Source organism: Jeotgalicoccus coquinae (genome assembly GCF_014207425.1).
GTDB lineage: Bacteria > Bacillota > Bacilli > Staphylococcales > Salinicoccaceae > Jeotgalicoccus > Jeotgalicoccus coquinae.
Genome location: NZ_JACHFF010000001.1, coordinates 749,728 through 864,119, shown reverse-complemented (window position 1 = coordinate 864,119; position 114,392 = coordinate 749,728). Strand labels below are relative to the sequence as shown.

At 42.0% G+C, this 114,392-nt stretch carries 129 protein-coding genes and 1 riboswitch (2 of these 130 only partly in view); of the genes, 20 read left to right on the top strand and 109 right to left on the bottom strand.

Translation table 11 applies throughout. From position 1 onward, the window contains the following. From HNR41_RS04265 to HNR41_RS04245, 5 genes are all read right to left on the bottom strand, one after another. Positions 1-1,055, bottom strand: the 5' portion of a protein-coding gene (locus HNR41_RS04265) for a cytochrome c biogenesis protein ResB (protein WP_184282059.1). It extends 583 nt beyond the left edge of the window; the window shows 1,055 of its 1,638 coding nt (coding positions 1-1,055); the start codon lies at positions 1,053-1,055; its stop codon lies off the left edge, out of view. An 11-nt stretch (positions 1,056-1,066) separates the two neighbouring features. Next, positions 1,067-1,597 carry a thiol-disulfide oxidoreductase ResA gene (resA, locus tag HNR41_RS04260; RefSeq protein ID WP_184282057.1) on the bottom strand — a complete coding sequence of 177 codons (531 nt, stop codon included), beginning with the start codon at positions 1,595-1,597 and terminating at the stop codon, positions 1,067-1,069. Between the two features lie 110 nt (positions 1,598-1,707). Next, complete coding sequence (locus tag HNR41_RS04255) at positions 1,708-2,430, bottom strand: pseudouridine synthase (protein WP_184282055.1); 723 nt, start codon at positions 2,428-2,430, stop codon at positions 1,708-1,710. Beyond that, positions 2,430-2,963 carry an SMC-Scp complex subunit ScpB gene (scpB, locus tag HNR41_RS04250; protein WP_184282053.1) on the bottom strand — a complete coding sequence of 178 codons (534 nt, stop codon included), beginning with the start codon at positions 2,961-2,963 and terminating at the stop codon, positions 2,430-2,432. The genes HNR41_RS04255 and scpB overlap by 1 nt, the downstream gene beginning before the upstream one ends. A 2-nt stretch (positions 2,964-2,965) precedes the next feature. Then, positions 2,966-3,676, bottom strand: coding sequence for a segregation and condensation protein A (locus tag HNR41_RS04245; protein WP_184282051.1), 711 nt, complete (start codon positions 3,674-3,676; stop codon positions 2,966-2,968). Positions 3,677-3,697: 21 nt separating this feature from the next. On the opposite strand from HNR41_RS04245, the gene HNR41_RS04240 reads away from it, so the two are divergent. Beyond that, the gene (locus HNR41_RS04240) at positions 3,698-4,243 is read left to right on the top strand and encodes a DUF309 domain-containing protein (RefSeq protein WP_184282049.1); all 546 of its coding nucleotides are present in this window, start codon (positions 3,698-3,700) and stop codon (positions 4,241-4,243) included. A gap of 489 nt (positions 4,244-4,732) precedes the next feature. Here HNR41_RS04240 and deoB read toward each other — a convergent pair whose 3' ends face one another. From deoB to HNR41_RS04220, 4 genes are all read right to left on the bottom strand, one after another. Further along, entirely contained in the window at positions 4,733-5,905 is a 1,173-nt protein-coding gene (gene deoB / locus HNR41_RS04235) for a phosphopentomutase (RefSeq protein WP_184282047.1), read from the bottom strand. A gap of 11 nt (positions 5,906-5,916) precedes the next feature. Next, a complete protein-coding gene (xerD, locus tag HNR41_RS04230; RefSeq protein ID WP_184282045.1) occupies positions 5,917-6,804 on the bottom strand; it encodes a site-specific tyrosine recombinase XerD in 888 nt (295 codons plus the stop codon). Beyond that, positions 6,797-7,255, bottom strand: a complete 459-nt coding sequence (gene fur / locus HNR41_RS04225; RefSeq protein WP_184282043.1) for a ferric iron uptake transcriptional regulator — start codon at positions 7,253-7,255, stop codon at positions 6,797-6,799. The genes xerD and fur overlap by 8 nt, the downstream gene beginning before the upstream one ends. Before the next feature lie 81 nt (positions 7,256-7,336). Continuing rightward, complete coding sequence (locus HNR41_RS04220; protein ID WP_184282041.1) at positions 7,337-7,888, bottom strand: NUDIX hydrolase; 552 nt, start codon at positions 7,886-7,888, stop codon at positions 7,337-7,339. A 113-nt stretch (positions 7,889-8,001) separates the two neighbouring features. Between HNR41_RS04220 and HNR41_RS04215 the strand changes: the two genes are divergently transcribed. Beyond that, a complete protein-coding gene (locus tag HNR41_RS04215; protein ID WP_184282039.1) occupies positions 8,002-8,946 on the top strand; it encodes an alpha/beta hydrolase in 945 nt (314 codons plus the stop codon). Here the strand turns inward: HNR41_RS04215 and rnz are convergent. Continuing rightward, on the bottom strand, positions 8,897-9,823 hold the full coding sequence (gene rnz, locus HNR41_RS04210; protein ID WP_184282037.1) for a ribonuclease Z: 927 nt from the start codon (positions 9,821-9,823) through the stop codon (positions 8,897-8,899). The two genes, HNR41_RS04215 and rnz, sit on opposite strands and share 50 nt — an antisense overlap. 105 nt (positions 9,824-9,928) lie before the next feature. Between rnz and HNR41_RS04205 the strand changes: the two genes are divergently transcribed. After that, entirely contained in the window at positions 9,929-10,774 is an 846-nt protein-coding gene (locus HNR41_RS04205) for a helix-turn-helix transcriptional regulator (protein ID WP_184282035.1), read from the top strand. Between the two features lie 392 nt (positions 10,775-11,166). Here HNR41_RS04205 and HNR41_RS04200 read toward each other — a convergent pair whose 3' ends face one another. After that, a complete protein-coding gene (locus tag HNR41_RS04200; protein ID WP_184282033.1) occupies positions 11,167-12,291 on the bottom strand; it encodes a M20/M25/M40 family metallo-hydrolase in 1,125 nt (374 codons plus the stop codon). Between the two features lie 85 nt (positions 12,292-12,376). Between HNR41_RS04200 and prli42 the strand changes: the two genes are divergently transcribed. Continuing rightward, a complete protein-coding gene (gene prli42, locus HNR41_RS04195; protein WP_184282031.1) occupies positions 12,377-12,478 on the top strand; it encodes a stressosome-associated protein Prli42 in 102 nt (33 codons plus the stop codon). 61 nt (positions 12,479-12,539) lie between these two features. Here prli42 and HNR41_RS04190 read toward each other — a convergent pair whose 3' ends face one another. The 8 genes from HNR41_RS04190 to HNR41_RS04155 form a co-directional block, all read right to left on the bottom strand. Beyond that, positions 12,540-12,977 carry a BrxA/BrxB family bacilliredoxin gene (locus HNR41_RS04190; RefSeq protein ID WP_184282029.1) on the bottom strand — a complete coding sequence of 146 codons (438 nt, stop codon included), beginning with the start codon at positions 12,975-12,977 and terminating at the stop codon, positions 12,540-12,542. A gap of 81 nt (positions 12,978-13,058) precedes the next feature. After that, positions 13,059-14,312 (bottom strand): dihydrolipoamide acetyltransferase family protein, encoded by a 1,254-nt coding sequence (locus HNR41_RS04185; RefSeq protein ID WP_184282027.1) that lies wholly within the window; start codon positions 14,310-14,312, stop codon positions 13,059-13,061. Positions 14,313-14,324: 12 nt separating this feature from the next. After that, positions 14,325-15,308, bottom strand: a complete 984-nt coding sequence (locus HNR41_RS04180) for an alpha-ketoacid dehydrogenase subunit beta (protein ID WP_184282026.1) — start codon at positions 15,306-15,308, stop codon at positions 14,325-14,327. After that, positions 15,301-16,296: a thiamine pyrophosphate-dependent dehydrogenase E1 component subunit alpha gene (locus tag HNR41_RS04175; RefSeq protein WP_308807838.1), complete on the bottom strand. Its 996-nt coding sequence runs from the start codon at positions 16,294-16,296 to the stop codon at positions 15,301-15,303. Before HNR41_RS04175 ends, HNR41_RS04180 begins: the two co-directional genes overlap by 8 nt. A gap of 13 nt (positions 16,297-16,309) precedes the next feature. Then, entirely contained in the window at positions 16,310-17,722 is a 1,413-nt protein-coding gene (lpdA, locus tag HNR41_RS04170; RefSeq protein WP_184282022.1) for a dihydrolipoyl dehydrogenase, read from the bottom strand. Then, positions 17,715-18,797 (bottom strand): butyrate kinase, encoded by a 1,083-nt coding sequence (gene buk / locus HNR41_RS04165; protein WP_184282020.1) that lies wholly within the window; start codon positions 18,795-18,797, stop codon positions 17,715-17,717. Before buk ends, lpdA begins: the two co-directional genes overlap by 8 nt. 2 nt (positions 18,798-18,799) lie before the next feature. Beyond that, the gene (locus tag HNR41_RS04160) at positions 18,800-19,897 is read right to left on the bottom strand and encodes a Glu/Leu/Phe/Val family dehydrogenase (protein ID WP_308807839.1); all 1,098 of its coding nucleotides are present in this window, start codon (positions 19,895-19,897) and stop codon (positions 18,800-18,802) included. A gap of 1 nt (position 19,898) precedes the next feature. Continuing rightward, positions 19,899-20,804: a phosphate acyltransferase gene (locus tag HNR41_RS04155; protein WP_184282016.1), complete on the bottom strand. Its 906-nt coding sequence runs from the start codon at positions 20,802-20,804 to the stop codon at positions 19,899-19,901. 237 nt (positions 20,805-21,041) lie between these two features. Here HNR41_RS04155 and HNR41_RS04150 point away from each other — a divergent pair, with 237 nt between their 5' ends. Beyond that, entirely contained in the window at positions 21,042-21,299 is a 258-nt protein-coding gene (locus HNR41_RS04150; RefSeq protein ID WP_184282014.1) for a DUF2627 domain-containing protein, read from the top strand. Here HNR41_RS04150 and recN read toward each other — a convergent pair. The 13 genes from recN to HNR41_RS04085 form a co-directional block, all read right to left on the bottom strand. After that, positions 21,296-22,960 (bottom strand): DNA repair protein RecN, encoded by a 1,665-nt coding sequence (gene recN, locus HNR41_RS04145; RefSeq protein WP_184282012.1) that lies wholly within the window; start codon positions 22,958-22,960, stop codon positions 21,296-21,298. The two genes, HNR41_RS04150 and recN, sit on opposite strands and share 4 nt — an antisense overlap. Before the next feature lie 14 nt (positions 22,961-22,974). Further along, positions 22,975-23,427: a transcriptional regulator AhrC/ArgR gene (ahrC, locus tag HNR41_RS04140; protein WP_184282010.1), complete on the bottom strand. Its 453-nt coding sequence runs from the start codon at positions 23,425-23,427 to the stop codon at positions 22,975-22,977. A gap of 88 nt (positions 23,428-23,515) precedes the next feature. Further along, positions 23,516-24,301, bottom strand: a complete 786-nt coding sequence (locus HNR41_RS04135; RefSeq protein WP_184282008.1) for a TlyA family RNA methyltransferase — start codon at positions 24,299-24,301, stop codon at positions 23,516-23,518. After that, entirely contained in the window at positions 24,279-26,171 is a 1,893-nt protein-coding gene (dxs, locus tag HNR41_RS04130) for a 1-deoxy-D-xylulose-5-phosphate synthase (RefSeq protein WP_184282007.1), read from the bottom strand. Before dxs ends, HNR41_RS04135 begins: the two co-directional genes overlap by 23 nt. A 94-nt stretch (positions 26,172-26,265) precedes the next feature. Then, positions 26,266-27,144, bottom strand: coding sequence for a polyprenyl synthetase family protein (locus HNR41_RS04125; protein WP_184282004.1), 879 nt, complete (start codon positions 27,142-27,144; stop codon positions 26,266-26,268). Further along, positions 27,131-27,340: an exodeoxyribonuclease VII small subunit gene (xseB, locus tag HNR41_RS04120; protein ID WP_184282003.1), complete on the bottom strand. Its 210-nt coding sequence runs from the start codon at positions 27,338-27,340 to the stop codon at positions 27,131-27,133. Before xseB ends, HNR41_RS04125 begins: the two co-directional genes overlap by 14 nt. Then, complete coding sequence (xseA, locus tag HNR41_RS04115) at positions 27,333-28,673, bottom strand: exodeoxyribonuclease VII large subunit (RefSeq protein ID WP_184282001.1); 1,341 nt, start codon at positions 28,671-28,673, stop codon at positions 27,333-27,335. The genes xseB and xseA overlap by 8 nt, the downstream gene beginning before the upstream one ends. A 6-nt stretch (positions 28,674-28,679) precedes the next feature. Further along, positions 28,680-29,063, bottom strand: a complete 384-nt coding sequence (gene nusB, locus HNR41_RS04110; protein ID WP_184281999.1) for a transcription antitermination factor NusB — start codon at positions 29,061-29,063, stop codon at positions 28,680-28,682. A gap of 26 nt (positions 29,064-29,089) precedes the next feature. Beyond that, positions 29,090-29,440 carry an Asp23/Gls24 family envelope stress response protein gene (locus HNR41_RS04105; RefSeq protein ID WP_184281997.1) on the bottom strand — a complete coding sequence of 117 codons (351 nt, stop codon included), beginning with the start codon at positions 29,438-29,440 and terminating at the stop codon, positions 29,090-29,092. A gap of 362 nt (positions 29,441-29,802) precedes the next feature. Further along, on the bottom strand, positions 29,803-31,149 hold the full coding sequence (gene accC / locus HNR41_RS04100; RefSeq protein ID WP_184282871.1) for an acetyl-CoA carboxylase biotin carboxylase subunit: 1,347 nt from the start codon (positions 31,147-31,149) through the stop codon (positions 29,803-29,805). Next, positions 31,149-31,586 carry an acetyl-CoA carboxylase biotin carboxyl carrier protein gene (gene accB / locus HNR41_RS04095; RefSeq protein ID WP_184281995.1) on the bottom strand — a complete coding sequence of 146 codons (438 nt, stop codon included), beginning with the start codon at positions 31,584-31,586 and terminating at the stop codon, positions 31,149-31,151. The genes accC and accB overlap by 1 nt, the downstream gene beginning before the upstream one ends. Before the next feature lie 107 nt (positions 31,587-31,693). Then, positions 31,694-32,251, bottom strand: a complete 558-nt coding sequence (gene efp, locus HNR41_RS04090; protein ID WP_184281993.1) for an elongation factor P — start codon at positions 32,249-32,251, stop codon at positions 31,694-31,696. 25 nt (positions 32,252-32,276) lie between these two features. Further along, positions 32,277-33,332: a M24 family metallopeptidase gene (locus tag HNR41_RS04085; protein WP_184281991.1), complete on the bottom strand. Its 1,056-nt coding sequence runs from the start codon at positions 33,330-33,332 to the stop codon at positions 32,277-32,279. Positions 33,333-33,447: 115 nt separating this feature from the next. On the opposite strand from HNR41_RS04085, the gene HNR41_RS04080 reads away from it, so the two are divergent. Genes HNR41_RS04080 through HNR41_RS04065 form a run of 4 tightly spaced genes read left to right on the top strand, consistent with a single transcriptional unit; the run spans position 33,448 to position 35,562 of the window. After that, positions 33,448-34,008, top strand: a complete 561-nt coding sequence (locus HNR41_RS04080) for a hypothetical protein (RefSeq protein WP_184281990.1) — start codon at positions 33,448-33,450, stop codon at positions 34,006-34,008. Between the two features lie 15 nt (positions 34,009-34,023). Continuing rightward, the gene (locus HNR41_RS04075; RefSeq protein ID WP_184281988.1) at positions 34,024-34,932 is read left to right on the top strand and encodes a DUF1385 domain-containing protein; all 909 of its coding nucleotides are present in this window, start codon (positions 34,024-34,026) and stop codon (positions 34,930-34,932) included. Beyond that, a complete protein-coding gene (locus tag HNR41_RS04070; protein ID WP_184282917.1) occupies positions 34,929-35,147 on the top strand; it encodes an SA1362 family protein in 219 nt (72 codons plus the stop codon). Before HNR41_RS04075 ends, HNR41_RS04070 begins: the two co-directional genes overlap by 4 nt. Positions 35,148-35,175: 28 nt before the next feature. Next, positions 35,176-35,562, top strand: coding sequence for a rhodanese-like domain-containing protein (locus HNR41_RS04065; protein ID WP_229714917.1), 387 nt, complete (start codon positions 35,176-35,178; stop codon positions 35,560-35,562). Between the two features lie 294 nt (positions 35,563-35,856). On the opposite strand, the gene gcvT is transcribed toward HNR41_RS04065, so the two are convergent. From gcvT to HNR41_RS04025, 8 genes are all read right to left on the bottom strand, one after another. Then, entirely contained in the window at positions 35,857-36,939 is a 1,083-nt protein-coding gene (gene gcvT / locus HNR41_RS04060; RefSeq protein ID WP_184281986.1) for a glycine cleavage system aminomethyltransferase GcvT, read from the bottom strand. Positions 36,940-37,013: 74 nt separating this feature from the next. Continuing rightward, a riboswitch (glycine riboswitch) is annotated at positions 37,014-37,105 on the bottom strand. Positions 37,106-37,177: 72 nt separating this feature from the next. Continuing rightward, positions 37,178-37,678 carry a shikimate kinase gene (locus HNR41_RS04055; protein WP_184281984.1) on the bottom strand — a complete coding sequence of 167 codons (501 nt, stop codon included), beginning with the start codon at positions 37,676-37,678 and terminating at the stop codon, positions 37,178-37,180. Between the two features lie 160 nt (positions 37,679-37,838). Next, positions 37,839-38,249, bottom strand: a complete 411-nt coding sequence (locus HNR41_RS04050; protein ID WP_184281982.1) for a hypothetical protein — start codon at positions 38,247-38,249, stop codon at positions 37,839-37,841. Then, entirely contained in the window at positions 38,221-38,478 is a 258-nt protein-coding gene (locus HNR41_RS04045; RefSeq protein WP_184281980.1) for a hypothetical protein, read from the bottom strand. The genes HNR41_RS04050 and HNR41_RS04045 overlap by 29 nt, the downstream gene beginning before the upstream one ends. After that, a complete protein-coding gene (comGD, locus tag HNR41_RS04040; RefSeq protein ID WP_184281978.1) occupies positions 38,468-38,899 on the bottom strand; it encodes a competence type IV pilus minor pilin ComGD in 432 nt (143 codons plus the stop codon). The genes HNR41_RS04045 and comGD overlap by 11 nt, the downstream gene beginning before the upstream one ends. Further along, on the bottom strand, positions 38,877-39,200 hold the full coding sequence (comGC, locus tag HNR41_RS04035; protein ID WP_184281976.1) for a competence type IV pilus major pilin ComGC: 324 nt from the start codon (positions 39,198-39,200) through the stop codon (positions 38,877-38,879). The genes comGD and comGC overlap by 23 nt, the downstream gene beginning before the upstream one ends. A gap of 11 nt (positions 39,201-39,211) precedes the next feature. Then, the gene (gene comGB / locus HNR41_RS04030; protein WP_184281974.1) at positions 39,212-40,267 is read right to left on the bottom strand and encodes a competence type IV pilus assembly protein ComGB; all 1,056 of its coding nucleotides are present in this window, start codon (positions 40,265-40,267) and stop codon (positions 39,212-39,214) included. After that, the gene (locus tag HNR41_RS04025; RefSeq protein ID WP_184281972.1) at positions 40,230-41,222 is read right to left on the bottom strand and encodes an ATPase, T2SS/T4P/T4SS family; all 993 of its coding nucleotides are present in this window, start codon (positions 41,220-41,222) and stop codon (positions 40,230-40,232) included. The genes comGB and HNR41_RS04025 overlap by 38 nt, the downstream gene beginning before the upstream one ends. A 224-nt stretch (positions 41,223-41,446) precedes the next feature. Here HNR41_RS04025 and HNR41_RS04020 point away from each other — a divergent pair, with 224 nt between their 5' ends. Then, a complete protein-coding gene (locus HNR41_RS04020) occupies positions 41,447-41,695 on the top strand; it encodes a DUF2626 family protein (RefSeq protein ID WP_184281970.1) in 249 nt (82 codons plus the stop codon). 134 nt (positions 41,696-41,829) lie between these two features. On the opposite strand, the gene HNR41_RS04015 is transcribed toward HNR41_RS04020, so the two are convergent. Next, positions 41,830-42,441 (bottom strand): MBL fold metallo-hydrolase, encoded by a 612-nt coding sequence (locus tag HNR41_RS04015; RefSeq protein WP_184281968.1) that lies wholly within the window; start codon positions 42,439-42,441, stop codon positions 41,830-41,832. 98 nt (positions 42,442-42,539) lie between these two features. On the opposite strand from HNR41_RS04015, the gene HNR41_RS04010 reads away from it, so the two are divergent. Next, positions 42,540-42,776 carry a DUF2759 domain-containing protein gene (locus tag HNR41_RS04010; RefSeq protein WP_184281966.1) on the top strand — a complete coding sequence of 79 codons (237 nt, stop codon included), beginning with the start codon at positions 42,540-42,542 and terminating at the stop codon, positions 42,774-42,776. Between the two features lie 59 nt (positions 42,777-42,835). On the opposite strand, the gene argH is transcribed toward HNR41_RS04010, so the two are convergent. The 11 genes from argH to HNR41_RS03955 form a co-directional block, all read right to left on the bottom strand. After that, positions 42,836-44,209 (bottom strand): argininosuccinate lyase, encoded by a 1,374-nt coding sequence (gene argH, locus HNR41_RS04005; protein WP_184281964.1) that lies wholly within the window; start codon positions 44,207-44,209, stop codon positions 42,836-42,838. After that, positions 44,202-45,410 carry an argininosuccinate synthase gene (locus HNR41_RS04000; protein ID WP_184281962.1) on the bottom strand — a complete coding sequence of 403 codons (1,209 nt, stop codon included), beginning with the start codon at positions 45,408-45,410 and terminating at the stop codon, positions 44,202-44,204. The genes argH and HNR41_RS04000 overlap by 8 nt, the downstream gene beginning before the upstream one ends. An 89-nt stretch (positions 45,411-45,499) precedes the next feature. Next, a complete protein-coding gene (locus HNR41_RS03995) occupies positions 45,500-46,909 on the bottom strand; it encodes a rhomboid family intramembrane serine protease (protein WP_184281960.1) in 1,410 nt (469 codons plus the stop codon). Next, positions 46,899-47,471 (bottom strand): 5-formyltetrahydrofolate cyclo-ligase, encoded by a 573-nt coding sequence (locus HNR41_RS03990; protein ID WP_184281958.1) that lies wholly within the window; start codon positions 47,469-47,471, stop codon positions 46,899-46,901. Before HNR41_RS03990 ends, HNR41_RS03995 begins: the two co-directional genes overlap by 11 nt. Before the next feature lie 88 nt (positions 47,472-47,559). Then, positions 47,560-48,213 carry a phosphate signaling complex protein PhoU gene (gene phoU / locus HNR41_RS03985; RefSeq protein WP_184281956.1) on the bottom strand — a complete coding sequence of 218 codons (654 nt, stop codon included), beginning with the start codon at positions 48,211-48,213 and terminating at the stop codon, positions 47,560-47,562. A 3-nt stretch (positions 48,214-48,216) separates the two neighbouring features. Beyond that, the gene (pstB, locus tag HNR41_RS03980; RefSeq protein ID WP_184281954.1) at positions 48,217-49,050 is read right to left on the bottom strand and encodes a phosphate ABC transporter ATP-binding protein PstB; all 834 of its coding nucleotides are present in this window, start codon (positions 49,048-49,050) and stop codon (positions 48,217-48,219) included. 21 nt (positions 49,051-49,071) lie between these two features. After that, the gene (gene pstA / locus HNR41_RS03975; RefSeq protein WP_184281952.1) at positions 49,072-49,950 is read right to left on the bottom strand and encodes a phosphate ABC transporter permease PstA; all 879 of its coding nucleotides are present in this window, start codon (positions 49,948-49,950) and stop codon (positions 49,072-49,074) included. A gap of 2 nt (positions 49,951-49,952) precedes the next feature. Next, complete coding sequence (gene pstC, locus HNR41_RS03970; protein WP_376698666.1) at positions 49,953-50,879, bottom strand: phosphate ABC transporter permease subunit PstC; 927 nt, start codon at positions 50,877-50,879, stop codon at positions 49,953-49,955. 69 nt (positions 50,880-50,948) lie between these two features. Continuing rightward, positions 50,949-51,944: a phosphate ABC transporter substrate-binding protein PstS family protein gene (locus HNR41_RS03965; protein ID WP_184281948.1), complete on the bottom strand. Its 996-nt coding sequence runs from the start codon at positions 51,942-51,944 to the stop codon at positions 50,949-50,951. 146 nt (positions 51,945-52,090) lie between these two features. Next, positions 52,091-54,202, bottom strand: coding sequence for a peptidoglycan D,D-transpeptidase FtsI family protein (locus HNR41_RS03960; RefSeq protein WP_229714918.1), 2,112 nt, complete (start codon positions 54,200-54,202; stop codon positions 52,091-52,093). Between the two features lie 180 nt (positions 54,203-54,382). Beyond that, positions 54,383-54,985 (bottom strand): superoxide dismutase, encoded by a 603-nt coding sequence (locus HNR41_RS03955; RefSeq protein ID WP_035808645.1) that lies wholly within the window; start codon positions 54,983-54,985, stop codon positions 54,383-54,385. A gap of 133 nt (positions 54,986-55,118) precedes the next feature. Here HNR41_RS03955 and HNR41_RS03950 point away from each other — a divergent pair, with 133 nt between their 5' ends. The 3 genes from HNR41_RS03950 (at position 55,119) to HNR41_RS03940 (ending at position 57,364) form a co-directional block, all read left to right on the top strand. After that, positions 55,119-55,862: a DUF1189 family protein gene (locus HNR41_RS03950; protein ID WP_184281944.1), complete on the top strand. Its 744-nt coding sequence runs from the start codon at positions 55,119-55,121 to the stop codon at positions 55,860-55,862. Between the two features lie 75 nt (positions 55,863-55,937). Next, positions 55,938-57,059, top strand: a complete 1,122-nt coding sequence (ispG, locus tag HNR41_RS03945; RefSeq protein ID WP_184281942.1) for a flavodoxin-dependent (E)-4-hydroxy-3-methylbut-2-enyl-diphosphate synthase — start codon at positions 55,938-55,940, stop codon at positions 57,057-57,059. A gap of 119 nt (positions 57,060-57,178) precedes the next feature. Further along, entirely contained in the window at positions 57,179-57,364 is a 186-nt protein-coding gene (locus HNR41_RS03940; protein WP_184281940.1) for a hypothetical protein, read from the top strand. A 241-nt stretch (positions 57,365-57,605) separates the two neighbouring features. On the opposite strand, the gene HNR41_RS03935 is transcribed toward HNR41_RS03940, so the two are convergent. The 5 genes from HNR41_RS03935 to HNR41_RS03915 form a co-directional block, all read right to left on the bottom strand. Further along, on the bottom strand, positions 57,606-58,019 hold the full coding sequence (locus tag HNR41_RS03935) for a Fur family transcriptional regulator (RefSeq protein ID WP_184281938.1): 414 nt from the start codon (positions 58,017-58,019) through the stop codon (positions 57,606-57,608). Then, complete coding sequence (locus HNR41_RS03930; protein WP_184281936.1) at positions 58,000-58,845, bottom strand: metal ABC transporter permease; 846 nt, start codon at positions 58,843-58,845, stop codon at positions 58,000-58,002. Before HNR41_RS03930 ends, HNR41_RS03935 begins: the two co-directional genes overlap by 20 nt. Next, positions 58,845-59,627 (bottom strand): metal ABC transporter ATP-binding protein, encoded by a 783-nt coding sequence (locus HNR41_RS03925; RefSeq protein WP_184281934.1) that lies wholly within the window; start codon positions 59,625-59,627, stop codon positions 58,845-58,847. The genes HNR41_RS03930 and HNR41_RS03925 overlap by 1 nt, the downstream gene beginning before the upstream one ends. Before the next feature lie 115 nt (positions 59,628-59,742). Next, positions 59,743-60,648 carry a deoxyribonuclease IV gene (locus HNR41_RS03920; protein WP_184281932.1) on the bottom strand — a complete coding sequence of 302 codons (906 nt, stop codon included), beginning with the start codon at positions 60,646-60,648 and terminating at the stop codon, positions 59,743-59,745. Between the two features lie 12 nt (positions 60,649-60,660). Beyond that, positions 60,661-61,998: a DEAD/DEAH box helicase gene (locus HNR41_RS03915; protein WP_184281930.1), complete on the bottom strand. Its 1,338-nt coding sequence runs from the start codon at positions 61,996-61,998 to the stop codon at positions 60,661-60,663. A gap of 141 nt (positions 61,999-62,139) precedes the next feature. On the opposite strand from HNR41_RS03915, the gene HNR41_RS03910 reads away from it, so the two are divergent. Next, positions 62,140-63,102 (top strand): 4-hydroxy-3-methylbut-2-enyl diphosphate reductase, encoded by a 963-nt coding sequence (locus HNR41_RS03910; RefSeq protein WP_184281928.1) that lies wholly within the window; start codon positions 62,140-62,142, stop codon positions 63,100-63,102. 44 nt (positions 63,103-63,146) lie between these two features. On the opposite strand, the gene HNR41_RS03905 is transcribed toward HNR41_RS03910, so the two are convergent. The 7 genes from HNR41_RS03905 to ccpN form a co-directional block, all read right to left on the bottom strand. Further along, on the bottom strand, positions 63,147-64,226 hold the full coding sequence (locus HNR41_RS03905; RefSeq protein ID WP_184281926.1) for a Nif3-like dinuclear metal center hexameric protein: 1,080 nt from the start codon (positions 64,224-64,226) through the stop codon (positions 63,147-63,149). Further along, on the bottom strand, positions 64,210-64,902 hold the full coding sequence (locus HNR41_RS03900; RefSeq protein ID WP_184281924.1) for a tRNA (adenine(22)-N(1))-methyltransferase: 693 nt from the start codon (positions 64,900-64,902) through the stop codon (positions 64,210-64,212). Before HNR41_RS03900 ends, HNR41_RS03905 begins: the two co-directional genes overlap by 17 nt. A gap of 58 nt (positions 64,903-64,960) precedes the next feature. Continuing rightward, positions 64,961-65,341 (bottom strand): c-type cytochrome, encoded by a 381-nt coding sequence (locus HNR41_RS03895; protein WP_184281922.1) that lies wholly within the window; start codon positions 65,339-65,341, stop codon positions 64,961-64,963. Positions 65,342-65,437: 96 nt separating this feature from the next. Further along, complete coding sequence (gene rpoD / locus HNR41_RS03890) at positions 65,438-66,544, bottom strand: RNA polymerase sigma factor RpoD (protein ID WP_184281920.1); 1,107 nt, start codon at positions 66,542-66,544, stop codon at positions 65,438-65,440. Between the two features lie 26 nt (positions 66,545-66,570). Further along, a complete protein-coding gene (gene dnaG / locus HNR41_RS03885; RefSeq protein ID WP_184281918.1) occupies positions 66,571-68,322 on the bottom strand; it encodes a DNA primase in 1,752 nt (583 codons plus the stop codon). Positions 68,323-68,326: 4 nt separating this feature from the next. Then, positions 68,327-69,151: a pyruvate, water dikinase regulatory protein gene (locus HNR41_RS03880; RefSeq protein ID WP_184281916.1), complete on the bottom strand. Its 825-nt coding sequence runs from the start codon at positions 69,149-69,151 to the stop codon at positions 68,327-68,329. 8 nt (positions 69,152-69,159) lie between these two features. Continuing rightward, entirely contained in the window at positions 69,160-69,777 is a 618-nt protein-coding gene (gene ccpN / locus HNR41_RS03875; RefSeq protein ID WP_308807840.1) for a transcriptional regulator CcpN, read from the bottom strand. A 295-nt stretch (positions 69,778-70,072) separates the two neighbouring features. On the opposite strand from ccpN, the gene HNR41_RS03870 reads away from it, so the two are divergent. Next, positions 70,073-71,449, top strand: a complete 1,377-nt coding sequence (locus tag HNR41_RS03870) for a glycine--tRNA ligase (protein WP_184281914.1) — start codon at positions 70,073-70,075, stop codon at positions 71,447-71,449. 74 nt (positions 71,450-71,523) lie between these two features. Continuing rightward, complete coding sequence (locus tag HNR41_RS03865; RefSeq protein WP_184281912.1) at positions 71,524-72,129, top strand: SCO family protein; 606 nt, start codon at positions 71,524-71,526, stop codon at positions 72,127-72,129. 78 nt (positions 72,130-72,207) lie between these two features. Here HNR41_RS03865 and recO read toward each other — a convergent pair whose 3' ends face one another. The 19 genes from recO to lepA form a co-directional block, all read right to left on the bottom strand. Then, on the bottom strand, positions 72,208-72,951 hold the full coding sequence (gene recO / locus HNR41_RS03860) for a DNA repair protein RecO (protein ID WP_184281910.1): 744 nt from the start codon (positions 72,949-72,951) through the stop codon (positions 72,208-72,210). Positions 72,952-72,965: 14 nt separating this feature from the next. After that, a complete protein-coding gene (gene era / locus HNR41_RS03855) occupies positions 72,966-73,874 on the bottom strand; it encodes a GTPase Era (RefSeq protein WP_184281908.1) in 909 nt (302 codons plus the stop codon). Then, positions 73,874-74,281, bottom strand: a complete 408-nt coding sequence (gene cdd / locus HNR41_RS03850; protein WP_184281906.1) for a cytidine deaminase — start codon at positions 74,279-74,281, stop codon at positions 73,874-73,876. The genes era and cdd overlap by 1 nt, the downstream gene beginning before the upstream one ends. 17 nt (positions 74,282-74,298) lie before the next feature. After that, on the bottom strand, positions 74,299-74,604 hold the full coding sequence (locus HNR41_RS03845; RefSeq protein WP_311770120.1) for a diacylglycerol kinase family protein: 306 nt from the start codon (positions 74,602-74,604) through the stop codon (positions 74,299-74,301). A gap of 31 nt (positions 74,605-74,635) precedes the next feature. Beyond that, the gene (gene ybeY, locus HNR41_RS03840; RefSeq protein WP_184281904.1) at positions 74,636-75,097 is read right to left on the bottom strand and encodes an rRNA maturation RNase YbeY; all 462 of its coding nucleotides are present in this window, start codon (positions 75,095-75,097) and stop codon (positions 74,636-74,638) included. After that, a complete protein-coding gene (locus HNR41_RS03835; protein WP_184281902.1) occupies positions 75,094-76,047 on the bottom strand; it encodes a PhoH family protein in 954 nt (317 codons plus the stop codon). The genes ybeY and HNR41_RS03835 overlap by 4 nt, the downstream gene beginning before the upstream one ends. Before the next feature lie 451 nt (positions 76,048-76,498). Next, positions 76,499-77,215, bottom strand: coding sequence for a hypothetical protein (locus HNR41_RS03830; RefSeq protein ID WP_184281900.1), 717 nt, complete (start codon positions 77,213-77,215; stop codon positions 76,499-76,501). A 13-nt stretch (positions 77,216-77,228) separates the two neighbouring features. Continuing rightward, entirely contained in the window at positions 77,229-78,236 is a 1,008-nt protein-coding gene (gene floA / locus HNR41_RS03825) for a flotillin-like protein FloA (protein ID WP_184281898.1), read from the bottom strand. 18 nt (positions 78,237-78,254) lie between these two features. Beyond that, a complete protein-coding gene (locus HNR41_RS03820; protein ID WP_184281896.1) occupies positions 78,255-78,938 on the bottom strand; it encodes an NfeD family protein in 684 nt (227 codons plus the stop codon). Positions 78,939-79,062: 124 nt separating this feature from the next. After that, entirely contained in the window at positions 79,063-79,239 is a 177-nt protein-coding gene (rpsU, locus tag HNR41_RS03815) for a 30S ribosomal protein S21 (protein ID WP_026858185.1), read from the bottom strand. 101 nt (positions 79,240-79,340) lie between these two features. Further along, positions 79,341-80,012: a deoxyribose-phosphate aldolase gene (deoC, locus tag HNR41_RS03810; protein WP_184282863.1), complete on the bottom strand. Its 672-nt coding sequence runs from the start codon at positions 80,010-80,012 to the stop codon at positions 79,341-79,343. Positions 80,013-80,058: 46 nt separating this feature from the next. Further along, a complete protein-coding gene (locus tag HNR41_RS03805; RefSeq protein WP_184281894.1) occupies positions 80,059-80,775 on the bottom strand; it encodes an RsmE family RNA methyltransferase in 717 nt (238 codons plus the stop codon). Continuing rightward, positions 80,775-81,710, bottom strand: a complete 936-nt coding sequence (prmA, locus tag HNR41_RS03800; protein WP_184281892.1) for a 50S ribosomal protein L11 methyltransferase — start codon at positions 81,708-81,710, stop codon at positions 80,775-80,777. The genes HNR41_RS03805 and prmA overlap by 1 nt, the downstream gene beginning before the upstream one ends. Before the next feature lie 3 nt (positions 81,711-81,713). Beyond that, positions 81,714-82,835 carry a molecular chaperone DnaJ gene (gene dnaJ / locus HNR41_RS03795; RefSeq protein ID WP_184281891.1) on the bottom strand — a complete coding sequence of 374 codons (1,122 nt, stop codon included), beginning with the start codon at positions 82,833-82,835 and terminating at the stop codon, positions 81,714-81,716. A gap of 83 nt (positions 82,836-82,918) precedes the next feature. Continuing rightward, positions 82,919-84,760, bottom strand: a complete 1,842-nt coding sequence (dnaK, locus tag HNR41_RS03790; RefSeq protein ID WP_184281889.1) for a molecular chaperone DnaK — start codon at positions 84,758-84,760, stop codon at positions 82,919-82,921. Between the two features lie 28 nt (positions 84,761-84,788). After that, positions 84,789-85,397 (bottom strand): nucleotide exchange factor GrpE, encoded by a 609-nt coding sequence (gene grpE / locus HNR41_RS03785; RefSeq protein ID WP_184281887.1) that lies wholly within the window; start codon positions 85,395-85,397, stop codon positions 84,789-84,791. A 3-nt stretch (positions 85,398-85,400) separates the two neighbouring features. Then, positions 85,401-86,369, bottom strand: a complete 969-nt coding sequence (gene hrcA, locus HNR41_RS03780; RefSeq protein WP_184281885.1) for a heat-inducible transcriptional repressor HrcA — start codon at positions 86,367-86,369, stop codon at positions 85,401-85,403. 95 nt (positions 86,370-86,464) lie between these two features. After that, complete coding sequence (gene hemW / locus HNR41_RS03775) at positions 86,465-87,577, bottom strand: radical SAM family heme chaperone HemW (RefSeq protein ID WP_184281883.1); 1,113 nt, start codon at positions 87,575-87,577, stop codon at positions 86,465-86,467. A 54-nt stretch (positions 87,578-87,631) separates the two neighbouring features. Further along, positions 87,632-89,455 (bottom strand): translation elongation factor 4, encoded by a 1,824-nt coding sequence (gene lepA / locus HNR41_RS03770; RefSeq protein WP_184281881.1) that lies wholly within the window; start codon positions 89,453-89,455, stop codon positions 87,632-87,634. Between the two features lie 161 nt (positions 89,456-89,616). Between lepA and rpsT the strand changes: the two genes are divergently transcribed. Further along, positions 89,617-89,862, top strand: coding sequence for a 30S ribosomal protein S20 (rpsT, locus tag HNR41_RS03765; RefSeq protein ID WP_184281879.1), 246 nt, complete (start codon positions 89,617-89,619; stop codon positions 89,860-89,862). A 48-nt stretch (positions 89,863-89,910) separates the two neighbouring features. Here the strand turns inward: rpsT and holA are convergent, their stop codons facing one another. Further along, the gene (gene holA / locus HNR41_RS03760) at positions 89,911-90,873 is read right to left on the bottom strand and encodes a DNA polymerase III subunit delta (RefSeq protein ID WP_184281877.1); all 963 of its coding nucleotides are present in this window, start codon (positions 90,871-90,873) and stop codon (positions 89,911-89,913) included. A gap of 89 nt (positions 90,874-90,962) precedes the next feature. Here holA and HNR41_RS03755 point away from each other — a divergent pair, with 89 nt between their 5' ends. Continuing rightward, positions 90,963-91,097 carry a YqzM family protein gene (locus HNR41_RS03755; RefSeq protein WP_184281875.1) on the top strand — a complete coding sequence of 45 codons (135 nt, stop codon included), beginning with the start codon at positions 90,963-90,965 and terminating at the stop codon, positions 91,095-91,097. 10 nt (positions 91,098-91,107) lie between these two features. Here the strand turns inward: HNR41_RS03755 and HNR41_RS03750 are convergent, their stop codons facing one another. The 24 genes from HNR41_RS03750 to HNR41_RS03635 all read right to left on the bottom strand — a co-directional run bounded on the left by HNR41_RS03750 (position 91,108) and on the right by HNR41_RS03635 (position 112,596). Then, complete coding sequence (locus HNR41_RS03750) at positions 91,108-93,366, bottom strand: DNA internalization-related competence protein ComEC/Rec2 (protein ID WP_184281873.1); 2,259 nt, start codon at positions 93,364-93,366, stop codon at positions 91,108-91,110. After that, entirely contained in the window at positions 93,363-93,827 is a 465-nt protein-coding gene (locus HNR41_RS03745; protein ID WP_184282861.1) for a ComE operon protein 2, read from the bottom strand. The genes HNR41_RS03750 and HNR41_RS03745 overlap by 4 nt, the downstream gene beginning before the upstream one ends. Before the next feature lie 6 nt (positions 93,828-93,833). Then, the gene (locus HNR41_RS03740) at positions 93,834-94,457 is read right to left on the bottom strand and encodes a ComEA family DNA-binding protein (RefSeq protein WP_184281871.1); all 624 of its coding nucleotides are present in this window, start codon (positions 94,455-94,457) and stop codon (positions 93,834-93,836) included. A 106-nt stretch (positions 94,458-94,563) separates the two neighbouring features. Next, a complete protein-coding gene (locus HNR41_RS03735) occupies positions 94,564-95,286 on the bottom strand; it encodes a class I SAM-dependent DNA methyltransferase (RefSeq protein WP_184281869.1) in 723 nt (240 codons plus the stop codon). Further along, the gene (rsfS, locus tag HNR41_RS03730) at positions 95,276-95,614 is read right to left on the bottom strand and encodes a ribosome silencing factor (protein WP_184281867.1); all 339 of its coding nucleotides are present in this window, start codon (positions 95,612-95,614) and stop codon (positions 95,276-95,278) included. The genes HNR41_RS03735 and rsfS overlap by 11 nt, the downstream gene beginning before the upstream one ends. Before the next feature lie 4 nt (positions 95,615-95,618). Beyond that, positions 95,619-96,188 (bottom strand): bis(5'-nucleosyl)-tetraphosphatase (symmetrical) YqeK, encoded by a 570-nt coding sequence (gene yqeK / locus HNR41_RS03725; RefSeq protein WP_184281865.1) that lies wholly within the window; start codon positions 96,186-96,188, stop codon positions 95,619-95,621. Next, complete coding sequence (gene nadD, locus HNR41_RS03720; RefSeq protein ID WP_184281863.1) at positions 96,178-96,741, bottom strand: nicotinate (nicotinamide) nucleotide adenylyltransferase; 564 nt, start codon at positions 96,739-96,741, stop codon at positions 96,178-96,180. The genes yqeK and nadD overlap by 11 nt, the downstream gene beginning before the upstream one ends. Then, positions 96,738-97,031 carry a ribosome assembly RNA-binding protein YhbY gene (gene yhbY / locus HNR41_RS03715; protein WP_184281861.1) on the bottom strand — a complete coding sequence of 98 codons (294 nt, stop codon included), beginning with the start codon at positions 97,029-97,031 and terminating at the stop codon, positions 96,738-96,740. The genes nadD and yhbY overlap by 4 nt, the downstream gene beginning before the upstream one ends. After that, positions 97,028-97,825: a shikimate dehydrogenase gene (gene aroE, locus HNR41_RS03710; protein ID WP_184281859.1), complete on the bottom strand. Its 798-nt coding sequence runs from the start codon at positions 97,823-97,825 to the stop codon at positions 97,028-97,030. Before aroE ends, yhbY begins: the two co-directional genes overlap by 4 nt. A gap of 2 nt (positions 97,826-97,827) precedes the next feature. Next, positions 97,828-98,934 carry a ribosome biogenesis GTPase YqeH gene (gene yqeH, locus HNR41_RS03705; RefSeq protein WP_184281857.1) on the bottom strand — a complete coding sequence of 369 codons (1,107 nt, stop codon included), beginning with the start codon at positions 98,932-98,934 and terminating at the stop codon, positions 97,828-97,830. A 1-nt stretch (position 98,935) separates the two neighbouring features. Then, a complete protein-coding gene (locus HNR41_RS03700) occupies positions 98,936-99,460 on the bottom strand; it encodes a YqeG family HAD IIIA-type phosphatase (protein WP_184281855.1) in 525 nt (174 codons plus the stop codon). 181 nt (positions 99,461-99,641) lie between these two features. Then, complete coding sequence (locus HNR41_RS03695; RefSeq protein ID WP_184281853.1) at positions 99,642-100,343, bottom strand: 5'-methylthioadenosine/adenosylhomocysteine nucleosidase; 702 nt, start codon at positions 100,341-100,343, stop codon at positions 99,642-99,644. Next, positions 100,336-100,812 carry a transcription elongation factor GreA gene (greA, locus tag HNR41_RS03690; RefSeq protein ID WP_184281851.1) on the bottom strand — a complete coding sequence of 159 codons (477 nt, stop codon included), beginning with the start codon at positions 100,810-100,812 and terminating at the stop codon, positions 100,336-100,338. Before greA ends, HNR41_RS03695 begins: the two co-directional genes overlap by 8 nt. 36 nt (positions 100,813-100,848) lie before the next feature. Then, positions 100,849-101,469, bottom strand: coding sequence for a uridine kinase (udk, locus tag HNR41_RS03685; RefSeq protein ID WP_184281849.1), 621 nt, complete (start codon positions 101,467-101,469; stop codon positions 100,849-100,851). A gap of 14 nt (positions 101,470-101,483) precedes the next feature. Continuing rightward, on the bottom strand, positions 101,484-102,092 hold the full coding sequence (locus HNR41_RS03680) for an O-methyltransferase (protein ID WP_184281847.1): 609 nt from the start codon (positions 102,090-102,092) through the stop codon (positions 101,484-101,486). Between the two features lie 102 nt (positions 102,093-102,194). After that, positions 102,195-103,322, bottom strand: coding sequence for an endolytic transglycosylase MltG (mltG, locus tag HNR41_RS03675; protein ID WP_184281845.1), 1,128 nt, complete (start codon positions 103,320-103,322; stop codon positions 102,195-102,197). Positions 103,323-103,379: 57 nt separating this feature from the next. Further along, positions 103,380-103,685 carry a DUF1292 domain-containing protein gene (locus HNR41_RS03670; protein ID WP_184281843.1) on the bottom strand — a complete coding sequence of 102 codons (306 nt, stop codon included), beginning with the start codon at positions 103,683-103,685 and terminating at the stop codon, positions 103,380-103,382. Between the two features lie 2 nt (positions 103,686-103,687). Beyond that, positions 103,688-104,119: a Holliday junction resolvase RuvX gene (gene ruvX / locus HNR41_RS03665; protein ID WP_184281841.1), complete on the bottom strand. Its 432-nt coding sequence runs from the start codon at positions 104,117-104,119 to the stop codon at positions 103,688-103,690. Beyond that, positions 104,112-104,375, bottom strand: a complete 264-nt coding sequence (locus HNR41_RS03660; RefSeq protein ID WP_035808527.1) for an IreB family regulatory phosphoprotein — start codon at positions 104,373-104,375, stop codon at positions 104,112-104,114. Before HNR41_RS03660 ends, ruvX begins: the two co-directional genes overlap by 8 nt. A gap of 58 nt (positions 104,376-104,433) precedes the next feature. After that, positions 104,434-107,064, bottom strand: coding sequence for an alanine--tRNA ligase (gene alaS, locus HNR41_RS03655; RefSeq protein WP_184281839.1), 2,631 nt, complete (start codon positions 107,062-107,064; stop codon positions 104,434-104,436). 250 nt (positions 107,065-107,314) lie between these two features. Continuing rightward, positions 107,315-109,678 (bottom strand): SF1B family DNA helicase RecD2, encoded by a 2,364-nt coding sequence (gene recD2 / locus HNR41_RS03650; protein ID WP_184281837.1) that lies wholly within the window; start codon positions 109,676-109,678, stop codon positions 107,315-107,317. A gap of 6 nt (positions 109,679-109,684) precedes the next feature. Then, complete coding sequence (locus HNR41_RS03645) at positions 109,685-110,329, bottom strand: tetratricopeptide repeat protein (protein ID WP_221432840.1); 645 nt, start codon at positions 110,327-110,329, stop codon at positions 109,685-109,687. Beyond that, entirely contained in the window at positions 110,329-111,432 is a 1,104-nt protein-coding gene (gene mnmA / locus HNR41_RS03640; RefSeq protein ID WP_184281835.1) for a tRNA 2-thiouridine(34) synthase MnmA, read from the bottom strand. The genes HNR41_RS03645 and mnmA overlap by 1 nt, the downstream gene beginning before the upstream one ends. A 30-nt stretch (positions 111,433-111,462) precedes the next feature. Continuing rightward, a complete protein-coding gene (locus HNR41_RS03635) occupies positions 111,463-112,596 on the bottom strand; it encodes a cysteine desulfurase family protein (RefSeq protein WP_184281833.1) in 1,134 nt (377 codons plus the stop codon). A gap of 127 nt (positions 112,597-112,723) precedes the next feature. On the opposite strand from HNR41_RS03635, the gene HNR41_RS03630 reads away from it, so the two are divergent. Next, positions 112,724-113,731 (top strand): LLM class flavin-dependent oxidoreductase, encoded by a 1,008-nt coding sequence (locus tag HNR41_RS03630; protein WP_184281831.1) that lies wholly within the window; start codon positions 112,724-112,726, stop codon positions 113,729-113,731. A gap of 610 nt (positions 113,732-114,341) precedes the next feature. On the opposite strand, the gene HNR41_RS03625 is transcribed toward HNR41_RS03630, so the two are convergent. Further along, positions 114,342-114,392: the 3' end of a DUF2188 domain-containing protein gene (locus tag HNR41_RS03625; RefSeq protein WP_184281829.1), read on the bottom strand. The gene runs 387 nt beyond the window's last position; only the last 51 of its 438 coding nucleotides appear in the window; its start codon lies beyond the right edge, outside the window; it ends in the stop codon at positions 114,342-114,344.

The window sequence follows — 114,392 nt, the reverse complement described above, 5'->3', positions numbered from 1 at the left end:
GTCATCGATTTCATCTGCGAGTTATCGTAACTTGACTGATACAGTTCGTAATCGTCAAAGCGGTACGGATGGTTTACGCGGATGCTGTAGTCTTCGATTTCTTCAAGTTCCGGTGAAGAACCGACGATATCCGCTGTTTTGTTTTCAAACATCGTAATGTCCGTCTGGAAGTTACTGATTGTCATTGCCTGGTTGTTTTGCAGCGACTGGTCAAATACTGTACCGGATTCTTCATCGTATGTATCCAGTGTGAAACCGTCGTTCCGCATGTAGTATTTGCCTTCAGTTGTCGGAATGCTTACTGTCTCGCCTTCCTGTGCGTATATAATTTCATCGATATACACACCCGGGAAGAATCTCAGCATGCTGCCGATAAGAAGAATGATTAACCCTGTGTGGTTAATATAAGGGCCCCATCTCGACAGGCGTCCCTTTTCAAACAGATAGTGATTGCCGTCTGTTCTCAGTTTGTACTTCTTCGCTTCAAATGACTTCGCAAGTTCAGGTGCGATGTCTGCTGAATCATATTCTGTAAACAGGCGCTGGCGTTTAAAGAATGAAGCGTGTTTTTTAACGCGCTGGTTCTTTAACGATTTATACAGCGGCACCCCGCGGTCAATACTTGCAGCAACAAGTGACAGTGCGAGCATTCCCATTAACAGTACGAACCACCATGAAGAATAAAGCTGTGTAAAGCCCAGTTCATAATACAGTCTTCCGAATGTACCGTATTGTTCTGTGTAGTGCTGCAGCGGGTCTGCACCGATAGGAATGAAATATTCCTGCGGGAGAATTGTCCCGACGGCTGCGGATATCGCAATCAGTGCGATAATACTTACCCCGACTTTAATGGAAGTGAAGAAGTTCCAGATCTTATCAAAGATACTCTGTGAGCGGACTTTCGAACGCACGGCACTTCCATCGTAGCGCATGAGGTCTTTAATTTTTTTCTTGTCGTAGTCTTCATTGATCATTTTACCGCACGACTGGCACAGCTGGGTGCCGGGCGGGTTATCGTGACCGCAATGACTGCATTTTATTTCTTTAAGTTCCATATTAGGTCATCCTATTCCAGAGATTCATCTATAAATGCGTAGATATCCTCTTTAGTCAGTTGATATTCCTGTTTTTTAACAACTTCGCCGTCTTTGTTAATGGCGATTGTCGTCGGCAGCGGACCGATATTGTAAGCTTTAGTTACACTTCGGTTCGTATCCAGTGCAATCGGGTAATCGAGATCTTCTGACAGACCTGAAATAAACTGTTCGATCTGCTGATTGTTCTCAGAGACGTTTACTGCGATAATCTCATAGTCTTCATGACCTTCGTTATAAACCTGGTTCATTTCCGGCATTTCTTCGCGGCAAGGTTTGCACCATGTTCCCCAGAAGTTAATAATGACACCTTTGTCTTTTGTTATTTCAGACAGCTGAATTTGTTCGCCGTCCAGTGTTTCCAGTTTAAAATCAACTGCTTCGTCCCCGACATTAACCGTTTGAGAGCCGTCCCTCAAATTTAAATATAACGTTAAGCCGAGCAGAGCGGCAATTGTAATAATAGTACCTGTACGAATAATTTTTCTAGTTCCTTTTTTCAACGTCAGGCCCCTTTCCAAATTGATATAAACCGCAATAAAATGCGTACGTAGCAATAATTATAACACTACACATTTTGTTGCGGTTTGACAGTATTATGACATTTAATTACTTACTTCTTACTGTTGGCAATAAGTTTCTTCACTTCGTGCGGTTTAAGGAAACGGTACTCGCCTTCTTTTAATCCGTCGAGTGTCAGGAAATCAAAGCGGATACGTGTAAGTTTCGTCACGTTTAAACCGAAGTGTTCAAACATTCTTCTGACCTGGCGGTTGCGTCCTTCGTGAATTGTTATTTCAAGAATCATGTCCTTGCCGCCTTTGTCGCGGATCACTTTCAGCTCACATGGTGCAGTTTTCCCGTCATCAAGTCTGATGCCGCGGCGCATTTCATCCTGCTGGTGACGAAGCAGGATACCGTCCGTTTTAACGCGGTATGTTTTCTTCATTTCGAATTTCGGGTGTGTCATCAGCTGCGTGAATTCACCGTCATTCGTTACAAGAAGAAGACCAGACGTATCGTAGTCAAGGCGTCCCACCGGGTAAAGACGGGCATCGATGTCGTGGAATATGTCGATTACTGTGTCGCGTTTTTTATCATCTTCTGCTGCTGAGATTTCACCTGAAGGTTTGTAGTATAAAATGTGTACGGGCTCTTCTTTAGTTAACTGAATGCCGTCAACCGTCACGCGGTCTTTGTCTGATACCTGCAGACCAAGTTCGGTAACGAGCTTGTCGTTAACGTAGACACGGCCCTCTTCAATCAGTTTGTCTGCTTTACGTCGTGAAGTAATTCCTGCGTCGGCAATTTTTTTATTTAATCGTGTAGTATTCATTAATTTTGCTCCTTTAAGCTATTGAAGAACAAGTCGATTTCTTCCTGTTCCGCTATCATATCATCTGCCGGTAAGTCATCTAAAGATTTCAGACCGAATAATTCCAAAAAGCTCTGCGTCGTTTCAAAATGCGCCGCCCGTTCGTCAGTTATGTTTTTCTTTTTCACCAACCCTTTATTGATCAGTGTTGAAATTGGACCGTCTGACACGATGCCGCGCACGCTTTCTATGCCGTTTCTTGAGATCGGCTGATTGTAGGCAATTATCGCCAGCACTTCGAGCGCCGCCTGTGATAATTTTTTCGCCGGCCGGTCAGCCAGCACCCTCTTGATGTATTTCTCCATGTTCTCTGTCGTCTTCAGGAAATACATATCTCCGTGACGCGAGATTGTTAAATGTTCTTTGTCGTATTTTTCGACTTCTATTTCCAGCTGCATTTTAGTAATCGGCACGTGCATCATGAGTGCCTCTTCACTTAAACCGAGGTCGCCGGCAATATATAATAAACCTTCGATAATGTTTATTTTTTCCATCCTTAAGCCAACCTTTCGAGCTCAAAATCATCTTCATCGATGCGCGTAATCTGATAGAGATTCTGACTGATATAATCTAATATAGTAATAAACACCTGCACCACTTTGCTGCGGGGTTCATCGAATGTGAGCAGTTCAGTCATTTTTAAAGACTTTGCATCTTTAAACTTCGACGCGATAAACTCCACTGCCTCTTCTTTCGTATAAACCTCGCGCGGAACGACGACATATGACTCTTCAGTCAGAGATACGCGGGACTTCACTTTGTTATATGCTTCAAGCAGGTCGTGAAGACTCAGCTCAAGTGTCTCGGTATCATCCTCGTCATTTTCGAATAAGTGCGGTGCTTTGACGAATTGAAGTCTGGATTCTTCTTTCAGTTTATTCAATTCTTCAGCATATAATTTATAATTTTGATATTCTATCAGTTGGGACATCAATTGCTCGCGGGGATCTTCGTAATCCTCATCGGCCATCGGCGGTTCCGGCAGCAGCATGTGACTTTTAATTTTCACAAGCTCGCTTGCCATTACGAGATAGTCGCTCGCAACGTTGAGTTCAAGATCTTTCATCTGATTGATATATTCCATATACTGCTCAGTGAGCATTTTCATCGGAATATCATAAATATCAATTTCAAGTTCTTTTATCAAATGAAGGAGCAGATCGAGCGGTCCTTCAAAAACATCTAATTTAACTTTATAAGCAGTCATTACAAAACCTCAATTTCAGGAGTGATACGTATCGATAAAGAAATACTTTTACAATTCTTTAACGAATTAATTATAAAGCAAGATTACTTCGAATGCCATGAAATCATGGAAGAAGCATGGAAAGACAAGGAAAACTTTACGAAAGAAGACCCCGAGGTGTTTTTTGTACTTATCGTAACCGGTGAATATCATTACAGGCGCGACAATATTACCGGTGCAGCGACATCGTATAAACGCGCACTGAAACTATACGAAAAACACGAATACGACGTGACTGCGTTCGGATTTGGTGAAGACTTTATGGACATGATCCGCGCACGGTTCAGTGCACTCGCCGAAGTGCCGTTCACGCCGATGCAATATCCGGTGGACAGCCGGGTGTACGAGTCACTTTATGAAATGTATAAAGACGATTACGAATCATACAGTGCGTTTACACTCGAAATACTCAACCGTTTTGAAAAAGATGAGCACATTATCCACCGTCACCGCCTGCGCGACCGCGAAGATGTGATTGAAGCACGGCTGGAGGCACTGAACCGGAAGCTGGAAAAACGGAAGAGATAGTTTTAATGCGGATTATGTCCGTCATTGGGACGAATACGCGTATTTGTCTCAATGCTGGTTGTTCGTTGAGATATTTAAGTATATTTGTCTCAATGCTGCATGTTCATTGAGACATTAATAAATAATCATCCCATTGTATCCTGCTCATTGAGACGTAAACCGGTAATCGTCCCAATGAGCATTTTTCATGCGGTCGAATACGAATAATTAACCTGATGAACAACCTTCATACGGTTGAACACAATTTATCGACCGCATGAACGAGTTTCATCAGGCCGATAACAGACTTTCAACCGCATGAGCCGTTATCCGGCTCTTTTTTTAATCCCCAAAAACAAAAAAAACGGTTTAAACACCTTAAAATAAAGGTGTTTAAACCGTCTATCCTGCCCGCTTATTCAATTACACTAAAAATATCCAATACATGAATCCCCAGAATATACTTACCACGAGTAATCCTATGAATACAAAATATTTTCCTTTTTTCATTTATTTAATTTCCTTTAGGAAGCTCGTTCCGTGTGTTTCGTAATCCACACCGAAGTTTTCAGCGATCGTTGCAGCGATGTTGCTGAATGTCTGACACTGCTCAATTTCACCAAATTTAAGTTCCCTGCCTGTTGTAATTAACAATGGCACATATTCTCTTGTGTGATCCGTCCCTGTATATGTTGGGTCGTTTCCGTGGTCTGCAGTAATGATTAATAAATCATCTTCAGTCAGTTTCCCGATTAATTCAGGGAGTCTGTCATCGAATGTTTTTAATGCATTACTGTAGCCGACCGGGTCACGGCGGTGGCCGTATTCCGCATCGAAGTCCACAAGGTTAAGGAATGACAGTCCGTTAAAGTTACGGTCCATTACCTGAAGCAGCTTGTCGACACCGTCGTCGTTGTTTTTCGTGCGGACAGCGTCTGTAATTCCGCTTCCCGTAAAGATATCGTTAATCTTGCCGATTGCGATAACATCTTTGTCATCGTCTTTCAGCGCGTTCAGTACAGTTCTGCCGAATGGCTCAAGGGCATAGTCATGACGATTTTCCGTACGTTTGAATTCACCTTTTTTAGAACCGACGAATGGACGTGCGATAACACGGCCGACTAAGAACTCAGGTGCTTTCGTCATTTCACGTACTTTTTCACAGATGTCGTAGATTTCTTCAAGCGGGATAACTTCTTCGTTTGCTGCGATCTGAAGTACAGGGTCGTTTGATGTATAGATGATTAAGTCCCCTGTTTCCATCTGGTGTTCTCCGAATTCTTCGATGATATCAGTTCCGCTCGCCGGTTTGTTGCCGACGATACCGCGGCCTGTTGCTTCAGTGATTTTGTTCAGCAGTTCGTCAGAAAATCCGTCAGGATATACTTTGAAGGCAGTATCGATGTTCAGACCGGCAATTTCCCAGTGTCCTGTCATCGTGTCTTTACCTTTAGATACTTCCTGCATCTTCGTATAAAAACCTGTTGTGTTGTCTTCTTCGTCAACACCCGGCAGTTTATCGATGTTGCCTAAACCTAATTTTGAAAGGTTCGGCAATGTGTTCGGATGCGTTTCTAATGTATGTTTTAAAGTATGCGTGCCCACGTCTCCGAATTCTGCAGCATCCGGTGCTTCACCGATACCGACTGAATCAAGAACGATTAAATGAATTTTTTTGTACATAATAAATTTACCTACTTTCTTGGATGGAACTGCTTATACATTTCTCTGATTTTTGTTGCAGAGATTTGTGTGTACACCTGTGTCGTTGAAATATCGGAATGACCGAGCATTTCCTGAACTGCGCGGAGGTCCGCACCGTTTTCGATTAAATGCGTCGCAAATGAATGTCTGAATGTATGCGGCGTAATGTTTTTATTGATGCCGCTGATCAGCACATACTTCTTAATCGTCTTCCATAATCCCTGACGGGTGAATCCTTTACCTCTGTTCGTAAGAAACAGTATATCAGTATTTTCGTGTTTTAATAACGTTAAACGCTGATTTTTTATATAATTATTTAATTTATCCGCCACATATTCGGTCGTCGGGACGATTCTTTCCTTGTCACCCTTACCGTATACATGAATAAAACCCATTTCCAGATTCAGGTCGCTGAGCTTTAAATTAATCAGTTCACTGACTCTTAGACCGCTCGCATACAAAAGTTCCATAATCGCGTTGTCGCGTATACCCTGTGCCGTGTTATCCGGAGAATGCAGCAGTGTTTCCATTTCTTCAACGGTCAGCACTACCGGCAGTTCGCGTTCTTCTTTAGGCGTATTCAGTCTGAGCGCAGGGTTCGTATCGATGACCTGCTCCAGCTGCAAAAACTGATGAAAGTTTCTGAGCGTCGACTGTACGCGCCTGATTGTTTTATTGCTCTTGCCGTTTTCTGATAAAAACTGTAAAAATGTTACGAGGATTTCTGTCGTAATTTGCCCGACACCCGTAACATTTTCATCAGTTAAATATTGATCGTATTGTTTTAGATCCTGTTTGTATGATGATATTGATGCATCACTTAAACCACGCTCGATTTTTAAATACGTTAAGTATTCATCGATATAACGGTTAAGCATCTGTGTTTCCTTCTTTCTCTTTGCATAATTTGCAAACACCGTGGAAAGTTAAACGGTGATCGATAATGTCGAAATCAAAATCGCGTGTCACGATTTTTTCAACATCCGTCAGCAGGTCTTCTTCAATTTCTTCCACCGAACCGCAATGTATACAAATTAAATGGTGATGAAAGTGCTGCGCACCTTCTTTTCTGAGGTCATATCTTGAAACACCGTCGCCAAAATTCACCTTGTCGAGTACATTCAGTTCATTTAAAAGCTCAAGTGTACGGTATACTGTTGCCAGTCCGATTTCCGGATACTTATCTTTAACTTTCATAAAAACATCTTCAGCACTCAAATGAGAGCTCTCATTTTCAAGCAATACTCTCACAGTGACTTCCCGCTGTGGAGTTAATTTATACCGAGCATCGTGTAATGCCTCTTTAATTCGCTCAATTCTTTTTTCCACAACTGCACCTTCCAACTTTCTTAATCTTATTGATAACAATTATACAGAAGATAGTTCATTTTTCAAAACTATTTGTAATGATTATAAATAGCCGTTCGACAGCAGAACATGGTGCACTGCAACCAGTGTTTTACCGTCCCTGAACTCGCCCTTGTGCATTCTGTCTTTTAATTCCGTCAGCGGAACTTTTACGATATCGAGAAATTCATCATCTTCCAATTGAGAATCACTGAATGAAACATCTGCCGCTTCATAAAGATGAATCAATTCGTTTGAGAATCCGGGTGATACATAAAATTCGTAAAGCTTTTCAATTTTGTCCGATTCTCCGCCGATTTCTTCTTTCAATTCTTTCTTTACTGTTTCATCGGGATGTTCATCAATTTCAATTTTTCCTGCAGGAACTTCGAGCAGTACTTCTTCAGTTGAAATTCTGAACTGTTTGACGAAATACATCGATTCACCGTCCACCGCAATTACAGCGACGGCACCTTTATGATATACGACTTCCCTGTATGCTTCTTTGCCGTTCGGAAGCTCAACAGTCAGCTTTTTAACATCGATTATTTTACCGTCGTAAATATCTTCTCTGGATCGTGTATTCTCTATTAAATGTTCGTTGGAAATAGTCATCACCGCTTTTCAATATGTATCTTAAATATATCACATTATGTTATAAAAATAACGATTTGAAAAATAAATACAGGTGATATAATAATGTGTGACAGAAAGAATGGAGGATTCCAATGAAAAAATATTCTAAATGGTTTGCTGCGCTCTTCACTTCAGCAGCTGTGCTCTTTATATCGCTCGGCTACTTTGCTTCGAGCCAGATCATGTTTTTCAAGCTGCGCGACGTGGAAATTGTTAAACGCCGCGAAACCCGTGCCAAACGCATGAATATGGACGAATACGATAAACTTCCTAAAGACGTCGTTAACATACCTTCCCGGTTCGGCTACGACATCAGTGCATCGTTTATCTATCCGAATGATACGAATAAATGGGTAGTCATATGTCACGGCGTGTCAGAGAATAAACTCAGCTCGACGAAATACGTGAACCTGTTTAAAGACATGGGCTTTAACTGTGTCGTATACGATGCGCGGCGTCACGGCAGTTCCGGGGGTGTCGATTCTACATACGGCTTCTATGAAAAGTTCGACCTAGAAACAGTGATTGAGTACCTTCTTCAAAACTACGGCGATGATATCGAATTCGGTGTCCACGGTGAATCGATGGGTGCTGCGACGACCCTGCTTTACGCAGGAGAACTGTCGAATAAAGCGAAGTTCTATATTTCGGACGCCTCATTTGCGAAGTTCAGAGACCAGCTTGCACACATTTACTCATCATACTCACGGGTGGCATCACCGGTCGTGCTGCTGTTTACTTACCTGTTCTTAAAACTGCGCAGTAAATTCAGCATGTATCACGTATCACCGGTTAAAGTAGTCGACAGAATCGAACAGCCTGTTTTATTTATTCATTCAAAACGCGATTCATTTATTCCTTATGAAGCGTCAGTCGAATTGTACAAAAAGAAAAAGGGACCGAAAGAACAGTGGTATCCGGAACGCGGCAATCACGTGGAAAGCTACAACCGCAATCCAAAAATGTACCGTCAGACAGTCGCTGATTTTATTTCACATTACGCGGGATGGGAAGTTCGAAATAGTCATAAGCAATAACTGCGCGCCCTTCAAGCGAAGCGCTGACTTCTTTAATATCCTCATCCGTATAGCGGCTGCTTATATGAACAATCAGAAGCTGCTTATAATTTACATCTTCAAATACATCGAGCACGTGGTTAATTTCCGAATGGAAGTAATCATGTGCTTTTTCTCTTTCGTTATTCAGGAATGTCGCTTCGTGCACCAGCAGATCCGAATTCCTGATTGAATCGAGGTATTCTTTTTCTGTGTTTAGGCGCGTATCACCGTGGACTGTAATTTTACGGCCTTCAATCGTCTCACCGATAAAGTCCGGCGTTTCGTATATTTGTCCGTCATGGGTAAACGTTTCACTTGCTTTAATTTCACCGTAAACCGGTCCCGGTCTTATGCCGAGTTCACGGAGTTTATCAGTCTGAAGTTCACCGATCTGATTATCTTCTTTAAAAATATAAGCGTAGGATTCAATACCATGAGATAATGGAATGGCATGAACATCAAAATTATTCAGACGGATATCCATGTAGGGTTCAACCTCAACTACATCGAGCGGATAATTGAGTGCACTTTCCGAAATGCGGAATGTTGTTTCAATCCACTCTCTGAGCCCTTTTGGTCCGTATATTTTAAGCGGTATACCTTCCCCGCCCTGGAACGCTCTGGACGATAAAAATCCGGGCAGACCGAAAATATGATCGCCGTGAAGATGCGTAATAAATATGTTTTTTATTTTAGATGGTTTAATATGAGTATGAAGGATGCGGTGCTGCAGAGCTTCACCGGCATCGATTAAAATATATTCATTATATTCAAGCACGCAGTCAATGACAAAACTCTGCGTATTTCTATCTTTAGACGGGAGCCCTGCACCCGACCCCAAAACAGTAAATTTCATTTCGACACCTCGTTAATTAATTGCTTTATTATATCATATAATCAGTTGTGTTTTTCAGCCGCGGGTGGAATAATAAATAAGAGTACAATAAGTATAGGTGATTACATGGAAACGATCAGATTTGTAGAAAGATTCATCGTATATATTGAAGACCACCTCAGAGAAGAAATAGACTTCAGTGAGGTTTTGGAAAGTATGGGTGTGGAACAGAAATCATTTATGACGATATTTACATCTCTCGTCGGAATGACGCCGGCCCAGTACCAGGAAAAACGCTGCATGACGGAAATTGCTTATGAAGTTTACCAGGGACACAGACGTCTTGTGGATATTACCAAGTATTACGGATACCGCGACGTGGATAAATTTAAGAAAATATACACGCGTACATTCGGTATTCCTGTGCATGAGACAGAACGCAACATTAAGAAAATCGACCTGCTCGACTACATTTCATTTGAAGTCGTGCCGACGAAGAAACCGAAATACCCGTCGTACCGTACATTTGTTGAAAGCTTCCGTTTAATCGGGATTGCACAGTATTTCGATATCAACTCATACCAGTCAGGCTACAAGTATAAGTTCTTGAAAATACTCGAGCGCGACGGACTGATCGATGAAATACTCCGATACAACGACGGCTTCGTTAAAGGCATATTTGTGCAGGAACGGGTGATCGACGGTGAGATGGAAATATTCGTCGGGACAGCAAGTTACCAGCACACGCCATTTGACGAAACATTTACGGAATCGATGAACTACGAAATATTCGATACATCAGGTGCACCCGATGTCGAAATCGATAAAGTATACGAATATATATTCCGCAGATGGCACTTCAGAGAAGATGTCAACATGACATGCGACTTCTCGCTCGAACTCATTAAACACACTTATTCATTTGAAGACCTGGGAACCAAAATACAGGTGTGGCAGGCACTGGATGAATAATTTTTCAGAAACCGCTGAAAATCCTTTGGATTTTGGCGGTTTTTTTGTTGTTTGGCTGAGATATTGGGAACGCATTGGGATGATTAAGGGGTTTTGTCTTGATGAGGGGTGCCCGATGGGACGATAAAGAGTGTTTGTCTTAATGAAGGGTGCTCGATGAGACGAAAGCTGTTATTCGTCCCGATGAGCGAACCTCATACCATTAATAAATTGTTTTCAACCGCATGAGGGATTTTTATCTGGTTTTGGATTCCTATGAGCGCAGTTCATAGAACTTCCAACGACTCCGGCTCTCTATGAGCCATCCTCATAGAACTTCCGCCATCAAAATCCACAAAAAAGAACCGGGACTTCCGCCCCGGCTCCATCAATCATCAATCTATCCAATAATATTATTTACTTTCATTCGCGTAATGGACTTTAACGATTTCGACAATCAGTTCAGTCATCTTGTACAGTTCTTCAAGCGGCATACGTTCGCTTGTCGTGTGGATGTATTCATAGCCAACACCGAGAATTGCTGTCGGTACGCCCTGTCCGTGGAAGATGTTGCCGTCGCTGCCGCCGCCAAGACTGATAATATCAGATTCTCTGCCGATATTTTTAATCGCTTCAACCGCTGTTGTGATTACAGGGTCTTCTTTGGGTGCATGCAGTGCCGGATACATAACGTCTACCTGCACATCAGCGCTGCCGCCGAGTTCTTTAGCTGTTTCTTCGAATGCTGTTTTAATTTTATCTGATTCGGCATGCAGTTTTTCATCTGATAAACTGCGCACTTCCGCTAAAATTTCTACATTGTCTGCAACGATGTTCGTCGCCTGACCGCCTTTGATTGTACCGATGTTTGATGTTGTTTCGTCATCGATACGGCCAAGGTTCATTTTGCTTATTGCTTTTGCAGCAAGATTGATTGCACTGATACCTTTTTCAGGTTCAATTCCGGCGTGTGCTTTTTTACCGTAAATTGTCGCTTTAATTTTAGTCTGTGTCGGTGCGCGGTTAACAATCGTTCCAACCTGGCCGGTACCGTCTACTGCATAACCGAATTTACTCTTAATATTGTTAATATCGAGTGCTTTCGCTCCGATTAAACCAGTTTCCTCGCCGACTGTAATAATTACTTCCACGTCACCGTGGGGTATGTTATCTTCTTTAAGTACGCGTACTGCTTCGATAACTGCAGAAATTCCCGCTTTATCATCAGCGCCTAAAATTGTCGTGCCGTCACTGTACACGTAACCGTCTTCGATATGCGGCTTAACACCGATTCCCGGAGTTACTGTATCCATATGAACCATAAATGCTACCGGTGAAATATTTTCTTCGCCTTTAAGCGTGAAGATTAAGTTACCTGCACCGTAGCCTGTTACTTTCTGTGTGTCATCTTCAAAACCGGCAAGTTCAAGCTCATTTAAAAGATCAAGCAGGTAGTCCGCAACTTTGCGTTCCTGTCCTGATACCGAGTCGATTTGTACGATTTCCAAAAATTGTTCTGTCAGACGTTCTTTATTCATAAAAATATGCCTCCAGCAGTTGAAATGTTGATTTGTATTCATGTATAGTTAATTATAACAATAAATTCTTAAAGGTGATGGGCGAATGGGCAATAAAAAAGTTCAGAGATTTATCATATGGTTTATGGTAATTCTCATCGTAGTATCAGGCCTCTTAATGGGCGTCAGCTACTTAACTTCATTTTAATTAAATATCAGTATTAAAAACACCCTCTTTTGGCGTTTGCCGTTTGAGGGTGTTTTCTTTTTTATGCTTCTTTGCCGTGTTCTTCAAACCAGGCCTGAAGTCCTGTAATTACACTCATAATTTCATGGCCTTCAATTTGGTGGCGTTCAATCATATCGACGATCTTGCCGTCTTTGAAAAATGCGAACGATGGAGATGATGGTAAAAAGTCAGGTGCTTTATCGCGCATCTGTTCAGTTGCTTCTTTGTCCTGACCGGCAAATACAGTAAGTACCTGGTCCGGAAGCTTGTCGTAGTTTAAAGAGTGAATTGCTGCAGGGCGTGCAATACCGCCGGCACAGCCGCACACAGAGTTAACCATAACAAGTGCAGTACCCTCTTTGTTTAAGTGTGCATCAACTTCGTCAGGTGTAAGCATTTCTGTATAACCTGCTTCAGTTAATTCGTTACGTGCATTCTGAACTAAATCCTGCATGTATAAATTAAAATCTAATTCCATATTGAAAATCTCCTTTATACGACTAATTAAAAAGTCATGTCAGTACTGTTTATTTTAGCGAGCGCATGACTGTTTGTAAAGTTAATAAACCGAATCAGCGTCCGGATCGAGATTTTCAATTTTTTCTTTGACTGCTTTCAGGAACTGTCCTGCAACCAAACCGTCGAGTACGCGGTGGTCGATAGACAGACACAGATTCACCATATGGCGTGATGCGAGCATATCTCCGATAAACACCGGTTTCCTGACGATCGATTCAACTTGCAGAATTGCCACCTGAGGCTGGTTTATGATGCCCATGGACTGGACTGACCCGAAAGCACCTGTGTTGTTTACAGTGAACGTGCCGCCGGCCATATCGTCGCCTGTTAATTTATTTGAGCGCGCCTTGTTTGCAAGCGTGCTGATTGATTTTGCGATGCCCGTTAATGAACGTTCATCGGCATTTTTAATTACCGGCACAAAAAGCTTATCTTCATTCGCAACTGCGATTGATAAGTTGATATCGTCGTGAACGGTAATTGTGTCGTCGTCCCATGAACTGTTTAAAATCGGATAGTCTTTAAGCACTTCGGATACAGCTTTAACGAAGAAACTGAAAAATGTTAAGTTGTACCCTTCCTGCTCTTTAAAGCGTGCTTTATGTTTGTTGCGCAGGTTAACCATATTCGTCGCATCGACTTCCATCATCAGCCATGCATGCGGAATTTCAGTTGATGACTGCACCATGCGTCGCGCAATTTCCTTGCGTACACCGGATACTTTAATCGATTCCCCGCTCTTCACAGAGGCTGTCGCTGCCGGAGCTGCTTTTTCAGGTGCAGGCGTGCTTGCTGCTGCCTTTTGAGCCGGCTGCTCTGACGGTCCGTCAGCAAGGTATTTCTCAACGTCTTTTTTAGTAATGCGGCCGTTAAATCCTGTACCATGAAGTTCATCGATATTAATATTATGCTCACCGATTAAACGCATGACTACCGGTGACAGTCTGCGGTCACCCGACTGTTTTTTAACTGCAGGTTTATTCTGTTTTACAGGCTCGTCATCTTTAACAGCAGCAGTTTCTACTTCTTCCTCTTTCACTTCCGGTTCCGCAGCACCGCCGTCCACTTCAATTTTATAAATTGGAACGCCGACCTCCACTGTTTTCCCTTCTTCAACGAGGATTTCCGTAATTACACCGTCGTGCACTGAGGGCACTTCGGCAGTAACTTTCGCTGTGTTGACTTCACAAATCGGATCGTATTCGCTGACGTGATCGCCAACTTTGACCAGCCAGTTTTCTATCGTACCTTCGGTAACACTTTCACCGAGTTTCGGCATTGTAATTTCCGTCATGTTCGCCACCCCTTAATACTCGCTGAGTTCGAGCATTTTATTGTAAATTTTTTCAGGATTCATCATAAAGTAATCTTCCATCGGCGGTGCATAAGGCATCGAGGGCACGTCCGGGCCTGCGAGGCGCATAATCGGCGCATCCAGGTCGTACAGACAGTTCTCACCGATAATCGCAGATACTTCGCTGATCAGACTGCCTTCAAGGTTGTCTTCAGTAATAAGAAGTACTTTGCCTGTTTTCGAAGCTGCTTTAATAATCGCTTCCTTATCCAGAGGATAAAGAGTGCGCAGATCAAGAATCTCCGCCTGGTAACCGTCGTTTGCAAGCTGTTCTGCAGCCTGTATGGCGTAGTTGACGCACAGTCCGTAAGTAATCACAGTAATGTCATCGCCTTCGCGTTTAACGTCGGCTTTCCCTAATGGAATTGTGTAGTCGCCTTCAGGCACTTCGCCTTTTAACAGACGGTATGCTTTTTTATGTTCAAAGAACAATACCGGATCGTTATCTTTTATCGCAGCCATTAATAAACCTTTGGCATCAGCCGGTGTTGACGGTACGACAACTTTAAGCCCCGGAGTCGACACGAATATAGATTCGATTGACTGTGAGTGGTACAGCGCACCGTGGATTCCCCCGCCGAACGGCGCACGGATAACCATCGGCGCATTCCAGTCGTTATCCGAGCGGTAACGGACTTTCGCCGCTTCGTTTAAAATCTGGTTCACTGCAGGCAGAATGTATTCAGCGAACTGAATTTCCGCAACAGGTCTTTTACCCATCATTGCAGCACCGACACTCGTACCGACAATATTGCTTTCTGCGAGCGGTGTATCGAGTACACGCATTTCTCCGAACTTCTCCTGAAGTCCTTCTGTTACTTTAAAGACGCCGCCTTTTTTACCAACGTCTTCACCTAATACAAATACATCATCATCCTGCTCCATAGCGACAAACAATGCGTCGCGGATTGCATCGAGATAAGACAACTTAGCCATTGTTGACCTCCTCATAAACGTGTTTTAAAGCATGTTCCGGAGCGGCATAAGGTGCAGCTTCAGCAGCTTTAGTTGCTTTGTTTACAGTATCTTTAACGTCTGCTTCAACTGCTTCGAGCCAAGCTTCATCGATAACTTTTTCATCGAGGAGATACAGTTTAAATAATTCTAAACAGTCGTCTTCTTTATTTTTAGCAAGTTCTTCAGCTTCACGGTACTTATCATCATCATCTGACGAGTGAGGTGTTAAACGGATTGACATTGCTTCGATTAATGAAGCGCCTTCGCCGTTAACTGCACGCTCTCTTGCTTCCTGCATTACTTTGTAAACAGCGATCGGATCATTACCGTCAACCTGTTCACCGTGCATGCCGTAACCGATTGCGCGGTCAGATAATTTGTCTGCAGCATACTGCAGGTGTGCAGGCACACTGATTGCGTACTTGTTGTTTTCAATCAGGCAGATAAACGGCAGCTTGTGCACGCCGGCAAAGTTTAAGCCTTCGTGGAAGTCACCTTGTGATGTTGAACCCTCACCAAGTGTAGCCAGTGATACCCGTTTTTCTTTGTCCATTTTAAATACATAGCTTGCACCGACAGCGTGTGGAATCTGTGTCGTAACAGCAGAACCCTGCGTCATAATGTTGTTCGCTTTTTTACTGAAGTGACCGGGCATCTGGCGTCCGCCGCTCTGCACATCCGAACCGCGGGCGAATGCTGACAGCATCGTCTCTTCCGGTGTCATGCCGAAATGCGTAACAAGTGCAAGATCCCTGTAATAAGGGTTAATAATATCGACTTCTTTATCGAGTGCAAATGCAGCACCGACCTGTGTCGCTTCCTGACCCTGACATGAAATTACAAACGGCAGTTTACCTGCGCGGTTTAATAACCACATACGCTCGTCAAGACGGCGTGAGATAAGCATTGTTTTGTACATTTCCTGTAAGTCTGTTTCTGTTAAATCTGTTTCTTTATAAGATAACAAAAATTTCACCTTCCTAAACGTGAATTGCGATACCTTCGGCATCGAGTCCGATTTCTTTAATAATTTCCCCGACAGATGGATGAGCGAAAACTGCACTGGATAATTCAAGTGCCGATGCATCCATAAATTTCGCAAGCGACAGCTGGTTAATCAGTTCAGTCGCATTGGCGCCGACAAGCGACGCGCTGAGAATATCTCCTGACGGTGAGACATTTAATTTAATAAAGCCTTCCCCGCCATCTTCAATTACTGCTTTTGCGATTGCAGAAAGCGGTAATTTATGTGTTTTAAATTTTGTATTTTGTGCTTTCAGCTGCTCAGTGGTAGGACCAATGGAGGCAACTTCCGGTGATGTATACACACATCTGGGTACATTGCTGTAGTTCAGAGTAAGAGGATTGTTATCAGTAATATGTTCTGCTGCAATTAAGCCCTCTTCTATCGCTGCGTGTGCAAGCTGCGGTGATGACGTCACATCGCCGATTGCGTAAATATGTGATTCTTTCGTCTGCTGGAATTCATTCACTTCCACTACACCGTTATCCACTTTAACTTTCGTGTTCTGCAGGCCGAGTTCATCCGTGTTCGCTTTACGCCCGATTGCAACGACTGCTTTATCGAATACAGCTTCTTCAGCACCTATTGTCAATGACACGCTGTCATCTTTAATACTGACACCTTCACTTGAAAGTTTAACACCCGTGTGGATTGTTACGCCACTTTCAGCAAGTGACTTTTTAACAGCCTGTGCAACGTCTTTGTCTTCCGTCGGCAGAATCTGTGCTGCTGCTTCAATAATTGTAACGTCTGCACCAAATGCATTAAGCACAGTTGCGAATTCCACTCCGATGACACCGCCGCCGACAATTGCAATTTTTTCAGGGATTTCTTCCAAATACATTAAGTCGTCACTCGATAAAATCACTTTGCCGTCAAATGGCATGAAAGGCAGTTCTGCAGGTTTTGATCCGGCAGCAATAACGACGAAATCATTAACGAGTATTTCACTCTCTTTTTCCTCATCTTCATAGCTGACGCTGACAGCACCTGCAAGCGGTGAGAATAATGACGGACCGAGCACAGTTGCCGTTCCTTCATAAACATCCACTTTATTTTTGTCGAGAAGGTATTTAATACCATTCTGCATTTTATTGACAATCTCGTCTTTACGCCCGATAATCTTCGCCATTTCGAACGACGGTTCCTGAGGTGTAATACCGTACAGATCCGCATTCTTCATAGTGTTGATGACATCAGCACTCTTTAAAAAGCTTTTTGTCGGAATACATCCTTTATTTAAGCATGTACCGCCAAGACTGCTTTTTTCCACAACCGCGACCTCATGGCCGAGCTGGCTGAGTTTAATCGCAGTGACGTAACCGCCGGTGCCTCCGCCGATAACTACTGTATCGTAATTTTTAGTCATGTGAAACCTCCGCTCTGTATGTCTTAAGCAATGTTCTGTCCTGTTCTATCGTATATGCACCGTAAGCCAGTGCTTCCATTTCAAGCTCGCCCGGATAAACCGTAATCGGTGCAAGGAATGAAATATAAGGTTTAATTAAGTCCATTACGTATTCGCTGCGGCTGACCCCGCCGGTAAATATAATCTGGTCTACCTGGCCGTGAAGTACCGCGGCTTTCGCTCCGATTTCCTTGCCTATCTGGAACGCCATTGCTTCCAGCACTTCTGCACTGTGAGTATCGCCTTTTTCTACAGCTGCAACAATATCACGGACATCTTCAGTATTTAAATGAGACAGCAGGCCGCCCTGTTTTGAAATCAGTTTATTAATTTCCTGATGCGATAAATTATGTCTGTCCAGATACTTCAGCAAACCGTTGACGGGAAGACTGCCTGCGCGTGTCGGACTCATCGGACCGTCACCGTTCAGACCGTTATTTACGTCAATAACACGTCCGAGATGGTGTGCACCGACTGTAATACCCCCGCCCATATGAATAACGATTAAATTTAAATCTTCATAATTCTTATTGATGCCGGCTGCATATTTTCTCGCTACTGCTTTTTGGTTCAGTGCGTGAAAAATCGAAGTGCGCCTGATGCCTTTAATACCTGTATACTGCGCCTGAATACACAGTTCATCTACAACAACCGGATCTGTAATAACAGCTTCGATATCGTAGTCTCCTGCGAATTCCGCTGCGAGAATGCCGCTCAAGTTTGAAGCGTGGTCACCGTATTTACCTGAAGTTAAATCATCAAGCATGTCTTCGTTAACTAAATACGTGCCGCCCTCAACCGGCTGCAGCAGACCGCCGCGTGCTGCGACGATACTTATTTCTTCAGGTGCAACTTTGGAATCTTTCAGAAATTGAATGATTGTTTCATAGCGCACTGACTTCTGCTCGTTAATCCCCCGGCTGATTAGCCCCTTATCATGGGAGTAGGTCTTAACTATATGGCAATTTAAATCCCGGAAGAGCGCAACTTTAGTTGTCGTGCTCCCGAGATTCAATACAAGTATAAACTTTTCCATTACTATTTTCTTCCGGAAAGGATGTTTTTATCAGTTTGAGTGTATACGCTCTTCACATTCTGAATTGCTTTAATGCGTGATTCCGCCATATGGTCTGCAGCATGCTGCGGTGAAATGTTTTCTTCTTTCGCAATCGTGAAGATTTTGTCGATCTGGTTGTATACTTCTTTAACTTTCGCAGTTGCGCGTTCTTTGTTGTAGCCTTCAAGTTCATCTGCAACGTTAATTACGCCGCCTGAGTTAACTACATAGTCCGGTGCGTAAACGATGCCCGCATCCTGCAGCATCTTACCGTGTTTTTCAATGTCCAGAAGCTGGTTGTTCGCACTTCCGCAAATTGCTTTAACTTTAAGCTGAGGAATTGTCTCGTCGTTTAAAATACCGCCAAGTGCACAAGGTGCAAAGATATCAGCGTCAACGCTGTAAATCTCGTCAAGACCGACTGCTTCTGCTCCGAAGTCGTCCACTGCGCGCTGTACTGCAGCTTCGTTAATATCAGTAACGATTAATTCCGCACCTGCTTCGTGCAGATGTTTACATAAGCTGTAAGCTACGTTTCCTACACCCTGCACAGCTATTCTCTTACCTGTTAAGTCATCGCTGCCGAATGCTTCTTTAGCTGTACGCTGAGTCGCTACGAACAGTCCAAGTGCTGTGAACGGGCTCGGGTTGCCGCTTGAGCCGTAAGCTTCGCTGACACCGCACACGTAATCAGTTTCCTGATAAATATAGTCCATGTCTTCAACAGTTGTGCCGACATCTTCCGCTGCGATGTAGCGTCCGCCAAGGTTATTGATATAACGTCCCAGTGAACGGAAGAATGCTTCAGATTTGTCTTTTGAAGCGTCGCCGATAACGACTGCTTTACCGCCGCCGAGGTTAAGACCTGCAGCCGCATTTTTATATGTCATGCCTTTAGCAAGACGAAGTACGTCTGTGATTGCGTCTTCTTCACGTTCGTAGTTCCAGAATCTGATTCCGCCGAGTGCCGGTCCAAGTGTCGTATCGTGAATACAAATAATCGCTTTAAGTCCGCTTGCTTTATCCTGGCAGAAAACTAACTGTTCGTAATCGCCCTGTTCCATTTCAGTAAAAATCATATTAAACATCCTCCTGGTTGTGTTCCATCATTTTAATTGCCAATTTAATTGAATTATACTTCTCTTCTTTTGAATCTGCACGTGAAGTGAGTACGAACGGAACTTTAAGTCCTGTAATCATACCTGCCACATGAGCGCCGGCCGTAGTTACCAGTGCTTTATACAATATGTTGCCTGCATCGATGTGCGGCATAATCAGAATATCCGCATCGCCTGCTACGGCAGAATCGTAACCTTTAATTTCTGCAGCTGATTTTGACATTGCAAGATCGTACTGCATCGGCCCGTCAATTATTGCATTTTTAAAATTATGGGCCGTTACTATTGTATCATTTGTGACGGTAGAAGCTATTTTCTCATTCACTTTTTCGACTGCAGACAGCAGTGCGATTTTTGGTTCTTTAATACCGAGACGGTGTGCTGCGGTAATTGAGTTCTCTATTATTTTAATTTTAGTTTCTGTATCCGGATTAATATTCATCGCTGCGTCGCTGATAATTACCGGTTTATGGTAATTCGCCAGACTGAACAGTGCAACGTGTGACAGCAGTTCCTGATCCAGCAGTTTCAATTCTTTATTTAATACTGCTTTTAAAATTACACCTGTGGATATCAGACCTTTCATCAGGACATCTGCACCGCCGTCTGAAATAAACCGGCCGGCTTTCTGTGCTGCGTCTGAATCATCCGCACTATGGTGAATGGTTACATTATGTATTTTGTAATCATAGTTCAGTTTTTTGAACATCTCTGTTAATGTCTGTTCGTCATCAAAAAGATGCCATGCTGTACCGGGTTCCTGTGCCGTCTCGATGACCAGTTCAAGCAGGTCTTTTGAGGCCGCTTTGACGAGTGCTATTGATGCCCGGGTGCTGGAATTTACTTTTAATGTTTCATCAAAATTCATGAATTCGCCTCCTCAGGATTATTATACAATATTTCGGATAATTACATTTGCCGGACACTCTTTGAAAGCCCTTACAAAAAGCATACAATTATTTTTACTAAAAGAAAAGCGTATTAAAAATGTTTAAGTATTAAGAATATTTCAACGTGTTATTTCATAGATGTTTCATAAATTATAAATTTTACTTTCTTCACTTTGATGTATAATATATTTAGAAATGATTATAGGAGAATTACTATGCTGAAAATAATCGCTTTAATAATACTCGTCATTCCCGGAATTATAGCGGGAGTTGGAATAAAGCTGATGCGTGACAGTATATTCGGTATCGTTATCGATCCGTTTACATACACTGCGCTGCAGTTTTTTGCCGGTCTGATTATGACGGCACTTGGAATTTGGTTTATCGGGGGCTATCTCCTCTACCGCGAACGTAAAAATAAACGTGCCCAGGAACGTTTTATGAAACAGACAAAAAAATCCGGTGAAGATTAATCTTCACTGGATTTTAGCAATTCTGCAGCATTTAATCTTGCGGCTTCAGTAATTTTCGAGCCGCTGATCATGCGTGCAATCTCTTCAATTTTATCTTCGTATTCCAAATAGAACGCGGTTGACTGTGTCCGTTCGCCTTCGGTGTTCTTCTCAACATGCAGAAGATGATCGGCAGTAGCCGCCGCCTGCGGCAGATGTGAAATCGCCAGTACCTGGCGCTGTTTGGATAACAGTTTCATCTTCTCTACCATGCGTGCAGCAACCTGCCCGCTCACACCTGTATCAATTTCATCAAATATTATCAGCGAGTCACTGTCAAATTCTGAGAAAATTGTCCGGAGTGCCAGGCTTACGCGCGACACTTCCCCGCCGGAAGCAATTTTATTCAGCGGTTTTAACGGTTCGCCTTTGTTTGTTGCAATTAAAAACTCAACATCGGTAAAACCGAGCGCATTAAAGTGCGATTCTTTTAAGCTGATTTCAAACTGCACATTCGGCATTTCGAGCTCGCTCAGTTCACGGCGCAGTTTACTCTCAAGGAAATGCTTGCGCTCTCCGCGGTACTTATGCAGTTTCATCGCGGACTGCTCCATTTTCTCATAGAGTTCTTTCTGCTCTTCTTCCAGTCTTGTAAATGACTGTGAAATGTTTTCAAGGTCATCGATATCTTCCTGCAGTTCCTGCTGAAATTCAATCAGCCCTGAATAGGTTTTAGTGAATTTGCGTTTCAGCTGGTTAAACTGATTTAAACGCGATTGAATCGCATTCAGACGTTCCGCATCGTAATCGATTGATGACAGATCATTCGACACGTGCGAATTCAGTTCAGTTAAAAGATAATATGCATCCATCAGCGTATCTTTGTAAGATGTATATGACTCGTCAAACTTAGTCACGGTATCGAGCGACTGATTAATATTATAAAGCATACCCTGCGGCGGATATTCGCTGACGAGCAGCGCTTTAATCTGGCTGAGTGCACCGTGAATATTTTCGTAGTTTGATAAAAACTCAAGCTCATTTTCAAGCTCTTCCTCTTCATCCTCTTTCAGCTCGAGTGCCGACAGTTCGGCATGCTGCATTTTTAACAGCTCGAGCTGTGTCAGACGGTTGCGGTCTTTATACTCAAGTTCTCCAATACGCTGTTTAACAGACTGGTATGCTTCGTAATGTTTCTGATAGTCGGTAAATATAGTTTCCCCCGCAAGACCGATATAGCGGTCCAGATATTCAATCTGTTCACTCATTTTTAATACTTCAGCCTGCGAGGACTGAGAGTGAATAGATAAAACAAGTGACATAATCTGTTTTAAATTATTCAGCGTGACCATCTGATTATTAATTTTAATCAGACTTTTGCTGCTGGCCATGACTTCACGTCTGACAATATACAACTCATCTTCTTCAATACCGAGTGAGCTAAGCATACTGCTGAGTTTTTCACTGACGGGAAAATCAAAGACGCCTTCAATGACAGCACCGCTGCTTCCGTAACGGATATCATCTGCTGATGCACGGCGTCCTTCCAGGTAACTGACGGCTTCAATAATTTTAGATTTTCCGGCACCTGATTCACCGGTAAACACGGTCATTCCTCTGGAGAAATCCTGTTCAACATTTTCAAGTACGGCAAAATTCTGCACACTTAATCTGAGCAGCACATTAAACACCCCGGTTAAATAAGATTAAAAATTCGATCCTTAATTAATTGCTGTGATTCTTCATCGCGGCATATTAACAGACATGTGTCATCTCCGCAAATTGTGCCGACAACTTCTTCCCATTCAAGCTGATCGATAATCGCACCGATTGACTGCGCATTACCCGGCAGTGTTTTTAAGACGAGCAGATTTTCTGTAAAATCCAGTTTTACAAAACTGTCCATCAGATAGCGGCCCAGTTTTTCGAGCGGATGGTACTGTCGGTCTTTCGGCATGCTGTAAACATATTCTCCGCCCGGTGACGGGACTTTAATCAGCTGCAGCTCTTTTATATCTCTTGATACTGTAGCCTGAGTGACATTGAACTTGTGGTCTATAAGTTTATCTACAAGCTCTTCCTGTGTCTCGATGCGGTTATTCGTAATGATTTCCCTGATTTTAATTTGTCTGATTGATTTATTAGACATTAAAATCCCCCCTTTATAAATGTAACGTTGAATATTTATTCATTATACTATCATACGGCGTTCAAATTGCATAGCAAAAACAAAGACATCAGCCGTACACGACGGTTTTGATGTCCTTGTCTGTTAATGCATATTCAGTTTCACTGCCGGTCAGATAAAATAAATATTCTATATTTCCTTTAGTTCCGGTAATGGGAGAGCGGTCAACTGCAGCAGGATTAAGACCCAGTAATCCGCATTCCTTCAGCACGCGCTGAATCACCTGGTAATGCGTATCGGGGTTCGTAATAATACCGCTGTCTTCACGTTCTTCAAGATAGCTTTCAAACTGCGGCTTAATTAAAGCGGCAATTTCTATTTCGTCTTTAAACAGAGATTTTATGTGACGGAGAATCGGCACGATCGATGTAAAGGATACATCGATTGAGATGACTTCCGGCAGCGGATCGAAGTTTTCGATAACTGTGTCTTTAAAGTTCGTCTGTTCCATTACACAGACACGCTCATCGATACGGAGCTGGTAGGCAAGCTGATTCGTACCGACATCGACAGCATAGACGTATTTCGCCCCATGCTGCAGTGCGCAGTCGGTAAAGCCGCCTGTTGAAGAACCGATATCGAGCATTACTCTGTCTTTTACATCCAGTCCGAATGAATCGATGGCATGTTTTAGTTTTAATCCGCCTCTTGAGACAAACTGTTTCACGTTTTTAAATCTGACGTGGGCTTTGTCCGGCGCAATTTTATCCGAGGCTTTATAGACAGGTTCATTATTATTCAATACTTTCCCTGCCATGATTAATTTCTTTATATCGTCAATTGAACCGACATTGAAATGTTCAAAAATATATTCATCGATTCGTATTTTTTTCATGCGTTTCCCCTGTCAGCTGTTTCGTCCGGAGTACAATGTTTTCTGCTGTAATACCGATATCACGGAGCAGCAGATCCACATCACCGTGCTCGATATATTCGTTATCGATGCCGAGACGCTGAATTTTATTCGTGTACAGCTGATCATTCATATAAGTTGAAATCATGCTGCCGAGTCCGCCTGCAAGCATTGCTTCTTCAATAACAAACACTGGAATGTCACTGTCGCCGAGCGCGTTAAGCATACCGTTATCAAGCGGCTTGATAAAGCGTGCATTGATAACTTTAACTTCAATGCCTTCTCTGCTTAAGTTTTCTGCAGCTTCCATAACAGTCTGAAGCGTTGGACCGTAAGAAATTAATGCAGCATCTGCACCTTCACGGAGCACTTCCCAGCTGCCGATTTCAAGCGGACCGCGGTCTTCTGTCATATCGATGCCGTACACGTTGCCCCGCGGATAACGGATCGCCATCGGACCCGGTGTTGCAAATGATAAATCAATCATCATTTCAGCTTCTTTTTCGTCTCTCGGCATCATCAGAGTGATGTTTGGCAGCGGAGCGATAAAGCTGATGTCGAATACACCCTGGTGTGTTTCACCGTCTGCACCGACAAGACCGCTGCGGTCAATACCTAATAATACATCGAGATTCTGTCTGTCCACGTCATGAAGCAGCTGGTCGTAACCGCGCTGTAAAAACGTCGAATAGATTGCAAGATATGGTTTCATACCTGCAGCCGCCATACCTGCTGCCATTGTAACGGCGTGCTGTTCCGCAATGCCGGTATCAAAGAAACGTTCAGGCAGTTCGTTTTGGAATTTAGTCAGTTTGCTGCCGACAGGCATAGCCGGTGTCATTGCGACGATAGATTCATCTTTATGAGCGCGGTCGAGTACAGTGTTCGACATGAATGCACTCCACGATTCGGTTTTCTTCGTGCCGAGTACTTCGCCAGTATCGATTTTGTACGGTCCAAGACCATGCCAGATACCAAGTTTATCGTGTTCTGCAGGATGATAGCCTTTACCTTTTTTAGTAATCACGTGAATAATGACCGGACCGTTATATTCTTTGGATGTTTTAATTGCAGCACCGAGATCTTCGAAGTTATGACCATCGACCGGACCGATATATTTAATGCCGAGCTCTTCAAAGAAAATGCCGTCGACAAACATATATTTCGTACTGTCTTTAAAACGGTCAGCAAGGTCGCGAAGCGTTGTGCCGACCTGCGGCAGACGCTCGATAAACCCTTCAGCACCGTGTTTAAATTTGTTGTACTGTGTGTTCGTTCTCATACGTCCGAGCATGTTATGAAGGGCCCCGACGTTCGGAGCGATACTCATTTCGTTATCGTTTAAAATAATCGTCATGTTCGTCTTATCGCTGCCGATATGATTTAATGCCTCAAGGGCCATACCGCCGGTTAATGCGCCGTCACCGATAATCGGGACAACGTGATTTTTTTCACCTTTTATATCACGCGCTTTTGCAAAGCCCATCGCTGCTGACAGCGACGTCGATGAATGGCCCGCTTCCCATACATCGTGTTCACTTTCGCGCATTTTTGGAAATCCGCATAAACCTTTATATTGTCTGAGCGTTGCGAAATCCGCACTTCTTCCCGTTAAAATTTTGTGAATATATGCCTGATGCCCTACATCGAAAATCAGTTTGTCCGACGGTGAATCAAAGTACTTATGAAGTGCGATTGTCAATTCAACAACACCTAAGTTTGCTCCGATGTGGCCGCCTGTTACTGCACATGACTCGATGAGAAATTCTCTTATGTCACTTGCTAGTTGTACGAGCTCTTCTTCATTTAAATTTTTCAAGAATGCAGGCTCGTCAATACTATATATATTCATATAGCAACCACCTTTAATTTTACTAATAATAATTATAACACTTTAATCATCGGACCAAAAAGAAAAATGATAATTCATACTGACATATGAATTATCATTGATCTCTTTCAGCAAACATCTGAACGATTTTACGTAATCCCGCTGTCGATATTAACTCATCCAGACTGTTAAGGATGCTGTTTGCCTCACTGACTTTTTTGGCTAATGCTTCTTTCGCTCCGTTCAGTCCAAGTTCACTGATATAAGTTACTTTACCTTTTTTGGCGTCACTGCCTGTATTTTTACCTGTCAGTTCAGGATTACCTTCAAGGTCTAAAATATCATCTTTAATCTGGAACAGGACACCGATGACTTCGCTGAATTTTTCCAGACGTTCTGAAATCTCAGGTGCTGCCTGGGCAATAATACATGCTGACAGTACCGGTGCTTTAATCAGTGCGCCGGTTTTATACGCGTGGATTGATTCCAGTTCTTCGAGCGAAGTTTTACGGTTTTCCGCTTCAATATCAAGCATTTGTCCACTGATCATGCCCGACTGTCCGCTTCTGTTTGAAATAGTTTCAACGAGTTTAATTCTGACTTCTGCAGATAAGTTTTTATCTTTAGCAATCACATTAAAGCTCTCGTTAAGCAGATTATCTCCTGCAAGAATTGCAGCCGCTTCGCCGAAAACGATATGATTCGTCGGCTTGCCGCGTCTTAAATCATCATTGTCCATAGCAGGCAAGTCATCGTGAATAAGAGAATACGTATGAATCATCTCTATCGCAGACGCTGCACTGATACCCTTTTCAATATCTGTATCAAGTGCTTCAAGCGCAGTAAATAACAGCAAAGGACGCAGTCCTTTACCGCCGGCTTCAATAGAATATTTACTCGCATTGTAAATCGTCTCGGAATGCTGATATGTTTTAAGATGATCCAGAATGTTTTCCCTGACTTTATCGATGTAAGATATATTATTCTTCATCATTGTCAGTATCCTTATTCAGTTCTTCAACTTTTAACTCTGCGTTTTTCAGTATGTTGTCGCACTCCTGGGAAAGTTTAATACCTTCCTGATAAAGTTCCAGCGACTTCTGAAGGGATACTTCCTCTTCATCAAGTGACTTAACGATTGTTTCCAATCTCGTCATTTTCATTTCAAAAGTCTGATCATTTTTAGTCATCTGTATTCACCTCTGTCACTTTCGCGCTGACTGTGCCCTGATTAAATGATGTTTCAATCACATCGCCAACTTTTAAGTTTTTTGCTTCTGTGACTATTTTATTATTAAACGTAGTATAAGAATAGCCTCTTTTTAATATCTGCACCGGGCTGACTGATTCCAGCACATTAATATTGCCTGCAAGACGTTCTGTTTTCCGGTCGAGTACTGTTTTCATCCGGCGTTTAAGTTCATCTTCCATTCTCTTTTGCTCCTGTTTTGAATCTCTGATACGCGGTGCCGGATTGTTATATGACAGTGCCGCCGTATTTCTGTCGAGCAGATGACGGTGCTGCAGCAGCGATGACGACATATAATTGTCGAGTGTCATCGTTAAATCTCTGAGCTTTTCAGTCTGTTCCGTATATAATAAATTCGGATTTTTAAATTTATAGTAGTCCGCTAAACTTTCCAGGTGCTTTTTGGAACGGTCAATTTTAGACATTATCAGACTGTCGAACTGTCTGTGCAGTTCACCGAGACGGAGATTTAAATCTCTGATATTCGGCACTGCCTGTTCTGCAGCAGCAGTCGGCGTCGGAGCACGTAAATCACTCACGTAATCGACCAGTGTACTATCTGTCTCATGACCGACACCTGTAATAACCGGTGTATTCATATTAAATACCTGAAGGGCAACTTCCAGCTCGTTAAACGTCCAGAGATCCTCTATAGAACCCCCGCCGCGTGCAAGGATGACAGTATCCACACCAAGCCTGTCCGCGCGGCTCAGATTTGTCAGCACACTTTCCTGACTGCGTCCGCCCTGTACGTATGTATTTAATAAAGTCACCTTAACGAGCGGATATCTCCGCGTTAAAGTGGTTATCATATCTTTAATTGCCGCACTCGTACTGGACGAGACGATGGCAATATGTTCCGGGAAAGCCGGGATCGGCTTTTTATGCTCCGGATTCAAATAACCTTTTTTCTTCAGCAGTTCTTTATTCTGCTCCAGTTTTAAAAACAGCTGGCCAATACCGTCAATCTGCATTTCTTTTACGTAAATCTGGTATTGTCCGCGGGCTTCGTACAGAGTAATGTTGCCGGCCAAAAGCACATTCTGCCCTTCTTCGGGTTTGAAATTCAGCTTTTCAGCATCGTATCTGAACATGACCGCACTGATGACAGACTTGTCATCTTTTATAGAAAAATATATGTGGCCGTTCGAATGATGTTTCACATTCGACAGCTCACCTTTAAGAAAGACCCGTTGCAGGTACGGGTCTTTTTCAAATTTATATTTAATATATTTTGTTAAGGACTGAACTGATAAATACTTTGTACTATCCATTTTTACCTAACCTTCATTCTGCACGGCAAAGTTCTTCAGTACCCCGTTTACAAAACGGTGGCTGTCTTTGTCACCGTAATTTTTTGCGAGTTTGATTGCTTCATCGATAACGACCTTTACAGGTGCGCCGTGACTTTGCAATTCACTTACCGCGAGGCGTAATATATTTCTTTCCACTTTTGATATACGTTCAATCGTATATCCTGTTAAGTAACGGCTGATTTCATCATTTACTGTTTCCTGGTTGTGAATGTAGTAATCGACTACCGACTTAACAAATGTTTCAGTCTGATACACTTCGTAAAAACGTGCATCTTTCAGCTCAACGACGTTTTTGTCTGTCTGAAATAACAGCTGAAATGCTTTCTTGCGTTGTTCATGTCTTTTCATGCTTACACCTAAACCTATCTATTAACTTATTTAATAATATTGACGATGTGCACGTTAGTTTCGTTAACTGTGACTTCGAGCATATCATTTACAGCTTGTTTAACATTTTCCTGAATACGCTCAGCTACGCTGTGAACGTTCCGGTCGGTTGATAATACGACGTAAATCGCAATGTGAATCTGATCATCTTTCGTCTCGACTTTAACACCGCGACCACGGAATTTCTTCCCAATCTTTTCGATATTACCACTGGCAAAATTATTTTGCAATGAGTGAACGCCTTTAGTTTCTTCAACCGCAATACTCGCGATTACTTCAATGACTTCACTGGAAATTTCGATGCTGCCCAAATTTGTATTATGATTTTGTAAAATCATATAATCACCTCACTGTTTTATTATATCATGTGATGCGGGTAATATTAAATGGTTTACTGAATGGATTTATAAACATTTCAGCACGTTCAAAAATAGTAAAACTGCTGTTTTTGTTATTTTAAATATATGTCTATTTGCGGGTTTAGTCAATTAGATTGGGAATCCCCGGGTGAGTTTAAAAATTCCCCGCTTTGTTTATTGCCGGTCTTTTGAACATTTTTCACTTCATCGTTATACACTTCAAGGAAATTATTCATTGGTCTTAGTCCCCTTCATTCGGGTTTAATAATCTCTACCCTAATTTACAGAGGATAAAAACCGTCTCTCTATTCCGCATAGGAATAAAAAGACGGTTGAATTTTCTACTTCATAATATCCTGCTCAGCAAGAAAGTTAGTATTGTAGTTATTATTCAGGAACGCTTCGTTTAACAGTATGTTCTTGTGGAACGGAATTGTCGTATCGATTCCGCTGATCTGGAACTCATCCAGTGCGCGTTTTGCTGTTTGGATTGCTTCTTCACGGTTTTTACCGTGGACAATCAGCTTGGCAATCATTGAATCGTAATACGGCGGAATGACATAGCCTGCATATGATGCAGTGTCCATTCTTACTCCGAATCCGCCGGGCTGAAGGAATTCTGTAATCTTTCCTGCAGACGGCATAAAGTTTTTATACGGGTTCTCAGCGTTTATTCTAAATTCAAATGCATGGCCTTCAAATTTAATGTCTTCCTGTTTATAAGGAATTTCTTCATGCATCGCCACTTGTATTTGTGATTTCACAAGGTCAACACCTGTAATCATTTCTGTTACCGGATGCTCAACCTGAATACGCGTGTTCATTTCCATGAAGTAGTATTTATGGTCGTTAAGGTCATAAATGAATTCAATCGTACCGGCACCGATGTAATCGATGCTCTTCGCAGCTCGTACAGCAGTTTCTCCCATTTCACGTCTCGTCTGGTCACTGATTACCGGACTCGGCGCTTCTTCCACGAGTTTCTGCATACGGCGCTGGACTGTACAGTCACGTTCTCCAAGATGAACAACGTTGCCATGGTAATCTCCAAGTATTTGAATTTCCACATGGCGGAAGTTTTCAATATATTTCTCGATATAAAGACTCTTATTGCCGAATGCACTTTCAGCTTCCTGCTCGGTTAATTTATAGTTCTGAGTCAGCTCAGCTTTATCGCGTGCGACTCTGATACCTTTACCGCCGCCGCCGTGGCTTGCTTTAATAATAATCGGATAGCCGATTTCCTCAGCAATTTCATAAGCATCGTCGAGTGATTTAACGACTCCGTCGCTGCCCGGTACTGTCGGAACGTCCGCTTCGATCATCGTTTTCTTCGCCACGTCTTTAACACCCATCAGAGAGATTGTTTCAGACATCGGTCCGATAAAGATCAGGCTCGATGATTCACACATTTCTGCGAAATCACTGTTTTCAGCAAGAAACCCGTATCCGGGGTGAATTGCATCACAGCCCGTGGATTGTGCAATCGTAATAATACCGATCATATCCAGGTAGCTGTCTTTTGAAAGTTTTGGTCCGATGCAGTAAGATTCTGTCGCTAGTTTCCGGTGTAAACTATCCTTGTCTGCTTCAGAGTATATACTGACAGTTTCGATTCCAAGTTCGTGACATGCACGGATGATGCGAACCGCAATTTCTCCGCGGTTTGCGATTAAGACTTTTTTAATCATCGTAATCTGAATAATGGCTGATTGTATTCAACCATATCTCCGTCGTCTACTAGAATCTCTGTCACTTCACCGGATACATCTGCCTGAATTTCGTTGAATAATTTCATTGCTTCCAAAATACAAACAACAGATGTGCTTGATACTTTGTCCCCTACTTTAACGTAAGCATCCGCTTCTGGTGACGGCGCTTTGTAGAACGTGCCGACCATTGGCGCTCTGACAACGAGACCTTCGTCTTCAGGCTGAACTTCTTTAGCCGGAGTGTGAGGCACCTGCGGTGCGTTTTGTGTATGTACTGTCTGCGGCACCTGTGTAACAGCCGGTGATAAATCTCTTTTCAGTTTAATATCCACATCTTTGTCTTTATAAGAAATCTCAGTAAGCGATGCACGCTCCATTTTTTCAATTAAAGAATCGACTTGTTCTAAATTCATTAGTTTTACTCTCCCATAAAATAATATGTACTACATTTTACATAGGTGGTCATACCAATTCAAGTATTAATTAAGAGCAGTATTTTATTACTGCTCTTTAACTGTAATTACGCTCTCGAAACGTAAGAACCTTCATCAGTGTTAACAACCAGAATATCTCCCTGGTTAACGAATAAAGGCACCTGAAGTGTAATCCCTGTTTCAAGTGTTGCTGATTTAGATGCACCACTTGCAGTGTCACCTTTAATTCCCGGTTCAGTTTCTGTTACTTCAAGCTCAACAGTTTTCGGAAGTTCTACTCCGAGTGTTTCGCTTCCGTACATCATAATTGATACAGGCATGTTTTCTTTAAGGAATTTTAATTCGTGCTCAAGCTGATCTGCAGGAATTTCGATCTGCTCGTAAGTGTTGTTGTCCATAAATACATAGCTGTCGCCGTCTGCATATAAGTACTGCATCTTCATGTTGTCAATTTGAGCTCTGCCGACTTTCTCGCCCGCTCTGAAAGTTTTTTCCTGGATAGCGCCGTTACGAAGGTTTTTTAATTTACTGCGTACAAATGCCGCACCTTTACCCGGTTTAACGTGCTGGAAGTCCATTACTCTCCAAATGTTGCCTTCTACTTCTACTGTAAGTCCCGTTTTAAAATCGTTTACTGAAATCATGTTTTTTTCCTCCTGGTAATCTGTCTTATACGATAAACAGTTTTTTACTGCTGTGTGTTAATTTTTTCAGACCCGTTTCAGTGACTATTGTATCATCCTCGATACGTACACCGCCGAGACCGTCTACATAAATGCCCGGTTCAATCGTGACGCACATGCCGGGTTCTAAAGTCATTGTACTTTTTTGTGCCAGACCTGGCAATTCATGTACTTCAAGACCGAATCCGTGTCCGAGTGAATGACCGAAGTTTTCACCGTAACCGTGACTGCTGATTACATCGCGTGCAACAGAGTCAGCCTCACTGCCTGTCATGCCGGCTGTTATTTCATCGAGCGCTTTCAGCTGGGACTCGAGAACGACGTTGTAGATTTCTTCCATCTCGGGAGACACCGAACCGACGCCGAACGTGCGTGTAATATCAGATGCGTATCCCTGGTAGTATGCACCGAAGTCCAATGTTACCATATCGCCTTCTTCAATTACTTTGTCAGAAGCGACGCCGTGCGGCAGTGCACCTCTGTGTCCGCTTGCAACAATCGTATCAAAACTGGGCCCGCTCGCACCGAGTTTCGTCATGTGCGCTTCAAGCTCATTTTTAACTTCCAGCTCAGTCATACCTGCTTTAACATAAGTTAAAATGTACTCATAAGACTGGTCTGCGATTTCGCAGGCTTTCATAATTAAATCAAGTTCATCATCAGTTTTGATTAAACGGATTTTTTCCACTTCGCCTGTTAACGGCACTGTTTCAAAGTCTTCTTTAATCTTGCTGTATGTATTGTAGTTTACGTGTTCCCCTTCGAAACCAATACGTTTAATGTTTTTTGATTTCATAAATGATGCGATGAAATCAAGCAGGCTTCCCTGCTGCAGTACAAACTCGAAATCCTGAGCCTGTTCAGCACCCTGGGCTTTATATCTGAAGTCGGATATTAAGTATCTCGCTTTTGGTGTAATAACGAGTGCTCCGCTGGAGCCGGTAAAATCACTTAAATATCTTCTGTTATAACTGCTCATTACGAGTAATGCATCAAGGTTTTCTCTCTCAATCAACTGTTGTACTTTATCAAATTTAATCATTTCTCCGCCACCTCTCCATAACCATTTTACATGAAACCGATATCTATTTCATTTTCTTTTTATATTTTAACGCTAACATGTTAAAATAGTCTAATGATATATAGGAGAATGTGCGATGAAACTTAAACTATCTGCAATCATATTAGTATTACTTGCTGCAGGGTGCTCACAGAGCTCGCCTGAAGATGCGCTGATCGAGCAGGAAGAGTATAAAAGCGAGCTTGAAGGACTTCTTCAGACCGAACAGGTCCGTAATCAGCAGCTGACTCTGCATCTGGACAACCTCGAAACGCAAATCGTCAACTTCGAACGCGACCGCGATAATCCCAACGTGGAATTATATGTGGATACCGTTACTGTTTATGCTAGCGGCATTACAGAAAATCTGAATAAAATGAACGAACATATCGCTGCTTACCGTAATGGTGATCAGGTCAACAGCGGTGAAGTGGTTAAAACGAGAGATGCAGTGAACGACACTGTTGAAACATATGAAACTGCAGTCGGCGAACTGGAACTGACTGAAGTTCTGGAACGTGAACATTCCAATGTTGTTCTTGCCAATGAAGAAATTACTGAAGCTGTAAACCAGATTGCGGATGCACTGGCTGCAGACGACGACGAGCTCCTTAACGAAGCAATTGACAGGCTGCAGTCGGCGACAGAATACTTGTAGAGAGAATGAAGCATAATGACTAAACCGATTTACGGCGGCCAGGCAGTACCAGAAGGTGTCATGTTCCAGTCGAAGACGCATATGTCGACAGCCATACGGCGGACGAACGGGGATATCGACTACTTCGACATGCCCCGGCCTGAAAAACCGTTCCTGACCAGACTTAAGAAAATTCCGCTGATCCGAGGCAATGTCGCGATACTGGAAGCGAGCGTCTACGGGATGAAACATATGGATTTCGCCGCAGACCGTTACGACCGTGATCCGGCGGAAGATTATAAAATAGAGCAGGAGAAAAACAATCAAAATACAGCAAAAGTCGTGCTTTCCACCGTTATTATCGGTATACTTACCTTCTTCATCGGTAAATTTATACTGACATTAATTCCGGTGTTTGTGGCAGAAGTGTTTTCCGGTATTATTACAGGGAAACTGGGCCAGGTGGCACTTGAAACACTGATTAAATTAATTATTCTGCTGGGCTACATATACATATTGTCACTGACACCAATGGTGAAGCGGCTGTTTCAATACCACGGTGCTGAACATAAAGTAATTAACTGTTTCGAACAGGATAAACCTTTAACGATCGAAAATGTGCAGGCTGAATCAAGATTGCACTACCGCTGCGGAAGTTCGTTTATACTGTTTACTGTGCTCGTCGGTTTCGCCGTGTACATGTTCGTACCGGTCGACCCGCTTTATGTCAGGGTACTTAACAGAATTCTGCTGATACCTGTTGTGCTGGGACTGTCATTTGAAGTACTTCAGATTACTAATAAGCTCCGGGAAGTTCCCGTATTGAAATACTTTGGGCTGCCGGGTTTATGGCTGCAGTACTTAACGACAAAGCAGCCGGATAATGATCAGGTTGAAGTGGCGATACATTCATTCAACCACCTTTTAGGGAGTGATAAAAAGTGAAAAAAGCATTGATAATTATCGTACTGATTGTCTCGGCAATCGGGCTTTTGATGAACCTGGATGTCGTGCTCGGCATGGTTGTTAATTCACTGATATTCATGCTTGTGCTTGCCGCGATTTTCTACGGCATTTATTATTTCTTTATCTTAACTGAAGATCAGAGAAAGTATAAAAAAGCACTGCGCAAGGCAAAACGTAAACACCGTAAAAAATAATACACATATAACAAGGAGAGGTTTTTAAGTGGAAAGCTGGATTATTGCATTAATAATTTTGGCAGTTGTCATCGTTGTATTGGTGATAAATGCATTTTTAAGTATGAGAGGCGTTAACATGTTATCTGAAACGGAATTCAATCAGGATCTGCGTAAAGTGCAGCTGATTGATTTACGCGAGAAAGCACAATTCGAACACGGCCATATTCTTGGAGCAAGAAACATGCCGATTTCAACATTCCAAATGAAAAAAGGCGGTATCCGTAAAGATAAAGCCGTTTACTTATACGATCAAAATGGACGTACGGCACTTCGTGCAGCACGTATGCTGAAAAAAGACGGCCATAAAGATATCAACGTTCTTAAACAGGGTATTGCTAAATGGACTGGCAAGATTAAATCAAAAAATCGTTAATATAAGCGACAGCACCTGACCGTTACCGGTCAGGTGCTTTTGTTTTGAGTGATTGCCGGCGTCGATGGGACAATTAAAGCTGTTCGTCTCAGTGTACGCTTCACATTGGGATGGATAATTGCCAATATCTCAATGAGTGTGTCACGATGAGATGATTCAGTGTATTTGCCCCAATGTGGAGTTTACGATGGGACAATTACCGTTCTGCATCCCAATGAACGCATCTCACTACCCGCCGGTCAATCAGCATAAAAAACCCTGCAGCATCATATGCCGCAGGGTTTAATAAAATAATTAGTTTTTGTGGAATGGTGTTTTAACGAATTTAGCAGGTACTTCTTTGTTACGCACTTTGATTACAAACTCTTTATCAAGTTCGTAGAAATCAGTATCAACTAATGCGAAACCGATTGAACGTTTAGTCGTTGGCGACTGCGTTCCGCTTGTAACATATCCTACTTTGTTTCCTTCGTTATCGAATACTTCGTAGTCCGTACGCGCGATTCCTTTGCCTGTAATTTCAAATGCAGACAGACGGCGTGGAATACCGCTTTCTTTTTGTTCTTTTAATACCGGCTGACCGATGAAGTCGCCTTTGTCTACTTTAACTGCAAATCCGATGCGTGATTCCAGTGGTGAGATTTCAGGTGACAAGTCCTGGCCGTGAAGTGGAAGTCCCGCTTCAAGACGCAGAGTATCACGTGCACCCAGCCCACATTCAGCAGCACCGTTATCTACGAACAGTTTCCACAGGTGAAGTGTATCTTCCGGTTTGCAGTACAGCTCAAACCCGTCTTCTCCAGTGTAACCGCTTTGTGAAATAATAACGTCTTTGCCGTCAACCTGAGCATCTGTGACAAAGTTGAACATTTTCAGTTCGGAAAGATCAGTTTCTGTGAATTTTTGTACTAAAGCTCTTGCATTTGGTCCCTGCACTGCAAGCTGACCGTAATCTGCAGATACGTTTTCTACAACTGCGTCGTACCCTTCGATAGCCTTAAGCCATTCGTAGTCTTCATCAGTATTGCCTGCGTTCGGAATAAGAAGGTAGTCATTTTCAGCAAGCTTGTAAATTACAAGATCATCGATAACTCCGCCTTTTTCATTAGCGAGCGCAGTGTATTGAGCTTTTACATCTGTTAACTTAGTAACGTCGTTAGTCAGTGCATAGTTTAAGAATTCTTCAGCCTGAGCGCCTGTAACACGGATTTCACCCATGTGACTGACATCGAAAATACCGACATCTTCTCTTACTGCTGTGTGTTCTTCTTTGATGCTTGAGAATTGAACAGGCATTTCCCAGCCGCCAAAGTCGACCAGTTTAGCACCGTTCTCATGATAGTACTCGTTTAAAGGTGTTCTTTTTAACTCACTCATTACAATTTCCTCCTCAAATAAATAAAACAGGACAGTGACTGCTCGCTGTCCTGTTGATATAATCTTCAGGATTACGTCGCAATACTGTCCTTTTGCCTGAGAGATTCACCGTATAACGGTTTGCTCCTTCGGCGACGCATAACGCGTTCTCTCCAGTATTATTCATCCGTAACTGTCTTTTGAATCCGTATACATTATAGTCATAATTTATTGAAAATAGCAAGCTGAATACTCACGGCTAAAGATTCGATTCATCCATATAAACTATGATTTCAGCGGCTGTTTTTTCTACAGTCTGAAGTGTGCTGACTTCCCTGCTGGCAAGTGAAGTATATTTATCCAGTCTCGAATTATACAGCTCGCGGACTTTTTCGCTGTCCTGATTTCCGAGCGGGCGGTTTTCATCCTGTTGGATCCGTTTGTATAAATCTTCAAACGGTGCATTTAAAAAGAATACCGGTCTGCCGGACAGCCCCTTTAATTCATCGTAAGATTTATCGTAAGTCACTACCCCGCCGCCGGTCGCGATAATCACATCTTTCTGAAGTGTTTCTTTAAGCGCGCGGTATTCATATTCCCTGAATGCCGCTTCTCCTTCATCCGCAAAGATCTCAGGTATTGTCCGTCCTGCGATTGCCGGAATCACTGCATCGAGGTCGATGACTTCTTTGTTCAGTTTTCTGCCGAGTTCATTTGCGATTGTCGTTTTGCCGCATCCCATAAAACCGATTAATATCATATGTCTGTTCACCTAATTTATTATTTGATAGATTCTGGAAATATAGATTTCAATTAAATTCATGCGGATATCGAGTACCAGCTGAAACCTATTAAAGTAATGATAGTATACCCCGATTAAATATATAAGTAAAAAGTATACAGACACGCTGAAAAATCCATCATTGCCTGAAGGTAAATGTTTCATTCGCTGCTCCTTTCAGCTCGAGCGTAATCGATGTGTTCTCTTTTGTAATGATAAACTCCTCGATATTGAACATCATAGTGACGAAGCCGTCACCGTCAATACTTTTAATAATCCGTCCGTCAGCAAAGCGGTATGAGACCTCCCCGTGATCAGTGGTGAAGTTTATCGTGCGTCCGGCTGTTTTTATTTTTTCAGATACTTTATAAGTTTCAATAATATCGAGTGTGAATATATCTGTGTCGTAATAATCCCCGTCCAGCGTCAGTGACTGGAACATCATCATTATATTTGGCATAACAGCCATAATTAACGCAGCGGTCATTAAAGACAGGAGGACCTCCATATAGCTGAAACCGTCAGCCGCATATTTTTTTGAGCCGTTCATCACATGGGAACCCCGTTCCTTTAAATAAATTTTGAGCTGCTTTTATATAATCTTCAGTTGAGTTATACCGGGTGCTCATACTGTACAGTTCACGGTAAAACTTAAGCTGTTCCATGCTCAGCTCATCCGTGGCTGTAATAGAAAATATCCCCGGCAGCATTAAAACAATTGCAGTAAATATAACGACAGCAAGCAGACTGTCATACAGCAGAAACCCGTCATTGTTCAATCCGGAACCTCCCTTTTACGATTTGAAATACAAATTTTACCGTCTTGCCTTTACATAAAAACTGCACCGTTCCGAAACCGCTCGTATCTCCGTTCGGTCTGTAGACAAACTGACTCATGCCATATTCCTGAAGTACGCATACTTTAAGTTCGTAGTTTGATATCGGGTTTCGGTCTTTATCCCGGACGATGATTGACTGGTTCGCGTGATCCATCATCACTGTATAGGATTTCTTTTTCGCCATTGCATGCATCTGGGCGCCCTGGAATACATAGCTGATTGTTTCAATTTCCCCGGCAGTGTCGTTTTGCCGGTACACAGGTAAGTGCGGCACGGACAATGACAGAATAATGCTGACCAGAAATAAAGTCAGCATCATCTCCATCATGGTAAAACCGCTACTGCCTCGTTGCTTCGCCATTAGTTATCGTAATTGAATCACCGTTTTGGCAGCTGACCTGTTCAGCTGTTAAGTATTCCGGCACCAGCTCCTGGATTGTTGACGGTGGTGTGCCTTCATTCAGCGTGTATGCCTCAATCTGGCTCTGAACCATACGCACCTGTGCTTCACATCCCGTATCCTGGACGTTGCGGCTCTGTGCCGCGATATTCGGGATAATCAGAATGATTAAAACTGATATAACGAGGAGCACCAGCAGCATTTCAATCAGTGTAAAACCTTCTTCTTTGTTTTTAAATTTACGGTTAATTGTTCTTCTCATAATTATTCCTCCTATTGGATATTGCTCATCATATTGAAAATCGGTAACACGATTACTAAATACAGACACACAATCAACAGTCCGAGAATCAGAAATATGACGGGCTGTATCTTTTTCGTAAAGCTTTCAATTTTTATAATGATATTTTCAAGAGAGTATTCGCTGTAAATAATGAGTTCGCGTCCGACGTTGCTGTTGTATTCGCCGTGGTTGACGAATACCGCAAGTCTTCTGTCGAGCATATCGAGCTGCTCAATGGCATCACCAAGCGAAGTGCCGTACAGCAGTTCAGTTTCAATAGTTTGTGCAGCGAGACTTAAATAATGGTTGATCGTCTGTGTTTTAAACAGCAGAATAATCTCTTTTACTTCGAGACCGTTATTTAAAAAGTAGCCGAACTCCCTTGAGAAGCGGTATGTGACGTAGTATTTAAAGTAAGTTTTTACGACCGGTATTTTCAGCAGCAATTTTGCTGCCAGAGCCGTATTTTTAATATTGAGGATAATAAGGATTGTGAAACCGCTGAGGAACACTGCAGTCATGAGGGCTAAAGCCGCATAAGGAAGATAATTCAGTATCAGTGTCAGCATGTGTACGAGCATCGTCTTATCCGCCTGCATGGCACTGTACAGCTCGTTAAACTGAGGAATTACCGTGTAATTCAATAACACGAGCATAATGATAAAAATCGTGACCAGCACGAGCGGATACTGCAGTGTTTTAACCAGCTTCTGAATTGTTTGCCGGCGTGTGGTTAAATATTCTCCGGATTGTTCCAGATTTGAAATGATTTCACCGTGAATTTCTGCGAACGACACCTGCATAATAATCGACTTTGAAAAGCCGAGATGCTTCAGTACGGCACTGAGAGAGGCACCGCTGTTAATCAGTCCGAGCAGCGCATTTCTGTCGGCCTGTTTGATTACTTCGTACTGCTCGGTCAGAAATATTAATGCCTGCTGCATCGTAAAACCGTTTCTCAGCAGTCCGGCAAGCTTCAGCAGAAAGTGTGCATCATATTTACCAAGCTTATTGGAAGGACCGATTGTAATGTTTAAATTCTTCATCCGTCAGTGCCCCTTCCCCGTGAAGTTCAAAGAGCTTATCCTGAATCGTTGTGTAATTCACTTCACCGCCGTTTAAATACGCCTGAATCATCTGCTGATCCAAATATTCATACACGATAAACGAACCTTTACCCGTATGAATCAGCCGCTGATTAATGATAAGCGAAATGCTCTCGGCCATCTCTTCTTTATATAAACCGTAATCTTTAAGCCTTGTCAGCGTGCTCAATGCATTTTTACTGTGGAAGGTGCTCAGTACCAGATGTCCGGACAGACTTGTTTTCAGCAGTTCTTCGGCAATGACTCTGTCTCTGATTTCACCGAACATAATAATATCCGGATCACAGCGGAGTACACCTCTGATCAGCGGGCCGTAGCTCAGATTTGCCTTATCGTTAATTTCAACCTGCACAAGACCGTCAATATCAAATTCAACCGGATCTTCGATACTGATAATCTGATGCGAGCCTTCTGCGACTGCATCCGCTGCAAGTCTGTACATCACCGTACTCTTCCCGGACCCTGTGGGGCCTGTAAATAAAATCAGTCCCTGAGACAGTTTCATATACATTGTCAGGAAATTATAATCTTCGTCTTTATAAAAAAGACCTGCAGAAGATTTTCCTGCACTGGTGTTCAGCAGCCTGATGACTGTAATCTCCTTCATAATCGTGAGCGGAAGTGTGCTGACGCGTATATTGCACAGCAGCTCATCGATATAAAAGTCAGTTCTGCCGCTCTGCGGCACTTTGTGTTCGTTAATGTCCAGTTCAGCAATGAACTTTAAATAGTTGATCAGCCGTTTCAGCATATCCGGTTCCAGCGTGCACACGGGCACCATTTTTCCGCGGACCCGTTTTTTAACCGCTCCCCCGGATTTTTCAAACGTAATGTGAATATCACTTGCGCCGCTGTCATATGCATCTTTGATTAATGATTCTGCCAGCTCTTTCAAAAAAACACCTCCTACTCTATATATAGGCGAAAAGTGCGTTTTTCATTTAAATAATTCATGTTTTCGCAAAAATAGTAAAACTGTTATACTTTTTACACAAAGCTCTTTAATTTTGGAATTTAATTACAGCACAATATGTTGAATTGCTATTTACATTGCTGTCGTTATTATCTATAATTGAAATTAATGATATGTGAAATTATTCAGGTGGGAGGATGTATCACATGGATAAAGTATTTAAAATGCTTGGATTCTGGACTGCAATTTTTGCAATTCTGTTCTATGTTGGAGATATGGTAACTATGTCACTATTCTTCGTAGCACAGACTGGTTTCTTTGTTTTACTTGGCTATATGAAATTAACTGAAAGAATGTACATGTATGTATTTGCTGCATATTTAATCTTGTTCTTTGTCGGATTTACATATTACACAACATTCTTACTTGAACCATCATTTGGTAATGAAATCTAATTAAAGTAAAAAAGCAGATGCACTCCGGTGCCCTGCTTTTTTCTTTGCCTGCTTTAAATATACGACTGAAAAACTTCACAAAAATAACCCGCGCTCCTGATTATATTCAGATGCGCGGGCTGATATATTTTAACTTATCTTACATACGGATTGTTTTCTTTTTCATCGCCGATTGTCGTCGGTACGTTATGTCCTGCATAAACAGTCGTCTCCGGTGCGAGCTTATACAGCTTCTCCCTGATCGAATACATCAGTTCAGGAGTACTCCCGCCGTACAGATCGGTACGGCCGACGCCTTTATTGAATAATACGTCGCCTGAAATAACGAAATCTTCAAATTTGTAGCTCAATGAACCTGGTGAATGTCCGGGTGTATGAATAACGTCGAATTTAAAGGCTCCTACGGACGCTTGTCCTTCTTTTATGATACTTGGTGTCACTGATGAAGTAATCTCCTCAGTGAAGCGTATTGAGCCGTTTTTAGCAATGTCTGTCAGCCAGTCAATTTCAATATCCGACATATATACTTCGGCATCTGTAAATGCCTGGACTTCATCCAGTGCCCCGAAATGGTCGTAATGCGTGTGCGTTAACAGTATTCCGTCAACCGGCAGTCCAATGTCTTTCAGCTTGCCGATAATTGCAGCAGGTTCTGCTGACGGATCGAATACCAGCACCCGTTCACCGTTACTGACGATATAGCAGTTTGTCTGCAGTGCCCCTAAAGGCATTCTTGTTATTTTCATTAGTAATCACTCTCCAAAATGTTCTCGACAAAACTATATATTAATTATACAATATTATTAAGTGATTGTTTAAAGAGAAAGATTAGGGGGTCAGTATAATGCCTTTCTTCGATACAGGAGAATTATTTACTATCGGTGGTTTATCCATCAGAATCGGTATTAATGCACTTGCGATTCTAATGGGCTTGGTAGCAGTATTTGGAGTGTTTGGACTTGTTAACTCTATGAAAGCTAAAAACCTTCTTGGTGCCGGCTTCAGTGCAGTAACAGTTCTGGTTTTCGGACTCTGGACACTTGCAACAATATTCACATTCGGCTATCCGGATCTTGGTTAATTAAATTAATGAATAAGAAAAACTCTCTTCCGGATATCCGGAAGAGAGTTTTTTAAATGTTATAAATGATTTTTAGCCACTTCAAGCTGCTGTTTTACAGCTTCAGTTCCTGTTGAACCGTAGCTGATTCTTCTGTTCACTGTAACTTCAGGTGACAAAATTTCGTATATATCCTCTTCGATTACGTCACTTGCAGCTTTAAACTCAGCAAGAGCCATATCTTTCAAATAGATACCATTATTGATGCATGTCAGTACCAGTTTGCCGACCACTTCATGAGAATCCCTGAACGGAATTCCTTTAGCGACTAAATAATCCGCAAGCTCTGTCGCATTCGAAAAATCTTCAGTCACTGCTTCTTCAAGCACTTCCTCGTTAATCGTCAGCGTATCGAGCATGCCGTTCATAATTTTAAGCGAGCCTTTGATTGTTGTTAACGAATCAAACAGTCCTTCTTTGTCTTCCTGCATATCTTTGTTGTAAGTCAGAGGCAGACCTTTTAAAAGCATCAGCATTGACATCAGATGTCCTGCTGTACGCCCGCTCTTGCCGCGGATTAATTCTGCCATGTCCGGATTTTTCTTCTGAGGCATCATCGATGACCCCGTCGTAAACGCATCGCTCAGCGTCACAAAATTCGCCTCGTCAGTTGTCCAGAAAATCAGTTCTTCAGACAGTCTTGATAAGTGCACCATCGTCAGTGAAATATTGGATAATGTTTCCACGATGTAGTCCCTGTCGCTCACTGCGTCCATACTGTTATGATAAATCCCTTCGAAGCCCAGCTCATCTTTTGTCTGGAAACGGTCGATATTAAACGTCGTACCGCTGATTGCCCCTGCTCCAAGCGGAGAAACATCAATACGTTTTAAAGAATCGTTAAAACGTGATTTGTCGCGTTCCAGCATCCAGAAGTAAGTCAGTATATGATGAGAGAACAGAATCGGCTGTGCACGCTGTAAATGCGTGTATCCGGGCATGATGATATCAATGTGCCTGTCAGCAAGTTTGATAATCGTCTCCTGCAGCAGTTCCACACTTTCGATTACTGCATTTACTTCTTTTTTAACGTATAAATGCATGTCCGTTGCGACCTGATCATTTCTGCTTCTTGCCGTATGAAGTTTGCCGCCTGCTGAACCGATTTTTTCAATCAGCTTCGCCTCGACATTCATATGAATGTCTTCCTGCGATACGCTGAATGTTAATTTACCGTTGTTGTAATCATTAAGAATGCTGAGCAGTCCTTCTTTAATCCGGCTGTTCTCTTCTTCTGTAATGATATCCTGTGCTGCAAGCATATTTGCATGTGCAATACTCCCGTTGATATCTTCCTCAATCAGAACTTTATCAAAATGGATGGAAGCATTAAATTCTTCCACCCATGATATTGATTCTTCCTGGAACCTTCCGCCCCAAGCTTTTTTACTCATCCACAGCAACTCCCTGTTCAAGCATCGCTTTAACTTTAGTCGGTAGACCGAAGATTTCGATGAAGCCTACTGATGCTTCCTGGTTGAATGCATCTTCTTTCGTGTATGTTGCGAGTTTTTCGTTGTACAGGCTGTTTTCCGACTTACGTCCTGTAACAGTTACGTTACCTTTGTATAATTCAACACGCACATCGCCATTTACAGGCTGCTGCATGTCTTTCAGTGTCGCTCTCAGTGTTTCCGATAATGGAGTGAACCATAAACCGTTATACACCTGTTCTGTATATTTCTGCTCAACGACCGGTTTGAAGTGAGCAATGTCTTTAGTTAATGTGATAGTTTCTAAATCGTGTTTTGCAGTTAAGATCACTTTAGCTGCCGGAGTTTCGTAAATCTCTCTTGATTTAATTCCGACAAGTCTGTTTTCCACGTGGTCAATTCTGCCGATTCCGTGCTTACCTGCTACATTATTTAAATGTAAAATCAATTCGTGCAGTTCAAATTTTTCGCCGTTGACTGCAACCGGTAATCCTTTTTCGTAAGTGATTAATAACTCTTCAGCTTCGTCCGGTGCATCCTTAATGTTTACAGTAAGGTCATATGCATCTTCCGGCGGTGCTGCCCACGGGTCTTCAAGGATACCGCACTCGTTGCTTCTGCCCCATAAGTTCTGGTCTACAGAATATGGTGAATCAAGATCAACCGGAATCGGAATGTTATGCTCTTTCGCATATTCGATTTCTTCTTCTCTTGACCATGTCCACTCACGAACCGGTGCCAGTACTTTAATTGTCGGATCAAGTGATTTGATTGCCACTTCGAAACGAACCTGGTCGTTACCTTTACCGGTACATCCGTGTGCGACGTAATCTGCATTTGTTTCGTGAGCGATCTCAACTAATTTTTTAGAAATTAACGGACGGCTCAGTGCTGATACTAATGGATATTTTTCTTCATACATTGAATTTCCGTAAATTGTATAAGCAACGAATTCTTCTGCAAATTCTTTTTGCGTGTTTATGATGTGACATTCGCTGGCACCCATTTTAAGTGCTTTGTCATGAATCAGTTCCAGGTCTTTACCTTCACCGACATCCAAACATACCGCTACTACATCGAATCCCTTATCGATAAACCATTGAATCGTTACGCTTGTGTCCAACCCGCCTGAATATGCTAATACTACTTTTTTCTGTGCCATATATTGTCACCTCATAAGTTTTTTTGTTGATGATAATTTATATACTAACATCATAAACTTACATAATCAAGCATAATTATACATAAAGATTAATTTACTTCATCGACAAGGATCTGCAGCTCTTTGTCCTCGACCGGTTTATCCAGTCTGCTTACAGCTTCAGTCATACTTTCATAATCCTGAGCTTTGCGGAATTCCAATATTTTTTCTTTTGCGGCAAGTTCGTTGGCAGGATTCATGTCGTAGCTTTTATCTACATACTCCTGTCCTTTTTTAGCATCGCCCGATTCAATATACAGTTTACCGAGCAGATAATAAGTCATATCTGTCGCGACTTCTTTGTTAATTGAACTGTTTACGACTTCGAGTGTTTTATCGTAGTCGCCATTTTCATAATAGTACATTGCCTCATCATCCATCGGATGAATAGAAGTCTGCTGATTCATGCTGTAGTGGCTGAACATCGTGAACAAGATTAATACAACAGCTGCAATCAATGAATATTTAAACTTCACACGGCGGAAGTTGAACAGAACTGCAAGCAGTCCACCGACAACCAGTCCGCCGATATGCGCATAATGATTAATATTCGCAAGGAACATGGATAAGACCGAAACCACTGCAAACACTGCGATTATTTGGATAATCAGTTTTACTTTGATCTGTCTCGTGATTAATAAATGCATAATCATTAGTCCAAGCAGTCCGTATACAGCACCGCTCGCTCCGAGTGAAATACCTTCAGTAATGAACGCAAGTGAGAACAGGCTCGCGATGGTGCCTGCTGCAAGATACGTTATCAGCAGATGCCATGGTGTGTATATTCCTTCGACGAACTTCCCGAGAATATACAGTGCAAATATATTAAACAGGAAATGACTGATGCCGGCATGCAGAAACGTGCTGGTCACAAGTCTGTAGTATTCTCCTGACGATACTTCGTAATGGCTGACTGCCAGCAGGTTTGTCAGTTCATGCGTATTAAACAGATGAACAAAAATTAAATTAATTAACAGAACTATCGTATTTAATGTAACAAGCAGCAGCGTCATCGGCGTAAATTTAATCATATACTTCTCAAACGGATGACGGGACATCAGACGTCGCTTGTAAAAAGCATCGTCTTTCGGCTTCTTGTATTTCATATCTATCTTATAGAAAGGGTTGGAAATAATCTTTTCAAGGTTGTTTACTGTCCGGTGGTTCACTCTCAGTGATTTTGATTTAAACTTGCGCGTGAATTTTTTACTGGTTAAATGGTAAAGATTTATCACTTTAACCGGGAAGCCCGCGATGCCCGACAGATTATCCTGGGAACTGAATATGTTATCTGTAATCTCTTCAAGTTCACTGTCTGAAAGATCCATATCAATCAGACACATGAGTGTTTTCTTTTTACGGTCTTTCAGCCATATTATTTTTGTATCATTGTCATAATGAAGAAAATCGTAATTTGTATATTTCGCAACTTCAAATGCTGCCTGCCATTTATTCTTCATTCTTTCTCACTTCTTTAACATTGAATATTTCTTTATCGGTAATTAAAACGTCTACCGGCAGGTCATGATCCATAACAATCGTCTCGCCGATCTGTTCGCTGAAAATCAGTGATGCTGTTGAGCCGTTAAAGTTCGTCAGGAAACGGTCGTAGAAGCCGCCGCCGTAACCAATACGGTATCCTTCAGGGCTGAAGATCAGACCTGGCACGATTAATAATTCAACGTCGTTGTTTACCGGTGCATCCGGATTTGGAATTGGGATATTTTTTTCATCCAGCGTTACTTCGTCTCTTGAAGTCAGACGGTGGAATGTCATTGATTTATCTTCGTAGTGGCATTGCGGCGCATATACTTCGATATCCGCAGCCAGCAACTCATCGATAAGTTTCCACGTATCGTATTCTATTTTCATCGGCAGCACGATTCCTGTACTTTTAAAACCGCGTGCCTGAATGTAATCTTTTGCGTGCGCTGTAATATTATCTGCTGCAGCATTTTTAGCATCTGTGTCCATCGACTTTAAAATGCTGATCATATTTTGGCGTAATTCTTTTTTCGACATTTAAAAAACCCCTTCTCTATTTAATTCTATCTTATATATATTCTATATGAATAAAGAAAAAACCTCCAGAATTACTGGAGGTTTCAAGTTATTCGCTTTTGGACTTCTCGTACGGATCACCTGTATGAATATAGTAAATCTGTTCGGCTATACTCTTAATGTGATCACCGATACGTTCAAGGTATTTTGCTGTCAGCTGAATCTGCCCTGTTAAAAATGCATCGGATTCTTCGAATATATCTGAAGTCGTAATCTGTACGAATACTGCATCGATATCCTGATCTCTCAAAATAATCTCATGCAGCAGATCCATATCATCTTCTTTAAAGGCGGTATAAACATCTTCAAGCATTAATGAAGCGAGACGCTCCATCGTTTTAAAACGGAGCAGCGTGCGCTCGTTAGTAATTTTAATACGTTTTCTGACCTCTGCAACATTGCTTATATTATCGCCGATACGTTCAAGGTTATCCGCGATTTTTATGCAGGATATAATCATTCTTAAATCTGTCGCAACAGGTGCCTGTGTCGTAATTAAATTAATCGCATGTGCGTTAATATCTGCTTCCATCTTATTTATTTCAGAGTCATCACGAACGACCCGGCGTGCTTCATCGATGTTTTCTGCAACAAGGATTTCCACAGTATTTGCCAGTCTTTTGTGACACTCTTCCCCAAGGATAATACATTCGTTAATCAGTGCATGAAGTTGCTCATGGAACTTTTCACGGTACAAAGTCATATATTAACCGAATCTTCCTGATACATAATCTTCTGTACGCTTGTCGGAAGGATTTTCAAATATAACATTCGTATCGTCTGATTCAACAACGTATCCCTGGTAGAAGAATGATGTTCTGTCTGACACCCGTGCAGCCTGCTGCATGTTATGTGTCACAATGATGATGCTGTAATCTTTTTTAAGTTCCTGCATTAAATCTTCGATCTTAGTCGTTGAAATCGGATCAAGAGCACTTGTCGGCTCATCCATCAGAATAACTTCCGGCTCAACTGCCAATGCACGCGCGATACAGATTCGCTGCTGCTGTCCGCCTGAAAGTCCGTAAGCATTGTCGTTAAGACGGTCTTTAACTTCATCCCAGATTGATGCACTGCGCAGTGATTTTTCTACAACTTCATCAAGAATTGATTTCTTTTTAATGCCGTGTACACGGGGACCGTATGCGACATTGTCATAAATTGATTTCGGGAACGGATTCGGTTTCTGGAATACCATGCCGACACGTGTTCTTAATTCTTCAACTGACATGCCGCTGTTGAAAATATCGTTGCCGCGGAAATCGATTTCCCCTTCTGTACGGACAATCGGTACTAATTCGGTCATGCGGTTTAATGATTTAACGAAAGTTGACTTCCCGCACCCTGACGGTCCGATGATCGCATTGATGTCGTTTTCGTGAAAAGTTAAGTTAATGTCCTGGAGTGCGTGGTTATCTCCGTACCAGAGGTTAAAGTTTTTAGACTGGAAAACAATCTCCTTTTCCTGCTGGATAATCGGCGACTGCTGTTTGTTTTGTGCCTGTGTATTTTGTTTAACTGTAGTTTTTAGTTCTACCATTTTTAAAACTCCTCTTATTAATTAATATCTTTTCGAAAACTTATTGCGGATAAAGATTGCAACTGAGTTCATCAGAAGCAGGATGACAAGCAGGACGATAATTCCTGCTGCTGCGATATACTGGAATTCTTCGTTCGGCATCTTAACCCAGCTGTAAATCTGCATAGGCATTGCCTGGAATGAATCGAATACGCTTGTCGGTGTAACCAGCAGTGTTGTCGGTACACCGATAACTACAAGCGGTGCGGTCTCACCGATCGCACGTGAGATAGCAAGGATAATCCCTGTAATGATTCCGGGAATTGCTGCCGGTAAAATGATTCTTGATACTGTCTGCCACTTCGTGGCACCCATACCGATCGATGCTTCACGAACTGATGCGGGTACTGCGCGGATAGCTTCCTGTGATGCAACGACGATAACCGGAAGAATCATAAGTGCAAGTGTCAGTCCTGCAGCAAGTACCGAGTTGCCAAGTGCAAGTGCTCTTACGAACATTGCAAGGCCCAGCAGACCGAATACAACTGAAGGCACTCCTGCAAGGTTTGAAATATTTATTTTAATGAAATCTGTAAATTTATTTTTTGGTGCATATTCTTCTAAATACAAAGCTGTTCCAACTGACAGGATAATGGCAACTGGTGTTGTGACCAGCATGAGCCATAATGAACCGATGATTGCTCCGAAGAATCCTGCGTTTTCAGCCCTGCTTGAGTTGAAGTTCGTCAGAAAATCCATGTTCAGGCGGCTCCAGCCGTCCATCAGTGTATCTGTAATGAGCATAATCAGCACTGCGAGTCCGAACATCGTGCACAGGAAGAATAACCATTTAAATATTTGGTTTCTAGATTGTCTGCCGGTACGTTTCTTGGCAATGATGTCTTTATCTATCAACGTCATAATTAGTAATCCTCCTTAAATCTCTTCGTAAACCACGATGAAATGACGTTCATTAACATTGTCATAATGAACAGCGTCATACCGACCGCGAACAGACTGTAGTATAAATCTGTACCGAATGCAGCGTCACCTGAAGTGATCTGTACGATAAACCCTGTCATCGTCTGCAGCGGCTCTGTTAAATCGAAACTTGCGTTCGGCATTGAACCCGCCGCAATGGACACGATCATAGTTTCACCGATTGCACGTGAAATTGCTAAAACAAATGAAGCGATGATTCCGGAAAATGCTGCCGGAATAACTACTCTGATTGCTGTTTCAAATCTCGTAGCACCCATACCGAGTGAACCTTCCCTCATTGCTGAAGGTACCGAACTCATTGCGTCTTCACTTAAGCTCGCAATCATCGGGATAATCATAATACCTACTACAATACCGGCCGAAACCGCATTGTATAAACCAAAACCGCTATATATACCCTGGAGGATAGGGTTAACAAAATTTATTGCAAAGAAACCGTAAACGACTGTCGGAATACCTGCCAGCACTTCCAGTATAGGTTTGATAATACGTCTGACTTTTTCAGTCGCGTATTCACTCAGATAAATTGCAGCGCCGAGCCCGATTGGAACGGCGATGATTACTGCGATTGCTACAATTTTAAGAGTACCCATAATAAGTGCCCATATTCCCCACTCGCCGTCGCCCACGTACGGCTGCCATGTAGCTGAAGTCAGGAACTCCGTAATTGGCACACGTGAGAAGAATTCAAACGACTCTGAAAGTAATGTATAAAGAATACCGATAGTTGCGAGAATAGAAACTGAAGTAATTAAAAGTAAAATGACTGGAATTAATCTCTCGAAAATATTGGATTTATTTCTTGTATTTTTAATAATCTGATCTCTGATTTTGTTATTGCTCATTATAAAGCCTCTCTTTACTTTAAAAATGGACGGGATAAAAGCATCCGCGTCCATCTGTTATAAGATTTTTTCTTATTGTTCCAAGTTTGGAAGTTTAGAAAGTTCTTCTTCAAGAGCTTCGTCTTCAAGAGGTACATATCCAACTTCTTCTGCAGCAGACTGCGCGTTTTTAAGTGTGAATTCCATAAATGTATGGAAAGTTTCATTCTCTTCTAATGCTGCGTTATCCACGTACAGGTATAACGGACGTGATAACGGGTAAGAGAAATCCATTACGTTTTCGAAAGTTGGTTCTACAGCTTCATCGCTGTCAGGACTTGTAATTGATACAGGTTTTAATGAATCCTGGTTTTCCTGGTAGAAACTGTAACCGAAGAATCCAATTGCATTCTGGTCACCTACTACAGATGAAACCACCTGGTTAGTATCCTGGATAAGCTGTCCTTCAACACCTTCTTCGTCCATTACTTCTTCATTAAAGAAGTCGTGTGTACCATGTGACTGGTCCGGACCGTAAGCTGTAATCGGTTCTTCAGGGAAATCTTCACGAACATCCGACCAGTTCTCAGCTTCGCCTGAGTAGATCATGTTAAGTTCGTCAAATGTTAAATCTTCTACGAAATCGTTAGCCGGGTTAACTGCAACTGTCAGACCGTCTGTAGCTACAAGGAATTCTGTCCATTCAATTCCTGCATCTTCAAGAGCATCAATTTCTTCCTGCTTGATACCGCGTGATGCGTTAGCAAATTGTGCAGTACCTTCGATTAGTGCACTGAAACCTGAACCGGTACCGTTACCGCCAAGTTCAACAGCAACACCGTGGTCAGCGTTAAAGTCTTCAACTAAAAGGTTAAGTATAGGGAATACTGTAGATGAACCTTCACCGGCAATCTGCTCATCGTCTTCGTTTATGTTTCCTGTAACATCAGCAGATGATCCGCCTTCTGAACTTTCTTCAGTTGAACCCTCTTCACTGCCTGTATCTTCTTCTGATCCTGAGTCAGAACAAGCTGCTAGAATGAACATTAAGCTCATGAGCAGTGCAGTAAGAAATAAATTCTTCTTCATAGCTAAAATTCCTCCAATTAATTTGTCTGGTAATTTATCTTACATACATATTCTAGCCTGCTATTGTAAATCTAAAATAAATGTATTGTTAAGATTGTGTAAAGATGAAAAAAAGACCTTAATCCCGCGGGATTAAGATCTTTATATCAGTAGCTGCCGTATTCGAGATCAGTGTAGAAATCACCGGCATCATAATTGTAAAGCGGCTTGCTTTCCTGGCCGTAGTATATTTCATAATACTTCTCAATAACGTCCTGTCCCATAAACTGTGCAGGGAAGAACGGTACAGTACTCGGCATCGTCGGGAAGATGATTGAGAATGCCATATCCGGATTATCGTACGGTGCGTAACCCAGGTACGTCTGGTTCAACACCGGATCACCGTCTCTGAAACTCTCGGCAGTACCGGTCTTGCCGGCTGCTTTCGGTTCCAGCTCATGGTAGGCATCCCATCCGGTACCGTACATGTCTCTTGCTTCATCGTGTGTATTAAACACATCGTAAAAGCCTGCTTTAATCTGAGACATCTGATCTCCGGTCACCGGTATCGTATTTAATACGTTTGTACCGTATGATTTTAATACCGGACCTTTATCGTTTGCATTGCTGCCGCGAACTTCTTTTGCAAGGTGCTGCTGCACGCGTTTGCCGTCAGCTGCAAATGTTGAGATGTACTGTGACAGCTGCAGTGCCGTGTACGTATCGTACTGACCGATACTTAAGTACAGATAGTTCATCGGGTTTGTCAGCTGCGGTGCAAGACCGATTGCTTCGTTCGGCAGGTCAATTCCTGTCGACACACCTAAGCCGAACTGGTTAAGTCCGTTGCGGAGTGCATAACCTGCACTTGTAACATCTGTCGGCAGCGGCATATTTCTCGAGTATTCCTCACCCATAATCGCCAGTGCGATTTTAAACATGTAAGTGTTGGAAGATACCATTAATGCTCTCTGGTCATCTACAGGCACCTGGTCATTACGGTTAAAGAATGAACTGACCGTGTCCGTACCTGAGAATGTCATCGGTTCATCAACCAGAGTTTCCCCTGCCTGCAGTACTTCTTCCTGATAACCTGTCGCAACGGTTGCACCCTTGACGGATGAACCTGGTACGTATGTTGCTGTCAGCGTACCGTAATCATAATCGACGATATCGCCGTCTTCATTAATATGTTTTCCGACCATTGCGAGAATGTCTCCATTATTCGGATCCTGGACGACGAGCTGCACTGTATCGATATATTCGGGAATAATCGTGTAATCGATGTCCCCTTTTCCTTCATCCATCTCGACAATTTCTTCAGCTAATTCGCGGATACCTGTTAAATGGTGTTCCGCAATCTTTTCAAGTTCAAGCTGGAGTTCTATATCTATCGTAAGATATAGGTCATCTCCTGCTTTACCTTCTTTGATTGTCTGCTCACCTGTTACTCTCCCCGATTTGTCGGTCGTGTATTTCACCTGGGGTTTTTCACCGCGGAGAACATCTTCGTACTGGAACTCAAGGTAGGACTTACCTACTCTGTCGTTACGTGAATAGCCCAGTGCCTGATAGTATTCAACGAGTTCACGCGGCAGTCCTTCATCGTTCGTCGATACTTCTCCGAGTACAGTACGCAGTGCTGCGTCATACGGATAAGTACGCTGCCAGTCGAGACCTGTTGAAATTCCTGCAAGTTCATCAAGGTCTTCGTTCACTTTGGCAAACTCTTCCTCTGTCACACCTTCACTTTTAACGATGACGGGATTAAGTTCGCTTGCCGAAACCATTTCAACATATACAGCAATAATATTTAAATCTTCTTCATTCAATACAGAGTCTGCAAACTCGTCATCGATAATTCCGTAAGCATCTTCATTAAAGTCACTTTGGGATATTCCGCCGTTTTCAAGCAGTGTAACCTGCTCGGGCATAATCGCCGACAGCTCTCCCGGATAGTTGTTAATAATGTAGTCCTGCTTATCGCGAAGCGACAGACGGTCAGTTTCCATGGATATGTAAGTACTGAGCGTTTCAGCCACGTTCATTATCTCGAAGTTCGACATGTTTCTGTGTCTCGTAAAGTAAATTGCTTTTTCAGCGGTGTTGCCGACAAGCAGATTGCCGTTACGGTCGAAAATCTCACCGCGCGGGACACTCTGATTGATTTCAACGTACTGCGCATTTTCCACCTGTTCCTGATATGTATCACCGAGAACAATCTGCAAATATCCGAGACGAATAATAAGAATTAAAAAAAGAATAAAAATTATCAGCATAATAATATTAATACGCGATCTCAGAACCTGTTTATTTATAGCGTCCAAGCTTTTAATTTTTGCCCGTTTCAACCTGCATCAAACCCTTTTATAAAGTCCACATCATTTTAACATATTTTAATGCCGGTTTACTAAAATAAAAAAAACGGAGGAAAATCCCCCGTCTTTTTCGTTGCTGTATTATTTAGCAGCCTGATATAATTCGTTAACTTTGTCCCAGTCTACTACGTTCCAAATAGCGCTTAAATATTCAGGACGCTTGTTTTGGTATTTAAGGTAGTAAGCATGTTCCCAAACGTCAACACCGAATACCGGAGTTTTACCTTCAGATACAGGGTTGTCCTGGTTTGGAGTGCTTGTAATTTCTAAAGCACCGTTGTTAACTACCAGCCAAGCCCAGCCGGAGCCAAAGCGGCCAGCGCCTGCTGCTTCAAATTCTTCTTTAAATTTGTCAACTGAACCAAATGCAGATTCAATTGCTTCTTTTAGTTCACCTGATAATTCTTTTTTCTCCGGAGAAAGTAATTCCCAGAAGAATGTGTGGTTAAGGTGTCCTCCACCGTTGTTACGTACCGCAGTCTTGATGTTTTCTGGTACAGCGTCTAGGTTTTTAACAATTTCTTCGATCGATTTAGACTCGAGATCAGTACCTTTAACTGCGTCGTTTAATTTTGTTACATAAGTGTTATGGTGCTTAGAATGGTGAATCTCCATCGTTTCTTTGTCGATGTGTGGTTCTAAAGCATCATAAGCATATGGTAATTTTGGTAATTCAAAAGCCATAATTAAAAATCTCCCTTCAAAATTGTTTACATCCTAAATATAGCAATTTGATGTTAAAATAACAATTAGATTGCTTTATGTTTCTTTAAATAGGACTAAGGTCTTATTATTATACGTATTTAAGGATGAGAGAATGAAGTATTTTGAATTTATTAAACGTCTTGCAACATTTAAAAAATATCCACTGTTTCGTACCGTACCATTCCGGTATCTGTTATTAAACATACTGCTGCTGTCGATTTTCATTGCGCTGCCGTTTATTACAACACTGACCGGTACAGTAAACACCTTTTCAAATCTGTCGGAAGTCAGCGATGAAATACCGGAGTTCGTCATTGAAAACGATGAATACCGGGGTGCAGAAAAATTACTCAGCTTAAATGAACATGAGATACTGTTTACATCTGAAATCACCCGTGATGAAGCAGATAAACTCGGAGATGCTGTGCTGTTTGCATTTCTCCGTGACGGGATTTACATAAATGAAATTCAAAACGGTACTTTCAGCTACAGCTTTATCGGGGATATTAAAGACAACGAATCACTCGGACAGTTCGTGTCCAGTCAGATGTCCAGTTTATACTTCTATATATTTATATATATTACTATATATGTAGTTGTCATTTACTTCTTTATTTTTACGCTGATGCTGTTTCTGTCTCTTCTATTAAGTTTCATTGCCGGTTTAATGAAGAAAAAAACAGATTATATGAACTGGTTTAAAATCGGTTCCTATATAATGATGCTGTTGTCACTGCCGATTGGAATAATTGCGGTATACACGGAAACCTTCTATTGGGTTATACTGGCAGTTGCATTAATTCCTTATATTTATTACTTTAAAAAGCTGCCCGGTCAAAAGAAAACGCATTCGTAATGCAAGATGGTTACATTTGTCTCAGTTTTTTATTATAATAAGATTATAAATTAGAAAGAATTTTAGATTAGGGGCTTGTATATGTCTGGAATTACACATCGTACACAAACTAGAAAAGTTAAAGTTGGCGATCTTACTATCGGCGGAGCCGATGAAATTATCATTCAAAGTATGACAACTACGAAAACACACGACGTTGAAGCGACTGTTGCTCAGATTAATGAGCTTGAAGAAGCAGGATGTCAGATTGTTCGCGTTGCATGTCCAAAAGAAGAAGATGCGCTTGCGATTGCAGAAATCAAAAAACGTATCAATATACCGCTTGTTGTCGATATCCACTTCGACTATAAACTGGCATTAATCGCAGTAGAAGGCGGCGCGGATAAAATCCGTATCAACCCGGGTAATATCGGCCGCCGTGAAAAAGTCGAAGAAGTCGTAAAAGCATGTAAAGCCAAAGGCATTCCAATCCGTATCGGAGTTAACGCAGGGAGTCTTGAGCGCCATATTATTAAAAAATACGGCTACCCTACTGCAGACGGTATGGTTGAAAGTGCACTTCACCATATTAAGATTTTAGAAGACCTTGATTTCCAAGATATTATCGTTTCGATGAAAGCATCGGACGTTAACCTTGCAATTGAAGCTTACGAAAAAGCATCAGCTGCATTTGATTACCCGCTGCACATCGGTATTACTGAAAGCGGTACGCTGTTTGCAGGTACTGTTAAGAGTGCGGCAGGACTTGGTACAATTATTTCCAAAGGTATCGGAAATACAATGCGTATTTCATTATCAGCTGATCCGGTTGAAGAAATTAAAGTATGTAAAGAGCTGCTGAAAACTTTCGGTCTGGCAAGTAACGCAGCAACACTGATTGCATGTCCTACATGCGGACGTATTGAAATCGACCTGATTTCAATCGCCAACGAAATGGAAGAGTATATTTCCAACATTAAAGCACCGCTTAAAGTTGCAGTGCTCGGATGTGCGGTAAACGGACCTGGTGAGGCCCGTGAAGCCGATATCGGCATCGCAGGTGCACGCGGTGAAGGATTGCTCTTCATGCACGGTAAAACGGTGCGTAAAGTACCTGAAGAAACAATGGTTGACGAACTTAAAAAAGAAATCGACATTATGGCTGAAGCTTATCATGAGAAACAGCGTCTTGAAAAAGAAGCAGAAGAAGCTAAGTAATATATTTAATCCCGCTGCAGTGTGCAGCGGGTTTTTTTAACTTCGTTGCTATTTCTCATATAAAAATATATAGTAAATAACGGAAAATAATTTATTAGAATAAAAGTCAGGTGCAGTTTATGAAAAAAGTTTTTAATATAATATTTCTCGTCATTATCGGTCTGATACTGCTGACAGTTCTCGCTTTCTGGTTTACGGATACAATTATCCGCCCTTCAACTGCGGTCCTGCTGGTAGTAGTTCTTGCAGTAGCAGTTATTGTTAAAAACAGAGTCGCGAAGAATACGGAAGAAAAAGAGGAATAATCAGTGTCGGCGGGTCGTTGTGAGATTCACAACGACCCGGTAACGATTCTGACGGGTCACTGTCATGTTCACAACGACCCGGTAACGATTCTGACGGGTCACTGTCACTTTCACAATGACCCGGTAACGATTCTGACGGGTCACTGTCACTTTCACAATGACCCGGTAAATCTTATATAAGCATAAAAAACAGCCCGCAATTCTTATTAATTTAAGGACGCGGGCTGTTTAACTGTTTATATTACCGGCATACTTCACATAAGCCGTATAATTCCACTTTGTGGCTGTTAATTTTTACGCCGTTCAGTTCTTTCTCCCATGTTTCCACCGGGCAGTACTGTACGATTTTTGTTTCTCCGCATCGTTCGCAGATGAAATGATGGTGGTGATGGTCTGTGCATGATATTTTGTACTGCATCTCCCCGTCGAATGTTGTTTGTTCCAGTACATTGATGTCTTTCAGTGTATGAAGATTCCGGTAAATCGTATCATAGCTTATTCCCGGATAGTCCTGATTCATCATTTCCTGTACTTCTTTAGCAGATAAATACCGTTCGTCTTCCATGAATATTTCTATCATGCGAATACGTTTTTTTGTTATTTTAAATTTTGCTTCTTTAAGCATTTCTTTGTAATCAACCAGTTCTTTGTGCATTCCTAACAACTCCTACACGATTTAATACCAGCGTACATAATAATATTGCGACTGAGACAAGTACGATTGTCCCTCCTGGTGAAATATTCAGATGGAATCCGAGAAACAGCCCCGCGATTACAGAAATTTCTCCAAAAATTATGCTGACTGCCATAAGCTGTTTGAAACTTGATGTGATTCTCATTGCACTTGCGACCGGCAATGTCATCATCGCACTCACGAGAAGTATTCCGACAATGCGCATTGATGCGCTGATTACGAGTGCCACGAGTATAATAAATATTATATGGATGTATTTGCTTAACTTCATTACGCCTGCGTATTCTTCATCGAATGAGATGAAGAACATTTCTTTATATAAGAAGAATACAAACAGCAGTACGATAATACCGATTATTCCGATGAGTATCATATCGCTGAAACTTACTGCACTGATGCTTCCGAACAGGTATCCAAACAGATCCTGGTTAAAGCCGTTTGCCAGTGACAGGAATAATACGCTGAGCGCAATTCCGAGGCTCATTATAATCGGAATTGCGATCTCCGAATAATGTTTGTAAACACCGCGCAGTTTCTCGATACCCAGTGCACCGATTACCGAGAATACTATTCCCGATATAACCGGATTAATGACAATATTAAAAATCGATGTTAAGTATACACCGAATGCGATACCGCCGAGCGCAACGTGGCTCAGTGCATCCGCTATAAGCGACAGTCTTCTCACAACGATAAACGTCCCGAGCAATGGTGCAATCAGCCCGACGATAATTCCGCTGATAAATGAGTATTTCATAAAGTCATAGTTTAAAATTGCTTCTATCATTATTTACAGCACTCCCTCTGATGGTTGTGCGACACGAGCTGCAGCGGGAAACCGTATATTTTAGACAGCTCTGCCTCACCAAGATTCTGGAATTCTGTATTCGTGCCGTGGAAATGAAGGTGTTCGTTCAGACATGCCACTTTATCTGCAAAGTCAACAACAACTCCGATATCATGTGTAACAAGCAGAATCGTTACATTCTCTTCTTTAAGTTTTAAAAGCACGTTGTAAAAGTCTTTAACGTGCTTACTGTCGATTCCCTCTGTCGGTTCGTCCAATACTAAAATCGACGGTTTGTTAATCAGTGCCCGTGCGATAAATACGCGCTGAGCCTGCCCGCCGGAAAGGTTTGATACGTTCTGATGTTTAATATGGCCGATATCAAGCAGTTTTAATGTTCTGTCCAGCTGTTCATTATCTTTCTTCGTAAATCTTTTAAACAGCCCTTTTTCTTTAGTGAGTCCGCTCAGTACAACTTCCTTTACAGTAGCCGGGAATCCTTTGGCATGGGCTGCGGCTTTTTGCGATACATAGCCTATTTCCTGCCAGGCGTTAAATGACTTGCGGCTCTTGCCGTTAATCAGTATATTACCCTGCTGCAGTTTATATACACCGAGTATTAATTTAAGCAAAGTTGATTTACCCGACCCGTTTGGTCCGACAATCGCTAAAAACTCCCCTTTGTTAATAGAAAAGGAAATATTCTGAAGTGCTGGTGTTGCCTCCAGTTTATCTTTATATTCATATGTTACGTCTTTTATTTCAAATACAGGCACAGCCATTAACAAGACTCCTTTTATTTATGTCCAGATATATTTTACAGGAATCATTACGTTTTGTAAATAGGAATGATTACGAAAAAGGGCACCTCTTTAAGAGGTGCCCTTTTGAATTTAACTATTCCAATACTGATACATCAGGATTAATCTTAACTAATAAGCCCGGGTCAAATTCTCCGGATTTAATCATTTCAATTTCGTGTTTGTATGGTGCAACACGATTTTTCTTATCCGGACCGACGAATGGAGTTTCTAATATTTTTGGAACGTCAGTGAATTCCGGATGGTTAATGATGTAGTTCAGAGCATCGAACCCGATATGGCCGAAGCCGAAGTTTTCATGTCTGTCTTTATGAGCGCCGGCAGGATTTTTGGAATCGTTCATGTGAAGAATCTTAATACGGTCAATACCGACTATTTTATCAAACTCGTTTAACACGCCGTCAAAGTCGTTTTTAATATCGTAGCCTGCATCGTGAACGTGACATGTATCAAATGTTACACTCAGACGTTCGTTGTTCGTTACGCCATCCATAATGTGTGCAATCTCATCGAATGTACGGCCGATTTCAGATCCTTTGCCCGCCATCGTTTCAAGTGCAATCTGTACATCATTATCGTTTGAAAGCACTTCGTTAAGCCCTTTAACAATCTGTTTGATTCCGGCTTCGCTGCCCGCTCCGACGTGTGCGCCCGGGTGAAGTACAATCTGCTTTGCACCCAGTGCTTCAGTACGGACAATTTCTTCCTGCAGGAAGTCTACGCCCAGATTAAATACATGATCTTTTTGAGTATTTGCGATATTAATAATATAAGGTGCATGGACAACGAAATTCGTAATACCGAGTTCCGCCATTGCCTGCTGTCCCTTTTCGATATTCAGATCTTCATTTTTTTTGCGGCGCGTATTTTGAGGCGCACCGGTATAAATCATAAATGTAGATGCACCATAACCTGCTGCTGTCGTTACCGACTCTTCCAGCATTTTCTTACCGCTCATCGAAACATGTGATCCCAATAACATTTATATCAACCTCTACTTATTGTCTTTTTTATTTCTTTTCTTTTCGTTGCGTGATTTAGCTTTCGCATAGCGTCTGCGTTCCTGGCGTTCAAGTTCTTCTTTCTGGAACTTGATTTTCTTCTTGTAGCCGGGCTTCACTTTTTTAGGACTGCGTACTTTATAGTTCTGCGTTTTATTTGTCTTCGAGCGTTTGTTTCTGCCTGCACGCATAGTACGGTCTTTAATTTCTTTCAGCTCTCCGCCGCGGATATCCTCATGATTGAATACATATCCTTTGCCTTCAAGCGCATCGATTTCGTTCTCTTCACTCGGTTCGTAAAGTGTAATCGCAACGCCGCTGTATGAACCGCGTCCGACACGCCCTACTCTGTGCGTAAAGAATTCAATCTGTTTTGGAATGTCGTAGTTGATGACGTGTGATGCGCCGTCAAAATCAAGTCCGCGTGCTGCAAGGTCACTTGCAACCACCCAGTGATAGTCCAGATTTTCAATCTTTTTAATTTCCTGAGTCCGTTCACGGGGTTTCAGTCCGCCGTGGAATAACCCGACGTTAATTCCTGCTTCTTTTAAGTAGGCAAATAATTCGTCAGCACGTTCACGTGAATTGGCAAATATTAAACCGATATACGGTGTAATGTTTTTAGTCAGCTCAAGAGTCTTCTCTAATCTGCTTGATCCCTTAACAGGAACAAGGCTGTAATGAATAGACGCTTTGTTAAGCGGCGTATCGATTATGATAATTTCAGTCTCGCCAATATATTTTTCCATAAAGTGTTTTAACGGTTCAGGGATAGTGGCAGAAAACACCAGAAACTGGCTTGCTGTCGAAATGCGGTTCGATATATAGTCAACGTCCGCCATAAAGCCGAGGTCAACCATCAGGTCTGCTTCATCGATCACGATAGTTTTTGCTGCGTGAATATCCAGTGCCTGATTATCGATTAAATCCTTAATTCGCGTCGGAGTTCCGATTACAAGCTGAGGATTCTGACGCGCACGTTCTTCGTCGCGTTTCATTTCTGTTCCGCCGATGAATGCACGGCAGTTAATATCTTCGTATGACTCAAGAACTTTTTTAGCCATTCCTTCAAGCTGTTTGGCAAGTTCTCTTGTCGGCGCCATTACGATAACCTGAGGCGTTTTTTGTGCGCCGTCGATATTATAAATAAGCGGCAGTAAAAAGGCATGGCTCTTCCCGCTGCCTGTTGCCGACTGCGCAACGACGTTGCTGCCTTTTAAGATACGCGGTATTACGCGCTCCTGTACCATTGTCGGATGTGTAAACCCGACGCGCTCAATTGCATCGAGCATTGTATTGTTAAATTCAAATCTTTTAAATGCATTTGACATATATGTCACCTGTCCCTTTCAAACTCCTTATCAATTATAACTAAAAATGCATATTTACGCTATAATAATCGTTCAGCCATTTGGATGATTTGAATATCCCGTAAAATTAAGTATAATCAAATGTAAGGAGGAGTTCTACTTATGGATATTATTAAAATCTCACCGCGCGGTTACTGCTACGGTGTTGTCGATGCAATGGTCATTGCGCGCAATGCTTCATTAGACCAGTCACTGCCGCGTCCTATATATATTTTAGGTATGATTGTACACAATAAACACGTGACAGATGCGTTTGAAGAAGAGGGCATCATCACATTGGACGGTCCTAACCGTCTTGAAATCCTCGAACAGATTGAAAGCGGTACGGTAATCTTTACTGCCCACGGTGTTTCACCGCAGGTTAAAGCACGTGCTAAGGAAAAAGGACTTGTCTGCATCGATGCAACTTGTCCTGACGTGGAATTTACACACGATCTGATCAGAGAAAAAACTGCGGATGACTACGATGTTATTTACATCGGTAAAAAAGAGCATCCTGAACCGGAAGGCGCTATCGGAGTTGCACCGGATCACGTTCACTTAATTGAAACACTTGAAGATGTTGCAGAACTTCCGGGCTATCTTGCTGATAAAAAACTTATCGTTACAAACCAGACAACGATGAGCCAGTGGGATGTCAGCCATATTATGGAAGAACTTAAAGTTCAGTTCCCGCACATCGAAGTGCACAAGGAAATCTGTCTTGCGACTCAGGTCAGACAGGAGGCAGTTGCTGAACAGGCAGGCGAAGCTGATCTGTTAATCGTTGTCGGAGACCCTAAGAGTAATAACTCAAACCGTCTGACACAGGTTTCCAAAGAAATTGCCCATACGAATGCTTACCGTATCAGTTCATTAAACGAACTGAAGAACGAATGGCTTGAAGGCGTTGAAAAAGTTGCAGTTACTGCAGGTGCTTCTACTCCGACACCGATCGTTAAGGAAGTTATTACGTATATTAAGAACTACAACATTGAACAGCAGGAAGCACCAAAATCTTCTGTACCGATGGCTAAAATCTTACCGAAAATTAAAAACCCTGCACCAGTTAAGGTTATGGAATAAAAAAATACTGCGGAATCTAATTTCAGATTCCGCAGTATTTTTATTTATTCAAATGGGTTTGTTGAAACTTTAGAAGCGCTGACCGGAACGTCAATCTGATCTTCTATCAGCTCAGCAAGACCTTCTGTCATTAATACTTCCAGGTAATGTCCGGCATCGATAATGTTCTGTCCGGCCTGTTTGGCATCATATGCTTCATGATATTTTACATCGCCTGTAATCAGCACATCGGCACCGCTTTTAAACACATCACCGGCATAGCTCATTCCTGAACCGCCGATAATCGCCGCTTTCTGAATCAGACGATCATCTGCCCTGACAACATTAACCGTTTTAAGCCCTGTTCTATTCTCAATCAGCTTAACCAGCGAATCCAGTGTATCTCCGTATTCAAAAGTTACACCGAGTCCAGTGTCGGCTTTTCGGTCCAGGCTGTAAATATCATATGCAGGTTCTTCATAAGGATGATACGTTTTAACTGCATCGATAACAGCACTTTGATCTCTGCCGTCAAAAATACATTCAATTACATATTCATCCACATGTTCAAGCTTCCCTGATTCACCGATAGTCGGATTTGCCGCAGCTTCAGGTTTAAATTGACCGTGCACCTCATACTCATAACTGACTTCTGTATAATCTCCCATGTCACCTACCGGTGCATTTTTCAGCAGCTGTTCTTTAAACTTCTCTTTATCCCCAGTGTTAATATTAACTCTGAGTTTTTTGAAGTTCCCTTTTTGCGGCAGCAGAATTTCAGTTTCAGGGTAGCCGAGCGCTTTTGCTATCATATGGCTGACACCGTCTTTTTGATGATCCAGGTTCGTATGCATTGCAATAAGATTAATATCATTCTTAATCAGTTTGCGAATCACTGCACCCGGACCTGAATTCACTACTCTTGAAATATCCGGGAAGATTAACGGATGATGACTGATAATAACGTTGGCATTTTTCATTACAGCCTCATCTACAGTAGCTTCACTGCAGTCGAGAGCGGTAATGATACCTGTCACATCATCTTCTTCGTTACCGACCAGCAGGCCCGTATTATCCCATTTTTCACTGTCGGGGAACGGGGCAATTCCGTTCAGCTGTTTTAAGAGATTACTTATCTTTAACATTCTCCAGCACCTCATCGACATATTTAAGATTAGATTCAAGTCTGTTAACTTTATCTATATTCTTCTCTCTATCGTTGATACCATTTAATATTTTTTCTATATGACTCTTTTCACGTTCGAGCTGTCCGATAAACACCGGTTCTCTCTTTTCAATATTAACAGGTCCGAAACGCAATTCGGCTTCACTGTATTCAACAGGTTCATCCGAAGGATCAAAAACTAAAATATCATAGAAATAAGGACCGTCTCTTAACTGCAGTTCTTCTGTAATTTTATAACCGTGTTCAGCCATTATTTTACGGATTGGATAAGGGTAAGTATTCGCCTGAGTAATAAAACGCGGCTTGCCGTGTACAAACTGCATGCCTTCCTCGATTATTTCAGCGATCAGCGGCCCGCCCATTCCGCAAATTGTAATTGTATCGACTTCATCCATACTGCGAAGCACGGATAAGCCGTCACCTAGTCTGATTTTAATGACCTCGGATAATTTATTCTGCTGTACGTTTTTAACTGAAGAGTCGTAAGGTCCTCTCGCTATTTCACCGCATATTGCTTTTTTAATAATCTTGTTATCAACAGCATAAATCGGTAAATATGCGTGGTCGGAACCGATATCCACAAGTGCGTCTCCAATAATAAATTCTGAAACTTTCTTAAGCCTTTGATTTAACATTTCCTCACTCCTGTATTAAAAAAAAGACTCCCAGCATTGAGAGTCTTTTTTATAAAAATTATTGTTCAGAGAAAAACTGGTATAAAGCTGTAAGTTCTTCATCAGCAATCTGATCTGCTGAGAATGCCGGCATTGAACCTTGCCCGTCACGTACGATTGTCGTGAAACCTTCTTCATCAAGACTAGTTCCAGCTAATGCAGGACCCATTCCGCCGCTGAAGTCTTGTCCGTGACATGAAGCACAGTTATCGCGAGCGATTCCTTCAGCATCAACGTCGCCGCTTGAAGCTTCTTCGCCGCCGCCTGATTCCTCAGTACCTTCTTCAGTTGCCACATCTTCTTCACCGTCGTCAGTTGCGCCTAAACCAGAAAGTAAGAACACAAGTCCGATTCCTAAGAAAATAATCAGTAAGAATGGAATTATAGGATTTTTATTCATTATGTTACCCCCTCTTCTGTTATTCATGTTATCTCATATATAATTGTATCTTAAATTGTGTCAAAGTCAAAACAATTTTGAGAAAATATTACACTCTTAATCCATAAAGTCTTTTAATTTCTTGCTTCTTGAAGGGTGTCTGAGCTTGCGAAGTGCTTTCGCTTCAATCTGTCTGATACGTTCGCGTGTCACACCGAACACTTTACCTACTTCTTCAAGTGTACGCGTACGGCCGTCATCAAGACCGAAACGGAGACGGAGTACATTTTCTTCACGATCAGTTAATGTGTCGAGCACATCTTCAAGCTGTTCTTTTAACAGCTCATATGCTGCGTGATCTGACGGACTCTGTGCATCCTGGTCTTCGATAAAGTCACCAAGATGGCTGTCGTCTTCTTCACCGATTGGTGTTTCAAGAGATACCGGTTCCTGTGCGATTTTAAGAATTTCACGTACTTTTTCAGCAGGCAGGTCCATTTCTTCACCGATTTCTTCCGGTGTCGGTTCACGGCCTAAATCCTGAAGCAGCTGACGCTGAATACGGATTAATTTGTTAATCGTTTCGACCATGTGCACAGGAATACGGATTGTTCTTGCCTGGTCCGCAATAGCACGTGTAATTGCCTGACGGATCCACCACGTTGCGTAAGTCGAGAATTTAAATCCTTTTGTGAAGTCAAATTTTTCTACTGCTTTAATCAGACCCATGTTACCTTCCTGAATTAAATCGAGGAAGAGCATACCGCGTCCGACATAGCGTTTTGCAATACTTACTACAAGACGGAGGTTCGCTTCAGCAAGACGGCTTCTGGCGATATCGTCACCCTGCTCGATACGTTTTGCCAGTTCCACTTCTTCAGCAGCAGTCAGTAAATCCACGCGCCCGATTTCTTTAAGATACATACGCACAGGGTCGTTAATTTTAACGCCCGGAGGAGCACTCATATCAGAAAGATCGAGTTTTTCATCTGTATCAGCTGCGTTTTTCTCATTAATCATCTGAATTTCATTTTCGTTTAACTCTTCGAAAAATTCATCCATAGCATCTGAATCCAGCTCGAAGTTTGCAAGTTTGTCTGCAACTTCTTCATGGGACAGCTGTCCGTCTTTTTTCCCTTTTTCCAGCAGGAATGCTTTTGCCTGTTCGACAGTTGTGAAATCAATTTCTTTCGTTTCAGCTGTAATTGCTTTTTTCTTCGCCATACTGTGCCTCCTAAGTTATCAAAAAACTACATTTTGTGTATCCGGTTAAGCTCAATCAGTTGCTGGGTCAGCTTAATCTGCAGTTCCATATCATTTTCCCGTTCCGCAATTTCCAATCTGCGGTATAATTCCTGTTTTTCGTATTCACTATTTCTTATACCACTTAAATCTTCTAGATAATCATTTATTTCACTATGTGAGACATCTTCATGAATCGACATTCCGTCGAGTTCTATCAGCGTGTCCGTCAGTGCAGGATCAAGATAATTAAGAGCCATAGAAATATCGAATTCTTCATGCGCCTCAAAATAAGCACAAAGTCCTCTCATTATATCATAATAAGGACGGTAAGTTAAGACATTATCATCGAGCGTATCCTTGTACTCCAGCAGGTAGTCGCGGTTTGCCATCATCAGCTTTGTTAAATAGCGTTCTTTTTTCTGACGGAGCGACAGCTGCTGTCTGATAGGTTCCGGTACTGCATATTCCGGCTGCCGTCTGACAGGCTCGGGAATAATACCCGATAATGCCTGCTTATCGACACCGAAAATTGAACTGATAGTAACGACAAGACGTTCAGCTGTTAAATGATCTCTGACAAACTGAAGGTCACTTGCCAGTGTATTTAAATGCTGCGTTAACTTCATATCGTTTTCTTTTGCTTCATGACGCAGCACTTCCGCTTTAAAGTGCAGATAATGCTGCTGTTCATCAGCGATAAACTGTTCAAACTTTACAGCGCCGAAAGTTTCGATATATTCGTCCGGGTCCATCTTGTCCGGAACCTTCTGTACGTAAACATTCAGACCGCGTTTTAAGAGCGTGTCGCCGACTTTCAGCGTGGCATTGCGTCCGGCGGAGTCGCCGTCGAACATAATCGTGACGTTTGAAGACAGGCGTTCCAGCAGGTTTAAGTTCTCCTGGCTGAGCTCTGTCCCCATCGTTGCGACGATATGTTTTACGTTCGTCGTTTTAACTTTCAGAACATCGAGATGTCCTTCCATTAAAATAATGTTATCAAGTTTTCTGATATGCTTTCTTGCATCGTGAAGGTTGAAAAACAGTTCGCGTTTTTTGAAAATTTCGGTTTCCGGAGTGTTTAAATATTTCGGTTCACTGCCGTCAATACTTCTTGCGGTATAACCGACCAGGTGACCCTGATGATTTTTAATGGGAATCATAATACGTCCGACGAAACGGTCGTAATATGAGAAGTTTTCTTCATTACGTGAAACAAGCCCTGCCTGATAAGCAGTCTCTTCATTATACTTCTGCTCAAGCAGTGCATTGGTCGCAAACTTAGACATTTCCGGTGCATAACCGATTTGTTCCGAACGGATAAGATCCATCGGGAATCCCCGGTCCAGCAAGTACTGAAGCGCCTTTTCACCTTCGTTTGTGTTGACGAGAAGCTGATGATACAGTCCTGTCATATATTCGTGCATACGGATGAACGTCATATCGCTCTCTGCAATATCGCTCGTTTCCGTATCTATTTTTATATTCAGCGGTTCTCCGAGTTTGGCAGCCGCTTCAGCAAATGACATACTCTCAATTTCCATAAGGAACTGGAATACGTTGCCGCCCTTTTTACAGCCGAAACAGTGTGCAATCTGTTTTTCCGGGCTGACTGAAAAGGACGGCGTTTTTTCATCGTGAAACGGACAGAGACCAACATAGTTCCGTCCTCGCCGTTCAAGTTTAATATAACTTGCCACCAGCTCGGTAATGTCGGTCTCGTCTTTTATTTTAGCTATGGTTTCCTCGGGTATTCTCAAATAATCACCCTCTAATATTACTCTCGCTGTCCACGTATTTCATAATGGCATTCGCTGTTTCTTCGATTGCCTTATCCGATACGTCTATAATCGGACAGCCTATTTTGCCGATAATCTCATCGAAGTAAGTCAGTTCATCTTCGATGCGCGTACTGTTGGCATACATCGCAGTATCTTTTAAGCCGAGCTGGCTTAAGCGTTCTTTACGAATTTTATATAAAGTGTCCGGGTTAATTCTGAGGGCGACACATTTTTCGGGGTCGACGTCGAACAGTTCAGCCGGCGGCTTTACTTCCGGTACCAGCGGTACGTTCATTACTTTGTATTTTTTCAGTGCTAAAAACTGGGATAATGGTGTTTTCGACGTTCTTGAAACACCGAGAAGTACGATATCAGCTTTATCAAGACCGCTTGTATCTTTGCCGTCGTCGTATTTAACAGCAAACTCTATCGCTTCGATCTTCTTAAAGTAATCTTCATCAAGACGGTGCACCCTGCCCGGCTCGTTATACGGCTCGAGTCCGGTTGCTTTTGAAATTTCGTCCATCAGCGGTCCCATCACGTCAATGAAAGAGATATCTTCTTTTTCCAGTTCAACAGCCATGTATTTTCTGAGGGACGGTGTGATTAACGTATATACTACCAGTGCGTTTTTACTTTTAGCTAAATCGATAACATCGTCAACGTCATCCTGGTTGTCCACATATGGATAGCGGTCAATCACGTTATCCGGCGAGTCGATTTTAAATTGTGACAGACAGGCTTTCGTTACGAGTTCGCCTGTTTCTCCGACTGAGTCTGATGCAACGATTATTTTAAAATTCGACATTAAATTCTTCACTCCATTAAGTTTACAAATACTTTTGTAATATTGGTTTTGGTAATTCTGCCTGTAACTTCGATTTTACCATTCTTCTCAATAACAACCGGCAGAGAATCAATCTGTCTGTCGATAATCTGTTTCGCAACATACAGAAGAAGATCATCCGGATAGCACATCGTAATGTTGGGTCTCCGGGTCATTACTGTACTGACCGGTGTGTTTTCTGTATCTTTGAAGCTCATCGTTCCTTTTAACAGATCTTTTCTGGAGATAACACCGGTGAGTGACTGTTCATCATCAATGACGTACAGCGTGCCCACATCTTCCAGGAACATCTTGACAATTGCATCATAAATACTCGTATCCGCCGTAATTAAAATCGGCAGACTCTGTACATCCCGCACTAATATGTTGTTTACTTTAAGTGCAATGACATCATTTGTTTCTTTACCCGTATAAAAATAACCGACACGGGGTCTTGCATCCAAAAAGCCGGACATCGTCAATATAGCCAGATCCGGACGTAACGTTGCACGGGATAATGACAGCTGTGCAGCGATTTTACTGCCGGTGATCGGCCCGTGCTGTTTTACTATGCTTAGAATTTTTTCTTGGCGTTCGTTCAGTTCCACGTTCTCACTCCCAACACTTTTTATTATATAATATTTACAGAGATAAAGAAATATCATCGTACTTGCATTCATCCTTCTCTAATTATATAATGACGGTAAGCGAGTCGGAAATGGTGTGAGCCCGGCAACGAAAATGGCATAAAACTTACAAATACAATTAATTTTATATATAAAAGCGAGTTTTCTTACTAAATTGGGTGGAACCGCGGGCTACGCTCGTCCCTGGATAGCATTTTTAATGCTGTCCGGGGATTTTTTATATATAAATTAAAAATTAAAAGGAGCTGCATTAACTATGAACATGGACACAATTGTTAACCTGGCAAAAACAAGAGGTTTTGTTTTCCCCGGCAGTGAAATCTACGGCGGTCTTGCAAACACCTGGGACTATGGTCCGCTTGGTATCGAATTAAAAAACAACGTTAAAGCTGCATGGTGGAAAAAATTCATTCAGGAGTCACCTTATAACGTAGGTCTGGATGCTGCAATTTTAATGAACCCGAAAACCTGGGACGCTTCAGGTCACTTAAACAACTTCAATGACCCGATGATCGACTGTAAATCATGTAAGTCACGCCACCGTGCTGACAAACTGATTGAAGATGTCATGCAGAAAGAAGACGATACTTTTGTTGCAGATGGGTTATCATTTGATGCAATGAAAGAAATCATCGACGATAAAAACATTGACTGCCCTACTTGCGGTGCTCACGACTACACTGATATCCGTCAGTTCAACTTAATGTTCAAAACATTCCAGGGTGTTACAGAAGGTTCTACCAACGAACTTTTCCTGCGTCCTGAAACTGCACAGGGTATCTTTGTAAACTACAAAAACGTGCAGCGTTCAATGCGTAAAAAACTTCCATTCGGTATCGGACAGATTGGTAAATCATTCCGTAACGAAATTACACCGGGTAACTTCACATTCAGAACACGTGAATTCGATCAGATGGAACTTGAGTTTTTCTGTAAGCCGGGTACTGAAATGGAATGGCAGAACTACTGGAAAGACTTCGCTGTTAAATGGCTGAAAGACTTAAACTTAAACGAAGAAAAAACCCGTTTAAGAGAGCATGATGAAGATGAATTATCTCACTACTCAAATGCAACAACTGATATTGAGTACAAATTCCCGTTTGGCTGGGGCGAACTCTGGGGTGTTGCAAGCCGTACAGACTACGACTTAAGACAGCACATGGAACACTCTAAAGAAGATTTCAGATATCACGATCCTGAAACTAACGAAAAGTATATTCCATACTGCATTGAGCCGTCACTCGGTCTTGACCGTATGACACTTGCATTCCTAACAGATGCTTATGCCGAAGAAGAACTTGAGTCAGGTGAATCACGTACAGTACTGCGTTTCCACCCTGCGCTTGCACCGTATAAAGCAGCAGTTCTTCCTTTATCGAAGAAATTAAGCAGCGAGGCAATGGAAGTATACAGCCTTCTTGCAGCTGACTTTAACGTTGAATTCGACGAGTCACAGTCAATCGGTAAACGTTACCGCCGTCAGGATGAAATCGGTACACCGTACTGTATTACATTCGACTTCGATTCAGTTGAAGATAAAAAAGTAACGGTAAGAGACCGTGATACGATGGAACAGACTCGTATTGCAATTGACGAACTCCACGACTTCCTGTCATCAAGAATTAAGTTTTAACAATTGCGGTGCCTCAATTTATTGAGGCACCCTTTTATACATAGAGAACGATTATATTTTAATGGAGGATGCTTATGTTTAGGAGCTCCCTGCTTATTGCACTGGTGCTATTACTGACTGCATGCGGCAGCAGTGAAGTCGAGCCGATGTCTTATTACGGCAATACACTCGAAAAATTTGAAGCTGTTAATCAGCATAACGAAACATTTACATCCGAAGATATGGACGGCAAAGTCTGGCTGGCGAACCTTATTTTTACCCAGTGTGTGACAGTATGTCCGCCGATGACACAAAATATGACGGAACTGACTCAGGAACTTGAGAAAGCAGACCTGGAAAATGTCGGTATTGTGAGCTTCTCCGTCGATCCCGATACGGATACTCCTGAAGTACTGAGCGAGTATATGAGCTGGTACAGCCCATCGGAAACAATTGAATGGCAGCTGTTAACAGGCTATGAGTTCGAATATCTGCGCGACTATGCGCTGAATAACTTCAAATCCATCGTTAAACTGCCTCAGGACGGCTCTAACCAGGTTCTGCACGGCACGGCGATATATCTGATAGATGAGAACGGCAAGCTCGTTAAGGACTATACAGGTATCGATGCAGGCGATAATACATTTGAGACAGAACAGATCGTTAAAGATGTTAAAACGATGACGAGTAATATGGAGTAACAACTATATTTTACCTAATAAAAAAACGCCCTGTTTTCCTTTAATGGAATCCGAGGCGTTTTTTCATTGTATATACTTTTACTGCGGGTCTACCAGTTTCCTGCTTCTGAAAAACACTCCGCTGTATTCTTCATACATCACTTCGATAAATTTAAGCAGCTGACGTCCGGTGTCTTCCGATAATTTTATACTGTTTACATCATCGAGTTTCACCGACTGTAAATACAGTGCAAAATACAGAACTCTGTTGCTTACGGGTATTGTGCGCTCCAGCGTTTCGTCTGTCAGACAGTCATAGCAAATTACGTTGTGATATTTAAATGAATAATGGCTGTATTTTTTATAATCATTTCTGCCGCACACCGCACAACTGTCAAGATTAAGCTGACCGCCGTATGCCGGCAGCATCTTAACAAGGACAAGCGATGTGACGGCAAAGCTTGAATTACCTTCATCGAGCAGCTTAAATGCTTTTTTAAGCAGTCTGTAAAAGCCCGGTTCTGCAATGTCGTCTTCGAGAGCTCTTGAAATAACTTCCAGTATATAGCTGGCATGGGTATAAACATCGAAGTTACCGTTAATATTTTTATATCGTTCAGTCACATCGACATCATTCAGCGTTCCCATGCCTTTAAAGCGGTTGTACGTAAACAGTGCTTCAAGATACCCCTGGCGGAGCGTAATAAACTGGTTTTTCGGTTTATTAAATCCCCTCGCCATCAGCGGCACCTGTTCTCCGCTTTCTGTCAGTATAGTAATAATCCGGCTGGACTCGCTGTAGCTCGTCTGCCGGATCATCATACCAGTCTGTTGATAGATCATTATCTCACCCAGTTTTAATATTCTTCGTCTTTGTACCCAAGCGATCTGATAAATGACGGTTTATTGCGCCAGTCTTTCTGTACTTTTACCCACAGCTCAAGATACACTTTGCTGCCAAGAAGGTTTTCGATATCCATGCGTGCTTTTCTGCCGATTTCTTTCAGCATCTTGCCGCCTTTACCGATAACCATTCCTTTTTGTGATTCACGTTCAACGTAAATCAGTGCTTCCACTCTGACCTTGCCGCCGTCATCGTCGCCTTTCATTTTCAGCACTTCAACACCGATCGCATGAGGCAGTTCCTGGCTCAGCTGGTGCAGTGCTTTTTCACGGATTAATTCACTCACGATAAAGTGCTCCGGGTGATCCGTAATACGGTCTTCAGGATAGTACATCGGTCCTTCAGGCAGGTGTGATTCAATCACAGTTAATAATCGGTCGATATTATTCCCCTGCAGTGCTGAAATCGGCACTACATCACTGAAGTCCAGTTTATCTTTGTATACTTCAATCTGCTTAATCAGTTCATCCGGATGAATTAAGTCGATTTTATTTAACACTAAAATAATCGGTGTCTTCGTATTTTTAAGCATGTCGATAATGAACTCATCACCGCGTCCGATTTTTTCAGCAGCATTTATAACGAACAGAATAGCTTCTGTTTCTCTCAGTGTGTTACGCGCTACTTTCATCATGTGCTCGCCAAGCTGGTGTTTCGGCTTGTGAATTCCCGGTGTATCGATAAATATCATCTGGGTATTATTTTTCGTATATACCCCTTGTATTTTATTTCTTGTCGTTTGCGGCTTGTCTGACATAATCGCAACTTTCTGCCCGAGAACCTGGTTCATAAACGTAGATTTACCTACGTTCGGACGTCCGATAATACTGACAAAACCTGATTTAAATCCATTAAAATCCATTAATCCATATCCTTCCCGCTAAAACCAAGCGGCAGAAGATCGTCTACCGTTCGTTTTATTACTTCACCTGATTTGCTCGTTAGATAAACCGGCATTTCATCGTGACACAGTTCTTTCATTACCTGTCTGCAGACACCGCAGGGACTCGCAGGACCCGGCGCATCCGTTACGATAACGATTGCTTTAAATTTCTTCTTATTGTTTGCATACGCACTTACAAGTGCTGTACGTTCAGCACAAATCGATGCAGGATATGCAGCGTTTTCAATATTTGCACCGTAAATATATTCATCGTCTTCTGTAATTAAAAGCGCACCTACATTAAAATTAGAATATGGTGTATACGCGCGTGACTGTGCTTCAAGCACTTCTGTCAGCCATTCTTCTTTAAAAATCCCGTCATTCATATGATGCCCTCCTTAGCTTAAACGACATACGGTATAAGGATAACCATACCGACGATTACAGCATATATGCTCGCAAAGAGCACTGCTGCTGCTGCGATATCTTTCGCATAGCGGGCAAGTATATGATAATCGCCGGTAACTAGATCCACCGTATATTCTATTGCACTGTTTACTATTTCTGTAATTAACACTAAAAATACAGCAGTAATAATGAATAACCATTCCATCGCAGTGATATTAACCGCAGCACAAATAATAATAACTGCTGCTGTAATTATGCAATGCAGTAAAAATTTTCTGTCTTTCCTGAACAGCTGGACAATTCCATGGAGAGGATGTTTGAACCGTTCTAAACTAATCTCGAGTCACACCAAATGCGTTTAATATCTCTTCCTGTTTACCGTTCATTTCAGCTTCTTCATCGCTCTCCATGTGATCATAACCCAAGAGATGCAGAAATCCGTGAAGGCTTAGAAACAGAAGTTCGCGGCGATAACTGTGACCGTAATCTTCAGCCTGTTCTTTCGCACGGTCTGTACTGATTACAATATCACCTAACGTACGCGGTGCATCCTCATGAATAATATTCATATCATCTTCTTCAAGCGCAAAAGATATAACGTCTGTCACGCTGTCTTTGTTACGGTAATCTCTGTTAATATTTTGAATTTCTTCATTTGAAACGAATGATACTGAAACTTCTGCATCGCCCTCTTCTTCAAGATGGCCGTACGCGAACGTTAACAGCTCAGAAATCTCGTTAAGCTCAGCTTCATTCACAAAATTATCATCGTTAATAAAATCTATATTAATCATAAGTTTGTATCCTTTTCATACGCAAGAATTATTTTGGAAACAAGCGGATGTCTGACAACATCTGTTTCGTCCATGCGTTTAATAGCGATTCCCTTAATATTTTCAAGACGCTTTACCGATTCAACGAGGCCGCTTTTCGTCGAGCCCGGAAGATCAATCTGCGTTTCATCACCGGTAACGATCATTTTAGAACCGAAACCGAGACGTGTTAAGAACATCTTCATCTGCATTTCAGTCGTATTCTGAGCTTCATCCAGAATAACAAACGCTTCGTTCAGCGTACGTCCGCGCATATAAGCAAGCGGCGCAACTTCGATCACTCCGCGTTCAATCAGACGATCCGTCGTTTCAACACCCAGAACTGCGTGTAAACCATCATACAACGGACGGAGATACGGGTCTACCTTTTCTTTCAGGTCACCCGGCAGGAATCCGAGATTCTCCCCCGCTTCAACTGCAGGACGAGTCAGAACGATACGTTTAACCTGGTTTTCACGAAGCATCTGACAGGCTATTACAACAGCCAGGAACGTCTTACCCGTACCTGCCGGTCCAATACCGAAAGTTAAGTCATGCTTACGGATATTATCCACATATATGCGCTGTCCGGTTGTCTTCGCTTTAATGCTCTTGCCTTTAACATCTTTTGCAATTTCTTCGTTATAAAGATCTTGTAAATATTCGATGGTATCATTTTTTGCCATCATTGCAGCCGACTGTACATCTCTTAAAGAAATCGACATACCCCGCTGGATTATTTTTAATAAGTGAAGCAGCACATCTTCAACAAGTTCAACATTATCCTCAATCTCGCCGCGGACAGTAATCTCATTGCCGAGCGTATGAATCTTAACGTCGAATTCATCTTCAAGATATGTGATGTGTGCATCATTTGCACCTATTAAAGCCTGAGCTTCGTCAAGGCTGTCTATATTAATAATATTAGGCATTTACAAACCCCTTTATAATAGTCTTGTCTATTTAAATTTACCACTATCAATAGCTGACTGCAATTAATTCAGAGTATAGAAAGAACATAGATTATATCATGTTTTCGTCATGAGGATACTGAAGTTAATCTCGCAGTGGTTATGATGTTTTCTGATCAGCAAATTCATTTTTACGGTAATAATTAATCAGTCGGAATAATTATTGTCTGACCGATGCATTCAAATGTGCAGGATGCTCTTAAAAATGATAAACCTGCACAACAATGCAGCATAAATGAGCAGGATATGTATAAAGTTTCTGAGGTTGCACATTTTCAATGAATTTCGGCATACCACCTGTAAGTTATATCAGTATAATAACCTGCACTTAACCCATTACTGGCAGTTTCCGCACCCATAAGAAAAACCGGACAGGGATTACTCCCCATCCGGTTCAAGCTAATTAAAAGTATCAGCCAGGCTTTTTATCCGATTTCTGTTTGGACTTTGGTTTGCCGAGGATTTCCGACATGATAATGCCGTTTACAAATGATTTCGAATCAAATGTCAGATCATCAGATGTCATGTGCGTATCCGACTCACCGTCTTGTCCACGTTTATGCATCTGGGTAACATCATCACCGTATGAGTAACGCGCCTGATTTGCGATGTCATGGCCGAGGCCTTCAGTTTTACCAGCCCGCTTGTCGTAGCCTTTCGTAAAGACGCTTTCTTTTGCTTCCGATGCACGTTTTGCGTGTTTCGAACGATCAGTGATACGTTTTTCAATATCTGAAATATTCTGTGACGTATTCTGGCGTTCACGTGATTTGTGTATCGTCTCTCTCAGAGGACGCTCCGATGCCTGTCTTTCAGGACGGCTGCCCGAAGTCATCTCACGGCTTTCGCTTGCTGCCGGCCTGGAGACAGGTTTAGATACCGGTTGTGCCGGTTCTTCAGGTTTATTGAATTCTTCATCAAATGCCTCTTGCAGCGTCTGGAAGAATCCTTTTTGTTCATTAGTTGTCGTCTCACGGTCAGGCTGTCTCGTACGCGGAGCACTGTTTTGTCTTCTATCCAGTTTGGAAGTATCAATATTGCGTTTGCCTTCCTGCTCTTTGTTTTTCTTACTGCCTGCAATTGACGAGACTATACCGAGGACGATAATTAGTAGTGGAATAAGTTCCATACTATATCACACCCTATTCTTCTTCGTTAAACTGTGTAGGGTTTGTCATTTTGTTAATTGAATCTCTCATGCTGGTATCTGCTTCAACATTTTTCAGATCGTAATAATCAGTTGCTGAAATATTACCGTCTTCTAATGCTTTAGCAAATGCAAGAGGTACTCTGGATTCTGCTTCTACTACTTTCGCTCTCATTTCCTGTACGCGGGCTTTCATTTCCTGCTCCTGCGCTACAGCCATTGCACGGCGTTCTTCTGCTTTAGCCTGTGCAATGTTCTTATCTGCAACAGCCTGTTCAGTCTGAAGATCCGCACCGATGTTTTTACCGATATCCACGTCTGCGATATCGATTGAAAGAATTTCAAATGCAGTACCTGCATCCAGACCTTTAGATAATACAGTCTGTGAAATACGTTCCGGGTTTTCAAGTACTTCTGCGTGCTTGGTTGAAGAACCGATAGTTGAGATTACCCCTTCACCGACACGTGCGATGATTGTTTCTTCACCCGCACCACCAACCAGGCGTTCAATGTTTGCTCTAACTGTGATTCTTGCTTTCGCTTTAACTTCGATACCGTCAACCGCAACACCTGCGATAAATGGTGTTTCGATAACTTTCGGGTTAACTGACATCTGTACTGCTTCCAGTACGTCACGTCCTGCAAGGTCAATTGCAGCACAACGTTCAAATGTTAAATTGATATCCGCACGCTGGGCAGCGATTAATGCATCAACAACGCGGTCGACGTTACCGCCGGCTAAGAAGTGAGACTCAAGCTGGTTTGTAGACAGCTGAATACCCGCTTTGTGCGCTTTGATCATCGGCTCGATAACACGTTTAGGTTTAACTCTTCTTAAACGCATACCTACCAATGTAAAGATTCCTACTTTAACACCTGCAGCAATTGCTGAGATCCATAAACCGATTGGAACAAATGACAGGATAAATGCAATTGCAATAATTACTACTACAAAAATCAGTAATGTAACAAGTGCACCGCCTGTAATAAATGCTAAATTCATTCTCCACTCTCCTTGTTTTTAATCTTCCGTTGGTCTGACGACAACTCTTGTACCTTCTACAAAAATAATCTTAACTTTTACATCACTCGGAATATACGAGCCTTCGGCAACAGCATCAATGCGTTCGTCCCCGAGACGGATTGTCCCGGACGGTCTGAGCACTGTATGTGTAACCGCAACCTCACCGACTAAGTGCGAACGGTCATCAAATGATGTATATCCCGATTCCTTATCCGTGGCATCGCTTAAAATTAAACGATTGAGGAAAGGGATCTTACGTTTCTTATGCTTCACAAATATCACCCACTCTATAATCACCATAACTAAAATTACGGCTAAGAAAACACTGTACAATAATGCATTGCCGCTGACGACAAGAATACTTGCAGCAAACAGCATTAATCCTATTGCCCCGAGAATCATGCCAATGACAAAAAATTCAACGAGCAGCAGAATTCCGCTGATCAGTATAAGTATTAGCGCCAGCAAGTTACTGCTGCCAGTAAGAAGGTGACCCGAGTAGAAAATAAATATCGATAAAACGGCGAGAACGCCGACAATATTTATTCTGTCGGAGAAGAGCTGATACACCACACCAAGGAAGAATATTGATAATAATAGAAATGCAACAACGGGTGAAGTTACAACATCTATATAGAATTGTATTGTGCTATTAATCATATATAAATACGAACCGCCCATGTACATCCCTCCTAATTCCGATTATACATTAAGTGTACTCAAATGAGAAATGGAGACACAAAAAAACAGCGTACAATTTGTACGCTGTTTTATAATATATCACTTATCAGAGGGAAGAGTGATATTACTTGAACTTACGCTTACGCGCAGCTTCAGATTTCTTCTTACGTTTTACGCTTGGTTTTTCGTAAAACTCTCTTTTACGTGCTTCTTGAATCGTACCGTTTTTAGATACTGTACGCTTGAAACGACGAAGTGCATCTTCAATTGGTTCGTTTTGCTTAACAACTGTTTTTGACATTTGTTTTCCCTCCCTCCGATAATGCAAAAGGCTAATTCACATAGTAAGTACTATGTACTTTAGTATTATAATATATTATCTGGTTTTCAGTCAACTGAAATTTAATAATCGCTCTCTGAAACTGCACCGCTTACAATAGCGATACCACTTGATGCACCGATTCTTGTCGCTCCGACTTCAATCATCTTCAGAGCATCTTCAGCAGAACGGACACCGCCGCTTGCTTTAACGCCCATATCTTCGCCTACAGTCAGACGCATAAGTGCTACAGCTTCCACTGTCGCCCCGCCGCCGTTGAATCCTGTAGATGTTTTAACAAAATCAGCACCTGCTTCTTTTGAAAGTCTTGAAGCTGTTACGATTTCATCTTCTGTCAGAAGTGATGATTCGATAATAACTTTAACCAGAGCTTCTTTGTTGGCAGCGTCTACAACGCTCTTAATGTCCTGTTTAACGTAATCAAGGTTGCCTGCTTTAAGCTGGCCGATATTGATTACCATATCGACTTCATCCGCACCGTTTGAAATTGCATCTTTCGTTTCGAAAGCTTTAACTTCAGAAGTAGTTACTCCGTGAGGGAATCCGATGACAGTACAAACTTTAACTTCGCTGTCTGCAAGTTTTTCAGCTGCAGTTTTAACCCATGCAGGCTGAATGCAGACGCTGAAGAAGCCGTGTTCATGTGCTTCATCGCATAATACAGCGATTTCTTTATCTGTAACTTCAGGTTTTAATAATGTGTGATCAATATACTTTGCTACGTTCATTTTAATGACACTCCCAATAAATTATACTTCTTGTAATAATAGCACAAATCGGCTATTCATAGTAGCTGCCGATGACAGAAAGTGCATATAAAGGTGCAGTTTCCGCCCGTAAAATTCTGCGTCCGAGAGCAACATTTTCATACGGCCTGAAAAATTCTGCTTCAGCCTCTGTAAATCCGCCCTCCGGACCGAACACAACCGCAACACTTGCTGCATTGTGCGCCTTGAGAACATCTTTAATCGAACGTCCTGTGAGATTATTATCCTCATATGCAAATAAAACAAGATCATACTGAGTAAAATCCATTGCTTTCAATGCTCCGGCAAATGAAATCGCAGGGATTTTAGTCCGCCTGCTCTGCTCGGAAGCTTCTCTTGCAATTTTTTCATAGCGTACAAGACGGCTTTCTTCTTTTTTACTGTTAAGCTTCACGACACTGCGGTCCGCCTTATACAGTATAAACTCATGAGCGCCGAGTTCAGTTGATTTTTGAATCACGACGTCCATTTTGTCGCCTTTTAACAGCGGCGAGTACAGCGTAATATTTACCGGAAGTTCAACTTCTGCATTTATTTTCTCAATCACTTCATAAGTGACCGGGTCAATATCCGTCAGACGTACAAGATAAGCATTCCCCGTACTGTCGACCACGTTAAACTCATCATCGGCTTTTGCACGCATCACATTTTTAATATGATGGATATGTGCATCATCCATTACAAAGCTTTCATTCAGTGATACTGTTCCTTCGATAAAATAGCGCTGCATTATTCCACCTTCTCAGCTAAAATTGCGACCCAGCCTTCTTCTTCAAGAACATCTGTAATTGAAAAACCGGCCTGTTTCATATGCTCTATAATATCATCGCGTTTCTCAACGATAATTCCCGAAGCGATAAAACGCCCACTATCATTCAGAAGCTTATAAGCATCATCAATCATGTCATCGATAATATGAGCAAGAATGTTAGCAACAATTACGTCGTAATTATCCGTTTCATCTTTTAAAAGGTCTGCAGGCATTACTGTAATGCTGTCTTCACAGCCATTCAGTGCAAAGTTCTCTTTTGATACCTGCAGTGACAGATCATCGATATCCGTCGCTTTAATATCTCTTGCACCGAGCAGATATGCTCCGATTGAAAGGATACCTGAACCGGTACCGACGTCGATTACTTTATCTTCAGCTTTAATAACGTCTTCCAGGAAAGTCAGACACAGACTGGTCGTCGCGTGATCTCCCGTTCCGAATGCCATGCCCGGATCAATTTTAATGACTTTGTCGCTGTCGGCAATATCGACGTCAGCATATTCCCATGAAGGAACGATGAAGAAATTTCTGCCGACTTTGAAATTGTGGAAATATTTCTTCCATTCATTTTCCCAGTCCATTTCGTCAATCATGCTGCTGCCAATTTCAATTTCCTCTTTATGCACGAGCGGTGTTTCATCAATAAATGCATTAATCTTTCCAAGCTGCTCATCGATATTATAAGTCTCATCAAAATAAACCAGTATTCTGATGTCGCTCTCCGGATAATCTTTCGGATCAAGTCTGAACTGCTCATCAAAATTATCAGTTTTTGCTTTTAAAATATCGACGGAATGCTCGATTGATACACCTTTTGCGATTGTGTTCAAGAAAATCGAAAATTGTTCTTCGTTCTCTTCTTTAGTGCTTATACTGACTTCATGCCATTTCATAATTTACTCACCTTTAAAGAATCGTTTTGTTTTATCAAAAATATTTTCCTGCTGCTCGCTGATTTCTTCGCCGTTAATGTCTGCAAGCTGTTTAAATACTTCCCGTTCCTGTTCCGACAGACGTGTCGGTGTCACGACGGTTACTGTGACATACTGATCACCGTAGCCGAATCCCTGAACGTTTTTAACACCTTTTTCTTTCAGTCTGAAGCGTCTGCCCGACTGCGTGCCTGCCGGTATTGTCAGCATTACTGATGAGTTAATCGTTGGAACTTTTAATTCATCGCCGAGTGCTGCCTGCGCGAATGAAATTTTAAGTTCGTAGTGAATATCGTCACCGTCACGAGTAAATTTGTTATCCTGTCTTACTCTGAAGACAATGTACAGATCCCCCGCCGGTCCGCCGTTAATTCCAGGTTCACCCTGTCCTGACAGACGAATCTGCTGGCCGTTGTCGATACCTTCCGGTACCTTAACTTCGATATCAACATTCTTCTGCACTGTGCCGTGACCGTTACACTTGTCACACGGGTGTTCGATTTCCTGACCTGTACCCGCACAAGTCGGACATGTACGCTGCGTCTGAACACGGCCGAATGGTGTGTTTTGTTCCACAGCTACATTTCCTGCACCTGAACATGTTTTACATGTAGATTTTGATGTACCCGGTTTTGTGCCGTCGCCGTCACAAACATCACACAGTACATCTTTTTTAATAGTGACTGTTTTAGTCGCTCCGAAGACAGCTTCTTCGAATGAAATTGTCATCGTATACTGCAGATCATCACCTTTTTGAGGTGCATTCGGATCACGCTGTCCGCCGCCGCCGAAAAACGAACTGAAGATATCTTCAAATCCGCCGAACCCGCCGCCGCCGGAGAAGCCTCCACCGCCGAATCCACCCTGTGAGTTCATGCCTTCATGACCGAAACGGTCGTACTGCGCACGTTTATTTTGATCTGAAAGCACTTCATATGCTTCAGCAACTTCTTTAAATTTCTCATCGGAACCATCTTTCATATCCGGATGATATTTCTTTGATAGTTTGCGGTACGCTTTCTTAATTTCATCTTGTGTTGCATTTTTATCTAAACCGAGTATTTCATAAAAGTCTCTTTTAGCCACAATTTTTCCCTCCAACAGTCAATATAATACCATTTAAAAAAGTCAAAGCCAATGCGTTTGGCTTTGACTTAAGTGTTGAAGATTTATTTTTTATCTTCGTCGTCGTCTACTTCTTTATAATCCGCATCGATTACATCGTCATCAGCATTTTCTGCTTCTGCACCTGCATCCGCTGCGCCTTCCTGCTGCTCCTGAGCCATTTGTTCATAAAGTTTAGTTGTAACTCCTTGAACTGCCTGCTCAAGCGCTTCTTTTTTAGCTTTGATATCTTCTAAATCCGTACCTTCAAGTGCTGTCTTAAGTTCTTCTTTAGCGCTGTCGATCTGCTCTTTTTCAGCATCTTCAACTTTATCGCCAAGGTCTTCAACAGCTTTGTCAGCAGAGAAGATTAACTGGTCAGCTTCATTGCGGAGTTCAGCTTCTTCTTTACGCGCTTTGTCTGCGTCAGCATTTTCTTCTGCTTCCTTAACCATTCTGTCGATATCGTCGTCAGTAAGGTTAGAGCTTGATTCGATAGTAATCTTCTGTTCTTTGCCTGTACCTTTGTCAGTTGCAGTTACGTTTACGATACCGTTCTTGTCAATGTCGAAAGCAACTTCGATTTGAGGTACACCTTTTGGTGCCGGTGGAAGATCTGTTAACTGGAAGCGTCCGAGAGTCTTGTTGTCGCTTGCCATTGGTCTTTCACCCTGTACAACGTGAATGTCCACTGCCGGCTGATTGTCAGCTGCTGTAGAGAACACCTGTGACTTGCTCGTAGGAATCGTTGTGTTTCTTTCGATAAGAACCGTTGATACGTTCCCCATCGTTTCGATACCTAATGATAATGGAGTAACGTCAAGTAAAACCACGTCCTGTACATCACCAGTTAAAACTCCGCCCTGTACAGCTGCACCCATTGCTACTACTTCGTCAGGGTTAACACTGCGGTTAGGTTCTTTGCCAAGTTCTTTCGTAATTGCATCCTGCACTGCAGGAATACGAGTTGAACCGCCGACTAAAATGATCTCGTCGATTTCAGATTTGCTTACGCCTGCATCTTTAATTGCCTGGCGTACAGGTCCCATTGTTCTTTCAACAAGTGAGTGAGTAAGTTCTTCGAACTTCGCACGTGAAAGTGTTGTTTCAAGGTGTAATGGTCCTGCTTCACCTGCAGAGATGAATGGTAATGAGATTTGTGTTGAAGATACGCCTGATAAGTCTTTCTTAGCTTTCTCAGCTGCATCTTTCAGACGCTGCATTGCCATTTTATCTTTAGATAGGTCGATGCCGTTTTCCTGTTTGAATGTGTCGACAAGGAAATCGATAACCAGATCGTCAAAGTCGTCACCGCCGAGACGGTTGTCCCCTGCTGTTGCAAGTACGTCGAATACGCCGTCGCCAAGTTCTAAAATAGATACGTCAAACGTACCGCCGCCAAGGTCAAATACTAAAATGTTTTCTTCTTTGTCCTGTTTGTCCAATCCGTATGCAAGTGCTGCTGCAGTCGGCTCGTTAATAATACGCTCAACTTCAAGACCGGCGATGCGTCCGGCGTCTTTAGTCGCCTGACGTTCTGAGTCGTTGAAGTATGCAGGTACTGTTACGACAGCTTTGGATACTTTTTCACCTAAATAGCTTTCAGCAGTTTCTTTTAAGTTCTGTAAAATCATTGCTGAAATTTCCTGCGGTGTATATTCTTTATCTTCTACTTTTTCAACGTGATCCGTACCCATATGTCTTTTAACTGACATAATAGTGTTCGGGTTTGTGATTGCCTGGCGTTTAGCTACTTCACCAACCTGGCGTTCTCCGTTTTTGAATGAAACTACAGAAGGTGTTGTACGGTTACCTTCAGCGTTTTGAATTACTTTAGGCTCTCCGCCTTCTAAAATTGATACTACTGAGTTAGTTGTTCCTAAGTCTATACCGATTACTTTACTCATTTATATATTCCTCCAATTAATTTAAATATTATTCGCTTACTTTAACCATTGTGGGTCTGATGACACGGTCTTTTAATATATAACCTTTTTGGAATTCTTCAATCACGATATCGCTGTCTTTGTCAGACGCTTCGGTCATCACTGCCTGGTGGAAGTTCGGATCGAATGGCTGATCAAGTGCGTCAATCGCTTTAATGTCATGTTTTTCAAGTGTCTCAACAAGGTTGTTGTACACCATTTCAACACCTTTGTTTAAGGCGATGAAACTATCATCTGTTCCGTCAATTGCGAGTGCGCGTTCCAGGTTGTCCAGTACAGGCAGCAGGTTTTCAGCAAACTTCTGGTCTTTGTACTTATTGTTAAGTTCAGCTTCCTGGCGGTTGCGGCGTTTAAAGTTTTCAAACTCTGCATAGAGTTTCAAATACTTGTTCTCGCTTTCTTCGACTTGTTCTTTCAAAGCAAGAATTTCGTCTTCTTCGGTAACTTCTTCAGTCTCTTCAGCAGATTCCTCTGCCGGAGTTTCTTCAGTTTCCTTTTTGTCAGTGTCAGTTACTTCTGCTTCATTTTCTGTCTGTTCCTTCGTTTCCCCGGGAACAGTTTCTTTAACTGTTTCTTTTTCTTCTTCTTCGTTAGTCAATGCCTACACTCCTTTTTTAAATGAGTGAAGTAATTTAATAACATTCTTGTAGCCCATAAGTTCGGGTCCGACAACGATTAAATTACCACTCAGTCCAGCGTGCTCAAAATTCGTTGTAATGACAGAAAGTGATTTATAACTTTCATCCAGTTCATCACCGAAGTAAATATTAACATCATTTGATGTCAGCTGTTCCACCGAGTTATACAGCGCTTCTGATTCGATGTCGCCGTAAAGGTTTTCGAGCGTTTCCACTTCGTTTCTCATGTCCTGCAGTAAATAATTAAACCCCGCATGACCAATCGTCCGTTTCTGTACTTCGACAGATGCCATAATCTGCGCGGTCACCTGATCATACAGATTTCTTATCCCCGGCGGGACGTGAGCATTGTTTTTTAAGATGACACGGGTGTCACCCAGATTTTTATCGAGCAGCAGTTCATTGAAAATATTGCTCAGCTTCTGGAAATCATCAATCGTTACATCGCGGTTCGTTTTAACAGGCATCTGCCTGACTGTTCCGCTGTTAAGAACAATGATTGCGATACTTGCTGTATCTGTCAGCGGCGTAATATAGAGACCTTTAACAGTTTCGTTTTCCGCCTGCAGCGACACCTGCGTTAAATACCTGGTGCGGCCGCTTATTGTCAGTGCAAGTTCGTCTGTCAGATTTTCCAGATTGTCAGTGTCCGAATAGAGCTCAAAAGACTTTGCCGGTGATTGTTCAATGTTCAGCTTAAGTTCTTCGATGTAGAATTTAAGAGCTTTTCTGGACGGCACCCGTCCGGATGACGTATGCGTCTTAATTAAAAAGCCTTCTTTTTCAAGCACTGCCATTTCATTTCTGATTGTTGCGCTCGAAACATCGAACTTATATTTGTCGAGTAAATATTTGGAACTTATGGGTGTCATTACATCTAAGAAATCATCTACGATAAATGTAAGTATGATTTCCTGCCTTTCTGTTAGCAAAGAATCACCTCGTTAGCACTCTTATCTCTTAAGTGCTAAATATAATTTATCAAATTGGTCAAAGAATGTCAACAAGTAACCCCCGCTTTAATTTTCTACAATAAAAACTCGACGAATACGTCGTTGCCGATCATGCGTCCCGCTTCAGTTAAAGCAATATATCCGCCCTGTCTTTTCAGCAGTTTGCGCGCCGTCAGATTTTTAAGGACATCGCCGTAGACTGCATCGACAGGCAGGCCGTATTTTTCTTTAAAGCGTGCTTCCGATACACCTTTATTTAAACGGAGTCCTAAAAACATTTCCTCTTCGAATTTGTCATTATCAGTCAGCTGCAGTTTTTCTTTTACGACTGTGCCGTGTTCATTCATATTATTAATATAATGATTCACCGGTTTTATATTGTAGTATCTGAAGTCTCCGGTATAGCCGTGACTGCCTGCACCTGCACCGATATACGGTTCATTCAGCCAGTATGTCTTATTGTGCATCGACTCGTATGCACTTACCGCAAAGTTGGATATCTCGTATTGCGGATAACCGAGATTGTCGAGTCCCGCAATTACTTTATCGTACTTCTCGCCTTCTTCCAGACTGCCTGCAATACTCATTTTGCCCTGGTTAATTTTATTGTAAAACACGGTATGCGGCTCAATAATGAGCGAATACCATGAAATATGTTTCGGTTTCAGTTCACTGACATATTTTAAACTCATGTCGATATCGTCAAACGTTTCCCCCGGGAGATTGTACATCAGGTCAAGCGAGTAATTCGTCAGACCGATTTTCTCCAGGTGATTGATACTTTTGAAAATATCATCAAAGTTATGCGTGCGCCCGAGTACTTTTAACAAATCATTATTAAATGTCTGCACTCCGAGACTTACCCGGTTCACACCGTAGTTATTCAGCACATCGAGTTTTTCTGTAGTCAGTTCATCGGGATTTGCCTCAAATGTAAACTCATCCGTTACCGTAAACTGCGCTGTAATGAAACTTAACAGACGGTCCAGCTGTGTGACGGTTAAGGCAGTAGGTGTTCCGCCGCCGACATAAATCGTTTTAAGCGTTTGCTCACCGTATGACTTAAGCTCTGTAATCAGCGCTGTAATGTAATCGTCGACCGGCTGATTCTTAATAAGCACCTTGTTAAAGTCACAGTAAGTGCAGATGCGGTTGCAGAACGGGATATGGACATACATGCTATCCATTAAATTCCTCCTAAAATTAGAGGAGAAATCAAATGATTTCTCCTCCTGGTGTTGTTAATCTTCATCCATTTTTAGTACAGCAAGGAAAGCTTCCTGAGGTATTTCAACGTTACCTACAGCTTTCATCTTCTTCTTACCTTCTTTTTGTTTCTCCAATAATTTCTTCTTACGCGATATATCTCCGCCGTAACATTTCGACAGAACGTTTTTACCCATCGACTTAATGTTCGTTCTCGATACTATTTTCTGTCCGATTGCTGCCTGAATCGGCACTTCGAACTGCTGTCTCGGGATAATTTTCTTAAGTTTCTCAACGATTGCCTTACCGCGGTCATAAGCAAAGTCTTTATGCACGATAAAACTCAGTGCATCGACTTTCTCAGCATTTAAGAGAATATCCATCTTCACAAGTTTGGATTCCTTGTAGCCGATAAGGTCATAGTCTAATGATGCATAACCTTTGGTATGTGATTTAAGCTGGTCAAAAAAGTCGAAAACAATTTCCGATAATGGAATTTCATAAATGATATTAACCCGGACATCATCGAGATAATCCATAGTTAAAAAGTTTCCGCGTTTTCTCTGGCACAGTTCCATTACAGCGCCGACATAGTCGTTTGGCACCATAATCTGAGCTTTAACGTAAGGCTCTTCAATACGCTCTGTCTTTTGCGGATCCGGCATCTGAGCCGGGTTGTCCACGCGGACTGTTGAACCGTCAGTTAAGTCCACACTGTATATAACAGATGGTGCTGTGGCAATCAGATCGATACCGAATTCTCTTTCAATACGCTCCTGCACAATCTCCATATGAAGAAGTCCAAGGAAACCTGTACGGAAACCGAATCCTAATGCCTGTGATGTTTCCGGCTCATATTGAAGTGACGAGTCATTCAGTTCAAGTTTTTCAAGTGCTTCACGAAGATCGTTATACTTCGAAGAATCAATCGGGTACATTCCGCAGAATACCATCGGGTTCATCTTCTTATAACCCTGTAACGGTTCTTCAGCAGGGTTCTCGGCGCCTGTAATTGTGTCCCCTACTAATGAATCACCGACTTTTTTAATCGATGCAGAAATATATCCGACATCTCCGACAGTTAATTCATCAACCGCAAGCTGTTTCGGCGTATTAATACCGACTTCGTTGACTTCGAATTCCTTGCCTGAAGACATCATGCGGATTTTATCGCCTGCTTTAACAGTGCCGTCCACGATTCTGATTGACGAAATAACACCGCGGTACGGGTCAAATACAGAGTCAAAAATTAGTGCTTTCAGCGGTGCTTCCGGATCACCTTCCGGAGCAGGGACTTCTTTAACGATACGTTCAAGTATCTCTTCGATACCGATGTTTGCTTTCGCAGATGCATAAATAGCATCTTCTTTCGGCAGACCGATAACGTCTTCCACTTCCGCTGCCACTCTGTCCGGATCTGCAGCAGGCAAATCGATTTTGTTTACGACAGGAATTAATTCCAGGTCGTTATCAAGTGCAAGGTATACGTTAGCAAGCGTCTGAGCTTCAATACCCTGGGCTGCATCGACTACCAGTACTGCACCTTCACATGCTGCGAGCGAGCGTGACACTTCGTATGTAAAGTCGACGTGTCCCGGTGTATCGATTAAGTGGAAAGTATATTCTTCCCCGTCTTCCGCTGTGTACTTTAAACGTACAGCGTTCAGTTTAATCGTAATACCCCGTTCTCTTTCAATATCCATTGAGTCCAAAAGCTGTGCTTTCATATCCCGCCCTTCAACCGAGCGTGTATTTTCGAGTAACCTATCAGCCAAAGATGACTTGCCGTGATCTATATGAGCAATGATAGAGAAGTTCCTTATATTTTCCTGTCTTTTCAAACGTTCCATATTGTTCATTTAAAATCCAACTCTCTTCATGTTTACAATGTTATAATTATATCAATGCATGGCACTAACTTCAATTCATTTCGGATTGATTATTGCATAATAAGTTTAGATTTGGTAAAATATCTGTTGTTGCAATAAAAGTTGTACAACTTTATGTCGGAGGTGACATTATGCCTAATATTAAATCATCAATCAAACGTGTTAGAACTAACGAATCTGCTCAGAATCTTAATATCGCTCAGAAAAACGCTATGCGTACTGCAGTTAAACAAGCTGAAACTGCTAAGAGTGATAACGCTGAGAACAAAGCTGAGTTAGTTTCTAAAGCTGTCAAACTTGTTGACAAAGCTACTAAACGTAATCAAATTCATGCTAACAAAGCAAGCCGTCTTAAATCAAAACTAATGGCTAACTAATAAAAAAACCTTCTTTATGAAGGTTTTTTTATTTTGTTTTTTTATCTTTTATATTTCAAGTATGAATAACTCAAACAGCGCATTGCGGTCAAGATAGCTCGATTTAAATTTGTAATCGATGTCGCGGCAGATAACCATCTTTGCCAGCAGTACTTCAAGCGGAAACTTTCTCGTATGTCTCTGGGCAAGTTTAACGCGGTACGGATGCACTTTAAGAGTCCGTGCGATATTATCTTCCTGATAGCCTTCCCCGTTTAAAATCTTCACCTGATACAGCAGTCTGAACTGCCCGATTACAAGATGGAGCAGTTTCATCGGTTCTTCTTTTTGCAGAATCAGCTCGCGTGCCAGCTGCACAGCTTTCTGCTTTTCATTTTTTAAGATAAAGTCCGTGAGCAGAAAAACGTTCTGTTCAAGTGATACACTCACAACATTTTCCACATCGTCCAATGTGACATTACCCTCGGCGTAAAGCACAAGCTTTGTAACTTCGTTATGTACAGCTGCGTATTTATAGCTCGTTTTTTCCAGCAGCAGCGTCAGCGCTTCCGATGAAATTTCCAGTTCATTGCGGTCGAATACAGAGCGGACGTAGTTCATCAGTTCCTTTTCGTTCATCTCATTAATTTCAATCTGCTTGCCGCGCTCGGCCATTAATTTCGTTACTTTTTTACGTTTATCGAGTTTCTCCGTGATTACAGCAAAGATAATCAGCGTATCATCGCTTTTATTTTTAAGGTAATCGATTAAAAGATCAATATTGTGATTGACAGCTGTGCCGGTTTTTTGTGCAGTAAACAGAACAGCCTCTTCAACGACGATAACTTTTCTGTCTGCAAGAAACGGCAGTGTCTGGGCTTCTTCGATAATCTGTTCAACCGGGGTCTCTTTAAAGTTCAGTTTTGTATAGTTAAAATCATCGAGTGTGCCGACGTATTCCCTGGCAATACTTTTAATTTTATCTTCTATGCGGATAATATTCGTGCCATACAGAAGTTGCAGCAATTCCATAAATAATGCTCCTTATTGTTTATAAATCTATTATAGCTTTTTATTTAATTTTAGCCTATACTGTAAGTAAGTGTTTAGGGGGTAATTACATGAATAAGTTTGAGAAAAATGTTCAGTCAAAAAACAATGACGTTATCGACGCTGGTCTTGCTTTCGTAGTTGGATTCGTGGCACTTGCTGTAATTTACATCATTCCACAAATCTTTGCTATTGTAGCAGGATAATCGATAATATTTAATCGGGCCGGTTATCCGGCTCTTTTTTTATGTCTTTTTTCAGACACTGTTCATCACTGCCGCCAAATTTTGCACGGATACATATTGTATCATGATTTATGCCAAACTCCACCATTCCATTTTCTTTCGTGCTGATAATATAACTGTCGGACAATGTATCGATAACACTGTCATGGGGATGACCGTAACGGTTGTTTACACCTGCCGATATTAACGCAATTACAGGATCCACTTCATTTATAAATTCAGTTCCGCTGGACGTATTACTCCCGTGGTGCCCCACTTTTAATATGTCACTCTTTAAATTATACCGCTCATTAAGATGTTCTTCTGTTACAAGACCGATATCTCCCGTAAATAATATACTGAATTGATTTAAATGCGCCTTAAATACTACGGATTGCTCGTTGGAATCAGGAAGTGTATTCTCCAGTATTAAATTTTCAAAATGAAAATTACCGACTGAAAAACTTTGCAGTTCATTGCTGTTATATATCTTTGCAAGGTCTTCTCTCTTTAAACCTTTAGACCATTCTTCGAACTTAACATCATCAGTATTCATAATAATATTACCGACTTCTATATTTCTTAATATATTCAGCACTTCGCCGCTGTGGTCAAGGTCCAGATGACTAATAATAATTACATCGATAAAGTCTGTCCCCTGTTCCTTTAAATAAGGCAGCAGTGTTTTATCGCTTAAACTGATTCTTTGTTCCTCATGCTGAAACGCCCCTCCGGTATCAATGAGCACTGTCTTATCATTTTTGTGATCCTGCATAACAAATGCATCTCCCTGGCCGACATCGGTCATTGTCAGCGTAAATTCCCTGCCCCAGCTTTGCTGGCTGATTATAATCACTGTAATAAATACAACTATTGAAATAAGCAGCTGTTTTACGTTCAGCAGCAGAACATTCACTGTCAGCCTGTACGACATTACCAGAAGAATAATTATACCGGCTGCAGTCAGATTCCTTACAGGAATACGGTGTTTAAATGCACTTGCAATATAGTAAATACATTCTTTCAGCACGGAGTATAAAAAATTATACAGTCCATCGAATACTTCAGTAATATTTAAAACAAGCAAAACATTAAATATAATGACACTCGGGAAGATAATAAATGAAAATAAAGGCACAAAAATAATATTCAGTATAAGACCGCTTATGCTGATCTCATTAAAGTGGATCAGGACAATGACGAGCGTCGACAGTTCGCTGATGACGGTAATCATTACGAGCTGAACTGCCGCACTGTAATGCATGAATAACGGCCGTGTCAGCAGGATGAAATACGTCGTGACGTACGACAGCTGGAAACCTGCATGAAAGATGACATACGGATTAATAATAAGCTGAATAATGGCGCTTAAAGAAATAATTGCAAGATACGGTTTCTTTTTAAAGAACGAACACACGAGGAGCAGCACACCCATAAATACAGCGCGCAGCACACTTGGTGAAAAGAAGTTGAGAAATAAAAACAGGATCAGAGAAATAATGATTATTACTTTAACCGTGCTTACAGGCACTCTGAGCAGTCTTAAAACTCCGAATATGACTGCACTTAAAAATGCCACATGTGTGCCTGAGATAACGTACAGATGGTATATGCCCAGTTTCTGAAGTGCATCAAAAAATTCCGGGCTGATATAATTTTTATTACCGATTGATAATGTGAGTAAATCGTATTTGTATTCATAAGAAGTTGAGTCCAGCACTTTCGTCATATATTTATACCTGATATTTGAAAAGTGCTGTCCTAAATTCAGATTGCCCGGCTCACAATTAAGTTCTGAAACATCACTTAAATATATTCTGCCTGACAATTCGTTAATTCTGAGCGTCTGCTGACCATCCTGCTTTATAAAATTCCGCTGCTCAGCGGGAATTGAAACAGGCAGATTTCCTGTACAGATACTGCCGATGTCAATCAGCCCTTCTGCTGACTCATTATAAAGCTCATAAGTCCGTTCACCGCTTGAGACAACGTAGTGAATGCTGTCTGTGTAGTATTTATAATCCTCGATAACAATATAAGTTAAATTGCTGCTGTCTAAATCTGCATCAGGCACTGCATAGAACATTGCCGACAGAATTGCTGCAGTTGTCAGAATACCTTTAAATAACAGACTTCCGGCTTTTAAATGTACGCTGTACAGTAAAATTGCATAAAAAAATAAGCCCGCTAAGGGGCTTACAGATATTGTGCATCCGGCAATAACTGATATAAAAAGATAAAATATTATCATTTTATTGACTCGAAATACATATTCACTTTTTTATTATCGAGTTCGATCAGTTCGTAATGGACGTTATTTTTATTTAGCAATTCAATTGCGTACGGGTGATTTTTATAATCGGCACGGTAGTAAATATTTTTAATACCTGCCTGAATCAGTGATTTAGTACAATTCACACATGGAAAATGAGTGACATATACGGAGGCATCTTCTGTCGATACACCAAACTTCGAACATTGAAGAAGCCCGTTAATCTCTGCGTGAATCGTTCTGATGCAGTGGCCGTCTTCGACATAGCATCCTTCATCCACACAGTGGACTTCTCCGGAGACGGAGCCGTTATAACCTCCTGCAATAATCCGGTTGTCTTTTACTATAGTCGCGCCGACGCTCAGACGTTCACAAGTAGAACGCAGCGACAGCAGCATTGCCTGTGCCATAAAATATTCATGCCAGTTTATTCGCATAATGCCACCTCATTTTATAGTGATATACGGCTTCAAATTTTCAAATGTTTTGTCACCGATGCCGGGTATATTTTTTAAATCTTCCAGCGTTCCAAACAGTCCCTGTTCTTCGCGGTACGTTATAATCGCCTGTGCTTTTTTCTCACCGATACCGTTTAATGTTGTCAGTTCAGCAATACCGGCTGTATTTATATTAACCAACTCACCGGAAGAATCATCCGGTGAGCCCGGGGTCATTACTTCAGAAGCTGCTTCAGCATCTATTTCACCTGTATATGGAATATAAATAACCATTTCATCTGTCAGCTTCGCCGACTGATTTACTGTTAACAGATCCGCATTGTCTGACAGAACCGCAATATCGAGAACATTTTTAACTCTCGCATCAACCGGCAGTTCATAGACTCCAGGTGCTTCTATCGCCCCTTTTACTTCTACGAATACCGTTGAAATCTGCGGCACTGTCTCTTCCGCTGCATCAGCTTCCGGCGTTTCGGACTGAATGGTGTCAAAGCTCAAACTGTCAGTTTGTGCATCATCGCTGGTCACTGCAAAATACACAATCACAGCTAATACCGCACATGCTCCGATTAAATAAAACTTGTACTGTTCAAAAAATGATTTAATATCCATCGATTTCCTCCCCATATAAAATACCTCTCATACTATATATAGGGAAAAATGGCGTTTTATTTTTTTTTCGTACAAGTTAATTTATAAACCTGCAAAACTTTAAAATTTATTTCTTCAGTATATAAAAGTTTCTTTCAGCCACTTCAGTAATAACATTAGTAATATCAAAGTCGCTGAATGATTTATCGATTATAAAACCTGCATCATTTGCCATTTTCAATATTTCACTGTGTTTATACGTCTGCTGATAATGTGTTTCCTCATACTTTTTATATAAATCTTCAGAGTTTCGAATGAAAAATGTCAATTCATGCCAGACGCTGAGTTCCTCTTCACCGGGAACTGTCTGCCATGTGTAGAAAATATCATCCGTGCTGTCTGAATATAATTCAAAATTAAAGTCATTCTGCATTTTATGCTCGGTGTGCACATCAAATACAAACACTCCGCCCTCAGCTAAATGATTATAAACATTTTTAAGGACTGCTTTGAATGCTTCTTTTGACGGTGCATAGTTTAAGACGTCCGCAGTAGCGGTAATCAGCTCAAATGTCTCATCGAGCTCCATCGTCATCATATCCTGCATCTGATACTCGCTTACTGTATCGTTAATGCGTGCTATGTTCACCATTTCTTCCGAGTTATCAATGCCGAGCTTTCTCTTTGCGTCAAGGGATTTCAATATCTCTCCGGTACCTGCACCGATATCCAGTACCGACCGGGCATCCCCTTTAACTTCGTTAATAATATCGAGCCACAAATTATACGGCATATCATAATTTAATATATCGTATACTTTGGCGAATATTTTGTATTCGCTAGCCTCCAATAGTATCACCGGCATCTTTAAATAAACGCTCTAAGTTGTAATATTCACGTTCTGTTTTTAAGAAAATATGAACGATTACATCGCCGACGTCACAAAGAATCCATTTACCCTGTCTTTGTCCTTCGATGCTGATTTCAATACCGTTTTTATGAGCAACTTCTCTTACTTCGTCGCTGATTGCCTGTGCCTGACGTTCCGAGTTACCGTGACATATAACAAAATAGTCCGTTACCGGGCTCGTTTCTTTTACATCATATACTTTTATATCTGCAGCGCGCTTATCGTCGCATGCTTCCACCATTAATTCCAATACTTCTTTACTTTGCATTCCGTCACTCCCTGGCCATATTATAATAATTAAGACATTCTATCGTCTTATGGTAAATTGTCTGGTCTTTATTCAGCAGATGCCTCACGTTTGCTTTCGTAATTGCATATACTGCAAGATCCAGATTTTTCTCTTTAAATACAATGTCTCGGATACCGTCCACACCCGGCTGGGTGCGCTTGGGTTCGATGTAATCCGCAACGAAAATAATCTTTTCGATAAGACCCATCTGTTTTGCTCCTGAAGTATGGTGAGCAATTGCATTTAATATTTCTTCATCAATAATTTTAAATTTGTTCTTCATCTTGGCTGCCGCAACCGGTCCGTGCAGTACTTCTGTTTTATACTGCAGCAGTTCGGGGTCCAGCTGTTCGGATGTTACCGTCTGATACATTCTACTTAATTCATCGTACTTGGAGTAATCGTGCAGTATACCGGCTAAAAAACATCTGTCTGCATCAGCTTTAAATATTTCGGCCATCTGTACTGCTGTTTCCGCTACGCGTTCACTATGCTTAAACCGTTTCTTCGGCAGTTTTTCTGCTGCAACTTTCAATGCTTCTTTACGTTTCATATAATCGCTGCTCCTTAATGTATCCGTACACCTGTTCATGCATTAAGTGCCTGACTTCAGTATTTGATTTGAACCGCTCTCTGATAAGGGTCGAAGAAACTTCCACGATGTTCGTATTTAATTTAATAAACGGCGGCTTAACATTGTACAGCCCGTCATTTCTATCGAGTACAACAAATTTTGCAAGGTCATGCAATTTGTCAGCATTCGCCCATTTATCGAATGAGATAAAGTGATCTGTTCCGATAATAAAATACAATTCATCGCCAGGATATTTTTCTCTCAAATAGTTTAAAGTGTCATAAGTATACGTTACTTTTTGCTGATCGAGTTCAAAAGTATCTATTTCTGCAAAATCGTAATTTTTAACCGCGAGTTTTAACATATTTAAACGATGTCTGTCTGTCGAACCTGTCTGCTTTTTAAAAGGAGAGATAAAAGTCGGTACGATGATGACTTTATCCAGCTCGAGGGCGATATAAGTTTCCGCGAAGGCGTTAATATGACCGTTATGAACCGGATCAAATGTCCCTCCGAATACTCCTATTTTCATGGCAGTTTAATTTCTTTATTTTCCTTTGATTCTCTGTAAAGTACAATCGTGCTGCCCATTACCTGAACCAGTTCAGAACCGGTACCGGCAACAAGAGCATCAACAATTGAGTCTTTATCTTCCATACAGTTCTGCAGTACAGAAACTTTTACAAGTTCACGTTTCTCAAGGACATCTTCAAACTGCTCAACAAAGCTTTCTGTAACACCGTTTTTCCCTACTTGAAACAACGGTTTTTCATGGTGTGCCAATGAACGCAAATAGCGTTTCTGTTTACCTGTAAGTGTCATTTTATTTCCTCCATATATTTCGTCAGTGCCTGCTGCACTGCTTCATTGCTGCCTGTTTTGGCAGTCCATATTTCAAACGCATCCAGTGCCTGATTTACAAGCATCATAAGACCGTTCTCTTTCTTTTTAAAATAGTTCATAAACGGCGTCACAGCCGGATTATAAATTAAATCCATACCTGCAGTATCATCTGTTATAAACGATGGGTCAAGCTGCATTAATTCAAATACATCTTCACCGTTCAGTCCAAGCGGCGTTGCATTAATGACAGCGTCATATGGACCGCTTTCGAATTCAGTATTTAAAACACGTTTAAAATCCGCAGTTTTAAATGATTCAAAGCTTTCCGCTCTCCGTGCAAGGACAGTCACATCGTCTCCGTTATCGGCATGTGCACGGTGTACGGCTTTCGCTGCACCCCCTGCGCCGAGAATAAGAACAGTGCGTTTCTTTTCCCCGAATGCATCGTGAAATGCCTTCATATAACCTGTTACATCAGTATTATAACCGTAATAACGACCGTCTTTTACATGCACTGTATTCACTGCACCTATTTTTTTTGCCGCCGGGGCAATATCATCAAGATACATCATAATTTGTTCTTTATGAGGCACCGTAACGTTAAAACCAGACAACTTATTCTCTTCGACATAAGTTTTAATATTGTCGAGATCTTCAGGCTTAATTTCAAGCGCGCTGTAGTCTGCTTCAATATTTAACGCATCGAAGTTTGCATTGTGAATTACAGGTGACAAAGTATGTTTAAGAGGATAACCGATTACTGCATAGTTCATCTTTACTGCACTCCTTTAAAGATAGTTGAACGTACGGATACATTAACGCCTTTCGGAACAGTAACAGTGACTTCCGCCGGTTTTGAAACCGAAACGAATGTCAGTCCGCTGATTAAAATATCACTGGCATTATCCAGTGAAAATTCATGAACATCGAAGTTTGTGCTTAAGTAAGCTTCTTCAAGTTCAGGCGGTGCCAGCAGACCATTGTAGTGCTTGTCGTAAAATTCCGATGCGTTGACAGTCTTCGTACGGTGCACATTCAGATGATGGTTGCAGTATACAGAAAAACTGTTCGATTCTCCGGACGTGTAATCCACGCGCGCAAGGTTGCCGATAAATAATGTCTGTTCGCTGCTCAGCTGGAATGTTTTCGCTTTAATTTCTTTTGCAGGTGAAACGTATTTTAAATCGTTTACGTTCACGTAGTGAGAGATCTGTGAATCAACGACGATTCCGGGAGTGTCATACAGTGTCTGCGTGTCTCCAAGCGGAATATCGATCATACCGAGTGTCGTACCCGGAATGTTGCTCGTTGTAATTACATTTTTCAAACCTGTGTTGTCTTCAAGCAGTTTATTAATCAGTGTAGATTTGCCGACGTTTGTCGTACCGACTATATACACATCTTTGCCATTTGCCATCTCACTGATTTTTTTCATCAGTGAATCGAGATTACGGCCTTTTAATGCACTGATTGCAACTGTATCGTTTGCCGTAATCCCCGCATCTTTCAGCATTTTTTTCGCACGCTCAACAAGACGGCTCGTATTTGTAGATTTAGGGAATAAATCAATTTTATTCACTACAGCAAGCACTTTTTTGTCACCGACGATACGGTTGAACGACGGAATAATACTGCCTTCGAAATCGAATACATCGATTACTTTCACGATCAGGCTGTCCGTTTCGTACAGCGAGTTCAGCATCGTTAAAAAGTCTCCGGAGTCCACATTTAATTCCTGAACTTCATTATAATGTCTTAAACGGTAGCAGCGCTGGCAGATTGGTTCCTCTTTATGAAGTCCGCTCGCCGGAATGTATCCCTCTTCATTCTTGTTTTCTGTCTGTAAAATGCTCCCGCATCCGACACATTTTATATCAGTCACATTATTCCTCCCATGTAATCATGTTTTTCTTTTTAAAGTACTTCATTATAACACGTTCTATTCTGCGGTTTAAGTACGTCGCCCAGCCGTCTTTTTCTTTCACCGGCACAACGAGAATGCTGTTAATTTTCGCGCGGTTTGCACCAAACACGTCAGTCATCAGCTGATCACCGACCATCACCGTATTTGCTTTTTTTGTACCGAGCAGTTTTAGGCCCCGGTGAAAATTCGCGAGCATCGGTTTTTTTGCTGACGATATATATTCAATTCCGTGAGGCTCCGCAAAGCCTGCAACGCGGTTGTCATTGCCGTTGGACAAAATAAGCAGTTTTATATTCGAATCTTCAAGTGTTTTAATCCATTTTAAAACATTGTCGTCTGCATCAGGTTCATCAAAAGCAACCAGTGTATTATCCAAATCTGTCATGACTGCTTTAATATTATGCGCTTTTAAAAATTCGGGCGTAATATCTTCATAACGGTTAACAAAGTGACTCGGCAGAAATTTATCTTCTATAATTTTCATAAAATCTCCTTGGAAATTAAATTCATATTAACACAAAAAAAGCACCTTAAAAATTAAGGTGCGCTTCGCTTACTCGATTATTTCAGGATCTTCTGTGTCAGTCTCAGTAAATACAACGAAACCGATAATAACCGTTATTACAATTGAAAGGATCATTAAAAATAACATAGTAACCTCCACATCACAGTTCTCTTAATACTGATTTTACAACTTCAGACGAATGTACGCAAGCTTTCGCAAGAAATTCTTCATAATTCATATCAGCTGCATCATTTGCCGAGTCGCTCATCGAGCGGATTATGACAAACGGTGTGTTAAACTGCCAGCATGTCTGGGCAATGCTTGATGATTCCATATCGACGCACATAGCGTCCGGGAAATTGCTGTATATATGATTCTTTTCTTCATCGCTGTCGATAAATGAATCACCGCTCACAACGAGACCGCTGCTGCCGTTAATTTCATCGTTTAAAGACAATGCATTCAATGCGTGTTTCACAAGCGTATCGTCAGCTGTGTATGCTTTAGGCATTCCCGGAACCTGTCCGATGCTGTATCCGAAGTTCGTCGCATCCACATCGTGGTGTGCTACAGCGGCTGATACAACCATATCTGTGACTTTCAGGTTCTCACCCATGGCCCCTGCTACACCTGTATTAATAATGTAATCAATATCAAAGCGTTCCAGAATGAGCGCTGTAATGATACTGGCATTAACTTTGCCGATACCCGACTGTACGAGCACGATGTTCTGCCCAAAAAGAGTACCTGCATACGCAGTTGTATGTGCAACAGGTACTTCTTTTTCAATTACCATTGCATTTTTTAATATTTCAACTTCCGGTTCCATGGCACCGATGATACCGATTGTATAATTAGTCAATTTTAACAATCTTAACTTTCATATCGCTGCCGTTCGGTAAAGCAACTTTAACTTCATCTTTAAGTTTTGAACCAAGAAGTGATTGCGCCATTGGTGATTCATTTGAAATTTTACCTTCAAACGGATCAGCTTCTGCACTTCCGACGATTTGGTAAGATTCTTCTTCACCGTCAGGAATTTCTTTGAATGTTACTGTTTTACCAAGTGATACAGTATTATTGTCCCCTGTATCTTCGATAATTACAGCGTGTCTGATCATTTCTTCAATCTTAGTAATTTCTTTCTCGACGAAGCCCTGCTCGTCTTTTGCTGCATCGTACTCAGAGTTCTCTGAAAGGTCTCCGAAACTGCGTGCAACTTTAATTTTCTCTACAACATCCGGTCTTCTGACCGTTTTTAATTCTTCTAAGTCTACATGTAACTGGTCATAACCAGCTTGTGTCATTGGGTATTCTTTTTTGTTTTCCATCGTAAATCCTCCGTTATTTAAATTACTTCCAATATTTTATTCATTTACCAGCGTGCGGATCTTAGTCGTAATAATGTCTATCGCAACCATATTCTCGCCGCCTTCCGGAATGATTATATCACTGAAGCGCTTTGTCGGTTCGATAAACTGCAGGTGCATCGGACGCACGACTGATAAATACTGTTCAATCACTGATTCCATTGAGCGGCCGCGTTCCTTAATATCTCTGCTTAGGCGGCGTAAAATACGAATATCGGAATCCGTATCAACGTACAGCTTAACATCCATCAGATTACGAAGCTCTTCATTCTCAAGGGCAAAAATACCTTCGATAATAATAACCTCTTTCGGCTCAACCTTTATCGTTTCGCCGCTTCTCGTATGATTAGCATAATCATACGTCGGAATATCAATCGTTTCACGGTTGATTAACTGCTGTATATGTTCAATCAGCAGATCATTATCGAACGCGAATGGATGGTCATAATTCGTTTCAAGACGTTCCTCGAATGTCTTGTGACTCTGGTCTTTATAGTAATAGTCCTGTTCTATTAAAACAATACTGTGACCTTTAAGTGATTCCATAATTTTTCTAGTTACTGACGTTTTCCCTGAACCGGAACCTCCGGCTATACCGATAATTGTCGGTTTATCCATTCTGTTACACACCCTTAGTAAATTACGAGCAAGCCGTCGCCGACATTTAAAAATGAAGTCGTATACTCGCTGTCTTTCATTGCCTGGTTAAATGCTCTGACTTTATCCCGCAGCTTGCGCTTATTTTTATTCTCGACGTTATCATCCGCAATAAGTCCGCGGACAAAAATATTGTCGACGATAATTAAAGCGCCTTCAGTTAAATGTTCTTTGTATTTATCAAAAAACAACTGATTGTTTCCTTTGGATGCATCGATAAAAAGAAAGTCGAATTGAGCATCTCCGAGTTCAGCCTCTTTAGCATCTGCTAAAATCGTTTTAATATTTTCACTGTATTCGCTGGCACCGATATTCTGATTGGCAATTTCATGACTCGCTTCATCTTTTTCAATCGTCGTTACATGAACGCCTTCAGCAGCACTTGCAAAATGCAGTGCACTGTAGCCGATTGCCGTACCGATTTCCAGAATATTTTTGGCACCTTTAATTGCGATGTACTGTTTAACAACGTTCAGTGCATCGCTGTCTATTATCGGTACGCGTTTTTCCATTGCGTACTTGTGAATAGCAGGGAACAACTCTTCATTCGTATTTAAATCTTTGACATAATTTATAAGTTCCATCTAATCACCATATACAAAAAATACAACTGATAACATAAGTTATCAGTTGTTAATCCATTACAAAAGATAGTACCATATTCAGCCCTTTTTGAAAAGAGCTGATTACTGGTTATCTATATATTTCTCTCTGTTTGCAAGATGCTCGTCATAAGTTTCCGCGAAGTGGTTATTCCCTTCACTGTCAGCGAGGAAGTAGTAATAATCAGTATTCGACGGGTTCATTGTGCTCTGCAGTGATTCCTGCCCCGGAGCTGCGATTGGTCCCGGCGTCAGTCCCTTGTTTAAATATGTGTTATAAGGGTCTTCAACTTCAAGGTCTTCATACAGCACGACTTCCTGATGCTCACCGAGAGCATATAGTACAGTCGGGTCTGTCTGCAGCGGCATTGCCGGGTTAACAGACATACGGTTTAAGAATACACTCGCAATACGGGAACGGTCAGCAAGCGACGTTGCTTCTTCTTCTATAAGAGAAGAGAATGTCAGAAACTCGTGGAATGTAAGATCCATTGGTTCGCCTTCATACGTAATCGTATATTCAGGAATTGATGTATACAGGTTGTAGCTGTTCTGCTGTGTTGCAGTCAGCATGTTTCTTACAAGCTGCTTTAAATCAGGTTCCTCCGTAGTAATATCATACGTTGCAGGATATAAGTATCCTTCAAGCGGATATTTAATATCTTCAGCCAGAATTTCATCTGTCAGCATTTCAGGGTATTCCGCGATCAGCTCATTAATGAATTCTTCATCTTCCATCAGCGTCATAAAATCTTCTGCTGATACCGGCAAGTTATTTTCAAGCTGGGCAGCGGTTTCCTGAAGCGTGTAGCCTTCCGGTACTGTTACACGGTGCAGCACTTCCTGGTAAATCGTTCCGGATTCAAGCGTTCTTGCAATCTGCTCGAAATCCATCGCAGGCGACATCTGATATGTCCCTGCCTGGTAGCTTGAAATACTGTTCAGACGTAAATATAGCTCAAACATCGTACCATTTTTAACGATGCCCTGTTCTTCAAGAATATCTCCGATGTCTCCCGCGGAGTATCCCTCGTCGATTGAGAGTTCCACTGTTTCTGTCGAATCCTCATCTACTGGCTGCAATCCGCCGCGTATGTATAAAAAGGCGGAGATAATACCGATAACAATAACAATAAGCAGTGCCAGCACGATGAACAGAGTCAGGTACGATGAAACATTTTTAGAAAATTTAACATCATCGTATTTACTCATGTGTTTCTCCTATCTGAAAAAATAGCTTCCAATACTAATATTGGAAGCTGAATAATTTTACTCGTCGTAGTCGTCCATCTGTGTGTTAACTACTTCTTCAATCATGTCCCACTCGCCGTCAGTTTCAACAGGCAGGAATTTGCCGCCGTCGCCGTCTTCGTCAGGTACGTTAATCATTGGAATAAGCTCGATGTCTTCTTCCTCATCGCTGAAGTTACCTTCTTCAGCCAGGATTACGTAGTTTTTATCGAAATCCGGGTGGTAAAACTCTAACATTTTACGGTAAAGTACCTCTGAACCGTCCTCATCATAAAGTGTAAGAAGTTCTTCTTCTTTGTTGAACTCAGTGTTTTCTTCGCTCATAATTATGCTCCTTTGTTGGGGTTATCCAAATAGCCCTGTAATATAAATACTGCTGCCATCTTATCGATAACCGCTTTTCTTTTCTTGCGTGATAAATCAGCTTCCAGCAGGGATCTTTCAGCTGCCACAGTACTCAGCCGCTCATCCCACAGAGTAATTTTAACATCTGTGAGTTCAAGCGCAAGTAATTTAGCAAAATGCTGTGATCTTTCCCCGCTTTCGCCGATTGAGTTGTTCATATTCTTAGGCAGTCCGACAACAATTGTATCCACTTCGTTCTCTTTCGCTATTTCAACTACCTGGTCTATACCGTAATCACCGGCATGCGTATTGATTTTAAGCGTTGTAAGTCCTTGAGCTGTCCATCCCAGTGCATCGCTTAAAGCTACACCGATTGTTTTTGTGCCTACATCAAGCCCAAGAATTCTAACCATTTATCTCTTTGGAAACATAGTTTTTAACTAAAACTTCCATTATTTCATCGCGTTCAACGTGGCGGATCTGGTTACGTGCTTCATTATGACGCGGAATATAGGCTGGATCTCCGCTTTGAAGGTAACCGACGATTTGATTAATAGGATTATAGCCGCGTTCTTCCAATGTGTTATAAACGTTAGTGAGTACCGCTTTTACGTTTTCTTCTTTACGCTCATCAACACTGAACTTCATTGTTTTATCGAACTGGTCCACAAAAAGCACTCCTGTTCTTACTTCTGTATTTAGTGTTAATTATATCATTTTAAAGGGCTTAAAGAAAATCTTTAATATACTCGTCAACAAACTGTAATGCTGCTGTTATACTTTCGATATTTGTACCGCCGCCCTGGGCCATGTCCGGACGGCCGCCGCCTTTACCGTCAACGATGTTCGCCATGCCCTTCATAATATCTCCTGCACGGACTTTGGACGTTAATTCTTTAGGTACTGTAACAACAAGTGACACTTTACCGCCTGTTACCGCTGCAAGTGCTACGATTGCATCCTGATTTTGCGATTTAATCAGATCCATCTGGGCACGGAGGTCTTTTGCATCTCCCGCTTCAACTTCTTTTCTAATGACAGATACGCCGTTTACATCGACAGTCGCATCGCTTAAATCATTAAGTTTTGACTGCTGCAGCTCAGCTTTCAGCTTATCGTAAGCATCCTGAAGTTCTTTCTTCTCTTCAAGAATCTGTGCAATTCTGTGTTCCACATTGCCGGTTTTGGACTTAACCGTGTCTGCGATGTTTTCAACAGTTGCTTCATGCTCTTTATAAAGTGCAACAGCATGCCTGCTCGTTACAGCTTCAATACGTCTGATTCCTGCACCGATTCCGCTTTCCGAAACAATTTTAAACACGCCGATATCAGCTGTGTTTCTTACATGGATACCGCCGCACAGTTCAACTGAATACTGTTCGATATTAACAACACGTACAACATCGCCGTATTTCTCGCCGAATAGTGCCATCGCACCTTTTTCTTTCGCTTCTGCAATCGGCATTTCTGCGATTGAAACGTTTAAGCCGGCATAGATTTTTTCATTGACGATATTTTCAATTTCAGCAAGCTGCTCTTTACTTAACGACTCCAGATGAGAGAAGTCAAAACGAAGGCGTTCAGCCTGTACGAGAGAACCCGCCTGGTTCGCATGTTCACCGATAACATTTTTTAATGCCTGGTGCATTAAGTGAGTTGCTGTATGGTTCTTCATTACGAAGTTACGTTTCTCCCTGTTAACTTCAAGCGTGTATGACGAGCCGGCGGTTAACGTCCCTTCAACGACACGGATAACGTGGACATTCTGGCCGTTAGGTGCTTTATAAACGTAATCGACTTCAGCTTTGCCGTGCTCATTTGAAATAGTCCCTGTATCTGCAATCTGTCCCCCGCTCTCAGCGTAGAACGGTGTTTCAGCAAAAATAACTTCAACAGACTCTTCACCGCTGTATTCATTAACAATCTTATCGTCCGAAACGATATAAAGAAGACTGCTTTCAGCTTCAGTATTTTCGTAACCTGTGAAAATGCTCTCGTCAGTAATGCTGTGGAATGTTTCCGACTGCACCTGCATTGAATCTCCCGCTTTACGTGCCTGTCTTGCACGTTCCTTCTGAGCTGTCATTTCCTCATTGAAGGCAGCTTCATCAACTGCCAGTCCGTCAAGCCCCGCATATTCAACTGTCAGTTCAAACGGAAATCCGTACGTGTCATACAGTTTGAACGCGTCTTTACCTGCGATTGTTTTATCGCCCTCAAGTGCACGGTCACGGAGACTCTGGTAAATTTTAATTCCGTCATCAAGTGTTGCAAGGAATCTTTCCTCTTCACCTTTAACAACATCTTTAATGAATGATGCTTTTTCTTTGACGTTCGGATAAAATCCGCCCATCACATCTCCGACAACATCAACCAGATTAAACATAAATGCTTTGTCGATTTTCAGCTCTTTACTGAACCGCACGGCACGGCGGATTAATCTGCGGAGTACGTAACCGCGTCCTTCGTTTGAAGGCAGTGCGCCGTCCGCAATTGCGAATGTTACCGTTCTGATATGGTCCGAGATTACTTTGAATGCAGTATCCAGTTCATCCGATTCGCCGTATTTTTGACCGCTGACTTTTTCAACTTCTGCGATAATCGGTGTAAACAGATCTGTATCAAAGTTAGTTTTAGCATCCTGGATGACGCTGACAATACGCTCGAGCCCCATACCTGTATCAATGTTCTGCTTAGGGAGCGGTGTGTAGCTGCCGTCCTTGTTATGGTTAAACTCACTGAACACCAGGTTCCAGATTTCAAGATAGCGTTCGTTCTCGCCGCCCGGATACATTTCCGCGAGCGGTGTGACCGTATCGTAATCCTCGCCGCGGTCATAGAAAATTTCACTGTTCGGTCCGCATGGTCCTTCACCGATATCCCAGAAGTTGCCTTCGATACGGATAATGCGTGATTCATCCAGTCCGATAATATCTTTCCATATATTCAGGGCATCTGTATCTTCAGGATGCACTGTAACGTAAAGCAGTTCCGGATCAAAGCCGATCCAGTCATTGTGTGTCAGGAATTCCCACGCACGCACGATTGCTTCTTCTTTAAAGTAGTTGCCGATGGAAAAGTTTCCGAGCATTTCAAAGAACGTATGGTGGCGTGCAGTGAAGCCGACGTTTTCGATATCGTTTGTACGGATTGCTTTCTGCGCGTTAACGATACGCGGATTTTTCGGGACAACACGTCCGTCAAAGTATTTCTTGAGCGTAGCAACTCCCGAGTTAATCCACAGCAGTGAATCATCATCGATCGGTACGAGCGGTGCGCTCGGTTCAACCATATGATCATGTGCTTTAAAATAATCTAAAAACATCTGGCGTACTTCATTGCCTGTTAATTTTTTCATAGTTATCACTCCTGTAATTTTATAAAATAATACAAAAAAAACCGCCCCTTGAAAAAGGGACGATTGTTACCGCGGTACCACCCAAATTATGACTGTGTCATCACTTTAGCTTTTCTTAAACTGACTGAAATTCAGCACATATACGGGTTATCATTGTTTTCACCGGCCACAATGTCTCTGGAAGTAAATACCGCATATTCAAAATTTCAGCTTTTATTAAGTTCAATTATAATTTTTTAATCAATTAGTGTCAAACAAATTCATACGGAGTCACACTGTCCATGCCGATCATCGGATCGACCGCCATGTTCTCAACCATTTCTTCTGTTAAATATTCCGGAAGTTCCTCCGGGTCATCTTCGTATACTTTGCAGTACTTCTTTAGGAACTGCTGCAGCATTGTGTTTCTCGGAATGCCTTCTCGTTTAATTCCGCCGTAGAATGCATTGGCGTCACCGCACAGAATAAGCGATTCCTTCGCACGTGTAATTCCTGTATAAATAATATTCTTTATCAGCATATGATAATAGCTTGAAACAATCGGCATAATAACAATCGGATACTCACTGCCCTGCGCTTTATGAATACTCGTACAGTATGCATGCGACAGTTCGGTTAAGTCACTGCGCTCATATGCAATTTTAGTATTGTCATAGTCGACAACCAGCGTGTCTTTATCAACATCATCTGTTTCTTTAAAGTAAATACCGTCAATAATACCTGAGTCGCCGTTAAAAATATTATCTTCTGTCCGGTTAATCAGCTGAATGACTTTGTCGCCTGTACGGAATATTTTATCTCCGAACTGAAGCTCTGCTTTGTCTTCGGATCCGGGGTTTAAAATTTTCTGTAGCAGCTGGTTCAATGTATTGATGCCCGCCGGGCCTCTGTAAATCGGAGCCAGTACTTGTATATCGCGCATATCATAACCTTTGTTCACTGCTTTTGACACGACAGTATCCACGACTTCGGCAATCTGGTCCGTTCCGGCAGGAATAAACAGCCTGTCTTTAAACTTGTCGCCGATGTTCATCGGCACGCCTTTGTCTATATCGTATGCCAGTTTAACGATGGATGACCCTTCGCCCTGACGGTAAACCGTATCGAGAATCGTCGTTTTAATTGTTCCTGAACCGATTAAATCTTTAAATACAGTTCCCGGTCCTACGGACGGCAGCTGTGCACTGTCACCTACAAATACAAGTTTTGTATGCGGCATGACGTTTTGCATAAACTGATAAAACAGCCACGTGTCCACCATCGACATTTCATCGATGATGATCAGTTCCGCTTCAATTTCATTGTCGATAATATCGTCAACTGCAGTATCCTGTCCCCAGCCGATCAGTCTGTGAATCGTGCTGGCTTCAATACCTGATGTGTCGGCCATACGCTTCGATGCCCGGCCCGTCGGTGCAACGAGTTTAATCGGATAATCCTTCGGTTCATATGAATCGTAATCTTCGTATTCAAAGATTTCCTGATACAAAGTAATAATTCCTTTAACGATTGTCGTCTTTCCCGTTCCGGGTCCCCCTGTTATAATAGACACTTTTTCAGTCAGTGCATTTAATATCGCATCACGCTGATTATCGTTGTAATCAATGGACAGTGTTTTTTCAATATCCTTCACAACATCTTTAGCATCATCGACATCTATTTCATCGTGATTGTGTGACAGAATATGACTGACCTTCTCTGCAGCCTTATGTTCCGAGTAATATATATTAGGCAGTGTCACACGGTCATCTGTTATAATCAGCTTTTTGTTCAGTGCAAGCTGTTCAACTGCAACTGCGACATCGTCACCCATGAAATACATACCTGCAGTATTTAAACGTTCAAGTGTTTTCTCTGTCAGTTCATCGTGCATAATAAACGTGTGCCCGATACTCGTAATCTCATCGTTTAATGTAAACATGACACCGGCAACGAGGCGTTCGGGATCGCTTGGTGCGATACCTGCATTGATAGCAATCTGATCGGCTTTCTTAAAACCGATGCCGAAAATATCACTGACGAGCTGATACGGATGGTTCTGCAGCACATTCAGTGTATCTTCCTTATATGTATCGATAATCTTCGAACGTTTTGACGGCTCGATGTTCAATTTAATCATTAAGAGATATGCTTCATCAGCAACATTGGAGCTGCGCACCGTTTCAATAATCTGCAGCTTTTTCGCTTTCGTCAGTCCTTTAACTTCATTCAGCGCATTATCGTCTTTGGCAATTATGCTCAGTGCATCAAGGCCCAGTGCGTCGACGATCTTTTCTGCTGATTTCGTTCCGATGCCCGGAAATTTATCACTTGAGAAATACTGCACGAGCCCGTGGCTCGTATTTGGTATTTCCTTTTTAAATTCCGCAGCACTGAACTGTTCACCAAAACGTGCATGCTGTGTTACTTTACCGGTAAATCTGTAGCTTTCAGTTTCCTGAATATCATGGAAATGACCGGTAACAATCGCATCCTCTTTAAACTGAGTGTTCGTTTTTGACACATTAACACGCAGCACGTGAAACCGCGTATCTTCACTCATGAAGATTACACGGTCCACGTCCCCGACTATATAAAGTTCATCATAAATAGATGTCTGTGCATCCTGTGTCATAATGATCTACCCCAGCTCTTCAAATTTTTTCAATGCATGGTGTGCCAGATGATGATCAGGCTGTATTTCTGCTGCGCGCTTAAAGTGACTGCGTGCCGCTTCGATGTCTTCGTCTTTCATATATGTTGCGAGTCCGAGATTATACTCGGCATCTGCGTGTTCTGTTTTTTCTGTTACAGACTGCAGAAGTTTCTGAGCCGGTTCATACTGTTCCAGCTGGCACAGTGTCAGGCCGTATTCAAAACTGATATCTGTATCTTCAGGCTCATTTTTATGTGCAGTTTCAAAAAATGGAATACTCATTGCAAAGTCACCTGTATTTACATAAGAACGGGCAATCATAAAATTCAGATCGCCGTCTTCGAAATGTTTATCGTAAACGTTTAAATAAAGCACGAGTGCTTCTTTATAGCGTTCAGCGTTAAAGTACAGATTTGCAAGCGTATAACCTGCACTGAAACTGTCTGGCTTCAGCACAAGCGCCTGCTGCAGAAAACGTTCTGCTTCCTCTATTTTACCAATACTGCTTAAGACCACTGCACCATTAATATAGTGAGTTTCGTCTTTCGGATTTTCATCGATTGTTTTAAAAATCAGTTCCAGCGCTTTTTCGTATTCTCCTGATTCAATGTGTTTCTGATATTCAAACATTATGCCAGGTACTCCAATTCTTCACCGTTACGGAATACTTTATCGATTGTTGCACCGCCGATTACCGTGTCACCGTCGTATAAAACTACAGCCTGTCCGGGCGTTACCGCACTTGCGCTGTCGTATGATACTTCGATTTGATCTTCTCCAAGCACCTTGACAGATACAGGTACATCTTTTTGACGGTATCGGAATTTCGCAGTGCAGTCGAATGAATCTGCAACCGGATTGATAAAGTTCACTTCGCTTGCAATGAGACTCGTAGAAATCAGTGCTTCGTGATTATCTCCCTGAACGACGTATAATTCATTAGTTTCAAGGTTTTTACCTGCCACGAAGTATGGACCGCCGTCTCCGCCGATTCCAAGACCCTGGCGCTGGCCGATTGTGTAATACATCAGCCCGTCGTGCCTGCCTTTGTCTTCTCCTGTTTCCATATTGATCATGCGTCCCGGGTTTGCCGGTAGATAGTTGCTTAAGAACTCTTTAAAGTCTCTTTCGCCGATAAAGCAAATACCTGTAGAGTCTTTTTTATCTTTCGTTGCAAGATCATATTTGTGTGCCAGTTCGCGCACTTCCGGTTTTTCAAGATGTCCTAACGGGAACAGTGTTCTCGACAGCTGTTCCTGAGTGAGCTGGTTTAGGAAGTAAGTCTGGTCTTTGTTGTTATCCACACCTCTTAGCATCTGCACTCCGTTTTCATCGTGAATGACACGTGCATAGTGACCTGTTGCCACATAGTCTGCACCGAGCTTCATTGCATGATCTAAAAATGCTTTGAATTTAATTTCCTTGTTGCACATTACGTCCGGGTTCGGCGTACGTCCTTTTTTATACTCATCCAGGAAATACTGGAATACGCGGTCGTGGTATTCTTTCTCAAAGTTTACAGAGTAATACGGAATACCGATTTCTTCTGCAACGAGTCTCACATCTTCATAATCATTCGTCGCTGTACATACTCCGAACTCATCTGTATCATCCCAGTTTTTCATAAAAATTCCGACGACGTTGTAACCTTCTTCGAGGAGCAGTTTTGCCGTTACCGAAGAATCGACGCCTCCGCTCATTCCAACAACAACAGTCGTGTCTTTATTAGTCATTAAAAATACTTCCTTTCCTAATCCTTAAAATTATATAAATCCGTGTTTGCTGAGACCTGTATAAATAGTTTTCAATTTTTCTGCGATATATTTCATATCATCTTCCGTCAGCTGTTCACCAAAGCTGAAACGGATTGAGCTGCCTGCACGGTTTTCATCGTACATTGCTTTAATTACATGCGAAGGCTGCACAGTGCCGGCGTTGCATGCTGAACCGCCCGATGCATAAATCCCTGCCATATCCATCGCTGTCAGCAGATACTCCGACGTGCTCCACGGAAAGTACACATTGACGATATGGTTCGTCTGAGTATGAATGTCACCGTTGACTTCAAATGGTACTTCCTGTTTTTCAAGCTCTGTGAGCAGCGTTTCTTTTAACGTTTTAAGCACCTCAGTGTTTTCTTCGCGTTTATCATCCGCCTGCTCCACTGCTTTCATCATTGCATGTGCATACAGAGTATTCTCCGTACCTGCACGGCGTTCACGCTCCTGTGAACCGCCTGTAATCATTCTTTTCAGATGGGTATTGCGTTTGACGTACAGTACGCCGATGCCTTTCGGTGCATGCAGTTTATGGCCGCTCATTGTCAGGAAGTCACAGTTCAATGCTTCGACATCGATCGGCAGCTGTTTAAATGCCTGTACTGCATCGACATGCAGCAGTGCAGTGCTGTCTTTCATCGTTTCTGCAATTTCAGCCATCGGCTGAATTGTGCCCGTTTCATTATTCACCATAATAATCGATACGAGTTTCGTTTCTTCTGTCAGAGCACTTTTCAGTTCATCAATGCTGATCTGTCCGTTTTCATCGACGTTTAAATATGTCACGTCGCACGTCTCTTCCAGTTCAGCGTATGTTTCTTTAACAGAAGCATGTTCAACCTTCGTCGTAATAATATGAGGTTTATTGTAAAAGCCTGCAGCACTTTTAATAACTGTATTATTCGCTTCCGTTGCACTGCCGGTAAATACAATTTCATCCGGATACGCGTTCAGACGTTTCGCAATCATTTTACGCGACGTTTCGTAAAAAGCTTTCGCCTCTTTACCGATACGGTGAATGCTTGACGGATTACCGAATTTACCCGCCGAGTCCAGCATACTTTTTAAAATTTCTTCATCTATAGGAGTCGTGGCTGCATAATCCACATAAATTGACATGTTATCCCTACCCATCATCTACTTTTAATTCTTATAGATTTTACCACGTTCAGGCAGATATTTATACTTTTCTGTTTGATTATAAGAGAATACTAATATGATAGATAATTTACCTGGAGGTTTCAAGATGACAAGAAAATTAAATATATCAGTGCTGAATTTAGTACCTGTCCGTGAAGGCTCGAATGCCACAGGCGCATTTGAAGATATGATAAAACTTGCAAAGCACGTGGACGGTTCAAGCTATCAGCGCTACTGGGTATCAGAACACCACAATATGGTGTCGGTTGCATCAAGTGCGACAAGACAGCTGATTCAGCACATACTTCAAAATACTGAGCACCTTCGTGTCGGGAGCGGCGGAGTTATGCTGCCGAACCATTCACCATATATTGTTGCTGAAGAATTCGGTACACTTCATGCGATATTCGGTGACCGTCTGGACCTCGGTCTCGGCCGTGCACCAGGTACGGATATGCTGACTGCCAATGCAATCCGCCGTAATAACCACGAAGGCGTATTTTCATTTAAAGATGAAATTGAAGAACTGCAGAGATATTTATCAGACTCAGGCACTTCTTTAATTGCATATCCCGGCGCCGGCACTGAAATCCCGGTATACGTACTCGGCTCATCTACAGACTCTGCACATATCGCAGCTCGCCTCGGACTGCCGTACGCATTCGCTGCACACTTTGCACCCGCGCAGATGAAAGAAGCATTCGAAATTTATGAAAATAACTTCAAGCCGGGTAAACAGTTATCCGAACCGTATAAAATGGTATCGAACAACGCCATTCTTGCAGATACGAAAGCACAGGCTGAATATCTGGCAACGACGCACTATAAGACAATACTCGGACTCATCCGAAACCACCGCAATCAGCTGCCGCCGCCGGTAGATTCAATGGACGGCATCTGGTCACCGCGTGAAGAACAGGCGATTAACAGCTCATTCCCGATTCAGTTCTTCGGTACGAAAGAAGACGCGGTTGAGCAGCTGAAAGACTTTCAGAAACAATTTGATGTCGATGAAATTATTGTGACTGCATATATTTATGACATGGATCAATTATTGAAATCATATGACTTATTTGAACAAGCCGTGAAGGAATATAACGAGGAAATTGAATAGGATTTTTTGTGAGACAGCAGGATTGCCTTTTATTGTGAGGCGGTTCTGCTGTTTTTTGGAGAATGGGGTGACTTAAAGTACGACGCCATCTCGCCGTCGTATTCCAACGCCTCTTGAAGTACGACGCCGCTTCGCCGTCGTATTCCAACGCCTCTTGAAGTACGACGCCGCTTCGCCGTCGTATTCCAAACCCTCTTAAAGTACGACGCCGCTTCACCGTCGTATTCTAACGCCTCTTGAAGTACGACACCGTTTCACCGTCGTATTCTAACGCCTCTTGAAGTACGACGCTACTTCACCGTCGTATCCCAAACCGTCTTAAAGTACGACGCCGCTTCGCCGTCGTATCCCAACCCCTCTTAAAGTACGACACCGCTTCGCCGTCGTATCCCAACCCCTCTTAAAGTACGACACCGCTTCGCCGTCGTATCCCAAACCCTCTTAAAGTACGACGCCGCTTCGCCGTCGTATCCCAAACCCTCTTAAAGTACGACGCCGCTTCGCCGTCGTATCCCAACCCCTCTTGAAGTACGACACCGCTTCACCGTCGTACCTCAATTAATTTTTACAAACAAAAAAGGGCTGATTATCAGCCCTTCCTAAATTAAATCTATTCTTTTTTACCGTCTTTCGTATAAGTCACGACATTGGATTCTTTGTT

What these genes read in the sequence shown, in the direction of transcription:
- HNR41_RS04080 (WP_184281990.1), top strand. Translation starts at nt 33,448, where the DNA reads ATGAAACTTAAACTATCTGCAATCATATTAGTATTACTTGCTGCAGGG.
- rpoD (WP_184281920.1), bottom strand. Translation starts at nt 66,544, where the DNA reads ATGGCGAAGAAAAAAGCAATTACAGCTGAAACGAAAGAAATTGATTTC.
- recO (WP_184281910.1), bottom strand. Translation starts at nt 72,951, where the DNA reads ATGATCTATCAACAGACTGGTATGATGATCCGGCAGACGAGCTACAGC.
- pstA (WP_184281952.1), bottom strand. Translation starts at nt 49,950, where the DNA reads ATGACGTTGATAGATAAAGACATCATTGCCAAGAAACGTACCGGCAGA.
- nusB (WP_184281999.1), bottom strand. Translation starts at nt 29,063, where the DNA reads ATGAAAAGACATGAACAACGCAAGAAAGCATTTCAGCTGTTATTTCAG.
- HNR41_RS03965 (WP_184281948.1), bottom strand. Translation starts at nt 51,944, where the DNA reads ATGAAGAAGAATTTATTTCTTACTGCACTGCTCATGAGCTTAATGTTC.
- HNR41_RS03960 (WP_229714918.1), bottom strand. Translation starts at nt 54,202, where the DNA reads ATGCTGATAATTTTTATTCTTTTTTTAATTCTTATTATTCGTCTCGGA.
- yqeK (WP_184281865.1), bottom strand. Translation starts at nt 96,188, where the DNA reads ATGAAACGTAAAGAAGCATTGAAAGTTGCAGCAGAAAAACTGCCGAAG.
- deoB (WP_184282047.1), bottom strand. Translation starts at nt 5,905, where the DNA reads ATGTACAAAAAAATTCATTTAATCGTTCTTGATTCAGTCGGTATCGGT.
- dxs (WP_184282007.1), bottom strand. Translation starts at nt 26,171, where the DNA reads ATGAATATATATAGTATTGACGAGCCTGCATTCTTGAAAAATTTAAAT.
- aroE (WP_184281859.1), bottom strand. Translation starts at nt 97,825, where the DNA reads ATGAACTATGCAGTAATCGGTTATCCTCTTAAACATACTTTGTCACCT.
- comGD (WP_184281978.1), bottom strand. Translation starts at nt 38,899, where the DNA reads ATGGCGAAGCAACGAGGCAGTAGCGGTTTTACCATGATGGAGATGATG.
- HNR41_RS04075 (WP_184281988.1), top strand. Translation starts at nt 34,024, where the DNA reads ATGACTAAACCGATTTACGGCGGCCAGGCAGTACCAGAAGGTGTCATG.
- mnmA (WP_184281835.1), bottom strand. Translation starts at nt 111,432, where the DNA reads ATGACTAATAAAGACACGACTGTTGTTGTTGGAATGAGCGGAGGCGTC.
- cdd (WP_184281906.1), bottom strand. Translation starts at nt 74,281, where the DNA reads ATGAATGACGGGATTTTTAAAGAAGAATGGCTGACAGAAGTGCTTGAA.
- HNR41_RS03920 (WP_184281932.1), bottom strand. Translation starts at nt 60,648, where the DNA reads ATGTTATTGGGATCACATGTTTCGATGAGCGGTAAGAAAATGCTGGAA.
- rsfS (WP_184281867.1), bottom strand. Translation starts at nt 95,614, where the DNA reads ATGCAAAGTAAAGAAGTATTGGAATTAATGGTGGAAGCATGCGACGAT.
- HNR41_RS04010 (WP_184281966.1), top strand. Translation starts at nt 42,540, where the DNA reads ATGCCTTTCTTCGATACAGGAGAATTATTTACTATCGGTGGTTTATCC.
- HNR41_RS03915 (WP_184281930.1), bottom strand. Translation starts at nt 61,998, where the DNA reads ATGTCAAATGCATTTAAAAGATTTGAATTTAACAATACAATGCTCGAT.
- HNR41_RS04185 (WP_184282027.1), bottom strand. Translation starts at nt 14,312, where the DNA reads ATGACGGAAATTACAATGCCGAAACTCGGTGAAAGTGTTACCGAAGGT.
- buk (WP_184282020.1), bottom strand. Translation starts at nt 18,797, where the DNA reads ATGGAAAAGTTTATACTTGTATTGAATCTCGGGAGCACGACAACTAAA.
- HNR41_RS03895 (WP_184281922.1), bottom strand. Translation starts at nt 65,341, where the DNA reads ATGAATAAAAATCCTATAATTCCATTCTTACTGATTATTTTCTTAGGA.
- HNR41_RS03910 (WP_184281928.1), top strand. Translation starts at nt 62,140, where the DNA reads ATGGATATTATTAAAATCTCACCGCGCGGTTACTGCTACGGTGTTGTC.
- HNR41_RS03820 (WP_184281896.1), bottom strand. Translation starts at nt 78,938, where the DNA reads ATGGGCGGTTCGTATTTATATATGATTAATAGCACAATACAATTCTAT.
- HNR41_RS03750 (WP_184281873.1), bottom strand. Translation starts at nt 93,366, where the DNA reads ATGATAATATTTTATCTTTTTATATCAGTTATTGCCGGATGCACAATA.
- HNR41_RS03955 (WP_035808645.1), bottom strand. Translation starts at nt 54,985, where the DNA reads ATGGCTTTTGAATTACCAAAATTACCATATGCTTATGATGCTTTAGAA.
- HNR41_RS03805 (WP_184281894.1), bottom strand. Translation starts at nt 80,775, where the DNA reads ATGCAGCGCTATTTTATCGAAGGAACAGTATCACTGAATGAAAGCTTT.
- HNR41_RS04220 (WP_184282041.1), bottom strand. Translation starts at nt 7,888, where the DNA reads ATGACTATTTCCAACGAACATTTAATAGAGAATACACGATCCAGAGAA.
- HNR41_RS03670 (WP_184281843.1), bottom strand. Translation starts at nt 103,685, where the DNA reads ATGAGCGAAGAAAACACTGAGTTCAACAAAGAAGAAGAACTTCTTACA.
- HNR41_RS04190 (WP_184282029.1), bottom strand. Translation starts at nt 12,977, where the DNA reads ATGGAATTAGATTTTAATTTATACATGCAGGATTTAGTTCAGAATGCA.
- HNR41_RS03755 (WP_184281875.1), top strand. Translation starts at nt 90,963, where the DNA reads ATGAATAAGTTTGAGAAAAATGTTCAGTCAAAAAACAATGACGTTATC.
- HNR41_RS04150 (WP_184282014.1), top strand. Translation starts at nt 21,042, where the DNA reads ATGCTGAAAATAATCGCTTTAATAATACTCGTCATTCCCGGAATTATA.
- rpsU (WP_026858185.1), bottom strand. Translation starts at nt 79,239, where the DNA reads ATGTCAAAAACAGTTGTTAAGCAAAACGAACCAATTGAAGATGCACTT.
- ybeY (WP_184281904.1), bottom strand. Translation starts at nt 75,097, where the DNA reads ATGATTAATATAGATTTTATTAACGATGATAATTTTGTGAATGAAGCT.
- era (WP_184281908.1), bottom strand. Translation starts at nt 73,874, where the DNA reads ATGGATTTTAATGGATTTAAATCAGGTTTTGTCAGTATTATCGGACGT.
- HNR41_RS03930 (WP_184281936.1), bottom strand. Translation starts at nt 58,845, where the DNA reads ATGATAGAAGCAATTTTAAACTATGACTTTATGAAATACTCATTTATC.
- HNR41_RS03935 (WP_184281938.1), bottom strand. Translation starts at nt 58,019, where the DNA reads ATGCACAAAGAACTGGTTGATTACAAAGAAATGCTTAAAGAAGCAAAA.
- HNR41_RS04000 (WP_184281962.1), bottom strand. Translation starts at nt 45,410, where the DNA reads ATGGCACAGAAAAAAGTAGTATTAGCATATTCAGGCGGGTTGGACACA.
- recD2 (WP_184281837.1), bottom strand. Translation starts at nt 109,678, where the DNA reads ATGACACAGGATGCACAGACATCTATTTATGATGAACTTTATATAGTC.
- HNR41_RS03990 (WP_184281958.1), bottom strand. Translation starts at nt 47,471, where the DNA reads ATGTCGAAAAAAGAATTACGCCAAAATATGATCAGCATTTTAAAGTCG.
- argH (WP_184281964.1), bottom strand. Translation starts at nt 44,209, where the DNA reads ATGAGTAAAAAAGCTTGGGGCGGAAGGTTCCAGGAAGAATCAATATCA.
- comGB (WP_184281974.1), bottom strand. Translation starts at nt 40,267, where the DNA reads ATGAAGAATTTAAACATTACAATCGGTCCTTCCAATAAGCTTGGTAAA.
- HNR41_RS03635 (WP_184281833.1), bottom strand. Translation starts at nt 112,596, where the DNA reads ATGTCAATTTATGTGGATTATGCAGCCACGACTCCTATAGATGAAGAA.
- HNR41_RS03740 (WP_184281871.1), bottom strand. Translation starts at nt 94,457, where the DNA reads ATGGATATTAAATCATTTTTTGAACAGTACAAGTTTTATTTAATCGGA.
- comGC (WP_184281976.1), bottom strand. Translation starts at nt 39,200, where the DNA reads ATGAGAAGAACAATTAACCGTAAATTTAAAAACAAAGAAGAAGGTTTT.
- yhbY (WP_184281861.1), bottom strand. Translation starts at nt 97,031, where the DNA reads ATGACACTTACAGGTAAACAGAAACGCTATTTGCGTTCATTGGCACAC.
- HNR41_RS04105 (WP_184281997.1), bottom strand. Translation starts at nt 29,440, where the DNA reads ATGATTTTACAAAATCATAATACAAATTTGGGCAGCATCGAAATTTCC.
- HNR41_RS04255 (WP_184282055.1), bottom strand. Translation starts at nt 2,430, where the DNA reads ATGAATACTACACGATTAAATAAAAAAATTGCCGACGCAGGAATTACT.
- udk (WP_184281849.1), bottom strand. Translation starts at nt 101,469, where the DNA reads ATGGATAAACCGACAATTATCGGTATAGCCGGAGGTTCCGGTTCAGGG.
- alaS (WP_184281839.1), bottom strand. Translation starts at nt 107,064, where the DNA reads ATGAAAAAATTAACAGGCAATGAAGTACGCCAGATGTTTTTAGATTAT.
- HNR41_RS04055 (WP_184281984.1), bottom strand. Translation starts at nt 37,678, where the DNA reads ATGATATTAATCGGTTTTATGGGATGCGGCAAAACGACAATCGCAAAT.
- HNR41_RS04020 (WP_184281970.1), top strand. Translation starts at nt 41,447, where the DNA reads ATGGATAAAGTATTTAAAATGCTTGGATTCTGGACTGCAATTTTTGCA.
- HNR41_RS04050 (WP_184281982.1), bottom strand. Translation starts at nt 38,249, where the DNA reads ATGAACGGCTCAAAAAAATATGCGGCTGACGGTTTCAGCTATATGGAG.
- rnz (WP_184282037.1), bottom strand. Translation starts at nt 9,823, where the DNA reads ATGAAATTTACTGTTTTGGGGTCGGGTGCAGGGCTCCCGTCTAAAGAT.
- HNR41_RS03905 (WP_184281926.1), bottom strand. Translation starts at nt 64,226, where the DNA reads ATGTTAAAGATAAGTAATCTCTTAAAACAGCTGAACGGAATTGCCCCG.
- HNR41_RS03880 (WP_184281916.1), bottom strand. Translation starts at nt 69,151, where the DNA reads ATGTCGAATTTTAAAATAATCGTTGCATCAGACTCAGTCGGAGAAACA.
- HNR41_RS03830 (WP_184281900.1), bottom strand. Translation starts at nt 77,215, where the DNA reads ATGGAACTTATTCCACTACTAATTATCGTCCTCGGTATAGTCTCGTCA.
- HNR41_RS03645 (WP_221432840.1), bottom strand. Translation starts at nt 110,329, where the DNA reads ATGTTTGAATATCAGAAACACATTGAATCAGGAGAATACGAAAAAGCG.
- HNR41_RS04205 (WP_184282035.1), top strand. Translation starts at nt 9,929, where the DNA reads ATGGAAACGATCAGATTTGTAGAAAGATTCATCGTATATATTGAAGAC.
- prli42 (WP_184282031.1), top strand. Translation starts at nt 12,377, where the DNA reads ATGGGCAATAAAAAAGTTCAGAGATTTATCATATGGTTTATGGTAATT.
- pstB (WP_184281954.1), bottom strand. Translation starts at nt 49,050, where the DNA reads ATGGTAGAACTAAAAACTACAGTTAAACAAAATACACAGGCACAAAAC.
- HNR41_RS03950 (WP_184281944.1), top strand. Translation starts at nt 55,119, where the DNA reads ATGAAGTATTTTGAATTTATTAAACGTCTTGCAACATTTAAAAAATAT.
- HNR41_RS03870 (WP_184281914.1), top strand. Translation starts at nt 70,073, where the DNA reads ATGAACATGGACACAATTGTTAACCTGGCAAAAACAAGAGGTTTTGTT.
- floA (WP_184281898.1), bottom strand. Translation starts at nt 78,236, where the DNA reads ATGAATTTAGCATTTATTACAGGCGGTGCACTTGTTACATTACTGATT.
- dnaK (WP_184281889.1), bottom strand. Translation starts at nt 84,760, where the DNA reads ATGAGTAAAGTAATCGGTATAGACTTAGGAACAACTAACTCAGTAGTA.
- HNR41_RS03680 (WP_184281847.1), bottom strand. Translation starts at nt 102,092, where the DNA reads ATGGAACTTATAAATTATGTCAAAGATTTAAATACGAATGAAGAGTTG.
- HNR41_RS03865 (WP_184281912.1), top strand. Translation starts at nt 71,524, where the DNA reads ATGTTTAGGAGCTCCCTGCTTATTGCACTGGTGCTATTACTGACTGCA.
- HNR41_RS04125 (WP_184282004.1), bottom strand. Translation starts at nt 27,144, where the DNA reads ATGATGAAGAATAATATATCTTACATCGATAAAGTCAGGGAAAACATT.
- phoU (WP_184281956.1), bottom strand. Translation starts at nt 48,213, where the DNA reads ATGACTTTGTACCGTGAAAAGTTCCATGAGCAACTTCATGCACTGATT.
- HNR41_RS04215 (WP_184282039.1), top strand. Translation starts at nt 8,002, where the DNA reads ATGAAAAAATATTCTAAATGGTTTGCTGCGCTCTTCACTTCAGCAGCT.
- HNR41_RS04180 (WP_184282026.1), bottom strand. Translation starts at nt 15,308, where the DNA reads ATGGCTAAGTTGTCTTATCTCGATGCAATCCGCGACGCATTGTTTGTC.
- ahrC (WP_184282010.1), bottom strand. Translation starts at nt 23,427, where the DNA reads ATGTCTAATAAATCAATCAGACAAATTAAAATCAGGGAAATCATTACG.
- HNR41_RS04085 (WP_184281991.1), bottom strand. Translation starts at nt 33,332, where the DNA reads ATGATTAAATTTGATAAAGTACAACAGTTGATTGAGAGAGAAAACCTT.
- lpdA (WP_184282022.1), bottom strand. Translation starts at nt 17,722, where the DNA reads ATGACTAAAAATTACGATACAGTAGTTATCGGCGGAGGCACCGGCGGT.
- HNR41_RS04015 (WP_184281968.1), bottom strand. Translation starts at nt 42,441, where the DNA reads ATGAAAATAACAAGAATGCCTTTAGGGGCACTGCAGACAAACTGCTAT.
- lepA (WP_184281881.1), bottom strand. Translation starts at nt 89,455, where the DNA reads ATGAACAATATGGAACGTTTGAAAAGACAGGAAAATATAAGGAACTTC.
- HNR41_RS03900 (WP_184281924.1), bottom strand. Translation starts at nt 64,902, where the DNA reads ATGTTAAATCAAAGGCTTAAGAAAGTTTCAGAATTTATTATTGGAGAC.
- HNR41_RS03630 (WP_184281831.1), top strand. Translation starts at nt 112,724, where the DNA reads ATGACAAGAAAATTAAATATATCAGTGCTGAATTTAGTACCTGTCCGT.
- xseA (WP_184282001.1), bottom strand. Translation starts at nt 28,673, where the DNA reads ATGGATAGTACAAAGTATTTATCAGTTCAGTCCTTAACAAAATATATT.
- xerD (WP_184282045.1), bottom strand. Translation starts at nt 6,804, where the DNA reads ATGCTTAACCGTTATATCGATGAATACTTAACGTATTTAAAAATCGAG.
- efp (WP_184281993.1), bottom strand. Translation starts at nt 32,251, where the DNA reads ATGATTTCAGTAAACGATTTTAAAACGGGACTTACAGTAGAAGTAGAA.
- gcvT (WP_184281986.1), bottom strand. Translation starts at nt 36,939, where the DNA reads ATGAGTGAGTTAAAAAGAACACCTTTAAACGAGTACTATCATGAGAAC.
- HNR41_RS04155 (WP_184282016.1), bottom strand. Translation starts at nt 20,804, where the DNA reads ATGAATTTTGATGAAACATTAAAAGTAAATTCCAGCACCCGGGCATCA.
- nadD (WP_184281863.1), bottom strand. Translation starts at nt 96,741, where the DNA reads ATGAAAATAGGAGTATTCGGAGGGACATTTGATCCGGTTCATAACGGT.
- HNR41_RS04135 (WP_184282008.1), bottom strand. Translation starts at nt 24,301, where the DNA reads ATGAAAAAAATACGAATCGATGAATATATTTTTGAACATTTCAATGTC.
- accB (WP_184281995.1), bottom strand. Translation starts at nt 31,586, where the DNA reads ATGAATTTAGAACAAGTCGATTCTTTAATTGAAAAAATGGAGCGTGCA.
- xseB (WP_184282003.1), bottom strand. Translation starts at nt 27,340, where the DNA reads ATGACTAAAAATGATCAGACTTTTGAAATGAAAATGACGAGATTGGAA.
- mltG (WP_184281845.1), bottom strand. Translation starts at nt 103,322, where the DNA reads ATGAGTAAATACGATGATGTTAAATTTTCTAAAAATGTTTCATCGTAC.
- HNR41_RS04245 (WP_184282051.1), bottom strand. Translation starts at nt 3,676, where the DNA reads ATGACTGCTTATAAAGTTAAATTAGATGTTTTTGAAGGACCGCTCGAT.
- scpB (WP_184282053.1), bottom strand. Translation starts at nt 2,963, where the DNA reads ATGGAAAAAATAAACATTATCGAAGGTTTATTATATATTGCCGGCGAC.
- HNR41_RS04160 (WP_308807839.1), bottom strand. Translation starts at nt 19,897, where the DNA reads ATGATTTTTACTGAAATGGAACAGGGCGATTACGAACAGTTAGTTTTC.
- holA (WP_184281877.1), bottom strand. Translation starts at nt 90,873, where the DNA reads ATGGAATTGCTGCAACTTCTGTATGGCACGAATATTATCCGCATAGAA.
- prmA (WP_184281892.1), bottom strand. Translation starts at nt 81,710, where the DNA reads ATGAAATGGCATGAAGTCAGTATAAGCACTAAAGAAGAGAACGAAGAA.
- HNR41_RS03700 (WP_184281855.1), bottom strand. Translation starts at nt 99,460, where the DNA reads ATGAAAATTATAGAAGATAAATTTCTGCCGAGTCACTTTGTTAACCGT.
- HNR41_RS03940 (WP_184281940.1), top strand. Translation starts at nt 57,179, where the DNA reads ATGAAAAAAGTTTTTAATATAATATTTCTCGTCATTATCGGTCTGATA.
- rpsT (WP_184281879.1), top strand. Translation starts at nt 89,617, where the DNA reads ATGCCTAATATTAAATCATCAATCAAACGTGTTAGAACTAACGAATCT.
- HNR41_RS03995 (WP_184281960.1), bottom strand. Translation starts at nt 46,909, where the DNA reads ATGAAGAATAAATGGCAGGCAGCATTTGAAGTTGCGAAATATACAAAT.
- HNR41_RS04200 (WP_184282033.1), bottom strand. Translation starts at nt 12,291, where the DNA reads ATGAATAAAGAACGTCTGACAGAACAATTTTTGGAAATCGTACAAATC.
- ruvX (WP_184281841.1), bottom strand. Translation starts at nt 104,119, where the DNA reads ATGGTTAGAATTCTTGGGCTTGATGTAGGCACAAAAACAATCGGTGTA.
- HNR41_RS03925 (WP_184281934.1), bottom strand. Translation starts at nt 59,627, where the DNA reads ATGGCTGTGCCTGTATTTGAAATAAAAGACGTAACATATGAATATAAA.
- hemW (WP_184281883.1), bottom strand. Translation starts at nt 87,577, where the DNA reads ATGGATAGCATGTATGTCCATATCCCGTTCTGCAACCGCATCTGCACT.
- HNR41_RS03835 (WP_184281902.1), bottom strand. Translation starts at nt 76,047, where the DNA reads ATGCCTAATATTATTAATATAGACAGCCTTGACGAAGCTCAGGCTTTA.
- greA (WP_184281851.1), bottom strand. Translation starts at nt 100,812, where the DNA reads ATGGAAAACAAAAAAGAATACCCAATGACACAAGCTGGTTATGACCAG.